General features: G+C 71.7%; 107 protein-coding genes and 4 pseudogenes (2 of these 111 only partly in view). 46 read left to right on the forward strand and 65 right to left on the reverse strand.

What is annotated here, in order from left to right:
* The 8 genes and pseudogenes from ACWDEN_RS11380 to ACWDEN_RS11415 all read right to left on the reverse strand — a co-directional run.
* Nucleotides 1-638, reverse strand: partial view of a contact-dependent growth inhibition system immunity protein gene (locus ACWDEN_RS11380; protein ID WP_450858533.1) — the 5' portion only. It extends 13 nt beyond the left edge of the window; only the first 638 of its 651 coding nucleotides appear in the window; the start codon lies at nt 636-638; the stop codon falls past the left edge of the window.
* A gap of 16 nt (nt 639-654) precedes the next feature.
* On the reverse strand, nt 655-954 hold the full coding sequence (locus ACWDEN_RS11385; protein ID WP_351613244.1) for an RNase A-like domain-containing protein: 300 nt from the start codon (nt 952-954) through the stop codon (nt 655-657).
* 59 nt (nt 955-1013) lie between these two features.
* Entirely contained in the window at nt 1014-1577 is a 564-nt protein-coding gene (locus ACWDEN_RS11390) for a hypothetical protein (protein ID WP_351613246.1), read from the reverse strand.
* A gap of 17 nt (nt 1578-1594) precedes the next feature.
* The gene (locus tag ACWDEN_RS11395; protein WP_450858535.1) at nt 1595-3214 is read right to left on the reverse strand and encodes an RNase A-like domain-containing protein; all 1620 of its coding nucleotides are present in this window, start codon (nt 3212-3214) and stop codon (nt 1595-1597) included.
* Between the two features lie 125 nt (nt 3215-3339).
* Entirely contained in the window at nt 3340-3654 is a 315-nt protein-coding gene (locus ACWDEN_RS11400) for a WXG100 family type VII secretion target (RefSeq protein ID WP_351613333.1), read from the reverse strand.
* 78 nt (nt 3655-3732) lie between these two features.
* The gene (locus ACWDEN_RS11405; protein WP_450858537.1) at nt 3733-4125 is read right to left on the reverse strand and encodes a WXG100 family type VII secretion target; all 393 of its coding nucleotides are present in this window, start codon (nt 4123-4125) and stop codon (nt 3733-3735) included.
* A 281-nt stretch (nt 4126-4406) separates the two neighbouring features.
* A pseudogene (locus tag ACWDEN_RS11410) lies at nt 4407-4561 on the reverse strand (NUDIX hydrolase); the annotation flags it as partial.
* Between the two features lie 230 nt (nt 4562-4791).
* Entirely contained in the window at nt 4792-5049 is a 258-nt protein-coding gene (locus ACWDEN_RS11415; protein WP_450858539.1) for a GntR family transcriptional regulator, read from the reverse strand.
* 114 nt (nt 5050-5163) lie between these two features.
* Between ACWDEN_RS11415 and ACWDEN_RS11420 the strand changes: the two genes are divergently transcribed.
* On the forward strand, nt 5164-5472 hold the full coding sequence (locus ACWDEN_RS11420) for a hypothetical protein (RefSeq protein ID WP_351613255.1): 309 nt from the start codon (nt 5164-5166) through the stop codon (nt 5470-5472).
* Between the two features lie 551 nt (nt 5473-6023).
* The gene (locus ACWDEN_RS11425) at nt 6024-7121 is read left to right on the forward strand and encodes a MerR family transcriptional regulator (protein ID WP_351613336.1); all 1098 of its coding nucleotides are present in this window, start codon (nt 6024-6026) and stop codon (nt 7119-7121) included.
* Nucleotides 7122-7325: 204 nt separating this feature from the next.
* On the opposite strand, the gene ACWDEN_RS11430 is transcribed toward ACWDEN_RS11425, so the two are convergent.
* The 4 genes from ACWDEN_RS11430 to ACWDEN_RS11445 all read right to left on the reverse strand — a co-directional run bounded on the left by ACWDEN_RS11430 (nt 7326) and on the right by ACWDEN_RS11445 (nt 13277).
* A complete protein-coding gene (locus ACWDEN_RS11430; RefSeq protein WP_351613258.1) occupies nt 7326-9581 on the reverse strand; it encodes a transglycosylase domain-containing protein in 2256 nt (751 codons plus the stop codon).
* A gap of 44 nt (nt 9582-9625) precedes the next feature.
* Nucleotides 9626-12004, reverse strand: coding sequence for a bifunctional polysaccharide deacetylase/glycosyltransferase family 2 protein (locus tag ACWDEN_RS11435; protein WP_351613261.1), 2379 nt, complete (start codon nt 12002-12004; stop codon nt 9626-9628).
* Between the two features lie 14 nt (nt 12005-12018).
* Nucleotides 12019-12738 carry a hypothetical protein gene (locus ACWDEN_RS11440; protein WP_351613262.1) on the reverse strand — a complete coding sequence of 240 codons (720 nt, stop codon included), beginning with the start codon at nt 12736-12738 and terminating at the stop codon, nt 12019-12021.
* 77 nt (nt 12739-12815) lie between these two features.
* Nucleotides 12816-13277 (reverse strand): DUF1877 family protein, encoded by a 462-nt coding sequence (locus ACWDEN_RS11445; RefSeq protein ID WP_351613263.1) that lies wholly within the window; start codon nt 13275-13277, stop codon nt 12816-12818.
* A gap of 421 nt (nt 13278-13698) precedes the next feature.
* Here ACWDEN_RS11445 and ACWDEN_RS11450 point away from each other — a divergent pair, with 421 nt between their 5' ends.
* Nucleotides 13699-14331 carry an RNA polymerase sigma factor gene (locus ACWDEN_RS11450; RefSeq protein WP_351613265.1) on the forward strand — a complete coding sequence of 211 codons (633 nt, stop codon included), beginning with the start codon at nt 13699-13701 and terminating at the stop codon, nt 14329-14331.
* Between the two features lie 84 nt (nt 14332-14415).
* The gene (locus ACWDEN_RS11455; protein ID WP_351613268.1) at nt 14416-15255 is read left to right on the forward strand and encodes a hypothetical protein; all 840 of its coding nucleotides are present in this window, start codon (nt 14416-14418) and stop codon (nt 15253-15255) included.
* Nucleotides 15256-15315: 60 nt separating this feature from the next.
* Here ACWDEN_RS11455 and ACWDEN_RS11460 read toward each other — a convergent pair whose 3' ends face one another.
* Nucleotides 15316-16509, reverse strand: coding sequence for an NAD(P)/FAD-dependent oxidoreductase (locus ACWDEN_RS11460; protein ID WP_351613270.1), 1194 nt, complete (start codon nt 16507-16509; stop codon nt 15316-15318).
* A 116-nt stretch (nt 16510-16625) separates the two neighbouring features.
* Nucleotides 16626-17570 carry an RNA polymerase sigma-70 factor gene (locus ACWDEN_RS11465; protein ID WP_351613272.1) on the reverse strand — a complete coding sequence of 315 codons (945 nt, stop codon included), beginning with the start codon at nt 17568-17570 and terminating at the stop codon, nt 16626-16628.
* Between the two features lie 258 nt (nt 17571-17828).
* Here ACWDEN_RS11465 and ACWDEN_RS11470 point away from each other — a divergent pair, with 258 nt between their 5' ends.
* On the forward strand, nt 17829-18650 hold the full coding sequence (locus ACWDEN_RS11470; protein ID WP_351613275.1) for an AfsR/SARP family transcriptional regulator: 822 nt from the start codon (nt 17829-17831) through the stop codon (nt 18648-18650).
* Between the two features lie 57 nt (nt 18651-18707).
* Here the strand turns inward: ACWDEN_RS11470 and ACWDEN_RS11475 are convergent, their stop codons facing one another.
* The 16 genes from ACWDEN_RS11475 to ACWDEN_RS11550 all read right to left on the reverse strand — a co-directional run bounded on the left by ACWDEN_RS11475 (nt 18708) and on the right by ACWDEN_RS11550 (nt 32629).
* Nucleotides 18708-20453 carry an acetyl/propionyl/methylcrotonyl-CoA carboxylase subunit alpha gene (locus tag ACWDEN_RS11475; protein WP_351613278.1) on the reverse strand — a complete coding sequence of 582 codons (1746 nt, stop codon included), beginning with the start codon at nt 20451-20453 and terminating at the stop codon, nt 18708-18710.
* Nucleotides 20454-20469: 16 nt separating this feature from the next.
* Nucleotides 20470-20802 carry an acyl-CoA carboxylase subunit epsilon gene (locus ACWDEN_RS11480; protein ID WP_351613281.1) on the reverse strand — a complete coding sequence of 111 codons (333 nt, stop codon included), beginning with the start codon at nt 20800-20802 and terminating at the stop codon, nt 20470-20472.
* A complete protein-coding gene (locus ACWDEN_RS11485) occupies nt 20721-22289 on the reverse strand; it encodes an acyl-CoA carboxylase subunit beta (RefSeq protein ID WP_450858543.1) in 1569 nt (522 codons plus the stop codon). The genes ACWDEN_RS11480 and ACWDEN_RS11485 overlap by 82 nt, the downstream gene beginning before the upstream one ends.
* Nucleotides 22276-22971 (reverse strand): 4'-phosphopantetheinyl transferase family protein, encoded by a 696-nt coding sequence (locus tag ACWDEN_RS11490; protein WP_351613287.1) that lies wholly within the window; start codon nt 22969-22971, stop codon nt 22276-22278. The genes ACWDEN_RS11485 and ACWDEN_RS11490 overlap by 14 nt, the downstream gene beginning before the upstream one ends.
* A 9-nt stretch (nt 22972-22980) precedes the next feature.
* Nucleotides 22981-23940: an aromatase/cyclase gene (locus ACWDEN_RS11495; protein WP_351613290.1), complete on the reverse strand. Its 960-nt coding sequence runs from the start codon at nt 23938-23940 to the stop codon at nt 22981-22983.
* A gap of 46 nt (nt 23941-23986) precedes the next feature.
* Complete coding sequence (gene fabG, locus ACWDEN_RS11500) at nt 23987-24772, reverse strand: 3-oxoacyl-ACP reductase FabG (RefSeq protein ID WP_351613293.1); 786 nt, start codon at nt 24770-24772, stop codon at nt 23987-23989.
* 90 nt (nt 24773-24862) lie between these two features.
* Nucleotides 24863-25135 (reverse strand): acyl carrier protein, encoded by a 273-nt coding sequence (locus ACWDEN_RS11505; RefSeq protein WP_208899763.1) that lies wholly within the window; start codon nt 25133-25135, stop codon nt 24863-24865.
* An 88-nt stretch (nt 25136-25223) separates the two neighbouring features.
* Nucleotides 25224-26447 (reverse strand): ketosynthase chain-length factor, encoded by a 1224-nt coding sequence (locus tag ACWDEN_RS11510; RefSeq protein ID WP_351613296.1) that lies wholly within the window; start codon nt 26445-26447, stop codon nt 25224-25226.
* A complete protein-coding gene (locus tag ACWDEN_RS11515; RefSeq protein WP_351613299.1) occupies nt 26444-27778 on the reverse strand; it encodes a beta-ketoacyl-[acyl-carrier-protein] synthase family protein in 1335 nt (444 codons plus the stop codon). The genes ACWDEN_RS11510 and ACWDEN_RS11515 overlap by 4 nt, the downstream gene beginning before the upstream one ends.
* Nucleotides 27779-28059: 281 nt before the next feature.
* Nucleotides 28060-28206 (reverse strand): hypothetical protein, encoded by a 147-nt coding sequence (locus ACWDEN_RS11520; protein WP_351613302.1) that lies wholly within the window; start codon nt 28204-28206, stop codon nt 28060-28062.
* A 120-nt stretch (nt 28207-28326) separates the two neighbouring features.
* The gene (locus ACWDEN_RS11525; RefSeq protein ID WP_351613302.1) at nt 28327-28473 is read right to left on the reverse strand and encodes a hypothetical protein; all 147 of its coding nucleotides are present in this window, start codon (nt 28471-28473) and stop codon (nt 28327-28329) included.
* Nucleotides 28474-28593: 120 nt separating this feature from the next.
* Entirely contained in the window at nt 28594-29058 is a 465-nt protein-coding gene (locus ACWDEN_RS11530) for a hypothetical protein (RefSeq protein ID WP_351613305.1), read from the reverse strand.
* Complete coding sequence (locus ACWDEN_RS11535; RefSeq protein ID WP_351613308.1) at nt 29055-29768, reverse strand: TetR/AcrR family transcriptional regulator; 714 nt, start codon at nt 29766-29768, stop codon at nt 29055-29057. Before ACWDEN_RS11535 ends, ACWDEN_RS11530 begins: the two co-directional genes overlap by 4 nt.
* Nucleotides 29769-29832: 64 nt before the next feature.
* Nucleotides 29833-30759, reverse strand: coding sequence for an MBL fold metallo-hydrolase (locus ACWDEN_RS11540; protein WP_351613311.1), 927 nt, complete (start codon nt 30757-30759; stop codon nt 29833-29835).
* A gap of 1 nt (nt 30760) precedes the next feature.
* Complete coding sequence (locus ACWDEN_RS11545) at nt 30761-31060, reverse strand: antibiotic biosynthesis monooxygenase family protein (protein ID WP_351613314.1); 300 nt, start codon at nt 31058-31060, stop codon at nt 30761-30763.
* 102 nt (nt 31061-31162) lie between these two features.
* Nucleotides 31163-32629 (reverse strand): MFS transporter, encoded by a 1467-nt coding sequence (locus ACWDEN_RS11550; protein WP_351613316.1) that lies wholly within the window; start codon nt 32627-32629, stop codon nt 31163-31165.
* Between the two features lie 178 nt (nt 32630-32807).
* Between ACWDEN_RS11550 and ACWDEN_RS11555 the strand changes: the two genes are divergently transcribed.
* Nucleotides 32808-33311: a MarR family winged helix-turn-helix transcriptional regulator gene (locus ACWDEN_RS11555; RefSeq protein WP_351613319.1), complete on the forward strand. Its 504-nt coding sequence runs from the start codon at nt 32808-32810 to the stop codon at nt 33309-33311.
* A 21-nt stretch (nt 33312-33332) separates the two neighbouring features.
* Here the strand turns inward: ACWDEN_RS11555 and ACWDEN_RS11560 are convergent, their stop codons facing one another.
* Both ACWDEN_RS11560 and ACWDEN_RS11565 read right to left on the reverse strand, forming a co-directional pair.
* Complete coding sequence (locus tag ACWDEN_RS11560) at nt 33333-34223, reverse strand: MBL fold metallo-hydrolase (RefSeq protein ID WP_351613322.1); 891 nt, start codon at nt 34221-34223, stop codon at nt 33333-33335.
* A complete protein-coding gene (locus ACWDEN_RS11565; protein WP_351613325.1) occupies nt 34210-35763 on the reverse strand; it encodes a class I adenylate-forming enzyme family protein in 1554 nt (517 codons plus the stop codon). The genes ACWDEN_RS11560 and ACWDEN_RS11565 overlap by 14 nt, the downstream gene beginning before the upstream one ends.
* Nucleotides 35764-35978: 215 nt before the next feature.
* On the opposite strand from ACWDEN_RS11565, the gene ACWDEN_RS11570 reads away from it, so the two are divergent.
* Nucleotides 35979-36431, forward strand: coding sequence for a nuclear transport factor 2 family protein (locus tag ACWDEN_RS11570; protein WP_351613327.1), 453 nt, complete (start codon nt 35979-35981; stop codon nt 36429-36431).
* Between the two features lie 315 nt (nt 36432-36746).
* On the opposite strand, the gene ACWDEN_RS11575 is transcribed toward ACWDEN_RS11570, so the two are convergent.
* On the reverse strand, nt 36747-37520 hold the full coding sequence (locus ACWDEN_RS11575) for a VOC family protein (RefSeq protein WP_351613330.1): 774 nt from the start codon (nt 37518-37520) through the stop codon (nt 36747-36749).
* Nucleotides 37521-37711: 191 nt separating this feature from the next.
* Between ACWDEN_RS11575 and ACWDEN_RS11580 the strand changes: the two genes are divergently transcribed.
* A complete protein-coding gene (locus ACWDEN_RS11580; protein WP_450858551.1) occupies nt 37712-38557 on the forward strand; it encodes an SCO2400 family protein in 846 nt (281 codons plus the stop codon).
* 66 nt (nt 38558-38623) lie between these two features.
* Nucleotides 38624-38989, forward strand: a complete 366-nt coding sequence (locus ACWDEN_RS11585; RefSeq protein ID WP_351606877.1) for a hypothetical protein — start codon at nt 38624-38626, stop codon at nt 38987-38989.
* A gap of 34 nt (nt 38990-39023) precedes the next feature.
* Here ACWDEN_RS11585 and ACWDEN_RS11590 read toward each other — a convergent pair whose 3' ends face one another.
* On the reverse strand, nt 39024-43817 hold the full coding sequence (locus ACWDEN_RS11590; RefSeq protein WP_351606874.1) for a DNA repair ATPase: 4794 nt from the start codon (nt 43815-43817) through the stop codon (nt 39024-39026).
* Nucleotides 43818-43896: 79 nt separating this feature from the next.
* Entirely contained in the window at nt 43897-46086 is a 2190-nt protein-coding gene (locus tag ACWDEN_RS11595; RefSeq protein WP_351606871.1) for a flotillin family protein, read from the reverse strand.
* A gap of 287 nt (nt 46087-46373) precedes the next feature.
* Between ACWDEN_RS11595 and ACWDEN_RS11600 the strand changes: the two genes are divergently transcribed.
* The 3 genes from ACWDEN_RS11600 (at nt 46374) to ACWDEN_RS11610 (ending at nt 48404) form a co-directional block, all read left to right on the forward strand.
* Complete coding sequence (locus ACWDEN_RS11600; RefSeq protein WP_450858554.1) at nt 46374-47465, forward strand: PucR family transcriptional regulator; 1092 nt, start codon at nt 46374-46376, stop codon at nt 47463-47465.
* 121 nt (nt 47466-47586) lie between these two features.
* Nucleotides 47587-48051 (forward strand): hypothetical protein, encoded by a 465-nt coding sequence (locus ACWDEN_RS11605; RefSeq protein ID WP_450858556.1) that lies wholly within the window; start codon nt 47587-47589, stop codon nt 48049-48051.
* Nucleotides 48048-48404, forward strand: a complete 357-nt coding sequence (locus tag ACWDEN_RS11610) for a winged helix-turn-helix domain-containing protein (RefSeq protein WP_450858558.1) — start codon at nt 48048-48050, stop codon at nt 48402-48404. The genes ACWDEN_RS11605 and ACWDEN_RS11610 overlap by 4 nt, the downstream gene beginning before the upstream one ends.
* 18 nt (nt 48405-48422) lie before the next feature.
* Here the strand turns inward: ACWDEN_RS11610 and ACWDEN_RS11615 are convergent, their stop codons facing one another.
* The 3 genes from ACWDEN_RS11615 to ACWDEN_RS11625 all read right to left on the reverse strand — a co-directional run bounded on the left by ACWDEN_RS11615 (nt 48423) and on the right by ACWDEN_RS11625 (nt 50898).
* Complete coding sequence (locus ACWDEN_RS11615; protein WP_351606861.1) at nt 48423-49370, reverse strand: MIP/aquaporin family protein; 948 nt, start codon at nt 49368-49370, stop codon at nt 48423-48425.
* A 124-nt stretch (nt 49371-49494) separates the two neighbouring features.
* Nucleotides 49495-50160 carry an SDR family NAD(P)-dependent oxidoreductase gene (locus ACWDEN_RS11620; RefSeq protein WP_351606858.1) on the reverse strand — a complete coding sequence of 222 codons (666 nt, stop codon included), beginning with the start codon at nt 50158-50160 and terminating at the stop codon, nt 49495-49497.
* A gap of 39 nt (nt 50161-50199) precedes the next feature.
* Nucleotides 50200-50898, reverse strand: a complete 699-nt coding sequence (locus tag ACWDEN_RS11625; protein WP_450858561.1) for a DUF4328 domain-containing protein — start codon at nt 50896-50898, stop codon at nt 50200-50202.
* Nucleotides 50899-51090: 192 nt separating this feature from the next.
* Here ACWDEN_RS11625 and ctaD point away from each other — a divergent pair, with 192 nt between their 5' ends.
* Nucleotides 51091-52809, forward strand: a complete 1719-nt coding sequence (gene ctaD, locus ACWDEN_RS11630) for an aa3-type cytochrome oxidase subunit I (RefSeq protein WP_351606852.1) — start codon at nt 51091-51093, stop codon at nt 52807-52809.
* Nucleotides 52806-53150 (forward strand): cytochrome C oxidase subunit I, encoded by a 345-nt coding sequence (locus ACWDEN_RS11635; protein ID WP_351606850.1) that lies wholly within the window; start codon nt 52806-52808, stop codon nt 53148-53150. Before ctaD ends, ACWDEN_RS11635 begins: the two co-directional genes overlap by 4 nt.
* A 4-nt stretch (nt 53151-53154) precedes the next feature.
* Here ACWDEN_RS11635 and ACWDEN_RS11640 read toward each other — a convergent pair whose 3' ends face one another.
* On the reverse strand, nt 53155-53841 hold the full coding sequence (locus tag ACWDEN_RS11640) for a DUF6445 family protein (protein ID WP_351606847.1): 687 nt from the start codon (nt 53839-53841) through the stop codon (nt 53155-53157).
* 237 nt (nt 53842-54078) lie between these two features.
* Between ACWDEN_RS11640 and ACWDEN_RS11645 the strand changes: the two genes are divergently transcribed.
* Complete coding sequence (locus tag ACWDEN_RS11645; RefSeq protein ID WP_450858667.1) at nt 54079-54819, forward strand: DUF4142 domain-containing protein; 741 nt, start codon at nt 54079-54081, stop codon at nt 54817-54819.
* Here ACWDEN_RS11645 and ACWDEN_RS11650 read toward each other — a convergent pair.
* From ACWDEN_RS11650 to thrS, 3 genes are all read right to left on the reverse strand, one after another.
* Complete coding sequence (locus ACWDEN_RS11650; RefSeq protein ID WP_450858563.1) at nt 54816-56471, reverse strand: glycoside hydrolase family 13 protein; 1656 nt, start codon at nt 56469-56471, stop codon at nt 54816-54818. The two genes, ACWDEN_RS11645 and ACWDEN_RS11650, sit on opposite strands and share 4 nt — an antisense overlap.
* A 101-nt stretch (nt 56472-56572) precedes the next feature.
* Complete coding sequence (locus tag ACWDEN_RS11655; RefSeq protein ID WP_450858565.1) at nt 56573-57541, reverse strand: nucleoside hydrolase; 969 nt, start codon at nt 57539-57541, stop codon at nt 56573-56575.
* A 57-nt stretch (nt 57542-57598) separates the two neighbouring features.
* Nucleotides 57599-58840 (reverse strand): threonine--tRNA ligase, encoded by a 1242-nt coding sequence (gene thrS / locus ACWDEN_RS11660; protein ID WP_450858567.1) that lies wholly within the window; start codon nt 58838-58840, stop codon nt 57599-57601.
* 335 nt (nt 58841-59175) lie between these two features.
* On the opposite strand from thrS, the gene ACWDEN_RS11665 reads away from it, so the two are divergent.
* Complete coding sequence (locus tag ACWDEN_RS11665) at nt 59176-59967, forward strand: hypothetical protein (RefSeq protein WP_351606838.1); 792 nt, start codon at nt 59176-59178, stop codon at nt 59965-59967.
* A 10-nt stretch (nt 59968-59977) separates the two neighbouring features.
* Here the strand turns inward: ACWDEN_RS11665 and ACWDEN_RS11670 are convergent, their stop codons facing one another.
* The gene (locus ACWDEN_RS11670; protein WP_450858669.1) at nt 59978-61321 is read right to left on the reverse strand and encodes a tetratricopeptide repeat protein; all 1344 of its coding nucleotides are present in this window, start codon (nt 61319-61321) and stop codon (nt 59978-59980) included.
* Between the two features lie 113 nt (nt 61322-61434).
* Here ACWDEN_RS11670 and ACWDEN_RS11675 point away from each other — a divergent pair, with 113 nt between their 5' ends.
* Both ACWDEN_RS11675 and ACWDEN_RS11680 read left to right on the forward strand, forming a co-directional pair.
* Nucleotides 61435-61689 (forward strand): hypothetical protein, encoded by a 255-nt coding sequence (locus ACWDEN_RS11675; protein ID WP_450858570.1) that lies wholly within the window; start codon nt 61435-61437, stop codon nt 61687-61689.
* A gap of 39 nt (nt 61690-61728) precedes the next feature.
* Complete coding sequence (locus ACWDEN_RS11680; RefSeq protein WP_450858572.1) at nt 61729-62973, forward strand: amidohydrolase; 1245 nt, start codon at nt 61729-61731, stop codon at nt 62971-62973.
* Between the two features lie 6 nt (nt 62974-62979).
* On the opposite strand, the gene ACWDEN_RS11685 is transcribed toward ACWDEN_RS11680, so the two are convergent.
* Nucleotides 62980-64089: a hypothetical protein gene (locus tag ACWDEN_RS11685; RefSeq protein ID WP_450858574.1), complete on the reverse strand. Its 1110-nt coding sequence runs from the start codon at nt 64087-64089 to the stop codon at nt 62980-62982.
* Between the two features lie 119 nt (nt 64090-64208).
* Nucleotides 64209-65363: a PP2C family protein-serine/threonine phosphatase gene (locus tag ACWDEN_RS11690; protein WP_351606888.1), complete on the reverse strand. Its 1155-nt coding sequence runs from the start codon at nt 65361-65363 to the stop codon at nt 64209-64211.
* Between the two features lie 162 nt (nt 65364-65525).
* On the opposite strand from ACWDEN_RS11690, the gene ACWDEN_RS11695 reads away from it, so the two are divergent.
* From ACWDEN_RS11695 to ACWDEN_RS11720, 6 genes are all read left to right on the forward strand, one after another.
* The gene (locus ACWDEN_RS11695; protein ID WP_351606826.1) at nt 65526-66008 is read left to right on the forward strand and encodes a hypothetical protein; all 483 of its coding nucleotides are present in this window, start codon (nt 65526-65528) and stop codon (nt 66006-66008) included.
* Nucleotides 66009-66284: 276 nt separating this feature from the next.
* Entirely contained in the window at nt 66285-67271 is a 987-nt protein-coding gene (locus ACWDEN_RS11700) for a hypothetical protein (RefSeq protein WP_450858576.1), read from the forward strand.
* A gap of 126 nt (nt 67272-67397) precedes the next feature.
* Nucleotides 67398-69341, forward strand: coding sequence for an FUSC family protein (locus ACWDEN_RS11705; protein ID WP_450858578.1), 1944 nt, complete (start codon nt 67398-67400; stop codon nt 69339-69341).
* A gap of 73 nt (nt 69342-69414) precedes the next feature.
* Nucleotides 69415-70884 carry a VWA domain-containing protein gene (locus ACWDEN_RS11710; protein ID WP_450858580.1) on the forward strand — a complete coding sequence of 490 codons (1470 nt, stop codon included), beginning with the start codon at nt 69415-69417 and terminating at the stop codon, nt 70882-70884.
* 89 nt (nt 70885-70973) lie between these two features.
* On the forward strand, nt 70974-72590 hold the full coding sequence (metG, locus tag ACWDEN_RS11715) for a methionine--tRNA ligase (RefSeq protein ID WP_351606818.1): 1617 nt from the start codon (nt 70974-70976) through the stop codon (nt 72588-72590).
* A gap of 79 nt (nt 72591-72669) precedes the next feature.
* Nucleotides 72670-72951, forward strand: a complete 282-nt coding sequence (locus ACWDEN_RS11720; RefSeq protein ID WP_450858582.1) for a hypothetical protein — start codon at nt 72670-72672, stop codon at nt 72949-72951.
* A gap of 18 nt (nt 72952-72969) precedes the next feature.
* Here the strand turns inward: ACWDEN_RS11720 and ACWDEN_RS11725 are convergent.
* Nucleotides 72970-73339: pseudogene (locus ACWDEN_RS11725) on the reverse strand (pectate lyase family protein); the annotation flags it as partial.
* A 94-nt stretch (nt 73340-73433) separates the two neighbouring features.
* Nucleotides 73434-73781 carry a DoxX family protein gene (locus ACWDEN_RS11730; protein WP_450858584.1) on the reverse strand — a complete coding sequence of 116 codons (348 nt, stop codon included), beginning with the start codon at nt 73779-73781 and terminating at the stop codon, nt 73434-73436.
* Nucleotides 73782-73876: 95 nt separating this feature from the next.
* On the opposite strand from ACWDEN_RS11730, the gene ACWDEN_RS11735 reads away from it, so the two are divergent.
* On the forward strand, nt 73877-74560 hold the full coding sequence (locus ACWDEN_RS11735) for a hypothetical protein (RefSeq protein ID WP_450858586.1): 684 nt from the start codon (nt 73877-73879) through the stop codon (nt 74558-74560).
* Between the two features lie 62 nt (nt 74561-74622).
* Here ACWDEN_RS11735 and aspS read toward each other — a convergent pair whose 3' ends face one another.
* Nucleotides 74623-76386, reverse strand: a complete 1764-nt coding sequence (aspS, locus tag ACWDEN_RS11740) for an aspartate--tRNA ligase (RefSeq protein ID WP_351606807.1) — start codon at nt 76384-76386, stop codon at nt 74623-74625.
* Nucleotides 76387-76586: 200 nt separating this feature from the next.
* On the opposite strand from aspS, the gene ACWDEN_RS11745 reads away from it, so the two are divergent.
* The gene (locus ACWDEN_RS11745; protein ID WP_450858588.1) at nt 76587-78887 is read left to right on the forward strand and encodes a SpoIIE family protein phosphatase; all 2301 of its coding nucleotides are present in this window, start codon (nt 76587-76589) and stop codon (nt 78885-78887) included.
* Here ACWDEN_RS11745 and ACWDEN_RS11750 read toward each other — a convergent pair.
* A pseudogene (locus ACWDEN_RS11750) lies at nt 78851-79903 on the reverse strand (AI-2E family transporter); the annotation flags it as partial. The gene ACWDEN_RS11745 and the pseudogene ACWDEN_RS11750 overlap by 37 nt on opposite strands.
* A gap of 208 nt (nt 79904-80111) precedes the next feature.
* Between ACWDEN_RS11750 and ACWDEN_RS11755 the strand changes: the two are divergent.
* On the forward strand, nt 80112-80237 hold the full coding sequence (locus tag ACWDEN_RS11755; RefSeq protein WP_351606802.1) for a hypothetical protein: 126 nt from the start codon (nt 80112-80114) through the stop codon (nt 80235-80237).
* A gap of 91 nt (nt 80238-80328) precedes the next feature.
* Here the strand turns inward: ACWDEN_RS11755 and ACWDEN_RS11760 are convergent, their stop codons facing one another.
* Nucleotides 80329-81300, reverse strand: coding sequence for a pirin family protein (locus ACWDEN_RS11760; protein WP_351606799.1), 972 nt, complete (start codon nt 81298-81300; stop codon nt 80329-80331).
* Between the two features lie 145 nt (nt 81301-81445).
* The gene (locus tag ACWDEN_RS11765; protein WP_100827275.1) at nt 81446-81928 is read right to left on the reverse strand and encodes an SseB family protein; all 483 of its coding nucleotides are present in this window, start codon (nt 81926-81928) and stop codon (nt 81446-81448) included.
* 214 nt (nt 81929-82142) lie between these two features.
* Between ACWDEN_RS11765 and ACWDEN_RS11770 the strand changes: the two genes are divergently transcribed.
* From ACWDEN_RS11770 to ACWDEN_RS11780, 3 genes are all read left to right on the forward strand, one after another.
* Complete coding sequence (locus tag ACWDEN_RS11770; RefSeq protein WP_351606886.1) at nt 82143-83969, forward strand: acyl-CoA dehydrogenase; 1827 nt, start codon at nt 82143-82145, stop codon at nt 83967-83969.
* An 86-nt stretch (nt 83970-84055) separates the two neighbouring features.
* Nucleotides 84056-85354 (forward strand): M18 family aminopeptidase, encoded by a 1299-nt coding sequence (locus tag ACWDEN_RS11775; RefSeq protein ID WP_351606796.1) that lies wholly within the window; start codon nt 84056-84058, stop codon nt 85352-85354.
* A 77-nt stretch (nt 85355-85431) separates the two neighbouring features.
* Complete coding sequence (locus ACWDEN_RS11780; protein WP_351606793.1) at nt 85432-85689, forward strand: hypothetical protein; 258 nt, start codon at nt 85432-85434, stop codon at nt 85687-85689.
* Nucleotides 85690-85719: 30 nt separating this feature from the next.
* Here ACWDEN_RS11780 and ACWDEN_RS11785 read toward each other — a convergent pair whose 3' ends face one another.
* Entirely contained in the window at nt 85720-86112 is a 393-nt protein-coding gene (locus ACWDEN_RS11785) for a cupin domain-containing protein (RefSeq protein ID WP_351606790.1), read from the reverse strand.
* A gap of 51 nt (nt 86113-86163) precedes the next feature.
* Here ACWDEN_RS11785 and ACWDEN_RS11790 point away from each other — a divergent pair, with 51 nt between their 5' ends.
* Both ACWDEN_RS11790 and ACWDEN_RS11795 read left to right on the forward strand, forming a co-directional pair.
* On the forward strand, nt 86164-87204 hold the full coding sequence (locus ACWDEN_RS11790) for a GlxA family transcriptional regulator (RefSeq protein ID WP_450858592.1): 1041 nt from the start codon (nt 86164-86166) through the stop codon (nt 87202-87204).
* A gap of 79 nt (nt 87205-87283) precedes the next feature.
* On the forward strand, nt 87284-87778 hold the full coding sequence (locus tag ACWDEN_RS11795) for an LURP-one-related/scramblase family protein (protein WP_228621510.1): 495 nt from the start codon (nt 87284-87286) through the stop codon (nt 87776-87778).
* A gap of 51 nt (nt 87779-87829) precedes the next feature.
* On the opposite strand, the gene ACWDEN_RS11800 is transcribed toward ACWDEN_RS11795, so the two are convergent.
* Nucleotides 87830-88648, reverse strand: a complete 819-nt coding sequence (locus tag ACWDEN_RS11800; protein WP_351606784.1) for a carbon-nitrogen family hydrolase — start codon at nt 88646-88648, stop codon at nt 87830-87832.
* A 182-nt stretch (nt 88649-88830) separates the two neighbouring features.
* On the opposite strand from ACWDEN_RS11800, the gene ACWDEN_RS11805 reads away from it, so the two are divergent.
* Nucleotides 88831-89655: a maleylpyruvate isomerase family mycothiol-dependent enzyme gene (locus ACWDEN_RS11805; RefSeq protein ID WP_450858595.1), complete on the forward strand. Its 825-nt coding sequence runs from the start codon at nt 88831-88833 to the stop codon at nt 89653-89655.
* A gap of 100 nt (nt 89656-89755) precedes the next feature.
* Here the strand turns inward: ACWDEN_RS11805 and ACWDEN_RS11810 are convergent, their stop codons facing one another.
* Nucleotides 89756-91066 (reverse strand): MFS transporter, encoded by a 1311-nt coding sequence (locus ACWDEN_RS11810; RefSeq protein ID WP_450858597.1) that lies wholly within the window; start codon nt 91064-91066, stop codon nt 89756-89758.
* The gene (locus tag ACWDEN_RS11815; RefSeq protein WP_450858599.1) at nt 91063-91737 is read right to left on the reverse strand and encodes a GntR family transcriptional regulator; all 675 of its coding nucleotides are present in this window, start codon (nt 91735-91737) and stop codon (nt 91063-91065) included. Before ACWDEN_RS11815 ends, ACWDEN_RS11810 begins: the two co-directional genes overlap by 4 nt.
* 199 nt (nt 91738-91936) lie before the next feature.
* Here ACWDEN_RS11815 and ACWDEN_RS11820 point away from each other — a divergent pair, with 199 nt between their 5' ends.
* From ACWDEN_RS11820 to ACWDEN_RS11840, 5 genes are all read left to right on the forward strand, one after another.
* A complete protein-coding gene (locus ACWDEN_RS11820; RefSeq protein ID WP_450858601.1) occupies nt 91937-92848 on the forward strand; it encodes a D-alanyl-D-alanine carboxypeptidase family protein in 912 nt (303 codons plus the stop codon).
* Between the two features lie 100 nt (nt 92849-92948).
* The gene (locus tag ACWDEN_RS11825) at nt 92949-93299 is read left to right on the forward strand and encodes a GntR family transcriptional regulator (RefSeq protein ID WP_351606774.1); all 351 of its coding nucleotides are present in this window, start codon (nt 92949-92951) and stop codon (nt 93297-93299) included.
* Nucleotides 93296-94342 carry a DUF1648 domain-containing protein gene (locus tag ACWDEN_RS11830; RefSeq protein ID WP_351606771.1) on the forward strand — a complete coding sequence of 349 codons (1047 nt, stop codon included), beginning with the start codon at nt 93296-93298 and terminating at the stop codon, nt 94340-94342. Before ACWDEN_RS11825 ends, ACWDEN_RS11830 begins: the two co-directional genes overlap by 4 nt.
* 7 nt (nt 94343-94349) lie before the next feature.
* On the forward strand, nt 94350-94919 hold the full coding sequence (locus ACWDEN_RS11835; RefSeq protein WP_351606769.1) for an RNA polymerase sigma factor: 570 nt from the start codon (nt 94350-94352) through the stop codon (nt 94917-94919).
* Nucleotides 94916-95371: a hypothetical protein gene (locus ACWDEN_RS11840; RefSeq protein ID WP_351606767.1), complete on the forward strand. Its 456-nt coding sequence runs from the start codon at nt 94916-94918 to the stop codon at nt 95369-95371. The genes ACWDEN_RS11835 and ACWDEN_RS11840 overlap by 4 nt, the downstream gene beginning before the upstream one ends.
* Here ACWDEN_RS11840 and ACWDEN_RS11845 read toward each other — a convergent pair.
* The 4 genes from ACWDEN_RS11845 to ACWDEN_RS11860 form a co-directional block, all read right to left on the reverse strand.
* Nucleotides 95368-96276 (reverse strand): alpha/beta fold hydrolase, encoded by a 909-nt coding sequence (locus tag ACWDEN_RS11845; protein WP_351606765.1) that lies wholly within the window; start codon nt 96274-96276, stop codon nt 95368-95370. The genes ACWDEN_RS11840 and ACWDEN_RS11845 overlap by 4 nt on opposite strands.
* Nucleotides 96277-96341: 65 nt before the next feature.
* The gene (locus ACWDEN_RS11850; RefSeq protein WP_351606763.1) at nt 96342-97136 is read right to left on the reverse strand and encodes a hypothetical protein; all 795 of its coding nucleotides are present in this window, start codon (nt 97134-97136) and stop codon (nt 96342-96344) included.
* A 363-nt stretch (nt 97137-97499) separates the two neighbouring features.
* Nucleotides 97500-97682, reverse strand: a complete 183-nt coding sequence (locus ACWDEN_RS11855) for a DUF397 domain-containing protein (protein ID WP_351606760.1) — start codon at nt 97680-97682, stop codon at nt 97500-97502.
* Nucleotides 97683-97685: 3 nt separating this feature from the next.
* Nucleotides 97686-98534: a helix-turn-helix domain-containing protein gene (locus tag ACWDEN_RS11860; protein WP_351606885.1), complete on the reverse strand. Its 849-nt coding sequence runs from the start codon at nt 98532-98534 to the stop codon at nt 97686-97688.
* A 234-nt stretch (nt 98535-98768) separates the two neighbouring features.
* On the opposite strand from ACWDEN_RS11860, the gene ACWDEN_RS11865 reads away from it, so the two are divergent.
* From ACWDEN_RS11865 to ACWDEN_RS11885, 5 genes and pseudogenes are all read left to right on the forward strand, one after another.
* Nucleotides 98769-99200 (forward strand): ATP-binding protein, encoded by a 432-nt coding sequence (locus ACWDEN_RS11865; RefSeq protein ID WP_351606757.1) that lies wholly within the window; start codon nt 98769-98771, stop codon nt 99198-99200.
* A gap of 108 nt (nt 99201-99308) precedes the next feature.
* Nucleotides 99309-99550, forward strand: a pseudogene (locus ACWDEN_RS11870) (WXG100 family type VII secretion target).
* A gap of 397 nt (nt 99551-99947) precedes the next feature.
* The gene (locus tag ACWDEN_RS11875) at nt 99948-100613 is read left to right on the forward strand and encodes a hypothetical protein (RefSeq protein WP_450858606.1); all 666 of its coding nucleotides are present in this window, start codon (nt 99948-99950) and stop codon (nt 100611-100613) included.
* Nucleotides 100610-100765, forward strand: coding sequence for a hypothetical protein (locus ACWDEN_RS11880; RefSeq protein WP_450858608.1), 156 nt, complete (start codon nt 100610-100612; stop codon nt 100763-100765). The genes ACWDEN_RS11875 and ACWDEN_RS11880 overlap by 4 nt, the downstream gene beginning before the upstream one ends.
* Nucleotides 100766-100882: 117 nt before the next feature.
* Complete coding sequence (locus ACWDEN_RS11885) at nt 100883-101902, forward strand: BRO-N domain-containing protein (protein WP_450858610.1); 1020 nt, start codon at nt 100883-100885, stop codon at nt 101900-101902.
* Between the two features lie 105 nt (nt 101903-102007).
* On the opposite strand, the gene ACWDEN_RS11890 is transcribed toward ACWDEN_RS11885, so the two are convergent.
* From ACWDEN_RS11890 to pdhA, 3 genes are read right to left on the reverse strand one after another with little or no spacing between them, the layout of a single operon-like run.
* Nucleotides 102008-103405, reverse strand: coding sequence for a dihydrolipoamide acetyltransferase family protein (locus ACWDEN_RS11890; protein ID WP_351606747.1), 1398 nt, complete (start codon nt 103403-103405; stop codon nt 102008-102010).
* A 10-nt stretch (nt 103406-103415) separates the two neighbouring features.
* Nucleotides 103416-104393, reverse strand: a complete 978-nt coding sequence (locus ACWDEN_RS11895) for an alpha-ketoacid dehydrogenase subunit beta (RefSeq protein WP_351803024.1) — start codon at nt 104391-104393, stop codon at nt 103416-103418.
* Between the two features lies 1 nt (nt 104394).
* The gene (pdhA, locus tag ACWDEN_RS11900) at nt 104395-105594 is read right to left on the reverse strand and encodes a pyruvate dehydrogenase (acetyl-transferring) E1 component subunit alpha (protein WP_351606742.1); all 1200 of its coding nucleotides are present in this window, start codon (nt 105592-105594) and stop codon (nt 104395-104397) included.
* Nucleotides 105595-106111: 517 nt separating this feature from the next.
* On the opposite strand from pdhA, the gene ACWDEN_RS11905 reads away from it, so the two are divergent.
* A complete protein-coding gene (locus ACWDEN_RS11905; protein WP_351606739.1) occupies nt 106112-107128 on the forward strand; it encodes a phosphotransferase in 1017 nt (338 codons plus the stop codon).
* Between the two features lie 57 nt (nt 107129-107185).
* On the opposite strand, the gene ACWDEN_RS11910 is transcribed toward ACWDEN_RS11905, so the two are convergent.
* Complete coding sequence (locus ACWDEN_RS11910; RefSeq protein ID WP_450858613.1) at nt 107186-108835, reverse strand: protein kinase domain-containing protein; 1650 nt, start codon at nt 108833-108835, stop codon at nt 107186-107188.
* Nucleotides 108836-109178: 343 nt separating this feature from the next.
* Here ACWDEN_RS11910 and ACWDEN_RS11915 point away from each other — a divergent pair, with 343 nt between their 5' ends.
* Complete coding sequence (locus ACWDEN_RS11915) at nt 109179-110822, forward strand: protein kinase domain-containing protein (protein WP_450858615.1); 1644 nt, start codon at nt 109179-109181, stop codon at nt 110820-110822.
* A gap of 117 nt (nt 110823-110939) precedes the next feature.
* Here the strand turns inward: ACWDEN_RS11915 and ACWDEN_RS11920 are convergent, their stop codons facing one another.
* Nucleotides 110940-111485 (reverse strand): bacterial proteasome activator family protein, encoded by a 546-nt coding sequence (locus tag ACWDEN_RS11920; RefSeq protein ID WP_351606731.1) that lies wholly within the window; start codon nt 111483-111485, stop codon nt 110940-110942.
* A 173-nt stretch (nt 111486-111658) separates the two neighbouring features.
* On the opposite strand from ACWDEN_RS11920, the gene ACWDEN_RS11925 reads away from it, so the two are divergent.
* Nucleotides 111659-112627 (forward strand): hypothetical protein, encoded by a 969-nt coding sequence (locus tag ACWDEN_RS11925; RefSeq protein ID WP_450858617.1) that lies wholly within the window; start codon nt 111659-111661, stop codon nt 112625-112627.
* A gap of 167 nt (nt 112628-112794) precedes the next feature.
* Here the strand turns inward: ACWDEN_RS11925 and ACWDEN_RS11930 are convergent, their stop codons facing one another.
* Nucleotides 112795-113485: the 3' portion of an NAD(P)H-quinone oxidoreductase gene (locus ACWDEN_RS11930; protein ID WP_450858619.1), read on the reverse strand. It continues 290 nt past the right edge of the window; the window shows 691 of its 981 coding nt (coding positions 291-981); its start codon lies beyond the right edge, outside the window — the gene reads right to left on this strand; its stop codon occupies nt 112795-112797.

Genomic DNA, 113485 nt, shown 5'->3' on the forward strand with positions numbered 1-113485 from the left:
GCCGCCACCAGCGCGAGCCAGCCGCTCACGCCATACTCGCCCGGTGCCTCGATCTCCATGCCCAGCTCGGCGGCACCGACGGCGTACTCGCTCTCGTCGAGCCCGAGGGCCAGCAGTTCCCGGATCTCCCCCACCAGCTGCGCGACGAGCTGCCGGTCGGTCGTCGTGGCGTAGTCGTCCACCGCCGCGTCGTGCCCGTCGAACTCGTCGGGCATGTCCTGGGAGAACCAGCCGCCGAGGAACTGCCCGAGCTCGGGGAACCTGGCATGCCACTCCCAGTGCGTGTCCGGCTTCGCCGGAGCCGGGACCTGCCCCTCCTCGACGCTGCCCCGGATGTGGTCGGCGAGCAGCGTCAGCCAGTCCAGGATGTCCGCGTCGGCCAGACCCACATCCGGCAGGGCGTAGAACTCGCCGAGCCGGACCCTCAGCCGCCCCGGCGGGGTGCGCACGTACTCCCGCAGCTGCGTCTCGGCTGCGGCGAGCGCCCAGGGGCGGGTGTGCCAGGTATGCCGCAGATACGCGGTGAGGGCTGCGCTCGGCTCCTCCTCGGTGTCGTCGGCCGGCTGGCCGATGTAGGCGCGCAGGACCTGGTCCAGCTCGCCGTATCTGCGGTCGTGTTCAAGGGGGGTCAGCGCCACGGTCGGACCACTGCCTTCACAGGTAGACGGGGAAGCTGGCGTGCACGGCGAACCCGTGCGCGGCGGACGGCTCGCGGCGCAGCACGACCCGGGCGGCCCGTACGTCGACGGCTCCGCGCCCAGCCAGCATCATGGCCTGCAGCAGTACCCTGCCGACGGGCTCCTCCCGGGACGGCCAGGCCGCCTCGATCGTCAGCCGCCGCCGGGTGGACTGGGCCAGCCAGCGGTGGATGACCTGTTCGTTGCGGGTGACCACGTGCTGGGTCGCCCACTGGGCGGTTTCCCGGTCGGGGTAGGTGGCGGTGCGGGTGCGCACGGGGGCTTCTCCCTGGTATGCAGTACGGAGGATCTGGGCAGGCGGCGGATCGCATCACATCAGCGGAATGACCAGACCATCCCGACTTCCGTCTCCGACACGAGTACCAGGCCGAAGTCGAAGGTGCGCACGGAAAAGGAGCGCCAACGAGAAACCCGCTGGTAGTAGTCGCGGATATCGCTGCCGCGCCCGGTGTTCGCATAGAAGTGCGAGCCTTCAGGGAAGCGCGACAGAATGACGCGGGCGTTCGCTTCAAGGGCCTCCCTGCGCTCCTCAAAATCCGGTTCCTCTGTGACATCGATCCAGGGCGTGGACAGGGCCACGAGGAACCGTACGGCTTGAGAACGCGGGATCTCATACAGATAGGGCTTCCAGGCGTCCGCCGTCGCGACAGCCTCCGGAGGCATGACGAAGGGATAGGACGGTTCGTCGAGCCTTTCGAGTTCTCCCTCCCAATGGTCCACCGTGCGCCAGCCGCGAGCGTCGCGGGTGTCACCGCGCATCAGGGTGGCCAGGTCGAGCACCCAGTTCTCGTGCTCCCTGCTCGTCACCTTGGCAATGGTCGCCCTACGCTCGTACATGCCGATCGCATCGGCCCACGTCTGCTCGTCGAGTTCGCCCACGGCTATCTCCTCACTCATCATTTGGGCATGGACGTATAAACGACGAACGGCGGATTCAGGCTCGGTTCGTACTTGAGTACTGTCGAGACCCCGTGGGCGTCCTTCGGCGGCGTCACACAGTTATTCACCACTGCCGCCGTACGCCCCGTCACGACTGGAATCGCGTGATTCCCCGTGTCGACCGCTCCCACCGAGAATTCCTCTGTTTCACCCGGACCCGGAGGCCCTTTAAGCCATTTGTCGATCTCTGCCGAATTACATCGGATATTGTACTGTGTGTAATTCTGCGCCGATTCTAGATCGGTGAAGCTGGAAGCCGCCGGAATGTCCGGCACACCCATTCCGCTCGCCTGGTCCCGCAACCGCTGCGTCAGCTGCATATCCGTCAGACCGACATGCTTGTCGATGCTGTGCCCACCATATAGCTCCTCCTCGGTCGCAAGATCGAGGCTGTACTTGTAAGGAAACGGACTCTCCGGCCGCTGCCAGCTGTGTTCCTTCTTGAAGTCGTTGAGGGAGCGCGCTCCGTACCCCTCCGCGCGGGCCTCCTCCGCCACGAACGTGGGCACACTGAGCAGTGCCTCGTCCAGCTCAGCCTCCAGCGCCCCCAGCTTGGCGGCGGCGTCGCTGAAGGCCTGGTGGTACTTCTCGACCGCCGCGTTCGCGGCCCCCTCGTCCATGTGCGAGCGGAACTTCAGGACGATCTCGCCGAACACCATGGTCGCCGCGAGCCGCGTCAGTTCGCCCGGGTCGAGGTCGTCGGCCAGGTCCTTGGCCGTGGCTTTCGCCGCCTCTTTACCCAGCCGGGTGGTGGTCTCCCTGGTCGTGACCGCCACCCCGGCCAACGAGTCGAGCTCTTTCTGCACGGCGGTCGCCGTCTCTTGGAGGATGTCGATGATGGGACGCCGCTTCGCGGGCACGACCTTGCGGTCCGTCTTCCAGCTACGACCGATGGAGATGCGCTGCATCTGCTTGTCGTAGGTCCTGCCCCATTCGGTGGTGCCCCAGATGGTCTGGCAGAAGGCCTTCATGGCGCCCTGCCACTCGTCGTTGCCCTTGTTGTTGCTGATGAACTTGATGGCACCGTTGAATTCGTCGGACGCGCCCTTGGCGGCCTTCGCGGCCGCACCCCAGGCGGTTGCCATGTCCTTGAACTCCTCGTCCCGGCACCCAGGCGTGATCTCGTGCATCTTGCCGAGCCGGAGGCCGTGCTCGATGGCCGGCCGGATCACATCGGCGAGGAAGTCCGGGATCTCGCCGAGGATACCGGCGATCTCCGAGGAGTCCGCGTCCTTGCCCGTACCGGACCACTTGATGTCGTTGACCGGGCCGTACTTGGGCGGCTTCTCGATGACGACCGGGGGCGCGTTCGGGGGCGTCGGGGGGCCCTGCATCCTGCGGGCCTGCCAGTCGGCCTGGCGGTACTTGTTCGCCGTGTCCGTGAGACCGACGGCGACTCCGCCCACGCTGACCACGCTCTTCGCCCAGAGCTGGAGGAACTTCTCGTTGATGGTCTTGTACGCCGCCGCGAAGGCGTCCGCGCCCCAGCCGGCGCCCGCCGACTGGCTGTACTGGTTCAGCACTTCGACCAGCGCCGTGGCGCCCTTGTCGTAGTCGAACTGCCCGTCACGCACCACGAGGGCGGTGTAGTACAGGTGCGGCGGCTGTACGTCGAATCCGCCGCCGCTCGTCTTGGGCGAGCGGGTCCGGGCCTCGGCCCGCTCCTTGCTGCGCTCCTCGTCGGTGGGCCGCCGCTCGGCCATCAGGCGCCGCCCCATCCCCGCAGCACCGCGCGGTGCGCGGCCGCGTACCCGCGATGGCCACTGGTCACGACCTCGTGCAGCCACTTGTGGGCCGCCTGCAGGTCCCTCGCCGAGGTGTCCCATTTGTCGAGCTCGCGGAGGAACACCTCTCGGGCCTCGCCCTGCCAGGACGCGACGACCGGCACAAGGCGCGTGTAGAGGTCGTCCAGTTGTCCGTTGAGCTGCTTGAGGATGTCGTCGAGCTCGACGGTCAGATGTTCCAACGTGCCGAACGAGACCGCTATGTACTCGTCTTCGCCGCTGCCGCCCTGCATGCTGCATTCCCCCGTTCCGGACGGCGGCATCGCCGCGCCGCCGTCCTCGATCACGTCGTTCGCTGACTACGGCTGGTGTCACAGCTGGTCGAGGCTGCTGCGCGGGCGCGTCGGCGGCGCCTCGGCAGGCGTGGACAGCTTGTCCGCCTCGCCCTGGACGTCGACCTTGACGGCACGCATGCGCGCCAGGACGTCGAGCTCCGTCTCGGTGAACCCGTCCCGGCTCAGCCGCACGGCCTCCTCGAGGTTCTTCATGACCTCGCGGATCCGGACGGCGTCCTCGGCGACCGAGCGGTGGAGCTTGCGGTACTCGACCGCCGCGGGCCCCTGCCAGCCCTCCTCGATCTCGTCGACGAGCCCGTCCATGCGCTCGACCTGCCGGGTCAGGTGCGCCTGCATGGTGTGGAGGTCGTCGGCCAGTTTGGTCAGATCCTCGTGCTTGGCCGCCAGGTCCTTCTTCCGGCCCACCACGCCCCCCGTTCCGCTCAGCCTCGGCTGCCTGCTACGTCTCCCGAGCCCCCAATCTAATCGAAGGCGGGTTCGAAAGATGCAAGATTCACAGATCGGTCAGGGGCTCCAAACTTCCTGGCCCACAACAGCGTTGACATGCCTCCAAGAGCGCCGCGCCGGCGAAACGGAATGCTTCCACACCCCGGCGGGCACTTCTCTGTAACAGGCATCACCTGTGGCGAGAGCAACCGTGCTCCCTCAGTCCGGAGCCACGGTCGCATTGTCCAAGGGTCCCGCCGAGCCTCGTCGTAGGCAAAGACGTGATGCGGGTTGGTGTACGTCCCGACGTTCTCGATGTGCATCGCACCAGCAGGAAGCGCCCACTTGTCGTTGTCGCGCCGACGCTGAAGAGGATGCGCCCGGCATCGTCGACGACAGCGGATGCCGCCGGCACCAGGCTGTTGGCGACGGAGGCGTTCGGGTCGTCCGCGAAGTCACGCCTGGCCGTGGCCTTCTCCTTCCCACACCGGAGGGCCCTTTTCTGGGTCTTCGAGGCTGAACGGTGCGTGCGCCGCGGGCCGCACGGCCGGGCCGACAGGCCAGGTCGGCGATTGGCGGATTTGGGCCAGCCCCGACGGCTCCGACCAGGTCTCACTGGGGTGCCGTCGTCCTGGGGGCATCGCGACGTCAGCGCTTGTCCACCACGTACACGCCCATGCCCGTCACCGTCTCCACGAGCCCCTCGTCCTTCAGCACCTTCACGGCCTTGCGCAAGGTGTCGCGCGCTACGCCGAATTCGGCTTCCAGTGCAACCAGGCTCGGGATGCGGCGGCCGGGCGGGATGCTGCCGTTCTCGATGCGGGCGCGCAGAATCTCGGCAATCTGGCGGTACGGCGGGACTGGCCCTTCCCGGTCAATACTCATGATCGAGACACGGTAGTACACCTCCTCCAGGCTGCGGAAAGGCAAGCGCCCCGGCGAGGTTGTGGGACCTCCCGGGGCATGGCCACCAACTTCAAGGGAGTTGATGACAGTGAGCATTATCCACGCGTTACTGCGGTGGGTACTGGGCGTGTTCGTCCCCGGTACGGCACGCGCCGTACCGAGTGCAAGCCCGCCCTCGTGCCGGGCCCGGCGCGCAGGCCCGAGCCGTCCCGTACCCCTACCCCATGCCCCCCGGCCCACCGCTCCCCGTACGGACTGGTCACGCCGCTCGACGGCAGTGCGAACGCGGTCGTCCGCCCGTACCTCCACGAAAGCGAGCGCGAACAGGCAAGGCAGAGTCGGCGGCGACTGGCCCTGGTCCTGGCAGCCGACTTCGGCATCGACCTCGACCAGCACGTGATCGGCGCCGAGGCGGTGGCGTGATGGGGGCAACTGTGAAGCGGCCACAGGGCACAGGGAGCAAAGCGGCTACGTCGTGGCTGTCGGCTGAGTGCGCGCTCGCCCTCCGACCCGGCTACGAGGACCTCCACGGCGCCTGCCGCCAGTCGGCGGACGTACCACTACCCGGCGGCCTGAGCCTGCTGCTGATGCGTCGCTGCCCCTGCGCCTGCCACGCGCCGATTGCGGGAGGCGCGCGGTGAACGCCGGAAGCGCTGTCCTCGCTGCCGCACTGCACGGAACTGAGCAGACTCTCGCCCTGTGGCCCGCTCCCACGCCCTGTCATCGGGGTGGGACGGCATGCGGGGTGTCGCCCACCCCGTAGTCGGGCAGCGGCTGTCGTCATCAGTTCGGCCGACCCTGCCTGGCTGTGTCAGTTTCCGAGGGAGTCGTTTCGGAGCGACTTCGGGGGTCATTCTGGCGCGGGCAATCGTGATCAATGTCAGTGACCTTCGGTTCTTGCTGCCGTGAGTGAGGCTCTTGACCCTCACGTGGCGTCAGGCTGCAGAGTCGGTGCCGTGGAGGATCACTGGACCGTGGGACGCGTGGCCGAGCTGGCCGGCGTGAGCGTCCGCACGCTGCATCACTATGACGAGATCGGGCTCGTTCGGCCGTCGGCGCGGACCGCGGCCGGGTACCGGGCCTATTCGGCGGACGACGTGGAGCGGCTGCGGGAGGTGCTGGCCTATCGGCGGCTGGGCTTCGGGCTGCGGGAGATTGCGGAACTGGTCGGCGACCCGTCCACCGACACGGTCGCGCATCTGCGCCGGCTTCGCGGCCTGCTGCTGGAGCGGCGTGATCGCGCTGACGCCATGGTGGCGGCCATCGACAGGGAACTTGAGGCACGGGCGAAGGGGCTGAAGGTGACACCGGAGGAGCAGCTGGAGGTGCTCGGTGCACGGCTGTACGACGCGATCGGCGGCGCTTACACCGCGACACGGCGTACCGAGCCGCGAATCGCCGCGCAGATCTGGGACGCGCTCGGGGACGCGCAGACGGTGTTGAACGTCGGTGCAGGCACCGGCTCCTACGAGCCTGCCGATCGCGACGTGACCGCGGTGGAGCCATCGGCGGTCATGCGGGGTCAGCGGCCTGCCGGATCGGCGCCGTGCGTGGCCGCCGCCGCGGAGAGCCTGCCGTTCGAGGACCAGTCCTTCGACGTCGCGATGGCGGTCTCGACCGTGCACCACTGGGGGGACCCGATAGCGGGGCTGCGCGAGATGCGGCGCGTGGCCCGCCGCGTGGTGGTGCTCACGTTCGACACCGACGAGCCCGGATGGCAGGACCGGTTCTGGCTTACCCGCGACTACCTGCCCGAGTTCGCCGCCGTCCTCGCAGAATTTCCCTCGCTTGCTGGGATGGCTGACTCGATCGGCGCCCGCGTGGAGCCGGTACCCATCCCGTGGGACTGCGCTGACGGCCTGTTCGAGGCGTACTGGCGTAGGCCGGGGGCGTATCTGGAGGATCATGTGCGCCGTGCGACGTCAGTGTGGACGAGGGTCGGGCCGGAGGCCGAGCAGCGGGCGGTGCAGAGCCTCAGCGACGACCTCGACTCCGGCCGGTGGGCCAAGCGCAACAGCGACCTCGTCGACCTCGACGCGGCAGATCTCGGCCTCCGCCTGCTCATAGCTTGAAAGTGCGGACCGTGCAGCCCGGGATGGCTCCGGCCGAATACTGGGACAGGTACAAGCCCTACAAGGGGGAGGGCACGCAACCGGCTCCGCAGGCCGACCGGTTCGACTGGACGCAGTACCCAGGGCACGGGCCCGGGGCCGAAGTCCTCGGCTGTCCTCGCCGAGCCCTGGAGCTCGGGCCGCCGAGCTGACCTGCCGCCGAAATCAATGGCACCTGTGCGGGCGGCACCTGGGGCCCGGTGCCGGGGCGCCCGGTCCCGGGGTGGCCGTGCCGGGTGTGCGCTTGTCCCGTCTGCCGGTGTGCTTGGCCGGGGAGTGGGTGGGCTTGGGGGAGGGGGCGCCGGGTTCGTTGCTGCCCTTGCCCAGGGGGGCCGGGGCGGGGAACGGGAGGTCGGGGAGGCCGGAGAGGGCGTCGTGCATGTACTGGGTCCAGATCTCGGTCGGGATGTCCCCGCCGAACACCTTCTGCAGGCCGCCGACGCCCGCCAGGGACTGGAGCTGGGGATGGGCCGGGTCCTCCTTGAAGAGGACGACGGAGGTGGCCAGTTGGCGGGTGTAGCCGATGAACCAGGCCGAGCGGTAGTCGTCGGTGGTGCCGGTCTTGCCCGCCGCCGTACGGCCGAGGGCCTGGGCCCTGGTGCCGGTGCCCCGCGTGATCACGCCCCGCAGGACGTCGGTCACGTTGTCGGCGACCGCCGCCGGGAGGGCCCGTACGGGGGCGGGGGCGGTGAAGCCGGGCAGTGCGGAACCGTTGTGGGTCACCTTCGTCACCGAGTACGGCGTGGCCCGCATCCCGGAGGCGGCGAAGGTCGCGTAGGCGCCCGCCATGCGGATCGCGCTCGGCGTGGAGGTGCCGATGTAGAAGCCGGCGCTGGGCGCGGCGAGGCTCTCCGGGCGCAGGCCCAGGGTCTTCGCCGTCCGGGCCACCTCGTCGTAGCCGACATCCTCGCCCAGCTGCACGTACGGCGTGTTGACCGACTGCTCCATCGCCGTGCGCAGGGAGATGTACCCCCAGCGGTGCGGGGTGTCGTTGTGCTGGTGGAGGAGGCCGGTGGGGTCCTTGTCGTCGGTGACGTAGTGGCCCTGCTGGTCCTTGATCTGGATGCCGTCGTCGCCGTCGAACTTGCTGGCCGGGGTGATCGGCGCAGGGGGCGTGGCCGGTTTCAGGACGGCCCCGTGCTGGAGCGCGGAGGCGAGGACGAGCGGTTTGAAGGTCGATCCCACCGGGACGCCGGAGGTGTCGGCGTTGTCGGCGTAGTGGGCCTGCTGGTAGCCGGGGCCGCCGTAGACGGCCAGGATCCGTCCGGTCTGCGGGTCCACCGAGGCGGCGCCGGCCTGGACGTTCCGGTCGGCCGCCCGGTGGGCGGGGTCGAGGCGCTGCGCGCGCACCTTCGCGACGGCCCTGGCCAGTTCCGCCGTCTTCCTGCGGTCGAAGGTGGTGTGGATCTGGTAGCCGCCGCGGCTCAGGCTGCCGTCGGTGACGCCGGGGTCGTGTGCCTGGACGTACGACCGGGCCAGCTGGACCAGATAGCCGGCCTGGCCGGTGAGCCCGGACCCGGGGGTCCACGTGCGGGGCGCGGGGAAGCCGGCCGCCGCGATGCGGGCGCGCTGCTGCTGCGTCAGCCTGCCGGTCGTGACCATCCGGTCGAGCACCCAGGACCAGCGGGCCTGCGCCTGCGCCCGGGCGCGGGGGTCGGCGTCGGCGTGCTGGAAGAGGCTCGGCTCGTTGACCGCGGCGGCGAGGAACGCGCCCTGGCTCACGGTGAGCTTCTCGGCCGGGATGCCGTAGTACACCCGGGCGGCGGCCTGGATGCCGTTGGCCTGGCGGCCGAAGAAGCAGGTGTTCAGATAGCCCTGGAGGATCTGCTGCTTGCTCATGCTCGCGCCGATCTTGGCGGAGATCAGCAGTTCCTTGAACTTGCGGGACAGCGTCTGCGACTGATCGAGGTAGGTGTTCTTGACGAACTGCTGGGTGATCGTCGATCCGGACTGGACGGAGCCGCCCTCGGCCATGTGCACGAGGGCGCGCGCGATGCCCTGCGGGTCGATGCCCGGGTCGGTGTAGAAGGAGGCGTTCTCGGCGGCGATGAAGTCCCCCTGCACGTCGGCGGGGACCTGCGCCAGGGTGACGTTCTCCCGGTTGACGCTGCCGTCGGTCGCCAGCACGGTGCCGTCGGACCAGTAGTAGACGTTGTTCTGCAGCAGCGTCTGGGGGTTGGGGTCGGGGATGGTGATCGTGGCGTAGGCGTACCCGACGGCCGCGGCCACTCCGCCGACGCAGAACAGGAGGGACGCGAGCACCTGGCGCCACGACGGCAGCCAGCGGCGCGGGCCGGTCCGGCCGGCGCGCGGATAGTCGATCCAACGTTTCCGCACGTCGGTACGGCGCCTGCCCCGGGCGCCCGCCGCACGGCTGCCGGAGCTGGTGCGCTGCGGCGGTCGGCGCCGGGTTCCGCTCATGTGCTCGGATCACTTTCCTCTCAGTACCACTGGGTGGTGTCGTGTCAGTACCACTGGGTGGTGTCGTGGGGGACGGGCTGCTGCCGGTAGTCGGCCCGGGGCGCGGGCCGAGGAGGGCCCCCGTACGGCTCCGGCTGCGGGAGGGAGCCGTAGGGTGCGGGCTGCGGGACGGGCGCGTACGTTCCCGGACCGGGGACGGCCCCGTACGGGTCCAGCTGCTCAAGGGCGGCGGTGCGGTCGTCCCCGGAGGGACCCGTGGCCGCCGGGGCCGACGCCAGGCTGCCGTAGCGCTCCATGCGCTGCCAGCGCAGGCGTGAGCCGGACGCGGCGGTGAAGACGGACTGGATCACCACCAGGTACATCAGCTGCCGGTAGACGAACTGCTGCAGCGGCAGGCTCCACAGCGGGCCGGGGCGTTCGCCGTCCAGGCGGAAGGCGTACAGGCCCATGACGAGCTGCAGCAGCAGGAAGGCCAGCCACAGGCCGGCGATCCGCAGCGGGTCGAGGAAGACCAGGCCGTACACGGCGAAGATGTCCACGGCCGGCGCGAGCAGCGGCAGCAGGACCTGGAAGAGGAGGAGGTAGACCAGGCCCCGGCGGCCGAGTTTGCCTGCGGCGCCGCGCTGCACCAGCGCGCCTCGGTGCTTCCACATCGCCTGCAGGGTGCCGTAGCACCAGCGGTACCGCTGCCGCCACAGGGCGCTCAGGGACGCCGGTGCCTCGGTCCAGGCCACCGCGCCCTCCTCGTACACCACGCGCCAGCCGCCGCGGCACAGCGCCATGGTGAGGTCGGTGTCCTCGGCGAGGGTGACGTCGCTGACGCCGCCGAGGTCCAGCAGGGCCCCGCGGCGGAAGGCTCCGACCGCTCCGGGCACGGTCGGCATGCATTCGGCGAGGTCGAACAACCGGCGGTCGAGATTGAAGCCGACCACGTACTCGATGTGCTGCCAACGGCCCAGCAAGCCACCGCGGTTGACGACCTTGGCGTTGCCGGAGACGGCACCCACCCGGGGGTCCGCGAAGGGCTGCACGAGGGTGCGGACGGCGTCGGGTTCGAAGACCGTGTCGCCGTCGACCATGACCACCAGGTCGCAACTCGCCGCGGCAAGACCGGTGTTGAGCGCGGCTGGCTTGCCCGCGTTCTCCTGGCGGATCACCCGCACCCCCGGCAGCCGGAGCGACTCCACCAGGTCCGCCGTGCCGTCGGAGGAACCGTCGTCCACCACGATGACCTCCACCGGATGGTCCGAGGCGATCAGGGAGCGCACGGCCGCCTCGATCCCGGCGCTCTCGTTGTACGCGGGGACGATGACACTGACCGGTCCGGTCACCGGCGGCCCCCAGGAGCGGCCCCGGCGTCCCGTCCGCAGCCTTCGGTGCCTGCGGGCCGCGATCAGCACGACCGCCGCGCGCAGCACGCTGATCAGTCCGGCCGCGTACATCAGCACGCCCAGCAGCCATACGGCCCAGTCGCCGGTCCGCAGCACCGAGATGAGGGCCATGCCCTGGAGGTGGTCGCCGAGGCCGGCGCGCTGGACCGGCCCGGCCATGCCGACGGCGGCGCCGACCGTCGCGAACCGGAAGCCCTCTGCCTTCAGCCGCGGGATCAGGGTGCCGAGCGCGGCGACGGTCTGGGAGCGGTCACCGCCGCCGTCGTGCATCAGCAGGATCTGCCCGGCGTGGCCGTGCGGGGTCGCGTTCGCGACGATGCGGGCGGTGCCGGGTCGCTGCCAGTCCTCGGCGTCCTGGGTGGACAGCACCGTGACATAGCCCGCCGTGCCGGCCTGCCGCAGGACGGACCAGTCGGCGTTGTCCAGCGCGCCGTTCGACGAGGAGTACGGCGGCCTCAACAGCGCGGTGGTGACCCCCGCCGCACCGGCCACCGCCAGCTGGGTCTCGCGCAGTTCCAGGGAACGCTGCCACGGGGCGAGGCGGGCCAGGTCGGGGTGGGTGAAGGTGTGGATGCCGATCTGGTGGCCGTCGGCGACCATCCGGCGGACCAGGTCCGGGTGGTCCACGACCTCGGTGCCGACGACGAAGAAGGTCGCGTGCACATGGTTGCGGCGCAGCACGTCGAGGATGCGCGGCGTCCAGACGGGGTCGGGACCGTCGTCGAAGGTGAGGGCGACGGTGCGGTCCTTCACCTGGACGGTGCGCGCGGAGGAGGCGGCGTTCGCGATCACCGGGCCGCCGTGGGTCACCCCGGCGGGCACCGCGTCGTTCCGGCCGCGGGCACCGGTCACGTCGTCCGCGGTGATCCCGAACATGTGATGGGTGTAGCCCTGCAGCAGGAGGGCCGTCGACAGGGTCACCGAGAGCACGCTCAGCAGCAGCCAGTGGGTGCGGGGTGTGATCTGGCGGGTGCGGCGGCGAACGGGGGCCTTGCGGCGGGCGGGAGCGGTGCGGCGTCGGCGGTCGGTCACGTCAGGGCCTTGGGTCACTTCACGGGCTTGTGGGAAGAGCCGACGGCGCGCCCCTTCGAGACGCGGGTGGGGGTCGAGGTGGAGGTCGTGGAGGTGGTACTGGCGGGCGCCGGCGTGGGTCCGGCCGTGGTGGCGGGGGTGGTCGAGGCCGCCGTCGGGCCGGACGTCTGCCGCGCCGTGGGACGGGGGGCCGCGTGGACCCCGGCGGTGTCCGCGCTCCCCGCCCGGCGGCCGGTGCCGGACGCTGCGTCGGGGGCGCTCACGCGGGGCGTGGCCGGGTGCGTGGTGTCCGGCTGCGGGACGAACGGAGCGCTGATGCCGGGGCCGCCCAGCAGGGTGCCGACCAGCAGGGCGACATAGCCGCCGGCGGGGATCATCAGCAGCCGGGCGGCGCGCAGCACGCGGCGCTGGCGTCGCCCCGAGGAGTCCACGAAGACGGGCCGTACCGGCTCGCTCGCCTCAGTGTCCGGTTCCGCGTCCCGCTCCGGTTCCGGCCACTGCGATTCCTGCCAGTGCGCTTCCTGCCACTCCGGTTCCGGCACGAAAGGGATGGTCTGGTGCGGTACGTAAGGTATGGGTTGGGTGTCGGTCTCCGGGGACTGCGGGTACGGCGCGGTGAGGACGCCACCGTACGCGGCGTCCCACGCCGTCGGCTGCGGGTGCGCATACCGGTACCCGGCACCGCCATACGGCTGCTCGCCGTACGCCCTGCCGCTTTCGTCCGTCCACTGCACGAGTCGTGCCCCCTGTCCTGGCCGACCGACGCGGTCGTCCGCATGGACAGAGCGCCGCGGCCCGGAACTGTTACACCTCACTCCTCATGCAGCCACTTCACCACCGCGTCTCCACGTTCGGCGGTGTGCGTGTAGAACGCCTTCAATTCCTGGTGAGCCGCCGCGAACGCCCGCCACGTCTCGGGCTCCGCTCGCACACCGCCGTAGTGCGGCAGCACTGCGTGCCGGGCGAAGTCCCACAGCGTGTCGAAGTCGGCGGCCGCCAGGAAGCCGGACACCCGGCGGGCCTGGGCCGCCGTCAGCACCAGCAGCGGTGGTTTGTGGCGGTCGGCGCGGAACACCGGCCGGCCGCCGAGCACCACCTGGGCCTGGGGCCGGTCCTGGGCGAGGGGATGCGGGGAGGCACCGGTGTAGATGCGCTCCTGGTCCCGGTGGCGCCGAACGGTCCCCGAGTCGTCGTCGAAAAGCCGTTCCAGCCAGGTCGAGCTGTTGCGCAGTGCCGGTGGCGGCACCGCTCGCAGACGGAGGTACGCGCTCATGCCACAAGGAGCGCACGGGGCCGTCGAAGTATCACGCGGCCGGATGGGGCGGGTTCGCCGCACGCGGGGCGGCCGGGGCCTCGTGCAGTGGTCGGGACCCCGGCCACCCCATCCCTCTCCGTGCCGCCCACGAGGGGGAGATCGGAACGACACGGAGAGGGGTCCGGGGGGGGTTGCGGCACCGGTGCCGGCGAGCGGTGGCCGGCCCGGGCGGTACCGCGCCCGGCACTCACCCAGCGCACCGCCCGCGGCAAACGTCACCGGGCCGCGGCCACCCGGTCACCTGCGGCCTCGTGAAGGGGGCCTGGTACGTTGTGACACTTCTGTGAGGGCAGACGCTGATCGCCATGGGGCCGTCGATGCGACCGGTGCGCGACAGACGGCACGAACTGGCTACGAACCAGCGCGAACGAGGACAATCTTGGGCCAGGTACGGCAACCCCGGCGCGTACAGGCGTACGACGGAGAACTGGGCGCGGCGGTCGCGCGCGCCCAGGAGGGCGACGAGGCCGCCTTCGCGGTCGCCTACCGGTTCGTGCAGCCGGGCCTGCTCGGCTATCTGCACGGCATCGTCGGCGACGACGCCGAGGACGTGGCCGCCGACGCCTGGCTGGACATAGCCCGCGACCTCGGACGTTTCAAGGGCGACGGCGCCGGTTTCCGCGGCTGGACCGCGACCATCGCCCGGCACCGGGCACTGGACCATCTGCGCCGCCAGCGCGTGCGGCCCCGGGCGGGCGGGACCGAGCAGGACGTACTGCACCTGCCCGCTGCGCACAGCACCCATGAGCAGGCCCTGGAGTCCCTCTCCACCGAGCGGGCCCTGGAACTCGTCCGCGGGCTGCCCCAGGACCAGGCCGAGGCCGTGCTGCTGCGGGTCGTGGTCGGCCTGGACGGTCCCGCCGCCGCTCGCGTCCTCGGCAAGCGCCCCGGAGCGGTGCGCACGGCGGCCCACCGGGGTCTGAAACGCCTCGCGCGCCAGCTCGGCATCGGCGGTGAGACGGAGAAGGGTGTGACGGATGAGGCTTCCCGCACGCTGGGGGAGTCGACATGAACGACTCCCGGTGCACCGCACGAACCGCACGCACCGCACGGCTCGATACGGCCGGACAGGAACGAACGGGAACGGACAACGGACATGGGTGAACGGCTGAGCGGCGACGGAGGACCGGGCCGTCGACGTGCGCAGCCCGGCGCCGTGTCCGGCGCGTCGGACACGGCTGACAGCGCCGCGCTGGAAACGGTGCTGGCCGCCGTCCTGCGCACCGGCGATCTCGACCCCCGGGCCGAGCAGCGGGCCGTGGCCGCGTTCCGGGACGCCCGCGCCATGGGCACGCGGCGGGCGCGTACCCGGCGGCGGGACGACTGGCGGCCGGCCGCGGAGCGGCGGGCCGGGCGGACGGTGAAGATGACGTTCGGCGCGGTGTTCGCCAGCGTCGCCCTGGGCGGGGTCGCGGTCGCGGCCATCGGCTCGGTCGGCTCGTCGTCGAGTGGCACCGGAGCCGGCCCACGGGCCGGCCACCCCTCGGCGGTCGCCCCGGCCCGGCCGGGCGGGACGGCGCCGTCGGCTCCCTCCGACGGCGCCCGGCCGACGGACCGCCCGCCGTCCGCCAAGGACACCCAGGCCCACTGCCGTGCCTACGAGCAGGTCCGGAGCCGGGGCAAGGCGCTCGACGCGACAGCCTGGCAGCGGCTTGTCCTTGCCGCCGGCGGCAAGGACAAGGTCGCCGCGTACTGCTCCGAGCAGCTGACGCGGGCAGCTGCCACGCCGAGCGGGCGGGCCGGCACGGGCAAGTCCGGTGAAAGCGCCGGGACCGCAGGCCACGGCACGACGGGCAAGGCCGGCAGCTCGGGCAAGGACGCGTCCGGTACCGGTGGTTCGGGCACCGGAGCGTCCGGCACCGGCACCTCCGGCGGCACGGGCGACTCGGCCGGGAACGGCACGTCGGGCGGCGGCAAGCACGGCGGGAAGCACTGACCGGGTGGAGCACGCCCTGTCCTTCGAACCCCGCGTCCTCACACACGGATCCCCGGGGCGTCAGGCCGATGCCGTGACCTCCGCGCCCGCCCGGACCGGCTCCGGTACGACGCGGCGGCGCCGGGCCGGCAGGAGGACGGGGTTGGCGACGCTCCAGGCCGCGCCCTTGCAGACCAGCTCCTTGTAGACGGCGGCGGACCGTCCCGTCAGGGCCGCCCGGACGGGACGGTCGTCGGCGGTGACGTACTGGATCAGGCCTTCCCTGCGGCCCAGCGAGATGCACTGGTTGAAGTAGCGCAGCGGCACCTTCGGGAGCTTCCCGCCGGTCAGGCGCGCCGCGATGGCGTCGGCGGCCTGCCACGCGGTGGGCACGCCCGAGGCGCACGACATCCGCAGCGGCTTGCCGCCGGGGCCCGTCGCCATGGCCGCGTCGCCGATGGCGTACACCTCCGGGTGCGAGACCGAGCGCATGGTCCGGTCGACCACGATCTGGCCGGTGCCGGTGACCTCCAGGGTGGTGGCCCGCGCGATCGGGTGGACGGCGAAGCCGGTGGTCCACACGGTGACCGCGGCCGGCACGGACGTGCCGTCGGCCGTGGTGACGCGGTCGGCCTCGACGGCGGTGACGGCGGTGTGCTCGTGCACGGTGATGCCGAGCCTGCCGAAGACCCTCCGCAGGTGCCTTTCGCCCTTCGGCGAGAGCCAGTCGCCGAAGCCGGCGCGGGCGACGAGCGCGACGTCGAGGTCCGGGCGGGCCTCGGCGATCTCGGTCGCGGCCTCCACGCCGGTGAGGCCGCCGCCGACCACGACCACGGGCTGTCCGGCGGCCAGGGCGGCCAGGCGCTCGCGCAGCCGGAGCGCTCCGGCGCGGCTCGCGATCTGCTCGGCGTGCTCGGCGGTGCCGGGGACACCCTGGTCGGCCCAGCCGCTGCCGAGGGCGTACACGAGGGTGTCGTACGGCAGTTCCTCCGCTCCGTGCGCGCCGGTGACGGCGACGGTCCTGCGGTCGGCGTCGACGCCGGTGACCCGGGCGAGCCTCAGGTCGACGCCGGTGCCCGCGAACATCTCGGCGAACGGCCGGGGCTTGAGCGACTGGCCGACCGCGAGCTGGTGCAACCGGACGCGTTCCACGAAGTCGGGCTCGGCGTTGACGAGGGTGATGGAGACGTCTTCGGGGCGCAGCCGCCTGGCGAGGCGCCCGGCGGCGATGGCTCCGGTGTATCCGGCTCCCAGGACGACGATGCGGTGCTGCATTTCCCGGCTCCTGTCTGCTGCTGTCCTCAGCCGCTGCCTTCAGCGGATTCGCCCCTTGAACCGGGCGGCCCGCCGTTTCCTGACAGGAACCGGATGTGAAGCACCTCACATCGTGGTCACCAGAGGGTGAGCAGGGGTGCGCCGTGGTCGGCGGCCGCCCACCACCGGCTCGCGCGGTCCAGCTTGTCGGGGTTGACCTGGTTGCGGAACGCGGCGATGCCCTCGGCGGTGATCTCCAGGCACATGACACCGATGACCCGGCCCTCGAAGACCACCACGACGGCCGGGTCGCCGTTGGCGGTCGTGACGTACACCTCGGACGAGCCGCCGACGAGGCGGCGCTTGGCCTCGCTGGGCTTGAACAGCCCCCGCATGAACTTGGCGACCGCCTGGGCGCCCTCGAACGCCTTGGCGCGGGCCGGGACCTTCCCGCCGCCGTCGCCGACCGCGATGGCGTCCTGGGTGAGCAGGCGTACCAGCGGCTCGGTCCTTCCGCTGGTGGCGGCCTCGAGGAACTCCTCGACGATCCGCCGGGCGGCGGCCCGGTCGATCTCGGCGCGGGCCCTGCCGTCGGCGACGTGCTTCTTGGCGCGGTGGAAGATCTGCTGGCTGGCGGCCTCGGTGACATCGAGGATCTCGGCGATCTCCCGGTGCGGACAGCCGAAGGCCTCCCGCAGCACGTACACCGCCCGCTCGTCGGGGGACAGCCGCTCCAGCAGGGCGAGGACCGCGTACGACACCGATTCGCGCTGTTCGGCGGTGTCGGCCGGCCCGAGCATCGGATCCCCGGCGAGCAGCGGCTCGGGCAGCCACTGGCCCACATAGACCTCGCGCCGCGCGCGGGCCGAGGCGAGCTGGTTGAGGCACAGGTTGGTGAGCACCTTGGTCAGCCAGGCCTCGGGCACCTCGATGCGCCCGACGTCGGCGCCCTGCCAGCGCAGGAACGTCTCCTGCACGGCGTCCTCGGCCTCGCTCGCGGAGCCCAGCAGACGATAGGCGATGGCCTCCAACCGGGGCCTGCACGCCTCGAACCGGTCCACGTCGTCCACGGTCAGCGCCATGGGCCGGATCCTAGCCCCCGGCGAGTCGGCGAGCCGGCGAGGTGACCTGGGCCGATTCGGGTAGGCTCTTCATTACTACCCAGTAATAGCATTCTTTCCCTAAAGGGAAAGCAATGCGAGATGCGCCACTTGTGAGCGAAACGGAGCGATAGCAGTCCGAATCGCCTTGACAGGTGACAGGTTAACTATCGTACTGTTCAAGAGTACGCTTTCTTCGATGTCGACGCCTGTGCCTGGGGCGTACAACCAAGGGGGATAATGGACATCGGGATACTGGGGCCTCTCACTGTGAGATCGGCAGGACGTGAAGCTGCTCCGACCGCACCGAAACCTCGTCAGCTTCTCGCTCTCCTCGCCGTTCGCACCGGTCAGGTCGTGCCGATGGAAACACTCGTCGACGAATTGTGGGAACACGATCCGCCAGCCAGTGCGGTGACCGTCATACAGACCTACATCGTCCTGCTGAGGCGTTCACTCGCGGCGACTCTCCAACTGTCGACCGAGCACGTCGCCCAGCACGTACTGCCGTACACGGGCTGGGGCTACCAGCTGTCGCCCGGCGAAGGGGCGCACGACGCGGACGTCTTCGCCCAGCTCACCGAGCGGGGGAGCCGGGAGCTCGCGGACGGCGACTACCACCGCGCGACCATGTCCTTCCAGCGCGCCGCGCAGTTGTGGCGCGGCCCCGCCCTGGCGGACGTGCGCACCGGGCCGCAGCTCCTGGCCCACCGCACGTCGCTGGAGGAATCCCGCACCGTCGCCGTCGAACAGCGCATCGAAGCCGATCTGCACCTCGGCCGCCATCACCAGTTGATCGGTGAACTTTCCGGTCTGGTAATTCAGGATCCGTTGCATGAGCGAACCCATTCCCTCCTCATGGTTTCCCAGTACCGGTCGGGACGCAGGGCGCAGGCCCTCGAAACATTCCGGAAACTCCACAAAAATCTGAGGGAAGAACTGGGAATAGAACCGTCTCCGCACGTCACAAGAATCCACCAGCGAATTCTTTCCGGGGATACGTCTCTGCTGCACTCGGCCGAGGGTCTGAACCTGGAAGGGTGCCGCAGGTCCGCGGCATAAATGGAGGTGGCGCACTCCGCATGCTGCATACGGGGTGCGCCACCGCACGCCTGCGACTCAGCTCTTTATCTCGCAGATGAGTGCGCCCGAGGAGACGGAGGCGCCCACTTCCGCCGTCAGGCCCTTCACCGTGCCGGAGCGGTGCGCACGGAGCGGCTGTTCCATCTTCATCGCCTCCATGACGACGACGAGCTCCCCCTCGGCCACCGGCTGCCCCTCCTGGACCGCGACCTTGACGACCGTGCCCTGCATCGGGGAGGTCAGCGCGTCACCCGACGCGGCGGCCCGGTTCGCACCCGCCGTGCGCCGCCTGGGCCTGACGGCACCGGCGGAGGACGGGGCGGCCGTCCCCAGAGAAGCGGGCAGCGCCACCTCCACCCGCCGGCCACCGACCTCGACGACGACGGTCTCGCGAGCGGGTTCCGTGCCGGGGTCCGCCGCGGCGCCGGCGAACGCCGGGATCGCGTTGACGAACTCCGTCTCGATCCACCGTGTGTGCACCCGGAAGGGACTGCTGGTGTAGGCCTCGTCGGCCACCACCGCCCGGTGGAACGGAACCGCCGTGGCCATCCCCTCCACCCGCAGCTCCCCCAGGGCCCGGGCCGCCCGCTGCAGGGCCTGCTCCCGGTCGGCCCCCGTCACGATCAGCTTCGCCAGCAGAGAGTCCCACGCCGGACCGATCACGCTCCCGGACTCCACGCCCGCGTCCAGCCGTACGCCCGGCCCGGACGGGGCGACGAACCGTGTCACGGTCCCCGGCGCCGGCAGGAACCCCCGCCCCGGATCCTCGCCGTTGATCCGGAACTCGAAGGCGTGCCCGCGCACCGGCGGATCGTCGTACCCGAGGGCCTCGCCGTCGGCGATACGGAACATCTCCCGGACCAGATCGATGCCCGTGACCTCCTCGGTCACCGGATGCTCCACCTGCAGCCGGGTGTTGACCTCCAGGAACGAGATCGTCCCGTCCGCCCCGACCAGGAACTCCACGGTGCCCGCGCCCACATACCCGGCCTCCCGCAGGATGGCCTTGGAGGCGGCGTACAGCTGGTCGTTCTGCGCAGCCGTCAGGAAGGGGGCGGGGGCCTCCTCCACCAGCTTCTGGTGGCGGCGCTGCAGCGAGCAGTCCCGCGTGGAGACGACGACCACATGGCCGTACGCGTCGGCCAGGCACTGGGTCTCCACATGCCGCGGCCGGTCGAGATACCGTTCCACGAAGCACTCGCCCCGCCCGAACGCGGCCACCGCCTCACGCACCGCCGACTCGTACAGCTCCGGCACTTCCCGCAGCGTGCGGGCGACCTTCAGGCCGCGGCCGCCCCCGCCGAAGGCGGCCTTGATGGCGATCGGCAGCCCGTGCTCCCGCGCGAAGGCCAGCACCTCCTCCGCTCCTGACACCGGATCCGCCGTGCCCGCCACCAGCGGCGCACCCGCCCGCTGTGCGATGTGCCGGGCGGCGACCTTGTCCCCGAGGGCGCGGATCGCCCGCGGCGGCGGGCCGATCCACGTCAGCCCCGCGTCCAGCACGGCCTGCGCGAAGTCCGCGTTCTCGGACAGGAAGCCGTACCCCGGGTGGACCGCGTCGGCCCCCGACTCCCCGGCCGCCGCCAGGACCTTGGCCATGTCCAGATAACTCGCCGCCGGGGTGTCTCCGCCCAGGGCGAACGCCTCGTCGGCCGCGCGCACATGCAGCGCGTCCCGGTCCGGTTCCGCGTACACCGCCACACTGGCGATTCCGGCGTCCCGGCACGCACGGGCGACGCGGACCGCGATCTCGCCACGATTGGCGATGAGCACCTTACGCACGACGGTTCCCTCTCCCTCATCCCTGTGATCCGGCCCATCCCCGTGATCCGGCCCATCCCCGTGATCCGGCTCGCCACGAGCCCGCCGACCGGCACGGGCCCTCCTCGGCCCTTCCCCAGCCGGCCCTCGACGGGCCGGGGTCGGCGGGTACCGCCGCGGCGCGCCGCGTCACCGCCCTCAGCACGACCGTGAGGACGGCGAGGTCCTCGTGGCTCGGATTCCCGTGGAGCACCCGGACGCCGTCGGGCCGTTCGGTCCGCCCGGGCGTCACAGCGGCGGGTTGCCGTGCTTGCGCGACGGCAGGTCGGCGTGCTTGCTGCGCAGCATCGCGAGGGAGCGGATCAGGCACGACCTGGTGTCGCCCGGGTCGATGACGTCGTCCACCAGGCCGCGTTCGGCCGCGTAGTAGGGGTGCATCAGCTCGGTCCGGTACTCCTTGATCTTCTGCCGGCGCACCGCCTCCGGATCGGAGGCCGCCGCGATCTCCCGGCGGAAGATCACGTTCGCCGCGCCCTCCGCCCCCATCACCGCGATCTCGTTCGACGGCCACGCGAGCGAGATGTCCGCCCCGATGGACCGGGAGTCCATGACGATGTACGCACCGCCGTACGCCTTGCGCAGGATCAGCTGGACCCGCGGGACCGTGGCGTTGCAGTAGGCGTACAGCAGCTTCGCGCCGTGCCGGATGACGCCGCCGTGCTCCTGGCCCACCCCGGGCAGGAAGCCGGGCACGTCGACCAGGGAGACCAGGGGGATGCTGAACGCGTCGCACAGCTGGATGAACCGGGCGCCCTTCTCCGACGCCCCGATGTCCAGGACGCCCGCGAGCGACGCCGGCTGGTTGGCGACGATGCCGACGACCTGGCCGTCGAGCCGGGCGAGCGCGCACAGGATGTTGGTGGACCACGCCGAGTGCACCTCGAAGAACTCGCCGTCGTCGACGATCTCCTCGATCACCGCGCGCATGTCGTAGGCACGCCCCGGGTCCTGCGGCACCAGGTCGAGCAGGGCGTCGGTGCGCCGTTCTGCCGGGTCCGCGCAGGCCTCGGCCGGGGGGAGTTCACGGTTGTTGGCGGGCAGGAGCGACAGCAGGAAGCGCACGTCCGCCAGGCAGGACTCCTCGTCGTCGTACGCGGCGTGCGCCACCCCGGAGGTGGCCGCGTGCACATCGGCGCCGCCGAGACCGTTCTGGCTGATCTCCTCGCCCGTGACCGCGCGCACCACGTCGGGTCCCGTGATGAACATCTGGGAGGTGTCACGGACCATGAAGACGAAGTCGGTCAGGGCCGGGCTGTAGGCCGCGCCGCCGGCGCACGGGCCGAGCATCACCGATATCTGCGGGATGACCCCGGACGCCCTGGTGTTGCGCTGGAAGATGCCGCCGTAGCCGGCGAGGGCACTGACGCCTTCCTGGATGCGGGCACCCGCCCCGTCGTTCAGGGAGACCAGCGGGGCACCGGCCGCGAGGGCCATGTCCATGATCTTGTGGATCTTGGTGGCGTGGGCCTCGCCCAGAGCGCCGCCGAAGATCCGGAAGTCGTGGGCGTAGACGAAGACCGTACGGCCGTGCACCGTGCCCCAGCCCGTCACCACCCCGTCCGTGTGGGGGCGCCGCTGCTCCAGGCCGAAGCCGGTGGCGCGGTGCCTGCGGAGCGCCTCGATCTCGGTGAACGACCCCTCGTCCAGCAGGAGTTCGATGCGCGCGTACGCGGTGAGCTTGCCCTTGGCGTGCTGGCGCTCGGTGGCGGCCGGATCCGGGCCCCGCCGGACCGCCTCCTTGATCTCGCGCAGCTCGGCGAGCCGTTCGTGGGAGACGGCGTCGTCAGTGGTGTGCATGGTGTTCGCCCTTTCTGCGTGGGTCGCGTTGACTCGGGAGAGCGCGAGCGGACCGGGGTTGCCGGTCTTCCGTGACCTCGGCGGTCGTGATCCCGGCGGCGGGGCCACGGCCGGCGCAGGACAGCACGTAGCCGGGCGGGCCGGGCAGGACGGTGGCCGCGAGGTCCGTGTCACCGGGCAGCCAGGTCAGCCGCCGGGAGGTGCGGGGGAAGGTGCCGGGCGGCGGGCTGCCCACCGGTCTGCGCAGCCCACCGCCGGCGAGTCCCCGGCCGGCCGCCTTGCCCGCCGACTCCTTGCGCGTCCACAGGTGCAGCAGACCGACCGGGCGCAGTGCGGGCGGCAGGGACAGCACCCAGGACGCCTCGCCGGGGGTGAACCAGCGGGTGGCGAGCCCCGCCGCGTCGAGCGGGCGGATCGCCTCCACGTCCACCCCGATGCCGGAGAGCTCCGTGTGCGGCCCGGTGACCGCGACGGCGACGACTCCCCGGGTGTGGCTCACACTGGCGCACAGTCCGGCGGCGGCGCCGGACAGTTCGGGCAGCCCCGACGCCGCCCGGCCGAGCACGACGTCGGCCGGCCGGGCGGCGCACACCTCGGCGGCGACGCTCCTGAGGAGTTCCCTGGCCCGGGTGCGCGGGTCCGCCCCCGCATACGCCCAGCGGACGGCGACGGCGGCCTCCATGCGGCGCGTTCAGCCGCCGGAGACGAGGGCAGGGTCGCCCTGTGCGAACGACCGGGCGTGTTCCAGGGTGATGCGGCTGTTGCCGGTGAGCGCCGTACGGGCGAACTCCAGGGCGTCGGCCACCGTCGCGGTGTCGCCGAGGACGCCCGCCACCGCCTCGGGGTTGATCACCACGGTGTGCCGCGAGGTGATGGTGACGCCGCCGTCGACGGCCGCCACCCGCCACTCACCGGTGTGCGCGGCCAGCAGCGGCGGCAGCACCGTCTGCTTGTAGACGATGCGTTCGCCGGCGAAGCAGATCCGTACGGACCTGGTGGTGTGCCGGTCACCGGTGCGGGTGATGGAGTCCATCTCCATGACCTGGACGCCCGGATCGTCCTCCACGAGCTCCATCCGGGACACATGGGGCAGCCGGTCCGGCCACCGCGACGCCTCGTGGAGGAAGGCGTACGCGTCCTCCGGGCGGCCGCCCTCCACCAGGATGGTGTCGTCGAAGGTCAGCCGGTGCGCCGGCCCGGTGGCGGCCCACTCGGCGAGCGCCTTCAGGTTCGCCAGCTCGGCTCGGCTGTTGCGCTCCGTCACGTCCGCGATCCAGGCGAGGGAGGCCGGATCGTCGTCGACCGCCCGGTAGCCGTGGTCGAGGACGATCCGGGTGCCGCCGTCCGGGAGCGCCTCGAGTGTCCAGGCCCCGGACATCGACGCGACGGGCGGCTGGGACACCTCCTGCCGGAAGGTGATGCGCAGCGTGCCGGGATCCAGTTCCCGGCGGGAGGTCCACGCCTTGACGGTGTCTCCGGCTAGCGCCCAGATGCGGATGCGCTCGGTCCCGCCGTTGCCGTCCGGCCGCTGCAGCTGCTCCACGTGAACGGTCGGGGAGAAGTTCACCGGCCAGGACGCGGCATCGGCCAGCAGGGCGTAGACGGTCCGCGGTGCCGCTGTGGTGGTGATGGTGTGCCGTACGTCGGTCATCGCACGTTGCTCCCTGTCGTCGGGTCTGCGTACACGTCGCTGCGCATCAGTAGTTGCCGAGCCCGCCGCACACGTTGAGCGCCTGGGCGGTGATCGAGGCCGCGAGGTCCGAGAGCAGATAGCCGACCAGGCCGGCCACCTCCTGCGGGGTGGAGTACCGCCCCAGCGGGATCTTGGTCTCGAACCGTTCCAGGACCGCCTCCTCCTCGGTGTCCCAGATGCGCGCGTAGTTGGCCCGCACCTGCTGCGCCATGGGCGTCTCGACATAGCCGGGGCAGACCGCGTTCACCGTGATCCCGGACTTGGCGAGTTCGAGGCCCAGCGCCTTGGTGAATCCGATGACGCCGTGCTTGGACGCCGAGTAGGGCGCCCCGAGCACGACACCCTGCTTGCCGCCGGTCGAGGCGATGTTGACGATGCGGCCCCGCTCCTTGTCGCGCATGCCGCCCGTGGTGAGCACCTCCCGTGTCATGAGGAAGACGCTGTTGAGGTTGGTGTCCATGACGTCGTACCAGGTGTCGTCGTCGAGGTCGGCGGTGACGCCGCCGCCGCTGCGCCCCGCGTTGTTGACGAGGGTGTCGACGGTGCCGTAGCGCTCCACCGCCGCCTCGACGAAGGCGCGCACCTCCTCCCGCGAGCGGACGTCACAGGTCCTGCCGTCCACCTCCAGGCCCCGCTCGCGCAGGCCCTTGACGGTGACGTCCAGGTCCTCGGCGTTGCGGGCGCAGATGAAGACCCTGGCGCCGGCGGTGGCCAGGCTCTCCGTGATCGCGAGTCCGATTCCGCTGGTGCCACCGGTCACGATGACCGTGGTGGCCGTGTCGTTGGCCATGCTGTGCTCTCTCTTCTCACGTCGATGAGGGGCGATGACGGGCGATGCGGGTCGGTGCCGGGCGATGAGGTCGGTGAGGGCCGACGAGGCTCATGCGGCCCGGGCGGCCGGCGGGAGGGCCCCGTTGGCGGCCGCCAGCAGCAGCCGCGGGGTCTCCGCCTCGCTCACCGCGTCGTCGGAGAGCTTCACGCCGAACTCGCGCTCGATCCGGCTGGAGGCTTCCAGCAGGGCCAGGGAGTCGTAGCCGAGGTCGGCGAAGAGGGTGTCGAGAATGTCGCCGTCGAGGTCGACGCCCTCGTCCTCACCGGCGCTCTCGCGCAGGATGCGGGTCAGGTCGTCGAGGGTCAGTTCACGTGCGGTCATGGTCGGTGTCCTCGTTTCGGTGGGCCACGAAGTGGTACGGGTAAGTGACTGGGAAATTGACCATCCGTCAGATTGCTGGGACGGCAGGTCAGTCGGCGGTCGGGGCGCGCAGCACCATGGCGGCGTTGAAGCCGCCGTGGCCACGGGCGAGCACCAGCGCGTGCCGCACCGTCATCTCGCGGGCGGCGTCCCGGACCAGGTCGATCGCACAGTCCGCCGCCTGCTCGGTGACGCGCAGCGTGGGCGGTACGACGCCGTCCCGCATGGCGAGCAGGGCGGTCGCCGCGTCCAGCGACGCGGCGCCCGAGTAGAGGCGGCCGGTCATCGTCTTCGGGGCGGTGACGGGCACCGCGTACGGGCCGAACACCGCGCTCAGCGCCGATGCCTCCGCCCGGTCCGGATCAGGCAGTCCGGCGGCGTCCGCGAAGACCACGTCGATGGCCTCCGGGGCCACCCGGGCGTCGGCGAGGGCCGTCTCGACGGCACGGCGCAGTCCCGGTTCACGGCCGGAGCCGGGCCTGGGGTCGAACGTCGCGCCGTAGCCGGCGATGGTTCCGTAGCTGCGCGCGCCCCGTTCCCGGGCGTGGGACGCACGCTCCAGGACCAGGATCGCGCCGCCCTCGCCGGGCAGGTGTCCGTCCGCCGAGACGTCGAACGGCGCGTAGGCACGCTCGGGGTCGCTGGTCGGGCTCAGGCGTCCGGTGGTCAGCTGGGAGACCAGACCCCACGGTGACAGGGAGGCGTCGACCCCGCCCGAGACGACCACGCCGGTGCCCTTGCGCAGGTGCCGGCGTGCGTGGCCGAGCGCGTCCAGCCCGCCCGCCTGGTCGGTGACCAGCACTCCGCTGGGACCGCGCATCCCGTGACGGATGGAGATCTGACCGGTGTTGACGGCGTAGAACCAGGCGAACGACTGATAGGCGCTGACGTACTCCGGACCCTTGCTCCACAGCTTCTGCAGTTCGTGCTGGGCGAACTCGAAGCCGCCGGAGGCGCTGGCCGTCACCACGCCCATGTCGAACTCCGGCACGGAGGCGGGGTCCAGGTCCGCGTCGGCCAGCGCCCAGTCCGAGGCCACGAGGGCCATCTGCGTCATCCGGTCGGTCTGCGGCAGCAGCCGGCTCGCCAGGTGCTCCCCGGCGACGAAGTCCGTCACTTCGCCGGCGAGCTGCGTCGGGTAGGAGCCGGGGTCGTACCGGCTGATCCGGTCGATGCCGCTGATGCCCTTCTGGGTCGCGGCCCAGTACTCCTCGGTGCCCAGGCCGTTCGGCGCGACCACGCCGATGCCGGTCACCGCGATGGACTCGGTCATGCCGTCTTCCTCTCCGAGGGCCGGGTCAGCACCATGGCGCTCTGGAACCCGCCGAATCCGCTGCCGACGGTGAGCGCCGTGTCGACCCGCTGTTCGCGGGCGGTGTGCGGGACGTAGTCGAGGTCGCACTCCGGGTCGGGGGTGTGCAGGTTCGCGGTGGGCGGCACCACGCCGTGCTCGATCGTCAGCGCGCAGGCGGCGATCTCGATGGATCCGATCGCCCCGAGCGAGTGGCCGATCATCGACTTGATCGAGCTGACCGGCACGTCGTACGCGTGCTGTCCGAGGCTGCGCTTGAACGCGGCGGTCTCGTGGCGGTCGTTCTGCTTGGTGCCGGAGCCGTGCGCGTTGACGTACTGCACGTCCTGCGGGTTCATCCGGGCCTCGGCCAGCGCGGTCTCGATGGCCACCGCCATCTCCCGGCCGTCCGGCCGCAGTCCGGTCATGTGGAAGGCGTTGCACCGGGACGCGAAGCCCGCGATCTCGGCGTAGATGTGCGCACCGCGCCGCCGGGCGTGCTCGTACTCCTCCAGGACGAAAACCGCCGCGCCCTCGCCCAGCACGAAGCCGTTGCGGCTCCTGTCGAACGGCCGGGAGGCGTGCTCCGGGTCGTCGTTGCGCGGCGAGGTCGCCTTGATGGCGTCGAAGCAGGCGACCGCGATCGGGGAGATCGGGGCGTCGGTGGCACCGGCGACCATGATGTCCGCGCTGCCCTCGGCGATCAGCTCGCGGGCGTAGCCGACCGAGTCGAGGCCGGAGGTGCAGCCGGCCGAGACCACCGCGGAGGGGCCTTCGGCGCCCACGGTCCAGGCGACCTCGGCGGCGATGCTGCTCGGCACGAAGTGCCCGTACAGGTGCGGCACCCCGTACTCGGCGTCGACGAGCCACTTGCGCCCGCTGTCGCTGAGGACGACGTACTCCTCCTCCAGCCCCATGGTCGCGCCGACCGCGCTGCCGATGGTGACGCCGATCCGGGCCGGATCGGGGTCCTGGAAGTCGAGGCCGCTGTCGCGCACGGCCTCGCCGGCACCGACGACCGCGAACTGGGTCGCCCGGTCCATGCGGCGGATCTCACGCGGCGTCAGCCCGTGGAGCGCCGGGTCGAAGTCGCACTCGGCCGCGATCTGCGAGCGGTACGGGGACGGGTCGAAGAAGGAGATGCGTCCGGTCGCGGTGCGTCCCGACGTGATGAGGTCCCAGAAGGCCTTGGTGCCCGTGCCGCCGGGTGCCACCACTCCGATGCCGGTGATGACCACCCGGCGGGGGGCTGTGGGCCGGCGCCCCGGCTCCGCCGCGCGGCGGGAGTCCGCGGCAGGGTCCGTCGCTGACATGTCGGCTGCCTTTCCGTAAGAGGGCCGTCCCCTCGCATCACGGCCGCATCGATGCCGGCCGGAGCGCACAGGGACACAGATCGTGGAGCTGCCGTCGGCGGGAGGGCCGCACCGGCGTGAGCACACGCTCTCGGCGCGGCCTCAAGGTCCGCTAAAGATCCGGCCAAGGAGTACGGCAGCACCGCTGGACAAGGCTTGCGGAAGTCCCCGGGACATGCCTGTGGCCTGCGACGGAACGTTCCGCGTCGCAGGCCACAGGAATGCGGGTGGGTCGGTTTCGGTCAGCGCACGAGCCGCCAGACCAGCCAGGCGTCCAAGGCGCTCCAGGCACTGAAGGCCGTCGTACGGACCCAGCTCACGCGCAGCAGATGGGCATGAACGGGCGCCGAGAAGTGCCGGGCGAGCGCGACCCGGTCGGGCATGGCCACGGCCAAGGAGTACGCCAGCACCGCTGGACAAAGCTTGCGGAAGTCCCCGGGACATGCCTGTGGCCTGCGACGGAACGTTCCGCGTCGCAGGCCACAGGAATGCGGGTGGGTCGGTTTCGGTCAGCGCACGAGCCGCCAGACCAGCCAGGCGTCCAGGGCGCTCCAGGCACTGAAGGCCGTCGTACGGACCCAGCTCACGCGCAGCAGATGGGCATGGACGGGCGCCGAGAAGTGCCGGGCGAGCGCGACCCGGTCGGGCATGGCCACGGCCAAGGAGTACGGCAGCACCGCTGGACAAAGCTTGCGGAAGTCCCCGGGACATGCCTGTGGCCTGCGACGGAACGTTCCGCGTCGCAGGCCACAGGAATGCGGGTGGGTCGGTTTCGGTCAGCGCACGAGCCGCCAGACCAGCCAGGCGTCCAAGGCGCTCCAGGCACTGAAGGCCGTCGTACGGACCCAGCTGACGCGCAGCAGATGGGCATGGACGGGCGCCGAGAAGTGCCGGGCGAGCGCGACCCGGTCGGGCATGGCCACGGCACCGGAGAGCGCCATGATCGCGGCCAGCAGCAGCACCGACAGCACCGCCGCCCAGAGCGGGACCACCGCGCCCCTGGCCACCAGGAGCGCCACCGACGTCACGCCGGCCACCAGCAGGCCGGGCGCGAGGACCCGCCAGAACATCTGGTTGTGAGCGGCCATGTACGACTCCGACGCGCCCTCACGGAGCCTGGCCACCACGGGGTAGTCCATCAGCTGCAGGGTCCAGACGAACCCGGTCGTGTAGAGGACGGCCAGGGTCTGGGCCAGCACCAGGGCGGCGGTGACCCCGCGCGGGGCGGTGAGGCAGGTCATCGTCGCTCGCCGGTCCTCTCGTCCGGGCGTGACCGGGCGACCGGCGGCTTGTCCCAGAGCAGATGCAGCTCCTGCCAGTCGGGGCACGGCTGGGGCAGCTCCGCGGGTTCCGGAGACGCGGCGCGGCGCAGCCCCTCCAGGGTCATGTGGAGGTAGCGCAGCCGCAGTTGCCGGACGCGCTCGGGCCGGCCGGGGATGCGTGTCCTGAGGTGCACCAGAAGCAGGACGAGATCGGCCGCGCCGACGTCCTGCCGGAGCGCTCCTTCGGACCGGGCGCCCTCCAGGAGGGCGTCGATCGCGGTGTGCAGCCGAGCCGACGCCTCCTCGACCTCCGGCGTGCCGGGCAGGATGCCGCCGATCAGCGGCAGCAGGCTGCTGGTCGGAGCGCTGACGGCGTCACACAGGAAACGGACCAGCGCGTCCCAGCCGCTGTGCTCGTCGGCTGCCGCGCGGGCGGCCTCGGTGAGCCGGTCCATACTGACGACCCGCACATGCTGGGCCAGCGCCACCTTCCCCCGGTACCGGCGGTAGAAACTGCCCATGCCTATTCCGGCCCGGCGGGCGATCTCGGTCACGGAGACCGTCCAGCCGACCTCCGCGAGCGCCTGGTGCGCGGCGCGGAGCAGACGTTCGTCGTTGCGTTCGGCTTCCCGGCGGCGGCCACGCGGTGCCGGGGTCGGTGCCGGGACGGGTGCGGGGCTTGCGGGCACAAGGCGGCTCCTTGGCTTCGGGGTGGCGACGGGCGGTCACGCGGCACGGTGCAAAGGGACGCGGTCACGCGGCACAGTGCGGATGGGCCCCGCAGAAGTCGACCATCTCCCCGAACACGGCCGGCACGTCCAGCGGTGCGCCCGGCTCGGCACCGCGCTCCTCCGCGTACGCCCGGTGCAGGTTGACCACCAGGCGTTCGCTGTCGGCGAGTTGGGCGTACCGTCCCAGGTCCGTGGCCCGGGCGAGCGCCAGCGGATCCAGGCCCTCGGCGATGCCCCGGCGCGCCACGGCGCGCACCCACCGCAGGTAGTCGGCGTCCGCGTCCAGCAGTTCGGGTCCGCCGACCGGTCCGTGCCCCGGCACCACGACCAGCGGCTGAAGGGCCCGCAACCGGTCGAGCACGCGCAGGGATCCCGCGACCGATCCCATGAGCGTGAACGGGGTGGCGCCGGAGAAGACCAGGTCGCCGGTGAACAGCACGCGTGGCCCGGGAAGCCAGACGACCGCGTCGCCCGCCGTGTGTCCCGGACCGAAGTGGATCAGCTCGATCCGGAACCCGGACGTCGGCAGAGTCATACGGTCGTCGAACACCACCTCGGGAGCGCCCGCCTCCACATGCCCCCACCGCACGTCGGGCCACAGCGTCGTGAGCGCCAGTCCGTGCTCGGCCATCTCGTCGGCCGCTGTGCGGTGGGCGACCACGGTGGCCTGTCCGAAGAGGTGGTTGCCGAAGGTGTGGTCGCCGTGGCTGTGGGTGTTGACCAGGATGTCGACAGGGGCCGGGCTGAGCTGCTCGACCACGTCGCGCAGCCGGCGGGCCCGCGCCTCGGTCGCCGCGGTGTCCACGAGTACGGGCCCGCTGCGGGCCAGCACGACACCGGCGTTGTTCAGGCACCAGCCGCCGTCCGGCTGGAGGTAGGCGTAGACGCCCTCCTCGATCTCCTCGACCTCGTGCACCGGTGCCACCGGGCTGCTGGGGACGACCGGCATCTCACACCTCCAGCGGCGGCGCGTCGAGCACGGGACGGCAGACGGTCGGCCGCCCGGTCGCGAACGCGGCCAGCGGGCGCAGGCGTGCGACGACCTCGCGGCGAGCCAGGGCGGCCTGCAGCGACTGCTCGTCCTGCCACTCCGCGACGTTCACATAGGTCGGGTCGGCGCCTTCGGAACGGAGCAGCCTGTGGTGCAGAAAGCCGGGCTGCGCCCGCATGATTTCGGAGACTTTCGTGAATGCGCGCTCAAATCCCTCGGCGGATCCGTGGACTTGGAAGACATTGACGAGAACTATCACGTGAACACCCTTTTCTTCCTCGGTCTGGGATGCGGTCGCAAAAGGCCCGGGCCCGACGACGGGGGAAGGCGTCGGACCCGGGCCGGCACAGCAGGCGGTGCGCTACTCGCCGACGGCGACCGCGGACCGCGTCACCTCGGGGACGGCGACCGGCTCGCCCTGCGCGGTCACCGCCCGCACCGGCCGGGGCATCAGCAGGGCGGTGACGGCACCGAGGGCGACGAAGGTGAAGCCGACCCACAGGGCCACGTGCATGCCGTGGATGTAGTGCGCCGGGCTGTCGTAGCCGCCGTGCCCGGCGAACACCGCGGCGAGCACGGCCACACCGAACACTCCGCCGAGTTCACGGATCGCGTTGTTGGCACCGGAGGCGATGCCCTCCTCCTCGCGGCGCACCGCGCCCATGACGACGTTGCCCGCCGGGCCGAAGTACAGACCCATGCCGAAGCCGTTGCAGACGAAGGCGGGCACGAGGGACAGGAACGAACTGCCGGTCGTGATGGACAGGGCCAGCCAGAGCAGGCCCACGCTCTGCAGGGCCAGACCGGCCACGATGATCGGCTTGCCGCCGATCCGGTCGGACAGGCCGCCGCCCAGCGGGGCCGCGATGAGCACCACCCCGGTCCACGCCAGGAAGCGCAGCCCCGCGGCGAACGGCGAGTAGCCGAGCGCGGCCTGCAGGTACTGGGTGATCAGGAAGATCGAGCCGAACATTCCGAAGAACATGAACAGCGACAGCAGGTTCACCGTGGTGAAGGCGCGCCCGGCGAAGAGCCGCATGGGCAGCATCGGGTGCGGTGTGCGCAGCTCCCAGGCGACGAACGCCGCCAGCACCACCAGGCCGCCGATGCCCGAACCCAGGGTCTGCGCGCTGGTCCAGCCCTCCGCGTCACCCCGGATGATCGACACCACGACGCCGAGCAGACCGAGGCAGGCGAGCACGGTACCCGCCAGGTCGAGCTTGGCCGCCGGCCCGAAGCTCTCCGTCAGCCAGCTCCAGGAGAGGGCGAGGAGCACCGCGCCGATCGGCACGTTCAGCCAGAAGATCCACTGCCAGGACGCGCTCTCGGTGATGAAGCCGCCGATCACCGGGCCCAGGGCGACGCCCAGGCCGCCCACTCCGCCCCACACGCCGAGCGCCGCTCCTCGCTTGCTCGGCGGGACCGCGGCGGAGAGCAGGGTGAGGGTCAGCGGCAGCACGATGGCCGAGCCGAGGCCCTGGATCGCGCGGGCCGCGATGAGCACGCCGATGCCCGGGGCGAGCGCGGCCATCGCCGACGCCCCGGTGAACAGGGTGAGGCCCGCGATGAACAGCCGGCGGCGCCCGAAGCGCTCGGCCAGCGCGGAGGCCGTGAGCAGGAAGACGGCGAAGGTGAGGGTGTAGGCGTTGACCGTCCACTCCAGGCCTTCGAGACCGGTGTGCAGATGCTCCCGGATCTTCGTCAGCGCGGTCGTGACGACGAGTTGGTCGAGGGACACCATGAAAGTGGCGACGGCGGTCACGGTCATGGTGCGGCCGAAATGACCGGTCGTGGCCTCGGACGCATCCGGAGAGGTGGTGCTGTCCATCTCCGACTCCTTTGGATTTCGAATGGACTGCGGATTGATGTGAGGTGTCTGGAAGGGCCGTTCTCGCGACCTTGCGCACTTCCGGAGAGCGCCGCACCGGGCGTGACAAATGCGGTGGGGCGTGAAACAGTTAGCCTGGAAACTGCGACACCGTCAGGGTAGACAGGAGAGAGTTAACATGTCAACTGAAGCGGGTGTCACGCCCGATGAGGCCCCCGCCGCGACCGGAACCGCCGGGCCGGAGTTCCGGGCATGGATCTCCCTGGCGCACACCTACGGCCATGTCTCCAAGGCGCTCGACCGCTCACTGACCCAGGAACACGGCATCTCCCTCGCCTGGTTCGAGGTGCTGGCCCGGCTCAACAACGCGGAGGGCCGGCGGATGCGCCTGCTGCAGCTCAGCCGCGACCTTGTCGTCTCCAAGGCGAGCGTGACCAAACTCGTCGACCGCATGGAACTCGCCGGGCTGGTACGCCGGGAGACGCCCCAGGAGGACAAGCGAGCCGTCTACGCTGCGCTCACGCAGCACGGCAGCGCCACACTGGAGAAGGCGCTGCCGCTGCAGGTCCACAACATCCGGCAGGCGCTCTCCTGCCTGGGGCGGGACGAACTTCAGAGCCTGCAGAGCATGCTCGACGACGTCATCCGCGGGTTCGACGCCCAGTGGCGCACGAAGGGCTGAGCCCGGCCGGCCCCGGGCCGCTCACCACTCGACGGCACCGATGTCGAGCGGCTGCGGCGGCCTGCCCCGCATCCGCGCGACCAGACCCAGCAGCCGTTCGTGCAGTTCCCCGGCCGGCCGGTGACAGCGGTCGCCGTGGCCGGGCAGCACCCAGCTGAAGCGGGCCTGCTCGGCCAGCCGCAGCAGCGACTCGGCCAGCTCCGCACGCGAGTACCAGACCACCGTCTCGAACACCTCGAGGTCCTGCGCGGTCCGCGACCAGTAGAGGGTGTCACCGGTGAAGCAGTACCGCTCGTCCACGACGTACACCACGCTGCCCCGGGTGTGGCCGGGTACGGGTCGCGCGGTCACCCCCGGGAGCACGTCGACCGGCTCCCGGCCGCGCAGCACCGTGTCGGCGTACGGCGCGGCGTCCCGGTCGCCCTCGTGGATCCACACCCGGGCGCCGAAGTGCCGTGCGAAACGCTGTGCGTGGGCGGTGTGGTCGCGGTGGGTCAGCAGGACGTGCGCGATGCCGCCCAGCTCCTCGTACGAGGCGGCGACGGCCGGTGTCCAGCGTGGCGTGTCCACCAGCAGATTGCCCTCCGGGCGGCGCACCAGGTAGGCGTTGGCCCCGAAGGTCCGGGCCGAGTTGTGCCCGCACAGATGGACCTCGCCGTCCAGGCGCATCGGGAAGGGGGCCGCCGGGAGCTCACCGGGGCCGCGCCGGATCGCCCGCACCGGGCAGGCGACCGCCGCCCGCGCCAGGGCCAGCTCCTCCGCCTCGTCGGCCGGCTGACGGAGCAGTACCGAGCGTGCGCCGGCCTCGACGACCGTTTCCGGCGCCAGTTGGCGGGCCACGTCGCAGTTGACGCAGTTCTCGCGGATCTCCCAGGCGGGTCCGGCCTGCCCCCGCTGCTCAGCCGCCGACAAGTCGGCCCCTGAGTTCGTCGCGGGCCACCTTGCCGGTGGCGAGCCGCGGTATCTCGGAGACGACCTCCAGGCGGCGGATGCGCTGACCGGCGGTCAGGTCGGCGTTCACCGCGTCCAGAACCGCGGCGGGGTCCGCGCCTGCGCCGTCCTCGAACACGACGAAGGCCGCCGCGGACGCACCGAGCACCGGATCGGGCACCCCGACGACCGCACAGCCCTGGACCGCCGGGTGGGCGTCCAGCCTGCGCTCCACCGCGGTCGGCGACACCAGCTCGCCCCCGCACCGGAAGCAGTCCTTGACCCGGTCGAACAGGAAGAGGTAGCCGTCCTCGTCCAGATGCCCCATGTCCCCCGTGGCGAGCCAGCCGTCCTCGTCCACCGCAGAGGGCCCGGAGTGGCCCAGATACCCCTGCATCACATGCGGACCGTGGATCTGGATCTCCCCGATTCCGTACGCCGGCAGGACCTTCGCGGACTCGGGGTCGACGATCCGGATCCGGGTGCCGTCCAGGGGCAGCCCCACGGAACCGGCACGGGGTGCGTCGGGGTCGTCCGAGGACGCCAGCGACGAGGTCTCGCACATGCCGTACCCCTGGAGCAGCGGAAGACCGAAGGTGTCCGCCAGGGCGCGCACGACGCGCGGGGGAACGGCGGTGCCCCCGGACGCCATCAGGGTGACCGTGTCCAGGCGCAGGCCGGGCAGCGCGGGGTCGGCCGCGAGCTGCAGCAGGCGTACCGGGAACGTGTAGTAGTGCGTCGCGGCGGTGCGGTTGGCCAGCTCGATGGCCTCGGCCGGGCGCGCACTCGCGCACAGGACCTGCGTCGCCGCGACGGAGACCGCGGTGTTCATGTGCATCGGGTGGTAGATCGGCAGGTGGAGCAGGACCGTCGAAGAGGAGTCGACGCGGTGCGCCGCCGCCATCTGGGCCGCGTTCACCTTGACGTTGCGGTGGCTGAGCCGGACGGCCTTGGGCACCCCCGTGGAACCGCTGGTGAACAGGATCACGGCCCCCTCCTCCTCGGCCGGGGCCGCCGGGTGCCAGTCCCCGTCACCGGAGCCGTCCGGCAGGTCCTCCCCGAGGACCAGCACCCGCCGCAGGTCCGGAAGCGTGTCCAGCAGCGGCAGCAGCCGCTCCCGCACCTCGGGCGGCACGACCGCCAGACGGGCCTTCGACAGCCTCAGTACGTGCGCCAGGACGGGCGCGGGCAGCAGCGGATTGACCACGGCGGCCGTACCGCCCGCCCGCAGGATCCCGTAGTACACGGCGGGGAACCGCGGATCGAGCGCCTGGGCGACGGCCACCGTACCCGGCGGCTCGTCGAACACCTGGTGCAGCGTCCGGGCCCAGTCCGTCGCGGCCGCGTCCAGCGCGGCGTAGGAGATCTCCGCATCACCACTGCGGACCGCCACCCGTGCCGGGTGGGCGTGTGCCGCCCGGGCGAGCAGCGCGTCGACCGGCCCCTCCGCCCAGCGCAGGGGGCGGGCGGGGGCCTGTGGCGATGTCTCGGCGGTCAGCGGCGCCGTCTCGGTTCGGGTCATCTCGTCCTCGTCTCCGGCAGTCGTGTGACGGCGGCCCGCGCAGGCGGTGCCGCACGAGCGCCGACCTTGGTGAGACGGGCTCAAGGGCCGCTGTAGACCGGGTCAAGACGGGCACACGGCGCCTTTGACCCGGCCTGGAGCGGACCTTGAGCCGGGGCACCCAGCCTGCCGGTGCACCTCACCAGTCACCGATCACGCCTCGAGGAGGCTCCCTCATGGTCCAGGCGACCGCAGTGGCACCCGTACCGGTCAGCACGGAGGTCTACCAGGATCTCCAGCACTTCTACGCCCGTCAGATGCAGTCCACGGACGACCTCGACGTGCCGGCGTGGGCGGGCAGCTTCACGGAGGACGGCGTCTTCGCCACCAACGCGTTCCCCGAACCCCTCACCGGCCGGGCCGCGATCGCCGCGCACTGCGAACGGGCCTTCGCCGCGCAGGCCGAGGCAGGGATCGTCCGCCGTCATGTCATGACGATGCTGGCGGCCGACCATGCGACGGGCCCGGACGGCGACCGGGTCCACACCCGGTCGTACGTCATGGTGCTGGAGACCCGGCGCGGCGAGAAGCCGGTGATCTACTGCAGCACGCTGTGCGAGGACGTCCTCACCCGGGTGGACGGCGACTGGCAGGTGGTCCGACGCCAGGTCCACCGCGACGACCTGTGAGTTCAGCAGGCCCTCGCGTTCCGGGACGCGCAGGGTCCGGGTGAGCGCCTTCGGGGCGATGCCGTCCAGGCGGCACGGTTCGGCGAAGCGCATCATGGGACCGCGCCAACTGCCGTTGCCACACGAGAAGTTCCCGTGCCCGGCCGCCGTATGCACGCCATCGTCCGGGCACTCCCGTGGCGGCCGCTCCGGGTCAGGGCCGCACCCCGAGACGCCCGTCCCGCCGGTGTCCCGCAAGACGCCCGCGGGACGGGTCACGTCAACTTCGCCATGGGCGGACGAGCCAAGGAGAGCAGCAGCATCCCCCCAGTGACCTCAGGGCCGGCGCGGGTCCGGCCTGAGGACCGCGAAGACCGCCTGGGCCGGGTCGGCCAGCCAGGCGATGCGGCCGACGCCGGGGACGTTCGCCGCCGGCATCAGCACCGAGCCGCCGCTGTCGCCCACCGCCGTGACGATCGCGTCCGCGTCGGCCACGGCGAAGTACGGCACCCAGCGGGCGTCCTCCCGGTCGTCCCGCAGCGGTGCCACACCGCCGAAGGAGCCCTCGTCCTGGTCGCCCTCGCCGATGCTGAGCACCTGGTACGTCATGCCCGGCGCCTGCATCTCCTGCGACCGCCAGCCGAACAGCCCGTGGTAGAAGCCGATGGCCGCCCGCGGGTCACGGACGTGCAGTTCGACCCACACCAGCGCACCTTCCTCCGACGCCCGCTGCAGACCCTGCCCGTTCTGCAGCACCGCGAACTGCGCGCCCTGCGGATCGGTGAACTGGGCGAAGGTGGTCTCGCCCATGCCGGCCGGCTCGGCGCGCACCGTGCCGCCGGAGTCGGTCACGGCCCGGGCGGTGGCCCGGGCGTCGTCGGTGCGGAAGTACGTCATCCAGGCGGATCTCGCCCCCTGCTCCGTCAGCGGGCCGAGGCCGGCCACCATACCGCCGTTCTTCTGGAAGAAGCCGTAGCCGCCGCCCTGCGGGCCCGCGGAGGCGAACTCCCAGCCGAAGACGGCGCCGTAGAAGGCGACGGCCGCCTGTGTGTCCGGGCTGCCGAGGTCGATCCAGATGGGCGATCCGGTGCGGAACTCTGTGCCGAGCATGCGTCTCCTCCTGCCGGTCCGGTGCGGAAGCCGCCCGCCACTATGCCGACGGTCCGGGTCGGTCCCGGCCGGGACACGGGAAAAGAACCCCGCGAATCTGCGCAGGAGTGACACATGTGCTGCACACAGCCTTTCGAAAGGCTCGTTACCGTGACGGTCGCCCGCTCTCCCAGGACTCAGGAAGACCACAGATGGACTACTGCTCCTCGTGCCGTCGGCATCTCAACGGCGCCCTGGTCTGTCCCGGGTGCGGTGCCTACGCCCCGGACATAGCCCCGCCCCGCGCCCACGCCGGTGTCACGCCCGCACCGCTCGCCGCCGACAGCTGGTTCGACGCCGGGCAGCCCGCCGCCGAGCCGTCCGCCGGCCTCGCCGACACGGCCACGGACGTGCCGCCCGCCGACGTCACCGACGCGCCGCGCGCCCCGCAGGGACGCGCCGCCCGGCGCCGGCAGCTGGCGCGCTGGAAGAAGAACCAGCGCCGGGCCGTGGTGGCGACCGCCGTCGCGCTCGTCGGCGGCGGCCTGACGCTCGCCTCGCTGGACCGCGGCAACGGCGACAAGGCCCAGGCGGCCACCGCACCGGACCACCGGAGCATGGGCCTCACCGAGGACCCGTCGGCCGCGCCCAGCAGCCCGCCGTCCACACCGGCCCCGCCCGCCGCCACGCACCGGCGCGCCTCCGGCACGCCGACGGCACAGACGCCCGCCGTGAACGCCCCCCGGCAGCAGTCCCTCGCCCCCGCGGCCCGCACGGCACAGTCCGCCGGCCGGCCGCTCACCACCGCGGCGGCCGCGCACCCGGCCGCTCCGCAGCCACGGAGCACCGCGCCGTCGTCCTCCGGTACGAGCACGAACACGAGCGCCGGCACCGGCACCGGCACGAGCACGGGTTCCTCCGGTACGACCTCCCAGCCGACCAACTCCACCGGCAGCGGCAGCAGCACCTCCACCTCGCCGTCGTCTCCGTCGTCCCCGACGTCCCCGTCGTCCACGTCCTCCAACCAGCTCTGCCTGGTCGTGGTCTGCCTCGGCTGACGGCAGATGGGCAGATGAGTACGAGCACGGATGTGCCGGGCACCGGCGGCTCACCAGGATGGGGCGGTGACCTCTTCTCCTTCCGCGCCGGACCGTGGCCCGGTCGTCGCGCTGCTGGTGCCGACCGCGCTCCTGCTGCTGCCCCTGCTCTACGGGTGGTACCGCTTCAGCCATGACGTGCTCGCCTGTTTCGGCGGCCCGGCCGGTTGCCGGGGGCAGCGCGAGCCGGTGATGTCGGCGGTGCACTGGGGGCTGGTGCTCGTCGGCGGCCCGGTGGGCGGTGCCGTGCTCCTCGGCGTCATCGGCGGGCTGCTCCGGCGCCGGGCCGCGGTGTGGGCGGCGGCCGGTGCGCTCCTCGGCACGCTGGTGATGTGGGTCGTCGCGGTCCACGCCCTGGGCGAGGGGTTCCAGCACTCGAACATCGACTTCTGACCGGCTCGCCCACCCCGCAGACGCTCCCGCTCCTTCACCGCTCCCGCCCGCGCTCGATGGCCGACTCCACCGCCGCGATCCGGTCCGCGAGCAGTCCCAGTGCGGCCACCGCCCGGCTCACGGGATCCTCCCCGTGCCCGCCGAGGGCGCGGGCGCGCGTATCGGCGCTCTTCACCTCGGCCCAGCGGGCGGCCTGCGCCGGGCTCAGCGTGCCGCGCAGTTCGGCGAGTTTCAGCAGGTTGGCCTCGGCGCCCGTGGTGAGGGTCTGGGCCTCGGCCGTGTAGTGGTCGTCGACGACGGCCTCGCGTTCGGTGTCGTTCATGACCGGGCGCAGGCGCCCGGCGATCCGGTTCATGTCGCGGTAGGAGCCCTGGAGGCGGAAGGCGGGCTCCGTGCGGGCGGCCTCCGACCGGGCGGCGGAGGCGATGTAGGCCTCGTTCACCTTCAGCACCGTCTCGCGGACCGCCAGCACATGGCGCAGCACGGCCACGACGGCCGCCAGTTCGGCCGGCGGCACCGGGCGGGTCAGGCGGTCGGCGCGGGCCGTCGGGTCGGCGCCGGCCAGCCGGACCAGCAGGTCCAGGTCGGCGCGGTCGCGGGCGGCCAGCGGGGCCAGCACCGGGTTGGCGGTGAGGGCGTTCTCGACGAAGCTGAGCGCGAAGACGTCCTCCTTGCCGGTGAGGACGTCGCCGAGGTTCCACACGTCGGCGCGGTTGGCGAGCATGTCGGGGACACGGAAGCGCTCGCCGGACTCGGTGTAGGGGTTGCCGGCCATGCACACCGCGAAGCGCTTGCCGCGCAGGTCGTAGGTGCGCGGCTCGCCGTCCCACACGCCGTCCACCCGCCGGGTGGCGTCGCACAGCGGGATGAACTTCTGCAGCAGCTCGGGCGAGGTGTGCTGGATGTCGTCGAGGTACAGGAGCGTGTTGTTGCCGGCCGCCAGCGCGAAGTTGATCTTCTCGATCTCGCGGCGGGCGGTGGCGTTCGGGGCGTCGGCCGGGTCCAGCGAGGTGACGGTGTGGCCGAGCGCCGGGCCGCTGACCCTGACCAGCATCAGGCCGAGCCGGTCGGCGACGTACTCCATCAGCGTCGTCTTGCCGTAGCCGGGCGGGGAGACCAGCAGGAGCAGACCGCCGGTGTCGGTGCGCCTGGACTCGCCGGTGGTGCCCAGCTGCCGGGCCAGGCTGTCGCCGATCAGCGGCAGGTACACCTCGTCGACGAGGCGGCCCCGGACGAACGCCGGCATCACCCGCGGGCGGTGGTCGTCCAGCCGGAGCCGGTCGCGCTCGGCGGCCACCAGGGCCGTACGGCGGCGCTGGTAGGCGCGGAAGGCGGGGACCTCCTCGGCCGCGAACCGGGCCGTCCGGGAGAGGAACTCGTCCAGGCGAACGGGCAGTTGACCGCCGGCCACCCGAGGGTGCGTGCCCAGCAGGCCCTCGGCGGTCGCCGTCAGCGGGGCCTCGCCGTCGTAGCGGGGCAGGTCCGGGCAGAGCTCGGCGGCGACCGCCTCGGCCAGCTCGCCGGGCCCGGCCTCGGTGCCGGTGGCGGCGGCGTACGCGGCGAGCCAGGCGTGCACCACCTGCCGGCGCGCGGCCAGCTCGGTCAGCCCCTCCAGGTCCGTGCGGTAACCGCCCTCCGCGTGCCGGAACTTCTCCAGCAGGGTGCGCGCCGTGAGGCCGAGGACGAAGCCCGCAGGACCGCAGGTCAGCTCCTCGAAGAGGTACGCGGCGGCCGGCCCGCCCGCCACCGACGCGTCCCAGGCCTCGATCGCCCCGGCCAGCTCCCGCTGAAGCTCCCCGATGGCCGGTACGGCGCCGAAGGCGTCCCGGGCCCGAGCCAGCGACACCGCCCGCCGGGACCAGGCCGTCCGGGCCTCGTCCGTCGTGCCGTGCGCCCAGAACAGCTGGGCGGCGGCGCGGGCGGCGGGCTCGTGGCGCAGGGTGCCGGCGCCCTCGTACAGGGGCAGCAGGGCCCGGAGCACGACGGTCGCGTCGTGGTCGTGGACGCCCCGCTCGTAGCCCTCGTCGTACGACTCCTGCGCCGCCCGGCGGACCAGGTCCGGCAGGTCGTCGGCGGCGGCGAGGGCGGCCGGGCCGTGCTCGGCGAGCAGGCGGGCGGCGAGGTGCTCGGCGCGGTAGACCTCCGGCGACTCGGACGGCAGGTGGCGGTCCCAGTAGGGGCGGTACGCCGCGAAGTCCGGGTCGGCGACCGGGGCGCGGTAGTCCGTGCCGGTCACCGCGAAGGCGAGGGTGTCGCCGTGCGGGACGAGGGTGAGGTCGAGCGGCTGGGTGTTGACGGCGAAGCGATGGCCGCCGAGCAGCAGGGTGCGGCCGTCCTCGGCGTACAGGTCGGCGCGGTCGCGCAGGGCGCGGGCGGCCTCCTGGCGGGCGGACTTCAGCCGGCCGTCGAGCTCCTCGGCGCGCACGCTGTCGCCGAGGGCGCGCAGTTCGCCGGCGGTACGGCGGACCTTGGCGACCAGCGGGTCGGAGGCGAAGTACGTGGTGACCGCGTCGGCATCGGGCAGCGTGGCGGCGCGACGGGCGACCGACTCCAGCATGCGCCCCGCCGAGAGCGCGAGCTGCTCGGCGCGGCGGGCGCGGGCGTCGGCGAGGGACTGCTTGCGGGCGGCGAACGTCTCGTAGAGCTCGGTGCGCCGGTCGGCGAGTTCCGTGAGGAAGTCGTCGAACTCGGCGAACCGGCCGTCCAGGTCCTCCAACCGGGCCAGGACGGAGGCGAGTTGGTCGTCGCACTCCTCGGGCGTTCCGGACGCGGCGAGCGCCGCGGTGACGGCCTGGGCGAGCAGCGCGGTCTCGGCGGCGAACTCGGCCCGCCCCTCGCTGTCCTGGAGGCTGCGGCGCCGGGCGTCCAGGGTCGCCCGGGCCCGGTTGACGCCGCCCAGCACCTCGGCGATCCGCTCGAGGACGGCGGTACGGACGGTGGCGTCGGCGATGTCGAGGCCGGTCACGACCTCGGTGACCGTGCGCAGCCCGTCGGAGAGCTCGTCGAGCCGGGCGGCCACCGGCCCGCCCTGGGCCACGGTCCCGACGGCCGCCGCCTCCTGGACCAGCCGCTCGACCTCCGCCTGCTGCCCCGCGAAGGCGTCATCGCGGGCCAGGAACTGCACCGCGCGCCGCCCGAAGGAGGCGAGGTCGTCCTCGGCCGCGGCCGCCAGTTCCGCCAGCCGGGCGGCATCCACGTACCGCAGCTCCCGCAGCGTCAGCAGGTGCCCGTGCGCGTGCCGGAGCTCGGTCAGCCCGCGCACCCAGGCGGCGGCCTCGCGCGGCGCCTCCCCGCGCAGCCGGCGCACCACGGCGGCGATCCGCGCGTCGGCCTCGTCGAGGGCGTCCGCGGCGTGCCGGGTCAGCTCCCGCACGGTCTCGAACTCGCCCAGCACCTGCTCGGCGGCCGTACGGACCTCCCCCAACGGGCCTGCCAGCTGGCCAAGTTCGGGGTCGGCCAGCCAGTGATGGGCGTCGGCGGCCCGCACACAGGCCGCCACCAGCGCCCGGTACCCCTCGCTGGTCTCGATGCCGTCGGCCACCAGCCCGGCCACGGACAGGCAGTCGGCGAGCCCGCGCACGAGATCCGCGTTGCCGACCCGGGCGAACGCGCCGGTGCCGGTGCGCAGCGCGGCGGCGTGCGTGTCGGAGACGTACGGCGAGGTCCACCACTGCACCGGATGCGTGTGCGCGGGCTCCTCGCCCCCGTCGCGCAGCACGGCGAGCGCGCCGTCCTCGAACAGCGCCCAGCCCCGGCACGGCAGCGGGTTCGCGACCTCCTTGCGCAGGGTGTTGTACGACAGCAGCAGCGTGCGCCCGCCGGCCCGGGACCGGAAGGCGTACAGCACGTCCTCCCCGTTCGGCGCGCGCACCTCCCGCTCGAACTCCAGCCCCGAGACGTCGAGTTCGTACGTCTTGTGGGTTCCGCCCGCCAGGCAGTACCCGCCCGGGAAGACGATCCCCTGCTCCTCGGGCAGCCGCCGGCACGCCTGCCCGATCCCGTCGAGCCGGACGACGGTGCGGGACAGCGTGTCGAACACGAGGTACCGGTCGTCCTCCTCCTTGTACGGCCGCACCCGCAGCAGCACCAGCGCACCGACCCGCGCATGCCCGACCGCCGCGTCCGCGAGTGCCTGCAGCGGCTCCTGCACGGGCTCGGCGTGCAGCTCCTCACCGTCGGTGGTGCGCACGGTGAGCGATCCGCCGACGGTGGACACCCCCAGTCCCCCGGGGACGGCGACGTACTGGTCCCGGCCGAGGACGTGGTCCTCCCGGGTGGTCTCCGTCCAGGTGACGTCCTGGGCCGGCGGGAAGACGTCGTCGCGGTCGCCGCGCGCGTCCAGGAACGCCACGCGGCCGTCCTCGGCGAGGCCCCAGCGCAGGACGCGGACGTCCTCGGCCTTCTCGCCGGTGCGGAACACCGCCAGCAGCCGGCCGTCGACCCGGCGCAGCCGCAGCAGGCTCGCTCCGCGGTAGTAACGGTGCAGCGCGCCGAACTCCCGCACGAAAGCAGGGTCGTCCAGCAGACCGGGTACGGCGTCCTCAGCCAGCCGCTCGCCGTCGCGGCCGTACAGCGCGAGGACGTCCGCGGCTCCGCCGGTCACGCCGAAGAGGAGCGCGTCCCCCACGGCCACGATGTCGCTCGGCGTGCACGCGTGCTCGGTGTGGAGGCGAGCGGTGCGCGCGAGGTCCAGCCGCGCCGAGCCGAACTCCTCGGCCCGGCGCGCGTTGAGGTCCTCGGCCCGCCGGGCGAGCTCGGCGGCATGCCCGGCGAGCCGGTCGCGGAGCACCTCGTAGGTGCCGGCGTCAACGGCACCATCGGTTGCCATGACGGATGGGTTTCCCTTCGTGGACTGTGCGGCTACCGGCTCGGGGCCACGGGGTCGTCCGCCCCGCCCCTGTCCCGTCTCAGCTCCCCGTGCCGCTCCCGTTCAGGGCCGTCACCGGTGTGTCCGACAGGCCCAGTTCGCTCGCCCGGTCGAGGAGCTTCTGGAGCTGTCCCGCCTGCGGGCCGCCGTTCTTGATCTGCTTCGCCAGCAGCGCCGACACCGTCAGGTTCCGCACGTCCGCCGAGCCGAGCGAGCCGAGGATGTGGGAGAGGTCGTCGGTGAAGCTGCCCGAGCCGTCCAGCCAGGGCTTCGCCAGGGCCTGCGCGGTACGGGAGTTGGCGACGAAGCCGTCCACGCCCTTGCCGAGGGAGATGGAGGACACCAGGCGGTCGAAGAAGACGGACTCCCCGCCGACGATGTCGATGTCGGCGTTCTCCAGGCCGGTCGCCAGCACCGTCGCCTGCGCCTCGGCCACCTGCCGCTGGGTCTCCAGGCCGGCCAGCCGGATCTCCTTCTCCGCCTGCAGCCGCAGCCGGTACTCCTCGTGCCCGCGCGAGGCCTCGTCCAGCGCGGCCATCGCGGCGGCCTTCTCGGTGAGACCGGCGGCCTCGGCCTTCAGCTTCTCGCCGATGGCGGTGGCTTCCGCGAGCGCCTTCGCCCTGGTCCCCTCGGCCTCGGCCAGGCCCTTGGCCCGCGCGCCCTCCGCCTCGGCCTTCAGCCGCGCCTCGGTGGCCTCCGCGGCCGCCCGCGCGCCCTCGGCCTCCGCGAGCCCCTTCGCCCGCGCGCCCTCGGCCTCCGCGAGCGCCTTGGCCTGGGTGCCCTCGGCCTCGGCCTTCAGCCGTGCCCCGGTGGCCTCCGCCGCCGCGCGCCCGGCCTTCACGGTGACCTCGGCCTCCTTGTCGCGGACCTGCACGGCGGCCAGACCCTCGGCGGCGGCCTCGGCCTGGACGCCCTCGGCGAGCCGCAGCTTGGCCCGGGCGTCGAGGTCGGCGGTCTTCAACCGGGCCTCGGCGAGGGTGAGTTCCTCGGCGGCGCGGTGCGTGGCCGCCTGTTCCGCGGCCTCGGCGGCCTTGATGTCCTTGACCAGCTTCTCCTGCGCCTCCGCCTCGGCGGCGATGACGAGCGCCTGCCGCTCGCGCTCCGCCTCCTCGACCACACGCAGCTTCTTGATGGACTCCTCCTGCTCGGCGACCGTACGGTCCACCGCGACCCGTTCCCGAACGACCTCGGCGATCTCCCGCTTCTCCGCCTCGACCTCCTTCTCGGCGGCGATCTTCGTCAGCTGGGTCTCCCGTTCCCGGGCGATGACCTCCAGCAGGCGGTCCTTCTCGATGCGCTCGTTCTCGACGGCGAGGACCCGCTCGCGGTTCTTCGCGGCGACGGCGATCTCACGGGCCTGGTTCTCGCGCTGCACGCCGAGCTGTTCCTCGGTGCGCAGGAAGGCGCCCTGGGCGCGCAGCCGTTCCTCCTCCACCACGCGGGCGGTCTCGGCCTCCTCGCGGGCCCGGGAGGTCTCGATCTCCCGCTTCTGCTTGATCTCGGCGTCCGCCTGGCGCCGCTCCAGCTCCAGGATGGCCTCGCGGGCGTCGACGTCCTGGCGGGTGATCTCCTTCTGCTCGTTGCGCTTGGCCTCGTTGGTGCGCACGTGCTCGATCGCCGTCAGCTCGGTGATCTTGCGGATGCCCTCGGCGTCGAGGACGTTGGCCGGGTCCATCTGGGAGAGCGGGGTCTGCTCCAGGTAGTCGATCGCCGCGTCCTCGAGGTGGTAGCCGTTGAGGTCGATGCCGATCAACTCGATGATGTGGTACCGGAGTTCCTCGCGCTTGGTGTAGAGGTCGGTGAAGTCCATCTGCTTGCCGACGGTCTTGAGCGCCTCGGAGAACTTCGCGTGGAACAGCTCCTGGAGCGTGTCCTGGTGGCTGGCGCGCTCGGTGCCGACGGTCTGGGCGACCTTGATGACGTCCGGGACGGTCTTGTTGACCTTCACGAAGAACAGGATCCGGATGTCGGCGCGGATGTTGTCCCGGCAGATCAGTCCGTCCCGCCCCGAGCGGCTGATCTCGATGGTCTTCACCGAGATGTCCATGACCTCGGCCTTGTGCAGGATCGGCAGCACGACCTGGCCGGTGAAGGACACGTCCACCTGGCGCGTCTTCGACACGATCAGGGCCTGGCTCTGGTCCACCTTGCGGTACAGCCGGGAGAACGCGAACACCGCGAGCACCACGGCGACGAGACAGACGGCGACGAGCACGCCGAGGGCTTCCATGGCATACGTCCTTGCGTCAGACGATGAAGTACGGAGCCCCCGGGATCGCGGTGCCGGACCATGTACCGGACCCCCGTACCGGTCCTTGACCACCGGTCGTCCGCCGGTGTCCGGCACCGCGATCCTCCGTAGTGCTCCCCGCCGACGATGGTGCGGCCAGGGCGTACACCAGCGCATTGCCGGTCTCCGGCAGTGTTCACTAGGGTCTTGATGCCGGACCGGCGCTAAGAAAACGTCACCGGCGCGTCAAGATTCGCGGGACACGGGGGACGGGGGCCGGGACCGGCATGGGGGACAAGCACGGCATACGCGACGCGTCCGAGCACTATCTGGACGGTTTCGCCCGGACGTTGTCCGAGGTATCGGCCACCGGGCGGCGGCTGACCAGAGAGGAACTGAAGACCCGTCGGACCCTGGGCGAGCAGGCGGCCGAGGCGGGGCACGGACTGCGCGCGCTGATCGTGGCCCACCTGGCCGCCACCCGCGCCACCTGGCCGGCCGTGCCCGGCTCGGCCGAGAGCAGCCTGGCCACGCTGGCCGCCGTGGAGCAGGCGATCGACGCGTTCGCCGAGGGCTACGAACGCGCGCAGCGGCTCTCGGTGCGCCGCGAGGAGGCCGCGCGCCGGGAGTTCATCGACGACCTGCTCTACGGCCGCAGCGACCTGGGCCGCCTCGTCGAGCGCGCCGAACGCTTCGGCCTGCACCTGTCCCGGGCGCACGCGGTGGCCGTCGCCGAGGGACCGTCCGCCTACGTCGAGAGCGGGCCGGTCGCCCGCCGGGTCGAGGCCGCCGTGCTGGCCCGCTTCGACTCGCGCAGCATCCTGCTCACCACCAAGAACGGCCGGCTGCTGTGCATCGCGCCCGGCGACGAGGACGAGATCCTCCTGCACTTCGCCAAGCAGGCGTACGCGGCGACGGGCGGCGACGGCGCGGCGCTGCGGGTCGCCATCGGCCGCCCGCAGCACGGCGCCGGCGGGGTCGTGCAGTCGTACGAGGAGGCTCTGGCCGCGCTGGAGATGGCCGCCCGGCTCAACCTGCCCGGGCCGGTGCTGCGCGCCGCCGACCTCCTCGTCTACCCGGTGCTGGCGCGGGACCGGCAGGCGCTGGTCGACCTGGTGACCCACACCCTCGCCCCGCTCACCAAGGCCCGCGGCGGGGCCGTACCGCTCCTGGACACGCTCGGCGCGTACTTCGACTCCGGCTGCGTCGCCGCCGAGGCCGCCCGCCGGCTCTCCCTCAGCGTCCGCGCGCTCACCTACCGCCTGGAACGCATCCACACGCTCACCGGTGCCGATCCCGCCGACCCGGCGCACCGCTACATGCTTCAGACGGCCGTGATCGGCGCGCGCCTGCTGGACTGGCCGAACCAACCGCTGTGAACGGCGGCTTCGGCGCGATGAAAGTACTTGCATTTAAGGAAAGTACTGTCCATGCTTACGGTATCCACCGGGGCGGCGCGACCACCCGCCCTCCAGGACAACCGCCCGCATGGAGGCACGCATGAACAGCACGGGGGAACCGATGGACGCCCGGCAGGCGCGGGAGGCGCTCGCCGCCGCCTGCGCCGCACGGACCGCGGCACGCAAGGAGAGCGAACGCAACAGGCCGCGCGGTTACGCCATCGGCCAGGGCCTGACCTTCGCGGCCGGCTTCACTGCACTGGGCGTGGCCGACCGGGAGCCGCAGTGGGGGGTCTGGCTCCTGCTCGCCGGCCTCGCGAGCCTGATCGCCTTCTTCGTACTGATCTGGCTCGGCGCGCACCACGGCGGAGTGACGCGCTGGATCCGCCGGGACTGCGGGCCCGGCCGCCCCGCCTGGCATGCCTGGGTGGTGCCGTTCATCCCCCTGGCGATCAGCATCCCGACCGCGATGGTGTACGGCACGACCGGCTGGCTCGTCGCCTTCGGTCTGGCCTCCGGAGCGGACTACATCCTGCGCGCGACCTGGAAGGAGGGCACCGCATGACCGGCCCCACAGGCGGTACGCCCCCCGCTCTCGACCGCGAACTGCACCACCCGACCCGGCTGGCCCTCGCCGCCTACCTCTCCGCCTGCGGCGAGGCGGAGTTCGCCGTCCTGCGGGACTACTGCCAGGTCTCCGACTCCACCCTGAGCAAGACCCTCTCCGCGCTGGAGAAGACCGGCTACGTCAGCATCCGCAAGGGCTACCTCGGCAAGCGCCCGCGCACCTGGGCCGCGCTGACGTTCACCGGCCGCAGGGCGCTCGCCCGCCATCTGGCGGCGCTGGAGGAGATCGCGGCGACGGCCCGCCGGGCCGCGGGTGCCGGTGCCGGCGCGGAGGAGACCCCCGGCGGCTGAGGAACCGCGGCCGGAGGCCTACTCCTCGTCGGTGGTGCGCACCGGCGTCGCCCGCCCCGGCTCCGGCAGCTCGGCCAGCTCCGCCCGGACCAGCAGGACGTCCCCGACGAAGAGGTCGTACACGACGATCCCGATCACACCGCCGACCAGCGGCCCGACGATGGGGATCCACCAGTAGCCGCTGTACACGCCGGACACACTGCCCGGGAAGGCGAGGCTGCCCCAGCCCGCCGCATAGGTGAACAGGCGCGGCCCGAAGTCACGGGCCGGGTTGATGGCATAGCCCGCGTTGGCGCCGTAGGACAGGCCGATGGCGGCGACGACGAAGCCCACGATCAGCGGGGCGAGGTTGGCTTTCACGGCCTGGTTGCGCAGGTCGAGGACGGCGGCGATGAGCATCAGCAGGAACGCCGTACCGACGATCTGGTCGATCAGCGGCCCCCAGATCCCGCCGTGGTAGTACGCCGCCGGGAAGGTGGCGAAGATCGAGAAGGTGGCGTTCGTGTGCCCGTTCACCTTCGGCGCGGGCGAGATGGCGTCATACGCGTTGATCGCCTGGTGGTACACGAGATAGACCAGCGCGGCGCCGGTGAGCGCGCCGGCCACCTGCGAGAACCAGTACGGCAGGACCTTCGCCCAGGAGAATCCGCGGCGCACCGCCATGGCCAGGGTCACCGCCGGGTTGATGTGGGCACCGCTGACGCCGCCGGCCACGTACACGCCGAAGACGACGGCGAACGCCCAGCCCCAGGCGATCAGCAGCCAGTCGCCGGCCGCCAGGAAGATCGTGGTGGGGGTCGCCGCACGGCCGGAACCGGGCAGCGCGGCGACCGCCGTCGCGACCACGCCGCAGCCGAAGGAGATGAGCACGAAGGTCCCGAGGAACTCGGCGAGACACTCGCCCAGCAGTCCGCCCCGGCGTCTGAGCCGGGACGGCTTGATGATCGCGGGGATTTCGACAGCCACGGAGGCCCCCTTGCGGAGAGCGGTACGGCCAATGAAGAGAGCAATACGACCAATATCACGATATTGGCCCATTAAACCCCTCCCCGCAGGATGACCGTGCCCCGTCAGCCCTCAGGGTCCCCGGTCAGCTGTCGAGGTCGTCGGCGAAGTGCCGGAACCCGTGCCGGTCCCGGTGCATGCCCCACAGCGTCTCCGCCAGCACGGCCGGGTCCTTGCGCGCGTGCCCCGGAGTGATCGCCCCCGGGATCACCAGCTGCGCGACATGGATGCCCTCGCCGGCGAGCCGCTCGTGCAGCAGATGGCCGTACGCGCTCTCCGCGGCGAACGCGATGGACGTCCCGGCCCGGTCGGTGTGCGGTACGACGGCGGTCCCGCCGTTGACGAGGAGGATCGTGCCGCGCCCCAGCCGGCGCATCCCCGGCAGCACCTGCTGCACGGCGGCGACGGGGCCGTACACGGAGAACTCGATGGGGCCGATCAGATCCCGGTACCGGGTCTCCAGCACGGGCCGCATGAAGTCCCGGTGCGGCACGGGGCTGTACTGCAGCACCTCGACGGGGCCGACCTCGTCCGCCGCCCGCCGCAGAGCCGCGGCCAGCTCCTCGGGCCTGCGCACGTCGGCGACGAACGCCCGGGCCGTCACCCCACTGCCCTCGAGGTCCCGCACCAGCGGGTCGAGCCGGTCGAGTTCCCGGGCGAAGAGGGCCACCGCGAACCCCTCCCGCCCGAACCGCCGCGCGACGGCCGCCCCGAGCCCGGGCCCGGCGCCCACAATGGCGATACTGCTCATGCCCACCATCCGTACCGCACCGGGCACCACCCCACACCGCTAGACGGCCTCGAGCTCGACCGCCTGAGCGTGGGGTCCGCGGATCCGCTCCACCTGTACGGCCGTGACGGCCCGTACGGCGAGGGCACCGGCGATCGCGGCGCCCACCACGGCGGCGTCGCACACGAGCAGCGGCCACACCTCACTGTAGGCACGCCCGATGATCTCGTCCGTGGAGTCGCGGTACACGACCCCCACCCCGCCGAGCGTCCCGAGCAGCCACAGCGCCCACCACACGTTGACGGATCCGGGCAGCCGCCGTCCGGGAGCGCTGCAGCGGAAGGCGTCGACGACGATCCCGCGCGGTATCCACAGATTGAACACGGGCAGGATCCATCCGAGATACACCCAGAACCCCAGGTACTTCGGCGTTTCCCCCGACAGCGCCCGCGCGTTGTCCCGCAGCCGCCACAGCCAGGACAGGAACAGCAGGGCACAGACCAGGCCGGCCCAGGCCCCCGCCGAGGTCACCCAGTGGTACGAGTCCTCCAGGGAGGTGAGCGGCCGGTGCACCCCGTTCCCCTGGTCCGGCGGCCCGTCGCCCGGCTCCCCCGCGACGGCGAGCCGCACCTCCCACACCCCGCGCACGAGCCAGGCGAGCCCGGCGAGCAGCAATCCCCCGACAGCCAGCTGCCCGGCCACCCGCACCGGACGGTACGCCGGCCGGTGGGCGGCGAACTGATCTTCCTTCTCGGTCACCCCGCCATCCTGTCGTACGAAAGCCGCAGGCCACCAGGGGCCTCGGGCGAAGGGGGCCGCTACGCCGTCCGGGTGTATCCGTCACGCGGTTGGCCGCGCGTCGGGCGACGCGTGCCCGGTCCCACGGCAAAGGATGGCCAGTAGCCGACGTATGGCGTGCGCGGACCGCGAGCAGCAGGAGACAGACGACTTGTGAGCATCCTCAACGAACCCCATGGTGCCGCCACGGCCGAGGACGCCTACGAGAGCGAGGTGCCGGTCCGGGGCAGGCAGCCCGGCAACGTCGTGGTGAAGTGGCTGACGACCACCGACCACAAGACGATCGGCACGCTGTATCTGGTGACGTCCTTCGCGTTCTTCCTGATCGGTGGCGTGATGGCACTGATCATGCGCGCCGAACTGGCCCGGCCCGGCCTGCAGATCGTCTCGAACGAGCAGTTCAACCAGCTGTTCACGATGCACGGCACCGTGATGCTGCTGATGTTCGCGACGCCGCTGTTCGCCGGCTTCACCAACTGGATCATGCCGCTGCAGATCGGCGCGCCCGACGTGGCGTTCCCCCGGCTGAACATGTTCGCCTACTGGCTCTACCTGTTCGGCTCGCTCATCGCGGTGGGCGGCTTCCTCACCCCGCAGGGCGCGGCCTCCTTCGGCTGGTTCGCCTACTCCCCGCTGACGGACGCGGTCCGATCCCCGGAAGTCGGCGGCGACCTGTGGATCATGGGTCTGGCCTTCTCCGGTTTCGGCACCATCCTCGGCTCGGTCAACTTCATCACCACGATCATCTGCATGCGCGCACCCGGTCTGACCATGTTCCGCATGCCGATCTTCGTGTGGAACGTGCTGCTGACCGCCGTACTGGTCCTGCTGGCCTTCCCGATCCTGGCGGCCGCGCTGTTCGCCCTGGAGGCGGACCGCAAGTTCGGCGCCCACGTCTTCGACGCCACCAACGGCGGAGCACTGCTGTGGCAACACCTCTTCTGGTTCTTCGGACACCCGGAGGTGTACATCATCGCGCTGCCGTTCTTCGGCATCATCAGCGAGATCATCCCGGTGTTCTCCCGCAAGCCGATGTTCGGCTACATGGGCCTGATCGCCGCGACCATCTCCATCGCCGCCCTGTCCGTGACCGTGTGGGCCCACCACATGTACGTCACCGGCGGGGTCCTGCTGCCCTTCTTCTCCTTCATGACCTTCCTGATCGCCGTGCCGACCGGTGTGAAGTTCTTCAACTGGATCGGCACGATGTGGAAGGGCAGCCTGTCCTTCGAGACCCCGATGCTCTGGGCGGCGGGCTTCCTCGTCACGTTCCTCTTCGGCGGCCTGACGGGGGTGATCCTGGCCTCCCCGCCGATGGACTTCCACGTGTCCGACTCGTACTTCGTGGTGGCCCACTTCCACTACGTGGTCTTCGGCACGGTCGTGTTCGCCATGTTCGCCGGCTTCCACTTCTGGTGGCCGAAGATGACCGGCAAGATGCTGGACGAGCGCCTCGGCAAGATCACCTTCTGGACGCTCTTCGTCGGCTTCCACACCACCTTCCTGGTCCAGCACTGGCTGGGCGCCGAGGGCATGCCGCGCCGCTACGCCGACTACCTGGCCGCCGACGGCTTCACCACCCTCAACACCGTCTCCACCATCGGCTCGTTCCTGCTCGGCCTGTCGATGCTGCCGTTCCTCTACAACGTCTGGAAGACGGCCAAGTACGGCAAGCCGGTCGCCGTGGACGACCCCTGGGGCTACGGCCGCTCCCTGGAGTGGGCGACCTCCTGCCCGCCCCCGCGGCACAACTTCGTCACGCTGCCCCGCATCCGCAGCGAGTCCCCGGCGTTCGACCTGCACCACCCCGACATCGCGATGCAGGAGCACGAGCACCCGGTCCCGGCGCGGCCCGACCGGGGACAGGGGTGAGCGGTCCGCCGAGGCAGGGCGCCGACGACGCGCTCGCCAACGAGGTGGAGGGATACCTGCTCTGGCAGGCCCGCATCGCCGAGGCCGAGCGGCGCGCCCGGGAGTTCACCGGCCCCCTGGAGTGGCTGACGACGGCGCAGCGCGAGGAGATCGAACACCGCTACACCGCCGACTGCCTGGCCCGCTCCCGGGCCGACCTGGAACGCATCGCGGCCCGCTGCACATCGCTGCGCGCCGAGTACGAACACCGCTACCAGGAGCTGAAACGCCGCTGTGTGGCCCTGACCCTCGCCGTGTGCGCGGGCTGCACGGCCCTGGCGACGCTGCTGCTGCTCCTGTGAGCCGTCAGGCCATCCAGAAGAACACCGCCGTCATCCGCTTCTCCGCCAGCTCCTTGCCGCAGTAACCCGTCGCGCTGTGCACGAGGTTGGCGTTGTAGAGGAGGAGGCGGTTGTACTTGTGGGGGACGCGGACGTCCTCCTCGAAGTGGTCGGCCGGGACGAACCTCGTGCCGAGGGCCTCGACGAGGTTGTTGTGCGGGGCCTGGACGATGTTGCCGCCGAGCCGGCCGCCGGGCAGCGACTGGCGGTAGAAGGCGGTGCCGCAGTCCTTGGGGACACCGGGGTTCAGGTACAGCACGGCGGCGTACCGGCACAGGGCGCGGGAGTCGGTGTGCGGGCGGGGCTCGCTCTCGCCCTCGCCGACCACCTGGACGCAGTTGTGGTTGAGGGTGCCGCCGCCGGGCGCCTGCTGCACCCACAGCTTCTTCGCGCCGGTGGCCTTCTTCACCAGGTCCTCGACACGGGCGAGTTCACCGGGCTCCAGACCGGGCATGGCGCGCAGACCGGGCCAGGTCTCGGAGGTGTACGGGTAGCCCTCGACCCAGTCGTCCTTGGCCAGGCACCGCTCCCGTACGGCGTCCGCGCCGGGCAGGACGTCGTCGAAGACCCAGTAGTCGCGGCCCTTGGTGGGCTTGCGGTAGGGCAGGACGGGAAGGGCGGCGGGCATGCGGGGCGGTGGCTGTGGGGGCATGCGGCGAATCTATGCCGGGGTTTCGTCTCGCCTCTCCCGAGGAATGGTCAACTCTTCTTTACCCGCCGCACAGATACAAATCTTTACCTGCCGCACCGATACGTTCGGCGTCCGCATCCGTACTGCTGTGCGTCCGAACCGCCCCGCGCCGTCACCGTGGGCGGGATCCACGACCGGGCAGGAGGAACGGTGCGCTTTTCGCGGAACGCGACGGGAACGCTCTTCGTGGGTGGTGCGATGGCCGTGACCCTCGCGGCACTCGCCTACCCGAGCATGCTCGGCTTGACCAAGGTGACCACCGCGCAGGACCGCGTCATCGCCAACACCCAGTGGGGGCCGCTCACCGAGCAGGACCGGGACTTCGTGGTGAAGGTGCGGGCCGCCGGTCTGTGGGAGTACCCGGTGGGGCAGATGGGTCTGCAGAAGGGCACCGCACCGGCGGTCATCACGGCCAGCAAGCACCTGGTCGACGGGCACGCGGCCCTGGACACCACCTGCCGCAAGATCGCGCCGATGCTGAACATCACGCTGCCCAACCTGCCCAGCCCCCAGCAGCAGGGTTTCGTCAGCCAGTTGAAGGCGGACAGCGGGAAGAAGTTCGACAGCGACTTCGCCAACATCCTGCGGATGACGCACGGCGCGATCTTCAACACGATCTCGAAGATCCGCTCCACCACCAAGAACTCGCTGGTGCGCGCCCTCGCCGACCAGGCCAACAACACCGTGCTGGACCATATGACGGTGATGGAGAAGACCGGTCTGGTCGACTTCGACCAGACCCTCTTCCAGCAGACCACCCCGCCCAAGCTGCCCGACTCCGACCTGACCCCGCCACCCCCGGCCGCCGGTCAGCCGGAGGTGGTGCTCACCCCGCCGCCGAACCCCACGTCGACGCCCGCCGACCTCAGCGGGCTGACCGGCGGCAGCGGCGGCACGAGCCCGAGTCCGGGGGCCAGCCCCGCCCCGACGGCGGGTTAGGCCAGCCACACGGTCGTGTCCGGCGGGAGGGTCCTGCCGCCGAGCGGGGAGCTGGTCAGCAGCACCTCGCCCGGCGGCAGCCGTACCGGCCCGTCGCCGAGGTTGGTCACGCAGCGCCAGCCCTCGCAGCGGGTGAAGTCCAGCACGCCGGCGGGGGCGTCCGGCGTCCAGGTCAGCGTCTCGCCCTCCAGCAGCTTGCGGCGCAGCCGCAGGGCGGTGCGGTACAGCTCCAGGGTCGAGTCCTCGGCCTCGGTCTGCGCCTCGACGGCGTACGCGGCGAAGGACGACGGCTGCGGCAGCCAGGCGCCGCCCGGCCCGAAGCCGTACGACGGTCCGTCCGCCGTCCACGGCAGGGGCACCCGGCAGCCGTCGCGGCCCTTGCGGACATGGCCGGTCTGTTCCCAGATCGGGTCCTGCAGCACCTCGGTGGGCAGGTCGGCGACCTCGGGCAGGCCGAGTTCCTCGCCCTGGTAGAGGTACGACGATCCGGGCAGCGCGAGCATCAGCAGGGTCGCGGCGCGGGCCCGGCGCAGCCCGGCCCCGGGGTCGATCGCGGGCGCGGTGCCGCCGGACAGCAGCCAGGCGGCCGGGTCGGTGCCGGGCGGCAGCATCAGCCGGGAGACGTGGCGTACGACGTCGTGGTTGGACAGCACCCAGGTGGCGGTGGTGCCGGCGACCCGGGCGGTGGCCAGCTCGTCGGTGATGACCCGGCGGAGTTCCCCGGCGTCCCAACGGGTCTCCAGGTACTCGAAGTTGAAGGCCTGGCCGAGTTCGTCGGGGCGGGCGTACAGCGCGCGGCGGGGGCCCGGGACCCAGGCCTCGGCGACGGCGGTGCGCGGCGGGCTGTAGGCGTCGAAGACCTTGCGCCAGTCCCGGTAGATCTCGTGGACCTCGTCGCGGTCCCAGTACGGGTGGCTGCCCGGCGCGACGAGCGGCAGGGACTCCTCGCCGGTCGCGCCGATGTTCCCGATGTCCCGCAGCGGCTCGGCGAGGTCCTTGGCGAGGCCGTGGGCGACGTCGACACGGAAGCCGTCGACGCCCCGGTCGGACCAGAAGCGCAGCGTGGTGCGGAGGTCGGCGCGGACGTCGTCGTCGTCCCAGTTCAGGTCGGGCTGTTCGGGGGCGAAGAGGTGCAGGTACCACTCTCCGTCCGGGGTCCGCTTCCAGGCGCTGCCACCGAAGACGGACTGCCAGTCGGTGGGCGGGAGTTCACCGTGTGCGCCCCGGCCGGGGCGGAAGACGTAGCGCTCGCGGGCCCGGGAGCCGGGGGCGGCGCGCAGGGCCTCCTGGAACCAGGGGTGCTGGTGCGAGGTGTGGTTCGGGACGATGTCGACGACGACCTTCAGACCGAGCCGGTGGGCCTCGCCGACCAGGGCGTCGAAGTCGTCCAGGGTGCCGAGGCGGGGGTCCACGTCCCGGTGGTCGGCGACGTCGTAGCCGCCGTCGGCGAGTTCCGAGGGGTAGAAGGGGCTCAGCCACAGGGCGTCGACGCCGAGCCCGGCGAGGTGGCCCAGGCGCTGGATGATGCCGCGCAGATCGCCGAGTCCGTCGCCGTCTGCGTCGGCGAAGCTGCGGGGATAGACCTGGTAGATGACGGCCTGCCGCCACCAGTCGGGGTTCTTGGAGGAGAGGTCGGGGGAGCGCTCTGCCATACGGGATCCCTTCGGGAAGGAGGACGATACAGGGAATCTGTCCACATTGCCCGGAAAGGAACCTTACGAGCGAGTGCCACCCCGCTGGGGCGCGACGCGGCCTAAGGCCGTTCCACCGTCTGCAGGTACAGCTTCACGTAACGGTCCACGTCGACCTCCAACGCCACGTCCACCAGGGCCTGTTCGCGTCTGCCCTCGTGGATCTCGGACTCGCCGGGGCGGGGACGGCGGTCGACGATCGTCTGCCCCCGGGCCGGGCCGGGGGCGAGGGCGACCTCGACCGGCAGCAGGCGGGTGGTGATGCCCTGCGGGTCGGCGACCGCGCACACCGCGCCCGCGTCGCCGAGGCCGCCCGCCTCCTCGGCCTCGGGGGCCTCGCCCTGGGTGGTCGGCCGGTGGGCGAGGAGTTCACCGGCCAGCCGGGTGCCGGGGTCGCTGCTCGCGCGCATCCGGTGGACGTCCGCCGCGTCCACGACGACCTGTATGAAGACGTCGAGGCCGTACATCGTGATCGGCACGCCGGCGGTGAGCAGGATCGCCGCCGCCTCCGGGTCGTGCCAGACGTTGAACTCGGCGACCGGCGTGGCGTTCCCGACCGCCACCGCGCCGCCCATGAAGACGATCCGCTCGATGTTGCGGGTCACCTCCGGATGGGTGCGCAGGAGCAGGGCGATGTTGGTCAGGGGCGCGGTGGGGATCAGGGTGACCGGGCGCGGCGAGGCCAGGATCTCGCGGTGGAGGAGGGATACGGCGTCCAGCCCGGACGCGCTGCGTCTCGGCGCGGGCAGGCCCAGGTCGCCCATGCCGTCGGAGCCGTGCACGTGCTTCGCCGGGCGGGCCGGCTCGATCAGCGGGCGTTCGGCGCCCCGGCCCACCGGGATGTCCGGGGCGCCCGCCTGCTCCAGCACGGTCAGGGTGTTGCGGACCACGCCGTCGACGTCCGTGTTCCCGGCCACGCAGGTCACCGCCCGCAGATCGAGACCCGGGTGGCGCACGGCCAGCAGCAGGGCGAGGGCGTCGTCGACACCGGTGTCGCAGTCGATGATCACGGGGATGGGCTGACCTGTCACGGCGGACTCCTTCCGTCAAGCCGACCTTAGATCAGTACGGCCACTCCCACAGGCCGGTCACTCCCACAGGGCGGTGCCGCGCGCGGCCACCCGTCCGGCGATCCGGGACAGCAGCTCCGGCACCGGCAGCCCGCCGGGCCGGCGGCCGTCCCGCAGCCGTAGGGCGGCCAGGCCCGCCGCGGCCTCACGGGCGCCGATCACCGCCTGGTACGGCACCAGGCGCGCGGCGCGGATCCGGGCGCCGAGACTGCCCTGCTCCGGACCCGCGAGTTCGGCCCGCAGCCCCCTCTCCACGGCCTGGCGCACGACCTGCGCCGCCTGCTCCAGCTGCTCCTCGCCGACCGGCAGGACGGCCAGCTGCACCGGGGCCAGCCAGGCCGGGAAGGCGCCGGCGTGCGCCTCGATCAGATGGGCGACGGCCCGCTCGACGCTGCCGATGATGCTGCGGTGCACCATGACCGGGCGGTGCCGGGCGCCGTCCGCGCCGATGTAGTGCAGGTCGAAGCGGGCCGGCTGGTGGAAGTCGATCTGCACGGTGGACAGGGTGGACTCGCGGCCGGCCGGGTCGGCGATCTGCACGTCGATCTTCGGGCCGTAGAAGGCGGCCTCGCCCTCCGCCTCCTCGTACGCCACGCCGGACGCGTCCAGGACCTCCCGCAGCAGCTCGGTGGCCCGGCGCCACAGCTCCGGATCGGCGACGTACTTCCCGCCCTCCCCGGGCAGCGACAGCCGGTGCCGTACCGCCTCGATGCCGAGGTCGGCGTAGGCGCGGGCGATCAGCTCCAGCGCGGCGCGGGCCTCCTGAACCGCCTGGTCCAGGGTGCAGAAGATATGGGCGTCGTTGAGCTGGATGGCGCGGACGCGGGTCAGGCCGCCGAGGACGCCGGACAGCTCGGCGCGGTGCATGCTGCCCAACTCGGCGATGCGCAGCGGAAGTTCCCGGTAGCTGTGGGAGCGGGAGCGGTAGATCAGGGCGTGGTGGGGGCACAGGCTGGGCCGCAGCACGACCTCCTCGGACCCGTGGGGGCCCAGCTTCATCGGCGGATACATGTCGTCGCTGTAGTGGTCCCAGTGCCCGGAGATCTCGTACAGCTCCCGTTTGCCGAGCGCGGGCGAGTACACGTGCCGGTACCCGGCCAGGCGTTCGGCCTCGCGGATGTACTCCTCCAGGGTGTGCCGTACGACCGCGCCGTCCGGCAGCCAGTACGGCAGGCCCGCGCCCATCAGCGGGTCGGTGTCGAACAGACCGAGCTCGCGGCCGAGGCGGCGGTGGTCGGGGAGTGGGGCGTTGGCGTTCACGGGGGGTCTCCTCGCTGCGGGAGGCGAACGCCCACGGAACGCCGAAGCCCCGGGGCGTTCGCCCCGGGGCTTCGATGCTGGTCAGGTGTCAGCGCGCCGGGACGGTCTCCGGCGTCGTCGTGCTCTTCGGGCACTGCTGGGCGCGCTGCATGGGCCAACCGTAACAGGCGCGCGAGCGACAGGTCGCCTCCATTTCCGCGACCGCCCACCCGGATTCCGCGGACCACTCACCCGGACGGCCCGGGAGCGCTGGTGGCCCGGTCGGGGCGGTGGTGCCGTGAGATCAGGCACCACATCAGCAGGAACCCACCGGCCGCAGCCCCGGAGGCACCTCGATGACCTCTCTGCACGACGCGCTACGCCCCCGCGGCCTCCCGCTCTGGGTCACTCTCGCCGGTCTCCTCGCCATGGGCGGCTGCGCGGCCCTCGCTCTGAACCAGCCGGAGACCGCGACCCCGCCCCTGCCGACGATCGACAAGCCGTCGCCGTCGTCGAAGACGTCCACGCGGCCCGACGGTTCCACCCTCACCGACGAGCAGGCGCAGGCCGCCCTCCTCAACGAGAACGACCTGGGCGCCCCCTGGACGGCGACCCGCGGGGCGGCCACCTGGCGGGACCAGCTGCTGAAGGCGTCCACCTCGGCCGGCGCGTGCCAGCGGCTGCTGGACGCCCTCTACACCGACGAACTCCTCGGCGGCCCCGCCCGCGTCGCCGTAGGCCTGGACGACCCCGACACCAACGCCCAGCTGCGCTACCAGATAGCCGCCCGCCGCCCCGCCGACGTGGACGCGGCCCTCGCCTGGCTGAAGTCGATGCCGGCGCAGTGCGCGCGCTTCACGGCCACCACGGGGACCGGGATCACGGAGGACGTCCAGGTCACCGACGCCCCGCTGCCGCAGGTCGGGGACGCGCGCCAGGGCCTGCGGGTCAGCCTCGCCGCCACCGATTCCGACAACCGGCACGCCGTGCTCACGCTGGACGTGGCCGCCGTCCGGGTCGGCCCGGACGCGTTCGCCCTCACCAACGGCGGACTCGGCGACGTCCCGAACGACGCGACCCAGGCCGCCGTCCAGATCGGCGCCCTGCGCCTGACGGACATCCGCAAGCAGGGAAGGGCACAGGTGTGACCCTCGACGTCTACAGCGGCGGCTGCGCCGGCGCCGGGCCCAGGGTCGTCGTCCCCGGGGTCGTACGGTGGCCGAGGCCGGTGCGGTAGGCGTCCAGGGCGGCCTCGACACGGCCGGTGCGGCGCAGCAGGTCGCCCAGGAGGCGGCACAGGTCGGCCAGGTCGCCGGCGGCGCCCGCGCGTTCCAGGATGCTGAGGGCGCGGACGTAGTGCTCCTCGGCGGCCTCGGTGTCCCGGGCGTCCTCGGCGATGATGCCGAGCAGGCGGTGGGCAGCGGCGGCGTGGACCGCGCCGCGCTCGGAGGAGAAGTCGCCGAGGACGCCCTCCAGCAGTACGGCGGACTCCTCCGACTTGCCCCGGCGGTGCAGCACGTCGGCCAGTTCCACGGCGGCCTGGCTGCGGTACAGGGCGGCCCGGGACTCGGCGAGCATGGCATGCGCCTGGCGCAACTCGGCCTCGGCCCGCTCCAGGTCGCCGTTCTGGGCGCAGACGTAGCCGCGCATCCAGTGGCAGTTGGCCAGCTCGGTGCGCAGGCGCAGCCGGCGGTACAGCTCGGCCGCCTTGGCGAGGGAGGCGTCGGCCTCGGTGACCCGGCCCTCGGCGATCAGGGTGCGGGCCACCGACCGGTGCATCCGGGCGATCAGCGCGGAGTCGCCGGCCTGCGGCGCGAGCGCGAGGGCGAGCTCGGCGGCCTGGGCGGCCCGGGCGTGCGCGCCCATGTCCATGTACGGGCCGATCACGCTGGCGTAGAGCAGGAGCAGGGCGTCGGGGTCGTGCAGTCCGCCGCGGTTGAGTTCGTCCAGCGTCGATTCCAGCAGGTAGACGGCGTAGCGGAGTTCGCCGGCCAGGTAGTGCGCCACCGCACGGCCCCGGACCGCCGGGACGCGCACCGGCAGGGACTCGTCCGCGAGGTGTGCCTCGGCGCGCTCGAAGGACTCCCGCGCCTTCTCCAGCTCACCTGTCTCCAGGGCGCATTCGCCCTGGCCGAGCAGCGCGGTGGCCTGCTCGGAGCCCAGTCCGTGGGTCTCGGCCTCCGCGAGCAGCGCCGCGTACGCGCCGGCGGCCTCCTCGGCCCTGCCGTCGGCGAGGACCCGCTGGGCCTCGGTGAGGCGCAGGCGCAGGTCGGTGGCGAGGTGGGCGGGGCGGCCGACGGCCAGCTCCTCGAAGGCGACGCCGAGCCGGCCGGCGATGTGCCGCAGCGCCTCGTCGGAGGCCCGCACCCGGCCCGCCTCCAGGGTGGAGATGTACGCGGGGGTGTAGGCGGGCTCCGCCAACTGCCGCTGGGTCAGCCCGCGCTGGTTGCGCAGTTGCTGTACGCGCCGTCCGATGACCGCAGGGTCGTCCCGTTCCCGCATCGCGCCGAACCCCCAACTCCCCTGGAGCCCCTTGCCGTTGGGCCCGTTCAACCCCTAGGTTAAACGGCGGATTAAGTGTGCTTAATACGTCGCTGTTGTGTTGCGAGGTCACCGTGCCCGGACGCACATCCGAACCCTACGGAAACACCACCGCACGCAGGGCCGTCGCCGCCGCGGTGATCGCCGCGACAGCCCTGATCCTCGCGGCGAACGCGGGCCCGGCCCGGGCGGCGGAACCCCGGCCGACGGCCCAGGCCCAGCACATGGAAGCACGGACGAAGGCAGCCCGTACGCCACTGGGCGCGGGTCAGGTCCGGACTGCCTCCCACGGCATGGCCGAGAGCAACGGCTCGACTGCGCACGGGTGACACTGTTCGCCGCACCGCCGGAGGCCTACGCTGCCGACCATGACCTCTGCCGCCGCCCGCACCGCCCTGGACCTGACCTCCGACCTGCCGGTGGCGCGGTGGGAGGACTTCTACCGCGACCTGCACCGCCACCCCGAGCTGTCCCTGCGCGAGCACCGCACCGCCGGGACGCTGGCCGGGCGGCTGAAGGGCGCCGGGTTCGAGACCGTCGAGGGCGTCGGCGGCACCGGGGTCGTGGGCCGGCTGGCCAACGGCGACGGGCCGACCGTGCTGCTGCGGGCCGACATGGACGCGCTGCCGGTCGAGGAGGCCACCGGGCTGCCGTACGCCTCGGAGGCGGACGGGGTGATGCACGCGTGCGGGCACGACCTGCACGTCACCTGGCTGACCGGCGCCGCCGAGGCACTGGCCGCCGGGCGGGACACCTGGCAGGGCACCCTGCTGGTGGTGGGCCAGCCCGCCGAGGAGACCGGGCAGGGCGCGGCCCGGATGGTCGCGGACGGGCTGTACGAGCGGTTCGGCCGGCCGGACGTGCTGCTCGGGCAGCATGCCGCTCCCGGCCCGGCGGGCCTGTACCCGCACGCGCCGGGCCTGATCATGTCGGCGGCGACGGACGTGGACATCGTGGTGCACGGCCGGGGCGGGCACGGTTCGCGGCCGGAGGCGACCGTGGATCCGGTGGTGACCGCCGCCTACCTGGTCACCCGCCTGCAGACGGTCGTCTCCCGGGAGCTCGCGGCCGGCGAGTCCGCCGTGCTGACCGTGGGCCGGATCGAGGCCGGCACCCGGCACAACATCATCCCGTCCGAGGCCCGGATCTCGCTGAACCTGCGCAGCCAGTCCGAGGAGGTACGGCAGCGGATGCTGGCCGCGATCCGGCGCATCGCGCACGGCGAGTGCCTGGCCGCCGGCTGCCCGCGCGAGCCCGACATCACCATCGGCAACACCTTCCCGGTGACCGTGAACGACGCGCCCACCGACAGCACGGTGGCCGCCGTGCACGGCGAGGTCTTCGGCGCGGGCACCGTGTTCGACCCGGGCCCGGCGATGGGCAGCGAGGACTTCCCCGCGCTGGCGCTCGACGGCGCCATCCCGTACTCGTACTGGTTCGTGACCACCACCCCGGCCCAGGTGTGGGACCAGGCCCCCGGCGACACCTTCCCGGAGAAGTTCGCGGCCGTACCGAGCAACCACAGCCCGCACTTCGCGCCCGACCTGTCCGTGATCGGCCCCGGCGTGCGCACGCTGGTCTCCGGGGCGCTGGCGCTGTTGCCGGTGGCGTGACGGGACCTACCGGGCCGCCGCCTGGAGCTGGTGCAGCTGCCGCCGGACGTTCTCCAGCGCGCCCTGCCGGCGACCCGGCACCCGCAGCCGCAACTGTGCGAGCACGGGCCCGAGTTCACGGGCAGCCGCCGCGTCCGTGATCCGGCCCCACTGATGGTGCGCCCGGTCCACGGCCGCCTCCACGGCGGGCGCGTCCACCGCCTGCCCGGCCGCCAGCCGCACCCCGGCCACCGCGAGCCAGGCCCGGCAACTGCGCACCGCGTCCCCCGCGAACATCGCGAGGTCCGCCCGGACTTCGGCCCAGTGCAGCGCCTCGTCGGAGGCCGCGCCATGAGCACGCACGGCGAGCTGCTCATGCCGGGCGGCAAGCGCATCGGCCTCACCGTGCCGGCCGTCCCGCACGGCCGCGCTGATGGCGGCGTGGGGGTCCCCTCCGGTGGCGCGGGGGTCCGGCTCGACGGCGAACGGGGGTCTGGGGGCGGGGCCCCCGGGGACGGCCAGCACCAGGTCACGCCCGGCACTCGACTCCGCGATCCGCCCCAACGCCTGCTCGTGCAACCGGGGAAGCGGCGGCCGGTGCCCACTGCGCAGCAACGTGGCCACCGCCTTCATGTACGCCGGCTCGGCCACCCCGCGCCGTCCGGACCCCGGCGCCACACGACCGTGAACGGCGGCACTGGCACCGCAGTCCAGGCCGCGCTCGGCGACGTAACTCCACGCCTCCGCATCCGCGTGCAGGTCCACGACCAGCGCGGTGTCCGCGGCGGAGCGCAACCGCAGCTCCTCCCGTATCCAGTGCCAGGGCAGCGCGGTGTAGCGGACGGTCGCCGCGGTGGTGCGCGCCAGCGCCAGATGCGGCAGCCGCTGCCGGCGGTCCAGCTGCAGCTGCCCGGCGATGTACACGGTCAGCGGCCCGGGCGCGGCCGCGGCGGCACGCAGCCGGGTCAGTACGGCCTGCGGCTCCAGCGGATCGGCGAGTTCGACGACGTTGGCGGTGTCGGTGCCGGACAGCACGGCGGGGGCGACGGCGGCCAGCACCGGCAGCACACCGGCCGCGTCCACCAGGCGCCCCCGGCCGAGCGGCGAGGCCGCGAGCAGCAGCACGGTTCCGGGCATCGGTCCTCCCCCTGTAGCCCCTGTCGGCCCTGGCGACCCTGCCGAGCCTGGTCGGCTCCGCACGCTCTCCAGCCAGCACCGTAACCGCTGCGGCCGCACACGCGCGCCCCGGGAACGCCTCAGGACCGCAAACGTCCCCCTTCGCCGTCTTCGCCCGCCGCCTCCCGCATCCGCCGCACGGCGAACACCGTGGTGTCGTCGACCAGCCGGCCGCCGCAGTGCCGCAGCACGCCGTCGCGGACCAGCCGGACCAGCAGCCCGGGGTCCGGGCGGCCCGCCCCGGCGGCGACCGCGGACGCGAGCTCCCGGTCCAGCGGATAGAAGGTGCCCCGCCGGTCGCGGGCCTCGGTCACCCCGTCGGTGACCAGCAGCAGGGTCTCGTCGGCGGCGAGCGGCACCCGGTGCACGGGCGGCAGACCGCCCACCAGGTCGGCCAGGCCGAGCGGCAGCCCGTCGCCGCTGGGCAGCTCGCGCACTCCGCCCGGGCCGACGGCGAGCGGGGCCTCGTGGCCGAAGTTGACGACCTCGATGGTCTCCGGGGCGTCCTCGGGGAAGCCGATCAGCACGGCGGTGGCGAACCGGTCGCCGTCCGCGCGGCCGAGCGCGGTGGTGTGCCGGCGGTGCCGCAGCATCCGGATCTCCAGGCGCTCGGCGACGGTCGCGAGGTCCTTCTCGTGGTAGCCGGCCTCGCGGAACGTGCCGAGCAGCGCGGCGGCGGTCTCCACCGCGCCGAGCCCCTTGCCCTGCACATCGCCGACGAGCAGGCGGGTGCCGTGCGGGCCGGGCTGGATGTCGTAGAAGTCGCCGCCGACCCGGGCCTCGACGTCGGCCGCCAGATACACCCCGGCGTGCTCCAGCCCGCCCCAGCGCGGCGGCAGCGGCCGCAGCACGGTACGGCGGGTGGTCTCGGCGATGTCCTGGATGTGCAGGGTCTGCCGCTCCTTGCGCAGGCGCACGGCACAGGCCACCACGGCCAGCATGCCGCCGAGGGCCACCAGGACGAAGTCGCCGAGACCGGCCCGGTACTGGTCGGGCCAGGCGCTGTCGACGGCCACGTACGTCACCACCGCGAGCACGGCGAAGGCACACGTCGTCCACACCCCGCAGATCGCGGCGGCCGTACCGGGGACCAGCACGATCCAGGAGACGATCCGGAACCGCTCGGTGGTGTTGAAGTCCAGCAGCACGATGCCGACGAGCAGCAACAGGGGCGGCACCCAGGCGACGTTCCGGCCGCGCACGCGCAGCAGCTGGCGCCGCCGCCCGTACTCCATCTCCGTCACGGCGGGCAGCCCTCCATGTCTCTCGGCGTCTCCCAGCGAAACACGCGAGACAACCCGCCGCATCCGGGCACCCGTCACTCTCCTGGCCGACTTGCCAGGCCCCGTCCCCCGGTGTGCTCTGGAAGGCGGGGGCGAGGAGAGAGGAGTGCTCTCATGGCTCAAGCGGCACCCGTGCCCGGCGGCATGTCCCGCCCCGGCCGCAGGGAGATCGGGGAACGGCTTCCCGGCGGACGGCGCACCCGTCCGCCCGACGTCTTCGGCGCGCGCACCCACCGCATCGCCCACTTCGCCGTCCCGGTCGTACTGGGCCTGGTCTACGGCTACTGGGTCGCGGCCGACGCCCGCCAGGGCGGCCCCATCACCGGCGGGAACCTGCTGCTCGGCTGGCTCAGCGCGCTGGTGTTCGCGGTGGTGTCGATCGCGCTGCTGAGGCTGGCCCCGCGGATGACGCGGGAGGTGCACGCGCTGCTGTGGTCGGCGTTCACCGGTATCGCGTTCGGCTTCCTGTACATCCAGACGCCGCACTCGGTCTGGCGGTCCGTGATGATGTCGCTGCTCGTCGCGGGGTGCACCTTCGGCTCGTTCTTCTACCGCTACTACACGCGCGAGGACGCGTTCGGGCGGCGGGTCCGCTAGCCGCGAGGATGTGGGCGTGGGTCCCGGTGGGACGGGACCCACGCCTCCCCCGTGTTCCCCACTTCCCTCGTCCCGGCCTTGCACCGGTCTCCTCCCCCCAACACCAGGAAACACCCGTTCGGGTGAACCCTCCACCGGAGATCGGAGTCCCCGGCTCCGCCAAGGGGCGCGGGTCCGCTCGGCCGGTGCGGGCCGGTTCCGCCAAGGGGCGCAGGTCCTCGCCCGAACGGACGCGTCCCGCTCGCGCCCGCGCCCGCGGAGCCGTTGTCTGAAAGCGTGCCCCCACGTCTCAGGAGCGCCCTGTCGGCCGTACTGCTCGCCCTCGCCTGCCTCCTCGTGCCCTTCGGCGCGCTGGCGGCCTGGGCGGCGTACGGGCTCGTCGACACGGGCCGGTACGTCACCACGATGGCGCCGCTGGCCGCCGACCCGAACGTGCGGGAGGCCGTCGTGGACACGGTCGGTGACGGCATCCTGCGCGCGGTGGGCCAGCATCTGGACGTCCGCCCGGCGGGGGGCTCCGTCCGCCCGTTCGTGCGGGACGCGGTGCGCTCCTTCACCCAGACCGAGGCGTTCCGGCTGGCCTGGGACACCGGCAACCGGGTCACCCACGACGCGATCCTGCGCGCCCTGCGCGACGAGGAGGACGGCGGGGCGGCCGGGCGGCCGGTCACCGTCGACCTCGCCGCCGTCACCGACCAGGTCAAGCGTCAGCTGACCCGGGACCATGTGCCGCTCGCCGCGCGGATCCCGGTGGAGCACACCGCGGTCTCCGTGCTCCCGGCGGGCGAACTGGCCTCCTTCCGGAAGGGTTTCCACGTGCTCGAAGTCGCCGGTTTCTGGCTGCCGGTGGCGGCCGTAGCCTTCGCCGCCACCGGGATCGCCCTCGCCGTCCACCGCCGCCGCGCCGTCGCCGCGACCGCGCTGGGCACGGCCCTGGGCGGCGCACTGCTCGCCCTGGCCCTCGCCGCCGGCCGCGGCCTCACCCTCGCCGGCCTGCCCGCCGACGTGCCCCATCCGGCGGCCGGCGCGGTCTACGACGCCCTCACCGGCACCCTGCGCGCGACGGCCTGGCTGCTGCTCGGCCTGGGCCTCACGGTGGCGCTGACCGCCTGGCTGACCCGCCGTCCGCACCTGCCCCGCCGTTCGAGCCCGACCGGCCGTCCGCGGCTGCTCCGCCCCGCACCCACCCCCCACCCCTCCGCCCCACCGGTATCGCCCCCACCCCCCGCCCCGGCCCGGACAGCGACCCGGGCCCAGGCCTGACGACCCGGGCACACGTCCCGGCGCGCACTTGTCCCCAGCCTGTGGATACACGCGCGGAGTTCCGGCCAGGGGCGCGGACCTGGGACGACTCCGGCCGGTCGGGAACGAACCGGCGATAATGGCCGCATGTCGCGAGAGTTCCCCATCGGCCTCACCCCTCCCGACTGGCTGGTCCGGAACCTCCGCCCGCAGCAGGCCCCCGTCAACAAGGCCGCCATGGCCCGCGCCGCCGTCGCGATGGCCCTCCCCCTGGCGGCCGGCCTCGCCACCGGCCACCCGGCGTACGGCGCCCTCGCCTCCATGGGCGCCCTGTCCGGCGTCATCGGCGACACCGCCGACGCCTACCGCATGCGCATCCTCAACATCGCCGTCCCGCAGCTCTTCGGCGCGGTCGGCGTGACGCTGGGCACGCTGGTGTACGGCCACGGCTGGTACGCGGTGGCCGTGGTGACCGGGATCGCCCTGCTCTCCGGCATGATCTCGACGATCGGCGCGGTGGCCTCGGTCTCCGGCCTGCTCCTCCTGCTGAACTGCGTGATCGGCGCCGGTCTCCCGCTCCCCCACCCCTGGTGGCTGGCCCCGGCCCTGATGACGGGCGGCGGCCTGCTGGTCCTCCTCCTCGCCCTGCTGGCCTGGCCGTTCCGCTCGGGCGTGCCCGAACGCGCGGCGGTGGCGGACGCCTACCGCTCCGTCGCCACGCTCCTCACCGTCTCCGGCACGGACCGCACCGAGGAGTACGACGAGGCCCGCCGGTCCGTCACCCAGTCCCTCAACCAGTCCTACGACCTGATCCTGGCCCGGCGCGCCCGCCACCACGGCCGCAGCCGCGAACTCACCCGCCTGCTGGCCCAGTTGAACGCCGTCATCCCGGTGGTGGAGGCGGCCCCCGCGGCCCACCTGGCGGCCCGCCCCCTGCCGGCCCGGATCCCGGAGACGGTCCGCCACCTGGCCCAGGCGGTCGAGGCGGGCCGGACCGGCCCGATGGCCCTCGACCTCCCGGAACCGGCGACGGAGACCGCCCGGGCGGTGGACCACGCCCTGCGCCACACGGCCGAGGTGGTGACGGCCCCCGACGTGGACCCCCGGGGCATCGACGACCGCCTGGGCCGCCCGGCAGCACTGGGCATCCGCACAGCCAGAGCGGCCCGCAACGTCGTCCTCTCGGCCAACTCCTGGCGCTACGGCCTGCGCCTCGCGGTCTGCATCGGCATCGCCCAGGCCCTGGTGTCGCTGATCCCCGTTCCCCGCTCCTACTGGGTGGCCCTGACGATCACCTTCGTCCTCAAGCCCGACTTCGGCTCGGTCTTCTCCCGCGCCCTGCTGCGCGCCCTCGGCACGGTGGCGGGCCTGCTGATCGCGGCGGTGGTCCTGGCGGAGGTCCCGCTGGGCTGGTGGGACGTGGTGGCGATGCTGGTCCTGGCCCCCCTCATCCCGGCCCTGACCCCGCGGGGCTACGGCTACCAGACGGCCGCGATCACCCCGGTGATCCTCCTCCTCTCGGACATCCTGAACCACCAGGGCACGGCGTTGCTGCTGCCCCGCCTGGCGGACTCCCTCCTGGGCTGCGCGATCGCACTGACGGCCGGCTACCTCCTGTGGCCGGAGAGCTGGCGCACCAGGGTCGGCGACCGCCTGGCCGACGCGGTGGCGGACACGGCGCGGTACGTGGAGACGGCGTTCGCCACCGACGGGGACCCCGCCGCCCGGGCCCGCATGCGCCGTCGCCTCTACCGCGACCTGTCGGTGATCCGTACGGAGTTCCAGCGGGCCCTGACCGAACCACCGCCGACCGGCCGCCGCGCCGCCGCGTGGTGGCCGCTGGTCGTAGCGGTGGAACGGATCGTCGACGCGACCACGGCCGCGCGCGTCCGCGTACGGCACGGGGCACCGCCCCCGGCCCCGGCCGAGATCGCCCAGGTGGTGCTGCAGCTCCGGGAGCTGTCGGAGGGCGTACGGGACGCGGAAATCCTCACCCCGGTCCGCACGGACCTCACCGGTCCCGCGGGCAGCGTCCTGGAGCCCCTGCGCCAGGAGGTCGCTGCGGCCCGGTCGATCGCTTCCCCCCACTGAGTGCTTCGCTAACCTTACGTGTCCGTCCTGGCCAGGGATCGACGTGGATCAACTCACGCGAAGGGTTGCACTCATGGGCATTCTCACTCTCCTGCGGAACGCATTCAGCCGCTCCCGCAAGGGACGCGCCATCGAGGCAGAGGGTGCGGACCGCCTGCCGGCGCAGCCGGAAACCCCCCAGCCCACGCCCACTGCGGCCGACCCCACGGTCCCTGAACCCCGCCGTTCCTCCTCCGCGGAACACGACCTCGTGTCAGCGGCCTTCGACAACGTGAAGGTCCCCCACCCGGCAGCTCCACCGAAGACCGAGCCGAACCCGGAGCCCGAGGAGCACCCCGAGAACACCACCACCCCGGAGCCGGAGCCGGAGCCGGAGCCGGAGAACAACGCCGAGCCCGAGCAGCCGGTCACCGAGAAGGCCGAGCCCGAGGAGACGGCCGAGGCGGGCACCACGCCGGAGGCCGAGCCGGAGCTCGCCCAGGCAGCTGAAGCCGAGGAACAGGCCGAGCCGCAGGCCGCGGAGACCGCTGCCGTCGAGGAGCAGGCCAAGCCCGAGGTCGCGCAGGAAGCTGAAGCGGAGCAGACCGAGCCACAGGCCGCAGAGACCGCTGCCGTCGAGGAACAGGCCAAGCCGCAGGCCGCGCAGGAAGCTGAAGCGGAGCAGACCGAGCCACAGGCCGCAGAGACCGCTGCCGTCGAGGAACAGGCCAAGCCCGAGGTCGCGCAGGAAGCTGAAGCGGAGCAGACCGAGCCGCAGGCCGCGGAAGCAGCTGAAGCCGAGGAGCAGACGGCGTCCGACGAGACGGCGGCCCCCCAGGCCGCCGACGGCGAGGACGCCCCGGCCCCCACGCCGGAGGCAACCGCCCCCACGCCGAAGACCCCCGCCACCTCCCTCGCCAAGGTCAGGTCCCGCACCCCGTCGCTCGCCACCGCCTACAAGGCCGCCACGGCCACCCTGAAGGCGAAGGACCTCACCGGCACCCGTGCCAAGGTCTACCTCGTCCTCGACCGCTCCGCGAGCATGCGGCCGTACTACAAGGACGGCTCCGCCCAGGCTCTCGCCGACCAGACCCTCGCCCTCGCCGCCCACCTGGACCCCGAGGCCACGGTCCACACCGTCTTCTTCTCCACGGAGATCGACGGCACCACCGACCTCACCCTCACCCCGGACCACGAATCGAAGATCGACGACGTGCACGCCGGCCTCGGCCGCATGGGCCGTACCAGCTACCACGCCGCCGTGGAGGCCGTACTCACCCACTACGAGAAGACCGCGGACACCACCCCCGCCCTGGTGATCTTCCAGACGGACGGCGCACCCGACGCGAAGACCCCCGCCACCCAGTCCCTCACCGAAGCCGCGAAGACCCACCCCGCCGTCTTCTTCTCCTTCGTCGCCTTCGGAGAGCACGACAACAAGGCCTTCGACTACCTCCGCAAGCTGAAGACCGCCAACGCGTCCTTCTTCCACGCGGGCCCCACCCCCCGCGAGCTGACGGACACCGAGCTGTACGAGGGCGTACTCACCGCCTGGCGGCCGTAGGCTCCGCACCCCCCGGGGGGTGGGCCACCCCGTCCACCCCCCGAAACGCGTGTGAGTCGATCACCGCGAGCCCAGTAGGATTCCGGTTTATGGCGGCCACTGGATCCGAGAAGCAGGCGGGTAAGGCGTTCTACGTCTCCACGCCCATCTACTACGTCAACGACGCTCCTCACCTGGGCCACGCCTATACGACCGTCGCAGGCGACGTGCTCACCCGCTGGCACCGCCAGCGTGGTGAGAAGGTGTGGTACCTCACCGGCACGGACGAGCACGGTCAGAAGATCATGCGCACGGCCGAGGCGAACGGGGTGACGCCCCAGCAGTGGGCGGACAAGCTCGTCACCGAGGCCTGGAAGCCTCTCTGGGAGCACCTGGAGATCGCGAACGACGATTTCATCCGCACCACGCAGAAGCGGCACACCGACCGCGTCCAGGAGTTCGTGCAGGACCTGTACGACAGGGGCGAGATCTACAAGGGCGGCTACGAAGGCCCGTACTGCGTCGGCTGCGAGGAGTACAAGCTCCCGGGCGAGCTCCTCGACGGCGAGGGTGAATTCGCAGGCCAGAAGCTGTGCCCGATCCACAAGAAGCCCGTGGAGATCCTCAGCGAGGAGAACTACTTCTTCCGGCTGAGCGAGTACGGCGACAAGCTCCTTGCCCACTACGAGGCGAACCCCGGCTTCATCCAGCCGGAGTCCGCCCGCAACGAGGTCGTGAACTTCGTCCGCCAGGGCCTGCAGGACCTCTCCATCTCCCGCTCGACGTTCGACTGGGGCATCCCGATCCCCTGGGACGACAAGCACGTGATCTACGTGTGGGTCGACGCGCTGCTGAACTACGCCACGGCGGTCGGCTACAACGAGAACCCGGAGAAGTTCGAGACCACCTTCCCGGCCGACGTCCACCTGGTCGGCAAGGACATCCTCCGCTTCCACGCGGTGATCTGGCCGGCCATGCTGATGGCCCAGGGCCTGCCGCTGCCGCACAAGGTCGCCGCGAACGGCTGGCTGATGGTCGGCGGCGAGAAGATGTCGAAGTCGAACCTGACCGGCATCAAGCCGCAGGACCTCACCTCGCACTTCGGCGTGGACGCCTACCGCTGGTACTTCCTGCGCGCCATCGCCTTCGGCCAGGACGGCTCCTTCTCCTGGGAGGACTTCTCCGCCCGCTACACGAGCGAGCTGGCGAACGACTACGGCAACCTCGCCTCCCGCGTGGCCGCCATGGTCGGCAAGTACTTCGGCGGCACGCTGCCCGAGGCGACCGCGGACGGCGAGGCCGAGAAGGCGGTCCACGACGGGCTCGCGAAGGCGGTCGCCGAGGCCGACCGGAAGATCGGCGAGGAGCTGGACTTCCAGGGCGGCATCCTGGCCGTCTTCGACTTCGTCAAGCAGGTCAACGGCTACATCACGGAGCAGGAGCCGTGGAAGGTGGCCAAGGACGAGTCCGAGGAGGGCAAGGCCCGCCTCGCGACCATCCTCTACACCGCCGCCGAGTCCCTCCGCGCGGTCGCCGTCCTGCTCAACCCGGTCATGCCGGAGACCTCGCAGAAGCTCTGGGACTCCCTCGGCGCCGAGGCGTCCCTGGGCGCCCTCGCGGACCAGAAGGTCCAGGAAGCCGGCGAGTGGGGCAAGCTCCCGACGGGCTCCACCGTCACCAAGGGCGCGGTCCTCTTCCCCCGCCTGGAGGAGAAGCCCACCGCGTAACCCACCCACGCAACGCGCAGAGGCCCGGAAACGCCAGGTTTCCGGGCCTCTGCGCGTTCGCAAGCGCCAACGACAAGGCGTGGACAGCCCGGAGCTCCTCACCGAGATCGGCCTGGGAGACACTCCGGCCCGACTGGAGGAGACCTATCTGGAAGGCCAGGCCAAGGGCGAGGCCAAGGCGATCCTTCGCTTCCTCGAAGCACGGGGGATCTCCGTCCCCAAGGAGGCCCGGGACCGCATCGCAGGCTGCACCGACCCCGGCCTCCTCATCCGCTGGCTGGACCGGACGCCCCACGCGGAGAGCGTCGACGACCTCTTCGCCGAGGACGCGGGGACCACCGCGGACCGGGCCGAAGCCTGACCCGCGGTGCGATCATGAGCCCATGCCCTTCGCGTAGTCGGCGCAGGTGAGCTTCCTGCCGCTGTCGTCGGTGTCGGCGTCGATGGTGCCCCTGACCTTGATGATCCGGGGCGTGGTGTCGGAGGCGGAGCCCAGGGCCTTCACCAGCTGGGCGCGGGTGGAGACGGTAAAGGTGTGCGCGGAGTCGGCCTTCGAGCCGCCGGTGGTCCCGGTGCCGGAGGCGGCCCAGCCGTCCTTGGCGGGGAGCGTCTGGGGGTAGAGGTCGGGGGCGGTCGCGTTCGCGTTCATCACGAACACCCCCGGCACCGACGCCCGCGGCCACGACGGCGGCGGACACGGCGAGGGTGCGCCGCCTGCGGAGAGACCGGCGGTGGGAGGGAGCAGCCACGGAGGAGTCCTCAAGGGTGTGCTGAACATGCCTGACGACTCCTCAGTGGCCGCCGCCCGCAAGGAAGTTGAGCCTCGGGTTAAGAATCTCCGGCTCAGGAGGCGTACCCGAGGACGAGCGCGCCGACGACGGGGGCGGCGTACACGAGCGGGAAGGGGATGTGGGAGTACCAGCGGGCGCGGGCCACGGTGACGGCCGCGCCGAGGAAGTAGAGGACCAGCCCGATCCCGGCCAGCACCCCGATCACCGGCACGAACAGCCCGGCCACCAGCCCCACCGCCCCGGCGGCCTTGGCCGCGCCGAGCAGGGTCCACCACGACTGCGGCACCCGGTAGTCGGTGAGCGCCTTGACGATCCACTGGGCCCGCAGCAGCAGCACGGCACCGGAGAAACCGGCCATCAGCGCGGCGAGCAGGGTGACGACGATCTGAGCGGTACGCATGAGAGGCTCCCATCGAGCATCGAGCGATCGAAGAAGTGCGGTCACCTCTCTGAACCCTGAGCCCGCACCCGTGTGACAGGAACCCGGAAAAAATCTTGAACGTCCCCGAACCCCACCACCGGCTCGTCGCCGACGCCGTCACCGCGGGCGGTCCGTACGGGCTGGTGCTCGCCGGTGGATATGCCCTTGAGGCGCACGGTCTGGTGGCGCGTCCGCACGCGAACCTCGACTTCGCCACCGAGAGTTCCGAGGGCATGGACCGGATCGCCGCCGCGGTCGGCGCCGCCCTGGAGGCCCGAGGCCGGCAGGTGCGGGCCGGTGCCGTCTCCGCGCTCACCGCGCAGCTGACCGTCACCGACCCGCCGACCGGTGAGCCGTGCGCCCTCGCGCTGCACAAGGAGGCCTTCTGGCAGCCGCCGGACCTCACCGCCTACGGCCCGGCGCTCTCCCTGGAGGACGCCGTCGGCACGAAGATCCGGGCGCTGTACGACCGGGGCGCGGCCGTCGACCTGATCGACGCGCGGGCCGCGGCCGGCCGCTTCTCCCTGCCCGAGCTGGAGGAGCTGGGCCGCCGGCACGCCCACGACCCGTTCGACCTGCCCACGCTGCAGTCCCGGCTGACGGGCACCGACTTCTACGCCGACGTGGACTTCCTCCGGTACGGCCTGCAGGAGGCCGAGGTCACCGCCCTGCGCGCCTGGGCCCAGCAGTGGTCCGACGACATCGCCGAGCGCCTGCTGGAGGACGGCGCGTCGCCCGACGCGGAGGACGGGGACTGACGACGGCGAGGCCCGGAACCCCACGCCGGGTTCCGGGCCTCGCCCTTGGCTCCTGTGCCGTACTACTTCGGCTGCGGCTTCCTGATGTTCAGGTGCAGCTCGCGCAGGCGGGCCTCCTCCAGCTCGGTCGGGGCGCCCATCATCAGGTCCTGGGCGTTGCCGTTGAGCGGGAAGGCGATCGTCTCGCGGATGTTGGGCTCGTCCGCGAGGAGCATGACGATGCGGTCCACGCCGGGGGCGATGCCGCCGTGCGGCGGGGCGCCGAAGCGGAACGCGCGGAGCATGCCCGCGAACTTCTCCTCGACGGTCTCGCGGTCGTAGCCCGCGATCTCGAAGGCCTTGAGCATGATCTCCGGCTCGTGGTTCCGGATGGCACCGGAGGACAGCTCGACGCCGTTGCAGACGATGTCGTACTGCCAGCCCAGGATGTCCAGCGGGTCCTGGGTCTGGAGGGCCTCCAGGCCGCCCTGCGGCATGGAGAAGGGGTTGTGCGAGAAGTCGATCGCGCCGGTCTCCTCGTCCTTCTCGTACATCGGGAAGTCGACGATCCAGCAGAAGCGGAAGACGCCCTCCTCGAAGTGGCCGGCGCGCTTGGCGGCCTCGACGCGGACCGCGCCCATGATCTTGGAGACCTCGTCGAACTCGCCCGCGCCGAAGAAGACGGCGTGGCCGGGGGCCAGCGACAGGCGCTTGGTCAGCTCAGCGACGTCGTCCTCGGTGAGGAACTTCGCGATCGGGCCGGAGAGGGAACCGTCCTCGCCCACGCGGACCCAGGCCAGGCCCTTCGCGCCCAGCGAGACGGCGAAGTCGCCGAGCTGGTCGAAGAACTTGCGCGGCTGGTCCTGGACGGCCGGGACGGCCAGCGCGCGCACGTGCTTGCCGGCGAACGCCTTGAACCCCGAGCCCTCGAAGACGTCGGTGATGTCGACCAGTTCGAGCTTGGCGCGCAGGTCCGGCTTGTCGGAGCCGTACTTCAGCATCGCCTCGCGGAACGGGATCCGCGGGAAGGGGGAGGTGACATGCCGGCCGCCGCCGAACTCCTCGAACAGCTCGGTCATGAGCTTCTCGATCGGCTGGAAGACGTCCTCCTGCTCGACGAAGCTCATCTCGACGTCGAGCTGGTAGAACTCGCCGGGCGAGCGGTCGGCGCGGGCGTCCTCGTCGCGGAAGCAGGGCGCGATCTGGAAGTAGCGGTCGAAGCCGGAGATCATCAGCAGCTGCTTGAACTGCTGCGGGGCCTGCGGCAGCGCGTAGAACCTGCCGGGGTGCAGGCGCGAGGGGACCACGAAGTCGCGCGCGCCCTCGGGGGAGGTGGCGGACAGGATCGGGGTCGCCATCTCGTTGAAGCCCATCGCGGCCATCTTGTGCCGGATCGCCGAGATGACCTGGGTGCGCAGCATGATGTTGCGGTGCATGCGCTCGCGGCGCAGGTCCAGGAAGCGGTACTCCAGGCGGCGTTCCTCGTTGACGCCGTCCTCGGTGTTGATCGTGAACGGCAGCGGCGCGGCGGCGCCCAGCAGCTCGACCTCGGCCACCTCGACCTCGACCTCACCGGTGGGCAGGTCGGGGTTGATGTTCTCGGTTCCACGTGAAACAACGCGGCCGTCGACGCGGACCGTGGACTCCTTGGAGATCGTGTCCAGGGCCTCGTACGCGGGCGTGCCGGGGCGGGCGACCAGCTGGGTGATGCCGTAGTGGTCGCGCAGATCGATGAAGAGGATGCCGCCCAGGTCGCGCCGATTGTGCAGCCAGCCGCTCAGCCGGACGTCGGTGCCGACGTCAGAGGCGCGGAGCTGGCCGCAGGTGTGGGACCTGTACCGATGCATCGTCGTTCATCCAGTCTTTGCGGATCGGGTGTCGCCAGGCGGGTACGGCCTAGGCCACCCCAAGGGTACCGGGCACCCCCAGCTCGGCTCCCCACCCTTTTCCCGTGCCCCCGCACTGGAGGATCCTCCGAGCGGGGAAGGCGCGGGATCCTCTGTTCCTACGGTGGCAGCTATCGGTCAGATATTCCTAAAGTGGGCGAATGCGCACAGGCGAGCCCCTTCCGTCCGTCGGGGACGTCCTCGCCGCCCTCGCGACCGGGTTGTGGCACTGGGACACGGCCGCCCGACTGGTCACCGTGGACGCGGAGGCGGCGCGGTTGCTCGGGCTGCCCCCGGAGGCGACGACCCTCACGGAGGTCCAGACCCGTGCCCGGCTGCACCCGGAGGACTGGAACGAGATCACCGGGGTGGTCCCGCTGGCCGTCGACGAGGGCACGCTCGCCGAGGTGCGCATCCGGATCACGGACGAGCAGGGGAACATCCTGCGGGTCGTCCGCAGCCGGTCCAAACCGTCCTTCGACCCCGAGCGGCGGGCGTACGAGCTGATCGGCACCCTGCAGGAGGTCACCGAGCCGACGCCGGGCACCCGGGCGGCCCGCAGCGCGGTCACCGGCGACTGGCGGCGCTCGAGGGAGGCGTTCCTGCTGGACGCGGGCCGGGCGCTGGCGGAGGCACGGTCCACTGCCGAGGTGCTGCGGGTGGCCGGCGGCCTGTCGATGCCCGGCTTCTCCCCCGACGGGCTCGTGGTGTTCGGGGTGGAGGGCGACCGGCTGACGATCATCGGCCAGCACGGGCACCAGCCCGGCGACATGGGCCCCTTCTCGCACATGGCGCTGACCACCGACTATCCGGCGGCCGAGGTCGTCCGCACGGGCCGCGCGGTGTACATGTCCTCTCCGGCGGAGTACAAGGCCCGCTACCCGGCGACCTGGCCGCTCGCCCGGCGCTTCGGCCGCCGCTCGTGGGCCTTCCTGCCGCTGACGGTGGGCGGCCGCACGATGGGCGCCTGGATGGCGGCCTTCGCCTATCCGGTGGCGTTCACACCGGACGAACGGGCCGTGCTGGCGACCGTGGCCCGGATGCTCGCCCAGGCGCTGTCCCGGGCGGAGGCCGCCGAGTCGGAGCGGGAGCTGACCGAGGGCCTGCAGCGCTCCATGCTGCCCTCGCTCGGCCCGGAGATCCCCGGCATGCAGGTGGCCGCCCGCTACATCCCGACCGGCGGCGGACTCCAGGTCGGCGGCGACTGGTACGACATGATCCCGCTGCCCTCCGGCCGCTTCGCGCTGGCCATGGGGGACGTCCAGGGCCATGACGTACGCGCCGCGGGCCTCATGGGCCAGCTGCGCATCGCCCTGCGCGCCTACGCCGCCGAGGGCCACCGCCCGGACGCCGTGCTCTCCCGCGCCTCCCGGTTCCTGCACGGCATCACCCACGACGACCAGATGACCGACATCCGCTTCGCGACCTGCGTGTACGCGGAGGCCGACCCGGCGACCGGGATGCTGGAGATCGCCCGTGCCGGGCACCCGCACCCGGCGATCCGGATGGCCGACGGCACGGTGATGATGCGGCCGACGGCGGGCGGGCTGCCGCTGGGCGTGGACCCGGACGCGGACTATCCGACGACCCGGTTCACCCTGGAGCCCGGCGAGACGCTGATGCTCTGCACGGACGGCCTGATCGAGACCGGCGGACACGACCTGGAGAGCGGCTGGCGCCGGCTGCGCGCGATCCTGGAGGCCCACCCGGAAAACGACGAGGCCGACCTGGAGTCGCTGGCCGACGCGCTGGTGCAGGGTGTGCACGGCCCGTCCTCGCACCACACCACCGGTCCCCTCTCCGACCGCCGTGAGGACGACATCGCCCTGGTGCTGCTGTGCCGGCTGCTGGACGGGGCCGTCCGGCCCGCCGTACGGCGCACCCTGCTGTCGGTGGCGCAGGACGAGCCGGACCGGATCTCCGAGACCCGCCGGCACCTGCGCGAACTGCTCCACGACTGGGCCTCGCCCGAGCAGGTCGACTCGGCGGTGCTGCTGGTCTCCGAGATGGTCACCAACGTCCTCGTCCACACCGACGCCGACGCGCTGCTGCTCGCCGAGGTGACCGGCGAGGCGGGCGCGCGTGGGCTGCGGGTGGAGGTCACCGACGCGGGCGACGACCTGCCGCACCGGCGCCGACCCGGCGAACTGGCCTCCTCCGGCCGCGGCCTGATGCTGATCGAACTCCTCGCGGACGCCTGGGGGGTGGACCCGCGGGGCGAGGGCAAGAGCATCTGGTTCGAGCTCTATGAGTCGGGGGGCGTGGCGGACGGTGACGTACCGGTGGGGGGCGTGGCGGGCGGCGTCATGTCAGAAGGGCGCGTTGCGGAGGGCGGCGTATCCGGCGGGCGCGTGGCGGGAGGCGGGGCACCGGCGGGGGAGGCACCGGGCGGCGAGGGGTCGGAAGGCGGTGCAGAGGAGGGCGAGGAGCCGGACGGCGGTGCTTCGGAGGGCGCCGCGTAACGGGTCCGCAGTTCCTGTACGACCCCGAAGGCGGCCGCGGTCAGCGGGACCGCGAGCAGCATCCCGAGGATGCCGGCGACGGACGCCCCGGCGGTGATGGCGACCATCACCACGGCCGGGTGCATCTGCACCGTCCGGCTCTGGATGACCGGCTGCAGCACATGCCCCTCCAGCACCTGCACCGCGACGACGACTCCGACCACCCACAGCGCGATGACGAAGCCGCGGTCGGCGAGGGCGACCAGGACGGCCACCGCGCCGGAGAGGAAGGCACCGAGGTAGGGGATGTAGGCGCCGACGAAGACCAGCGCGCCGAGCCCCACCGCGCCGGGCACCTGGAGGACCAGCAGGCCGACCGTGATGCACACGGCGTCGATCAGCGCGATGAGGGTCGTACCGCGCATGAAGCCCTCGACCGCCTCGAAGGCACGCCGGGCGACGGCCTCCACGGTGTCGGCGGTGCCGCTGGGCGCGACCGCCCGCAGGATCTCCACGGCCCGGTGGGAGTCGCGCAGGAAGAAGAAGACGAGCAGCAGGGCGAGCACGGCCATCGCGAGGGACTCGCCGACGACACTGACCCCGCTGATGACGTTGGCCGCGGCCGTGCCCCCGAACCTGCTCAGCAGCTTGCGGGAGTTGGCGGCGAGGTCGTCGAGACCGGTGCCGGCCGCCCCGAAGTGCTGTGCGACGCTCTTGGCGGCGTCCCGCAGCGAGGCGATGATCTGGTCGCCGGTGTCGACCAGCGCGGCGACGACGATGTACACGGCACCGCCGACGACGGCCACGACGGCGACACAGGTGAGCCCGGCCGCCACCGACGCCTGCACCCCGGTCCGCACGAGCCGCCGGTACAGCGGCCCGAGCAGCGCGGTGCCGAGCAGCGCGAGCAGCACCGGAGTGACGGCGGTACGGAACTCCCCGCACAGCCGCACCCCGACCCACCCCACCCCGGCGACGAGCAGAAGCACGGCACACCAGGCGGCGACACGTCGGACGGGGTCGGGCAGGAGCTGCACGCGTCCAGCGGACCATGAGCCCGGCGGGGCTGTCCTGTGTGGGCGGCCCGGCCGGGTGACGGTGACTCACCCGGCCCTGCGGGGCGATGGAGGAGCCTGATCACCGTCCGTGCTCCTTCGAGATGCGCGCTGTGACGATCTGGGCAAGCCTGAGGGCATTCCCCCAAGACACACGTCTTGCCGGAGGACCCAGGAAGGATCACTCACCATGCGACACTTTGCTGCCTTCTTCGCCGCCGCGCTCCTCACGGTTCTCGCGGCCCCCGCCGCTTCCGCCGGGGAGGGAGGGTCCCACGTCTGCGACACCCATACGATCAGCTCGCTCTGCTGGTGACCTGCTTGCGAGGGTGACCTCTTTGTGAAAGGGGACAGGCCGTCGGATCCGCAGATCCACGGCCTGTCCCCCTTCTCATGGGCCGGAGAGGTCACATACCGCCCGCGGACATCCCGTGCACCGCGGGGATCGTGCCCAGTCGGCCCTTCTGGAAGTCCTCGAAGGCCTGCATCAGCTCTTCCTTGGTGTTCATGACGAACGGACCGTAGTGCGCCATGGGCTCCCGGATGGGCTGCCCGCCGAGCACGACGACCTCCAGGTCCGGGGTGCGGGAGTCCTGCTTCTCGTCCGCCCGGACGGTCAGCGCGGACCCGGCGCCGAACACGGCGGTCTGGCCCAGGTGGATCGGCCGGCGCTCGGCACCGACGCTGCCGCGGCCCGCGAGGACGTAGGCGAGGCCGTTGAAGTCCTCCCGCCAGGGCAGGGTGACCTCGGCGCCCGGGGCGACGGTCGCGTGGATCATCGTGATCGGGGTGTGCGTGATGCCGGGACCCTCGTGGCCGTCGAGCTCACCGGCGATCACGCGCAGCAGCGCGCCGCCGTCGGGGGTGGTGAGCAGCTGGACCTGGCCGCCCCGGATGTCCTGGTACCGCGGGGCCATCATCTTGTCCTTGGCCGGGAGGTTCACCCACAGCTGCAGGCCGTGGAAGAGACCGCCGGACACGACCAGCGACTCCGGCGGCGCCTCGATGTGCAGGAGGCCGGAGCCGGCCGTCATCCACTGGGTGTCGCCGTTGGTGATGGTGCCGCCACCGCCGTGGCTGTCCTGGTGGTCGAAGGTGCCGTCGATGATGTAGGTGACGGTCTCGAAGCCGCGGTGCGGGTGCCACGGGGTGCCCTTGGGCTCGCCCGGCGCGTACTCCACCTCGCCCATCTGGTCCATCATGATGAACGGGTCGAGATGGCGGTAGTTGATCCCGGCGAACGCCCGGCGCACCGGGAAGCCCTCGCCCTCGAACCCGCTCGGAGCGGTCGAGACGGCCAGCACCGGACGCGCCACGGCGTCGGCGGGAGCGGTCACACGGGGCAGCGTCAACGGGTTCTCAACGGTCACTGCAGGCATGGGTCGGACCTCCTTGTGCGCTCACTTTAGTTGAGCGTTGAACTTTCTGCCACCCCCAACAGAACGAGCCCGGAGGGAATTCCCTCCGGGCCCAGGGGTGTGCGAGGCGCGCGGGACTCAGGCGCCGTCCGCGCAGCGGCGGCACCTAGCCGTACATACGGCGCATCGCGAAGTCGACCATCTGCTCGACCGCCTTCGCGTCGAAGACCATCCGGTGCTCGCCCTCCATGTCCAGGACGAAGCCGTAGCCGGTCGGGAGCAGATCGATGACCTCCGCGCCCGTGATCACGAAGTACTTGGACTCCTTGCCCGCGTACCGGCGCAGCTCCTTGAGCGAGGTGAACATCGGGATCACCGGCTGCTGGGTGTTGTGCAGGGCGAGGAAGCCGGGGGTGTCGCCGCGCGGGCAGTACACCTTCGACGTGGCGAAGATCTGCTGGAAGTCCTCGGCGGACATCTGCCCGGTGGTGAAGGCCCGCACCGCGTCCGCGAGCGAGGGCGGGGACGGCTCCGGGTAGAGCGGCGGCTGCTGGCCGTACCCGCCGACACCGCCCGGCATCTGCTGCTGCGGCGGGGCGTACTGCTGCTGGGCGGCGCCACCGTCCATGGGCTGGCCGTATCCGTACATGGGCGCAAGACTACCGAGGGACGGGGGCGGAGCGGGTGCCGGACGTATTTATGGAGAGCGGGCGGAGGACACGCCGGAGTAGACCCTTCTCACACTTGCACCGGCAGGGGTTGCTTCTTATTACCGGCGGGTAGCATCATCGTAGCTACTTGTTGGTACGTGAACTAGGTGCGAGGAGTCAGTGCCTCGCCGATCCCTCTACGGAGCCGTCGTCATGGGGCACTACAAGTCGAATCTGCGCGACATCGAGTTCAACCTCTTCGAAGTACTGGGGCGCGACAAGGTGTACGGCACCGGCCCGTTCGAGGAGATGGACGTCGACACCGCCAAGAGCGTCCTGGAGGAGCTGACCCGCCTCTCGGAGAACGAGCTGGCCGAGTCCTTCGCCGACGCCGACCGCAACCCGCCGGTCTTCGACCCGGAGACCAACACCGCGCCGGTCCCGGCGTCCTTCAAGAAGAGCTACCAGGCCTTCATGGACTCCGAGTACTGGCGGCTCGGCCTGCCCGAGGAGATCGGCGGCACCACCTCGCCGCGCTCCCTGATCTGGGCCTACGCCGAGCTGATCCTGGGCGCCAACCCGGCCGTGTGGATGTACTCCTCGGGCCCGGCGTTCGCCGGCATCCTCTTCGAGGAGGGCAACGAGGTCCAGAAGCACATCGCCAAGATCGCCGTGGAGAAGCAGTGGGGCTCCACGATGGTGCTCACCGAGCCCGACGCGGGCTCCGACGTGGGCGCCGGCCGTACCAGGGCGATCCAGCAGGAGGACGGCTCCTGGCACATCGAGGGCGTGAAGCGCTTCATCACCTCCGGTGAGCACGACATGTCCGAGAACATCCTCCACTACGTGCTCGCGCGGCCGGAGGGTGCCGGCCCCGGCACCAAGGGCCTCTCCCTCTTCCTCGTCCCGAAGTACGAGTTCGACTTCGAGACCGGCGAGCTGGGCGAGCGCAACGGCGTCTACGCCACCAACGTCGAGCACAAGATGGGCCTGAAGGCCTCCAACACCTGCGAGATGACCTTCGGTGACCGGCACCCCGCCAAGGGCTGGCTCATCGGCGACAAGCACGACGGCATCCGCCAGATGTTCCGCATCATCGAGTTCGCCCGCATGATGGTCGGCACGAAGGCGATCTCCACGCTGTCCACCGGCTACCTGAACGCCCTGGAGTACGCCAAGGAGCGCGTCCAGGGCCCGGACCTGGCCAACTTCATGGACAAGTCCGCGCCCAAGGTCACCATCACCCACCACCCGGACGTGCGCCGCTCGCTGATCACGCAGAAGGCGTACGCGGAGGGCATGCGCGCCCTGGTGCTGTACACCGCCTCCGTCCAGGACGCGATCCAGGTCAAGGAGGCGGCCGGCGAGGACGCCTCCGCCGAGCACGCGCTGAACGACCTGCTGCTGCCGATCGTCAAGGGCTACGGCTCCGAGAAGGGCTACGAGCAGCTCGCCCAGTCGCTGCAGACCTTCGGCGGCTCCGGCTTCCTGCAGGAGTACCCGATCGAGCAGTACATCCGGGACTCCAAGATCGACACCCTGTACGAGGGCACCACGGCGATCCAGGGCCAGGACTTCTTCTTCCGGAAGATCGTCCGCAACCAGGGCGCCGCGCTGAACTCCCTCGCCGAGGACATCAAGAAGTTCCTGGCGCTCGGCACCGGCGGCGAGGAGCTGGCCGGCGCCCGCGAGCACCTGGCCAAGGCGGCCGTGGAGCTGGAGGCGATCGTCGGCCTGATGCTGACCGACCTCGCCGCCACCGAGCAGGACACCAAGAACATCTACAAGGTGGGCCTGAACACCACCCGCCTGCTCATGGCCTCCGGTGACGTCGTCGTCGGCTACCTGCTGCTGAAGGGCGCCGCGATCGCCGCCGAGAAGCTGGCCACGGCCTCCGCGAAGGACCAGGCGTTCTACACCGGCAAGATCGCCGCGGCGAAGTTCTTCGCGGCGAACGTCCTGCCGGGCGTCACCCTCGCCCGCAAGGTCGCCTCCGGCGTCGAGCTGGACCTGATGGAGCTGGACGAGGCCGCGTTCTAGAAGGTACTCGCGGATTCCTGCGGATTCCCTGTGCGGGCCCGCTCCCTTTCCGGGAGCGGGCCCGTGCACGTCGTTAAGGTGAACCCATGAGCGCACCAGCCCGCTTCGACCGCGGCCACACCGACGACCTGATGTCCTTCCTGGCGGCGAGCCCGTCGCCGTACCACGCCGTGGCGAACACCGCCGAGCGGCTGGAGAAGGCCGGCTTCAGGCAGGTCGCCGAGACGGACGCCTGGGACTCCTCGAGCGGTGGCAAGTACGTACTGCGCGGCGGCGCGATCATCGCCTGGTACGTCCCCGGGGGCGCCGAGGCGCACACGCCGTTCCACATCGTCGGCGCGCACACCGACTCCCCGAACCTGCGGATCAAGCCACGGCCGGACAGCGGCGCGCACGGCTGGCGCCAGGTCGCCGTCGAGATCTACGGCGGCCCGCTGATGAACTCCTGGCTGGACCGCGACCTGGGCCTGGCCGGCCGGCTGAGCCTGCGCGACGGCTCCTCGGTCCTGGTCAACGTGGACCGGCCGCTGCTGCGCGTGCCCCAACTCGCCATCCACCTGGACCGTTCGGTCAGCACCGAGGGACTCAAGCTCGACAAGCAGCGTCATCTGCAGCCGGTCTGGGGCCTCGGCGACGATGTGGGCGACGGCGATCTGATCGCCTTCCTGGAGCAGGAGGCGGGACTCGCGGCCGGCTCGGTCACCGGCTGGGACCTGATGACACACCCGGTGGAGGCCCCGGCCTACCTCGGCCGCGACCGGGACCTGGTCGCCGGTCCGCGCATGGACAACCTGCTGTCGGTGCACGCGGGCGCCGCCGCCCTGGCCGCCGTCGCGACCTCCGGCGCCCCGCTCACCCGCATCCCCGTGCTGGCCGCCTTCGACCACGAGGAGAACGGCTCCCAGTCGGACACCGGCGCGGACGGCCCGCTGCTCGGCAGCGTGCTGGAGCGCTCGGTCTTCGCGCGCGGCGGCTCGTACGAGGACCGGGCCCGGGCCTTCGCCGGCACGGTCTGCCTGTCCTCCGACACGGGCCACGCCGTCCACCCCAACTACGCCGAGCGGCACGACCCGACACACCACCCCCGGGTCAACGGCGGCCCGATCCTCAAGGTCAACGTCAACAACCGCTACGCCACGGACGGTTCGGGCCGCGCGGTGTTCGCCGCCGCCTGCGAGAGGGCGGACGTCCCCTTCCAGTCGTTCGTCTCCAACAACTCCATGCCGTGCGGCACCACCATCGGCCCGATCACCGCGGCCCGGCACGGCATCCGGACCGTGGACATCGGCGTGGCGATCCTCTCCATGCACAGCGTGCGTGAACTGTGCGGCGCCGACGACCCGTTCCTGCTGGCGAACGCCCTGACGGCTTTTCTGGAGGGCTAGTCGGGGGCTAGCCGGAACCTCGCCGGGTACCCGGACGGCACCGGAGATTCCGGAACCGAAAGGGGAGGCGACTTCTCATGGGGCTCGGAGGATGCATCATCCTCATCGCCGTGGGGGCCATCCTCACATTCGCGACCGACTGGCACATGCGCGGCGTCAACCTCGACGTCGTCGGCGTGATCCTGATGGCCGTGGGCCTGATCGGCGTCGCGACGTTCAGCGGAATCGCACGACGCCGGCGCGTCGTGATGCCGCCGACGCCGGTGGTGGAGGAGGAACCGCACCATCACCACCACTACCGCGACGACGGCTACACCGACGGCTACGGCGTCTGACACACGCGCCCGCCGGGTCGAGACCCCCGGTCAGGGCAGGGCGTGGCCCGTGGTCACGTCCACGTGGCCGGGAACCTCCTCGTGCCGGTCGCCGACCGAGAGGGTGCCGGTGGGCTCGAAGAGGAGGACTTCGGCCCGGCGGGGCGCGGACGGCTTGTGAAAGGTGCCGCGCGGCACGGTGAACACCGAGCCCTTGGTCAGGACGACGGTGCGCTCGCCCGCCGGCTCGCGCAGGCCCAGGTGGACCTCGCCGTCGAGCACCAGGAAGAACTCGTCGGTGTCCTCGTGCACATGCCAGACGTGCCGGCCCTCGAACTTGGCGATCCGGACGTCGTAGTCGTTGACGGTGGCGACGATGCGCGGGCTCCAGCACTCGGTGAAGGAGGCCAGAGCCTTGTCCAGGGAGATCGGTTCGCTGCTCATGCCGTCATCCTCGGGCCGGCCCGCTCGGCGCACGAGTGCTAGGAATTGCATATGCCGCAAGGATCCTCTCAGCCGCCGGACCAGGCCGTGCCTCCGCACCGGGTCGTCGTGATCGTGGACGCGGGCACCAACCCCTTCGAGGTCGGCGTCGCGACCGAACTGTTCGGACTGCCCAGGCCCGAACTGGGCGGTCAGGGGCCGCTGTACACGGTGACGCTGTGCACGCCCACCCCGGGGATCCGGATGAACCACGGGTTCTTCACCCTGACCGGCGTACCCGGCCTGGAGGCGGTGGAGGAGGCCGACACCCTCGTCGTGCCCGGGCGCCCCGACAACGTCGTACCGCGCGGCGCCGACGTCCTGGACGCCATCCGGCGCACGCACGCGCGCGGGGCGCGCATCGTCAGCTTCTGCACCGGCAGCTTCGCCCTCGCCGAGGCCGGGCTGCTCGACGGCCGCCGGGCCACCACGCACTGGATGTGGGCGGACACCTTCCGGGACCTGCATCCCCAGGTGCTGCTGGAGCCCGACGTCCTCTTCGTGGACGAGGGCGGCATCCTCACCGCCGCCGGCAGCGCGGCCGCACTCGACCTCGGGCTGCACCTGTGGCGCCGCGACCACGGCGCGGAACTCGCCAACGCCGTCTCCCGGCGCCTGGTCTTCGCCGCCCACCGCGACGGCGGCCAGCGGCAGTTCGTGGAGCGGCCCGTGCCCGACGTGCCCGACGAATCGCTCGGCCCGCTGCTGGCCTGGGCGCAGGAGCGGCTGGGCGAGCCGCTGACCGTGGCGGACCTCGCCTCCCGCGCCGCCGTCAGCCCCGCCACCCTGCACCGCCGCTTCCGCGCCCAGCTGGGTACGACCCCGCTGGCCTGGCTCACCGGGGAGCGGGTGGCGCTGGCGTGCCGGCTGATCGAACGGGGTGAGGAGCGCCTGGACGTCGTCGCGGCCCGCAGCGGCCTGGGTACGGCGGCCAACCTGCGGGCCCGGCTGCGCCGGGAGACGGGGCTCAGCCCGTCGGCGTACCGGAGGCGGTTCGGGCCGGCGGGTCCTGACGGGCGCCACCGGCAGGCGGCCCGGTCCGGAAGGTCCTGATGAACACAACCAGCAGGCGCAGGCGCCTTCGGACGGGCCGCACCGTGATGACCAGCGCGCGACGGGGAACGGTACCCGCATGAGACTCCTCGTGCACGACCGGCTGCTCGGCATCGGCGACGACTACTGGATCGAGGACGAGCACGGCCGGAAGGTCTTCCTCGTCGACGGCAAGGCCATGCGGCTGCGGGACACCTTCCAGCTGAAGGACGCCCACGGGCGCGTGCTGATCGACATCCACCAGAAGATGTTCGCGCTGCGCGACACCATGGTGATCGAGCGGGACGGCGAGGGCCTGGCCACCATCAGGCGCAAACGGCTGTCCCTGCTGCGCCACCACTACCGGGTGTCCCTGGTCGACGGCACCGTGCTGGACGTCAGCGGCAGGATCCTCGACCACGAGTTCGCCATCGAGTACGACGGCGAACTCCTGGCCGTGATCTCCCGCCGCTTCCTGTCCCTGAGGGACACCTACGGTGTCGACATCGTGCGCGAGGACGCGGACCCGGCGCTGCTGATCGCGGTGGCGGTGTGCGTGATCCACCTGGCGCAGAAGGAGCGGGAGGAAGACTGAGGAAGACCGACGAGGAGGACTGACGGGGTGTGAAAGGCCGCTCGAGGCCCGCTAGCGCCGGGGCGGCTCCAGGCCCAGGACGCGGTCCTTCAGCGCCGGGAACTGCTCGCGGGTGGCCGTCACCCTCGCCGGGTCGAAGTCGACGGTGAGGACCTCCTCGTCCGGACCCGCCTCGGCAAGCACCTCGCCCCACGGATCGACCACGATCGAGTGACCCGCCTGGGGAACTCCCGCATGGGTCCCGGCCGTTCCACACGCGAGCACGAACGCCTGGTTCTCCACCGCCCGCGCCTGAGCCAGCAGCGTCCAGTGCGCGCGTCGCCGCTCGGGCCAGCCCGCCGGGATCACCAGGGTCTCGGCACCGGCGTCGACCAGTGACCGGAAGAGTTCGGGGAAACGGAGGTCGTAGCAGGTGGCCACGCCGAGCGTGGTCCCGGGCAGCCGGACCGTCACCAGGTCCCGCCCGGCGCCCATCAGTACGGCCTCGCCCTTGTCGAAGCCGAAGCGATGGATCTTGCGGTAGGCGGCGGCCAGCTCACCGGAGGGGGAGAAGACGAGAGAGGTGTTGTAGAGCGTCCCCTCGCCCGCGGCGGAGCCGCTGTCGGACGCGGCCCGCTCCGGAACCGACCCCGCGTGCAGCCAGACGCCCGCGTCGCTCGCGGCCTTGGCCATCGTCTCGTACGTCGGCCCTTCGAGCGGCTCGGCCTCGCGGCCGAACTCCTCGTAGGCGAAGGCGCCGGTGGTCCACAGCTCCGGCAGGACCACCAGGTCGGCACCGGCCTGTTCCCGGACCAGGGCGGCCACCCGCCGCCGCCGGGTGTCGACCGATTCGTCCTCGTTCACGGCGATCTGGATCAGCGAGGCGCGCACACTACCACCGTCCTGGCATTCGAGTAGCCCACACAGGCCTACGATCGTCACACGAAAGCACTGCCGGGGTGCCTGCAGGCAGCGTAACTTAGCCTCCCAGACACCCGCCGAAGTGCCGCCGCCGCCCGCTGGCAACGCCGCCACAACCTGCCCGTGTACCGACCGCCGAGGGGTCCCGTTCCGTGAGTCTGCATCCCACCCTCCAGCCCTACGCCGACGCCTGGACGCACTCCATCGAAGCGATATCCGAGATGGTCCAGTCGCTCGCGGAGGGCGAGTGGAACCGGCGGACCCCCTGCCCGGGCTGGTCGGTCCGGGACATCGTGTCCCACGTCATCGGCATGGACTGCGAGCTGCTCGGCGACCCGCGCCCGATCCACTCCCTCCCGCGTGACCTCTTCCACGTCACCACCGAGCACCAGCGGTACATGGAGATGCAGGTCGACGTCCGCCGCCACCACACGGCGCCGGAGATGACGGCCGAGCTGGAGTACACGGTCATCCGCCGCAACCGCCAGCTGCGCAACGAGTCGCGTGACCCCGGCACCACGGTCCGCGGCCCGCTGGGCAAGGACATCACGCTGGAACAGGCCTACCGCGCCCGCGCCTTCGACGTGTGGGTGCACGAGCAGGACCTGCGCACGGCCCTCGGCCGCCCCGGCAACCTGGACTCGCCGGGTGCGTACGTGGTCCGGGACGTCCTCCTGGAGGCACTCCCCAAGGTGGTCGCGAAGGACGCGGACGCACCGCGCAGTTCGGCCATCGTCTTCGACGTGCACGGCCCGGTGGAGTTCCTGCGCACCATCCGCATCGACATCCAGGGCCGCGGCACCCTGGAAACCGCCCCGGCCCTCGGCCCCGCCGCGGCCCTCACCCTGGACTGGGAGACCTACGTCCGCCTCGCCTGCGGCCGCATGACACCGGAGGCGGCGGCGGACAGGGTGAAGGCCGAGGGTGACCCGGATCTGACGGCGGCGATCCTGCGCAACTTCGCGGTGACGCCGTAGCTGACACGGCGCCGGGAATCCGCCGACGGCGAGCACCGGGCAGGTTGTCCGGTCCACCGGCCGACCGGGAACGGGCGGTGCGCGGGCGGGGCGAGAACGGCTAGGCCGCCGGCACGTGCACCGTCTCCACCCGGCTGGCGACCAACCGCTCCCGCTCACGCCGGGCCGCCCGCCCCCGGAGCCGCAGGATCTGGGACACCCCGAGCGCCTGCAGCACGAACACAGCGCTGAAGGCCACGTCGTAGTCGTCCCCGGTCGCGTCCAGCAGCACGCCCACCGCGAACAACGTCGTCATCGAGGCGACGAACCCACCCATGTTGGTGATGCCCGACGCGGTCCCCTGGCGCTCGGGTGGGTTGGCCGGCCGCGCGAAGTCGAACCCGAGCATCGAGGCCGGCCCGCACGCCCCCAGCACCGTGCACAGCACCACCAGCAGCCACATCGGCGCATGCGCACCGGGACAGGCCAGCGTCGCGGCCCACAGCAGTGCCGTCGCGCCGACCGTGCCCAGCGCCAGTGGCAGCCGCGCCGCGTGGTGCCGGGCGACGATCTGGCCGTAGACGAGCCCGATCACCATGTTGGACAGCACGACCAGGGTGAGCAGTTCACCGGCCGTGGCCCGGCTGAGCCCCTGCGCCTGCACCAGGAACGGCAGGCCCCACAGCAGCAGGAACACCATCGCCGGGAACTGGGTGGTGAAGTGCACCCACAGCCCGAGGCGCGTGCCGGGCTCCCGCCAGGCCGCCGCGATCTGCCGGCGGACGTAGGCCGCGCCCTGGTGCGGCGCCGGCTCGGGCTCGTGCCCCTCGGGGTGGTCCTTCAGGAACAGCAGCGTCAGCACCAGGACGACGACACCCGCGAGCGCGCTCCCGGCGAACGCCGGGGTCCAGCCGACGCCGTGCAGCAGCCGGGCGAGCAGCAGGGTGGAGACCAGGTTGCCCGCCATGCCGACCAGCCCCGCGAGCTGCGCGACCAGCGGTCCGCGCCGGGCCGGGAACCAGCGTGTGCCGAGCCGCAGCACGCTGATGAAGGTCATCGCGTCACCGCAGCCCAGCAGGGCGCGGGAGGCGAGGGCGGTGCCGTAGGACGGGGAGAAGGCGAAGCCCAGCTGCCCGGCCGTGAACAGCACGGCGCCGATGCTCAGCACCTTCTTGGTGCCGAGCCGGTCGACCAGCAGGCCGACGGGTATCTGCATGCCGGCGTAGACCAGCAGCTGGAGGATGGAGAACGTCGACAGGGCGGAGGCGTTCACATGGAAGCGGTTCGCCGCGTCCAGTCCCGCCACGCCCAGTGAGGTACGGAAGATGACGGCGACGAAGTAGACGGCGACGCCTATGGACCACACGGCGACGGCGCGTCGGCCGCCCGGAGGATCACCCGGGAGGGTGACGTTGCGCGCCGGAGCGCTCATCGGGCCTCACCTCGGGCGAGGTGCTCGAACCAGCTGACATGCCGGTGGACGGCGGCGACGGCCGCCTCCGCATCCCCGGCGCGCAGCGCGTTCAGGATCTCCTCGTGCTCGGCGAGCGTCTTGGCGATCCGGTCGGGGTGGGAGTGCATGACGGCGACGCCCATCCGCAGCTGCCGGTCGCGCAGCTGGTCGTAGAGCCGGGACAGGATCTCGTTGCCGCCGCTGCGCACGATCTCGGCATGGAAGCTGCGGTCGGTCACCGCGGCCGCGGCCAGGTCACCGGCGGCGGCCTGCGTCTTCTGCAGCTCCAGCAGCTCCGTCAGCCGCTGCAGCAGGCCCGGCGGGGCGGGTACGGCCTTGCGTGCGGCGTGCTCCTCGACGAGCTGGCGGGTCTCCACCACGTCCGCGATCTCCTGCGCGGAGACCGGCAGGACCATCGCGCCCTTCTTCGGGTAGAGCCGGATCAGGCCCTCGGCCTCCAGCCGCAGCAGCGCCTCCCGCACCGGCGTGCGGGAGACCCCGACGGCCTCGGCCAGCTCGCCCTCGGTGAGCAGGGTGCCGCCCTCGTAGCGGCGGTCGAGGACGCCCTGCTTGACATGGGCGTACACACGGTCGGCGGCGGGCGCCGGCTTGGGGTCCCGACGGGCGGGCTGCTGTACGGCCGTCTTCATGCCCACAGAATAGATACAACACGTACGCATGAGGCGGCGTCGTCCAGCATCCGGACGTGACGGATCTGTAACCAGGGAACCCCGCAGCGACCGCACAACCTTCTGTGCTACTTACGTGTCTCACACGTGCGGCCCTCTGCTCTGCCACCTCAACTCGGCCGCACTTCAGGGGCATTCAACACAATCGGGGTATATCACTTTGATTACCGGCATTAAGGGCACCCGTACCTCGCGTCTCCGCAGAGCCGCCGCCGTTGCCGTCACCTCCGGCGCGCTGCTCGCGACCGGTGCCCTCACCGCTGCGCCCGCTCAGGCCGTCACGACGCCCTCGATCGTGGCCAAGGGCGGCTACCTGATGAACGGCGCGAACAACTCGACGCTGTTCAACAAGAAGATGGACACGCCGCTCTCCACCGGCTCCACCACCAAGATCATGACCGCCAAGGTCGTGCTCGCGCAGTCGAACCTCAACCTCGACAAGCAGGTGGTGATCCAGAAGGCGTACAGCGACTACGTCGTCAAGAACAACGCCTCCCAGGCGCACCTGATCGTCGGCGACAAGGTCACCGTCCGCCAGCTGCTGTACGGCCTGATGCTGCCGTCCGGCTGCGACGCCGCCTACGCGCTCGCCGACACCTACGGCTCCGGCTCCACCCGCGCCGCCCGCGTCAGCAACTTCATCGGCAAGATGAACGCCGCCGCGAAGAGTCTGAAGCTGCTGCACACCCACTTCGACTCCTTCGACGGCATCGGCAACGGAAACAACTACTCGTCGCCGCACGACCTGACGCTGATCGCCAGCAGTGCGATGAAGAACTCGACGTTCCGCACGGTCGTCAAGACGAGGTCGTACACCGCGAAGACCCTCACCAAGACGGGCAGCATCCGCACGATGGCCCCGTGGACCAACACCAACGGTCTGCTCAGCAGCTACAGCGGCACGATCGGTGTGAAGACCGGCTCCGGCCCGGAGGCCGGCTACTGCCTGGTCTTCGCCGCCACCCGCAACAACAAGACCGTCATCGGCACCGTCCTCGCCTCCACCTCCATCCCCCAGCGTGAGGCGGACGCGAAGAAGCTGCTCGACTACGGCTTCGCCAAGCTCGGCTGACGTCCCACCGGACACCGACGGGCCCGTCGCGCGCCAGCGGCGGGCCCGTTCTGCTGCCCGGGTGCGCAATGAAGCTGATGGTGCTAGTTTCATTGGCACCATGCTGATCCGTCTGGACAAGACCGACACCCGCCCCCTGCACGAGCAGGTCGCGGCGGCGATCCGGCGGGCCATCGCCGAGGGCGAGTGCCGCGCCGGCGACCGGCTGCCCTCCGCCCGCGATCTCTCCACGGCCCTGGACATCAACGTCAACACCGTCCTGCGCGGCCTGCGCGAACTGCGGGACGAGGGTCTGCTGGAGTTCCGCCGCGGCCGCGGGATCACCGTCGCCGAGGGGGCGGCCCGGCGGTCCGGACTGGACATCAGGGTGCGTGAGCTGGTCGCGGAGGCATCCCGGCTCGGCTACAGCCGCACCGACCTCATCGAGATGATCCGGGGGATGACGACATGACCGACGGGGACGACCGGGACGGCGACGACCGGCACCAGACCGGGAACGACCGCGCCCGGAACGGGACCGACCGCGACCTGGCAGGCGCACGGAGCCGCACCGCGCGCTGGGGGCTCGCGGGGTCCACGGTGGCCGTCGCGGCGCTGCTCGCGGCTCTGCCCTGGGCCGCGCGCGGCCGGCTGCCCGACCGGCTGGCGACCCACTGGAGCGGGGGTGCCGCCCCCGACGGCTCGATGCCGCTGTGGGAGACCTCCCTGTTCCCGGCCGGCGTCTGGCTGCTGATCGCCCTCGCGCTGAGCGTGCGATGGCGCCCGTCCTGGCCGGCCGCACGCCCCTGGCGGGCGATCGCGCTGGCGCCCACGGCGGCGGTGCTGATCGGCGCGCAGGCCTCCGTCGTCCGCGCCAACCTCGACCGCACCGACTGGCACGAGGCCCGCGACTCGGTCCCCGGGGTCGTGCTTCCCGTGGCCCTGGCTGCGGTCGCCGGCGTGGTGGCCTGGTGGCTGACCATCCGCACCACCTCCACCACGCCATCCGCCCCGACCCCGGCACTGGAACTTTCCGAGGGCGAGCAGCTCGTGTGGTTCTCCCGCGCGGCCAACCCCTGGCTGCAGCTGGTGGCCGCGCTGACCGGTCTGATCGCCGTCGGCGCACTGGCGGCACTGGTCGCCGGCCTGGCGGACCCCACCGTCCTGCTCGTGCTGTGCGCCGGCTGCGCCACCGCATCGCTCGCCGGAGCCCTCTTCTCCTCGGTCCAGGCGAAGGTGTCGGAAGCGGGCCTGGAGGTGTCGTTCGGACCGCTCGGCTGGCCCGCCCGCCGCTGGTCGCCGACCGCCATCGAGTCCGCCCGCGCCGAGCGCCGGCAGCCCTCCCAGGTCGGCGGCTGGGGCTACCGCCTCAGCGGGCTCGGCACGACGGTGATGCTCCGCGCCGGCGACTGTCTGGTCATACGGCCCCAGGGCCGCCGTACGGACTTCGCCGTGAGCGTGGACGACGCCGAGCGCGGCGCGGCCCTGCTGAACGCGCTGCGGCGGCGGGCCTGAGCCGGCCATGGACATCCAGAACCCCCAGTGCGTCCAGGGGGAGGACGACGGCCGGGCGGCACCCTGGGACACGGCCGCCGCACTGGTCCGGGCCGCACAGGGCGGGCACGCCCTGGCCATGGACGAACTGCTCACGCTGGTCACCCCGTACGTGACCCGGCTCTGCCGTCCGATCGCCCCGCACGACGTGGCCGACGCCGTACAGGAGTCGCTGCTGGCCGTCTTCAAGGGCCTGCGCACACTCCGCGACCCGCAGGCCTTCTACGGCTGGGTGCGTACGGCCACGGTGCGCGAGGCGGTCCGGGTCGCCCGCCGCACCTCCGCCGAGGACCCGGCCGACCCCGCCGACCTGGCCCGCCTCGGCGGACTGCGCGCGGACGCCGACGGCGAGGTGCCGGCCGACGTGCGCGACGTACTGGCCCGGCTCCCGGTCCGGCACCGGGCGGTGCTGGTCCTGCGCGAGCTGGAGGGCCTGGACGAGGCCACCGTCGCCGCCCTGCTCGGCGTACCGCAGGGCACCGTCAAGTCCCGGCTGAGCCGGGCCCGTTCCTCCTTTCGGAAGGCGTGGTCACGATGAGTTCCTCCGATCCGGTGCTGCGGCTGCGCGTGCTGGCCGCGGGGCTGCACGCCGGTCTGTACGCCGAGGAGCATCTGGCGCTGCCGTACGACCGGGTGTGGGCGGTGGCCGCCGACCTGGAGGCGGAACTGCCCCATCTGGTCCCGTTCCTGCGCGAGTTCCGCGTGCCGCCCGGCGACGCGGAGCGCAAACGCGCGCTGGCGGTGGGCCGTTCGGGCCTGAGGGAGTCCTTCGAGGTACGGCTCTCTCCCGGCTGGTGCCTGATGCAGTCCCGGCTGATCGTCGGCGGCATGGCGGCCGCCCCCGAGGCCGGCGGCACCCGCTTCGCCGTCCTCGGCGCGACCCGCCCCACCGCCCTGCGCCCCGCCCAGCGGCTCTACGGCCGCCTGCTCGGCGAACGGCGCGGACGGGCGTTCGTCGACCGGGTCGCCGGGCGGGCGGAGCTGCGCTAGACCTCCTCTGCCAAGGGGGTGAACAGTTCGCGGATCGCCTCCGCCACCTCCTCCGGCCGCTCCTGCGGCAGACAGTGCCCGGCCCCCGGCACCAGCCGCACGCGCAGCTCGTCGGCGTACGGCTCGGCGCCCGCCAGCATCGACGGCACGACCACGTTGTCCCGCTCCCCGCCGAGCAGCAGCGTCGGCACGGTCAGCCGCTGCCGCCGCGCGGTGCCCCGTACCAGCGCGGGGATGTCGTGCAGGACGTACTGCCAGAACAGGGACTGCACGGCGGGGGCGCTCCGCGAGGTGGCGGCGGCGTACTCGGCGATCTCCGCCGGCGTCCACACGGCCGCCGGATCGGCGACCTGGTGGCGCAGCAGGAAGCGGGTGAAGCCGGGCCAGTGCCGCAACACGGCCCGCCCGAGCACCGGGTACTCGACGAACGCGGTGAACCACAGTCGCCACAGGTTGGGGAGGACCGCACGGTGCCGGGGCCAGGGGTGGGTCATGTTGAGCGCGAGATAGCCGGTGAACCGCTCCGGCGCCCTCAGGCACAGCCGGAACCCGAGATGCGCTCCCCAGTCGTGCCCGACCAGTCCGACCCGCGCCAGCCCGAGCGCATCGAGCAGTGCGAGGGCGTCCTCGGCCAGGCTGTCCATGTCGTAGCCGCGGCGCGTGATCTGCGACCAGCCGAAGCCGCGCAGGTCCGGGCAGAGCAGCCGGTACCCGTCGGACAGCTGCCCGGCGACCTTGTGCCAGGCGTACCAGTGCTGCGGGAAGCCGTGCAGCATCAGCAGCGGGGTGCCGGAGCCGCCGTACTCGGCCAGATGCAGCCGGGTGGAGCGCACGTCCAGCATGCGGTGCTCGGCACGCCCGTCCTTCGGCAGCGGACGTTCTGGACGGTCGGTGTGCGGTGCCATGCCTGACCCCTCTCGGGCCGGTGCGGTCCCCCGTCGGGCCCGCGTCGCCGGGTCAGGAGTCGGCGTCAGTGCGAAAGGTTCCCTCCGTTCTGCTCCCTGTCGTCGTCTCTGACAGGGAGCTGGTCGTAGGTCTTGAAGGTGTACGAGGCGTCGTACGACAGCAGGTTGCCTTCGGCCGCCGGCAGGCCGAGACGTCGGTTGAGGGCTCCGGTGAGGGGTCCGCAGTGTTCGGCGGCCGGGGCGGTGAAGGTGTCGTCGTACGCCGAGAACTCGATCACCGGAGGGTCCTGGGAGACCCACTTGGAAGGGCCGGAGCGCTTCAGCCGGAAGTCGACGGGTTCGCCCGCGCCGATCGTGCAGCCGTGCGGCACCAGCGGGCCGAGGAGCCGGAAGCGGAGGCTGAACTGCCCGGTGTAGAAGTCGGACCGGCCGCCGTACTCCGGCTGTATCGCCAGCCCCAGGACGGCCGCGCGGTCGCCCGCGGGTGTGCCGGTCAGTCCACCCGGTATGGCGGTGGGAGTGCTGTGCATCGCACCCCACACCTGGCCGTTGCCGCCGTCCGGCATCGGGCCTTCGGCGTGCGTCATGGTGATCGGGGCCAGGCTCACCGTGACCTTGCCGATGATCAACCGCGGGGCCGCGGTGTGCACTTCGCATCTCCATCGGGCCGGGTCGACGCCGTCGGGCAGGGGTGGACAGTCACCGAAATCGGTCGCGGTCGCCGCGGCGGCGCGTGGCGCGGAGTAGGCGACACCCGGCGCGCACACCGCCGCCGTACCGGCGAGAGCGGCGACGCCGGCGACGGCGGCGACACGGCGGACGGAAGAGGAACTGGGGCGAGCAGCCACGGATTTCGTCATGTGACCAGCGTGCCGCCGCAGCCACTCCACCACCATCGGTGACGTCCCCGACACCACCCCGACCCGCCCCTGATACGACGTCAGGGCGGGCGGTCAGGGAGAGGCAGGCGCCCGATGCCGGCGGAATCCGGGAACCCGCCGAAGCTCGCCGATCTTCAGCGCTTTGCCCACCACCAGACAGACGAGACCAAGTGCCAGCGATGCGGCGACGGTCGTCAGGGCCGTCCCCGCCGTGCTGTGCCCCACCACCCCGGCACAGCCCCGCGCCGAGGCCCAGCCCGCCACCGCCTCCGCTTTGGGTTTCGCATGCCGGGCGGCGGTCTTCTCCCCCGTTACCATTCTGTAGATCTACGGCAGTTGAGATCACCGGCTGCGAGCAAGGTGACCTGCGAAGCGGGCCCATGCGGCGGGGCTCAGGGTGAGTATCGGGCCAAGGGGGTTCTTGGAGTCGCGGACGGCGACGGTGTGGGGGATGTTGCGGGCGACTTCGACGCACTCACCATTACCGCTGCTGTGACTGGACTTGGTGAACTCGAAGGGCGGCACGGCTCACAGCTCCTTGCGGATACGTTCGATCAGGGCAGTGGAATCGCGAAGAGCGAGCCCACACCGAGCGATCCGCTCGAACCTGGCGTTGTGGCGGTCGGCGTCCTCCTCGCTCTCCAGCCACAGCGTAGACGAGGCCGTGTCCATATAGACCACGTCCATCGCGCCGGATTCGGCGAAGGACACGATGCTGAAGGCGCTGGTCATCCCTGGGTGAGAGCCCGCGATGAACGGCACCACCTGCAGCTTCACGTTGGGCAGCCGGGTTGCGTCCACCAGGTGCGCCAGCTGCGCGCGCATGACCTCACGTCCGCCCACGAGTTGCCGTAGCGCGCCTTCCCCCACCACCGCCCACAGAGTGAGCGGCTCACCGTCCGCGAGCCGGTCCTGCCGGGCGACCTTGGCCTCGACAAACCTCTCGATCTCGTCGGGGTCGTCCCAGTCGGCGTTCCCCACAGCTAGTGCCCTGGCGTAGTCCGGCGTCTGCAAGAGCCCTGGCACGAAGGCGCCTTGCCACGTCCTGATGCCGGTGGCGATGTCCTCGAGCGCCACGTACTCGACGAGTGACCGGAGTTCGGGGTACTGGTTCCACCAGCCCTTTGCCTTACGGCGCTCCCGGTCCGTGCGGGCGAGACTCAGGAGCCGTTCCACGACCTTCGGGTCGGTCACGCCGTACAGGTCACACAGGACGTGGATGTCCGGATCCCGGAACGGCACCCATCCCCGCTCCATCTTGGCGACCTTCGTTCCGGTCGCCGACAGGGCTTCCGCTGCCTGCGGTTGAGTCAGGCCTGCCTCGTCACGCAGTCGCAGCAACTCCCCGCCCAACTTCCGTGCCAGCACAGTGGACATGCGGTTCCCACGCTTGAACTCGTCTGCGACCACGGTGCCAGTCTGCAAGCAACCGATCACTCATCGCAAGAATCGGAGACGGATTTCCCCGGGACGGGTTGCACAGCAAACCGCGACATGGCTACTTTCAGTGTCGAAGCCGCAACTGAGCGCCACCAGTCGGCGGAAGCGCACCGTGCTGCCCGTACGGCGAAGCCACCCCACTGGCCCGTCCCCGCACCCGGAGGTCCCCGCATGTCCGACGCCTGCCCGTTCCCCGCCCCCAAGCAGTACGACCGCTTCGACGCCGTCACCTACACGCCGTACCCGAGAAACGTCCCCCGAGCCCGCCACCACGTCGCCCGGCTCGCCGTCTTCTGGGGACTCCCCGCCCTCGCGGCGGACGCCGCCCCGCTCACCGGCGAGTTGTGCACGAACGCCTTACTGCACGGCTGCCTCAGGGACCGGCACTTCCGCATGGAGACCTCCCTGCGCGGCACCACGCTCCGCATCGCCGTCACGGACCCGAGGGGCGAACGCCTGCCGGAGTGTCGTGTAGCCGCGGAGGACGAGCAGTTCGGCCGGGGTCTCCTCATCATCAGGGCGCTCGCCGAGCGTTGGGCCGTTGAGAGACTGGCCGTGGGGAAGACGGTGTGGGCGGAGTTGACGCCCTCGCCTGCTCCGTGACGGACGCGGCTCCGGGCTCCGGACAGGTCGGCAGCACAGCCGTCTGACCACGCCCTCAGGGGCTGTCCGGGCCCCTCCCCGCGAAAGAGCCCGAAACTCGCCGTCGAACTGGAGGACATCCTCAAGCAACTCAACGGCAGCTGGGCGATCTGTACGACCGCGTGGAACCGGTCGTGCTGTCCTGGAAGGGCGAAGCCCGCGAGACCTTCGTGGAGAAGCTGGACGAGTGGGACCGCTGTGCGCAGGACCTGCAGGCGGCCCAGAAGTGGCTGCATGCGTGCGTCACGACGGGCCACGCCAACTACGCGGCGGCACACCGTGTGGTACTGCGTGGCTGGGGCGCAGCCTGATGGCGACGCCGACCCCATCGCAGAGCGGGACCATCGACGTCAAGCCGTCCGACCTGCACCGGGTCGCAGGCGGCTTCGCCGGGGAGCAGACCCAGTTCGACAAGGCAGCTCGAAATCTTCTGACGCAGCTGCACAAGTACCCGGACGCGGGTGGCTACGGCACCGCGGCCCAGGGCTTTGCCACGGCTTATGTCGCGATCGGCAACCGCTACCTGGAGGTGTGGGCCAGCAGCGTGGCCAGTATCGGCGGCGCCGCCGTCGGGTTCGCCACGACCGCCAACAACTACTCCAAGGCCGAGGCGGCCAACGACCCCTCCGGCAGAACCCGGCCCCGGGTACAGCAACCGCCGGCGGTCATCACCAACCCCCCACACTACGGCTCGGTACCGAACCTGAAGTGGGGGACGACGACGGCGGCGACGACTTCATCCGCTCCCTGCTGGAGCACATACCGGATGTCGTATGGCACGTCCTGCGGCCTCTGCTGGAGGACGCCTTCCGCTGGGGCAAGGTCGCCGAGGTCTATCCCTTTCCCCAACAGCACTACCTCAACTCGCTCTCTCAGGACTGGGCGGACATGACGATGTCCCTCGGTACGACCGAGGGCAACCTCACCTCCCTGGTCAGCGGCATCACCCAGCAGACAAACAGCGAGTGGTACGACGCCATGCGCGAGTTCTGCAGCTCCTTGTGGGGCACGACGGCCTGGGGCAAGCACACGGGCAATTACGAGTGGGGGCACGACAGTGCCTCCAGCCCGACGGCCACCCACCCCGTCATGACCGTTCTGTTCGACACCGCGAAGAAGATCAGCGACCTCCTACGGGAGTTCGCCGAGGGCCATGGTCCGTCTGCCGAAGCAGCTGAAGAGCTGAAGTGCCCGGTCCTCGCGCTGAGTTGTCCCAGCGGCCTCCGCTCAGCAGGTCGAGGAGGCTCTGGAGCCCTTCACCGCGGAAAGAGCGGAGCCGCTCATGGGCCGACTGGCCGCCGAATGCCTTGTGTGGTCGAGGGCCGGCTTCATGGGACGGTCCGAAGCGGACGCCATCACCCCGTCGCGTGGTGACGCTCCTCGGGCCCGACGCCCGCTGGTGGTCCAACCAGGATCCAGAGCTGGACGGCTGCTGGACGGGAGTCTCCGCCTGCACCTTCGACGGCCTCGTCGCCGGCACCGGCGGCCGGCGGTTCGCCGTGCTCATCCAGGTCGGCGAGGACTGACGTCCAGTTCCAGTGTCCGGAGTTTTCCGTCAACTTCACCCTCAATCGTGAACATCATCCTTGCAGCTGGCATATTCGAATTCCTCCGCTCTACGTTCCGCAGCGGAGGTGGTTCACATGAGCGAACCCAGCAAGCGACCCGACTCGTCCGAACGGCACGAGGCGATCGACGTCAGCGACTTCGTGTACGCGGCGACCGGAGCCCGTGTGCGGAGGCTGACCATGCCGGACGGGAGTCACTGGTTTCCGGCGGTGGATGTGTGCAAGGAACTGGGGCACACAAATTCGAGGCAAGCGCTCGCCGACCATGTGCCTGAAGGGCATCGAGAGATTCTCGAGACCGTAACTGGAGCTTACGGTCTCAGCATTCCCGCAGGCAGGGAGTGGCGCCGAGACCTGAATGTCATCTCTCTCCAAGGTCTCATCCTCCTCGTCAACGCCTGCACCAAACCTGCCTGCGCCCCCTTCAAACAGTGGGCCGCCGAAGTGATCGAGACCGTCCAGCGGGAGGGCTCCTACACCCTGGAAGAGGCCGAGGTGCAGCCCCTCGAGCCGGGCGCTCCGATCGCGTACGCCATGCCCGAGCAGGTCGCCGAGGCCATCGTCCGGCTCGAGGCGCACAACCTTCAGCTGGACGAGGAACTGGCGAACGGACAGCGCAAATCCATCGAGCTGCAGGAGGAAACGCTGGTTCTGCAGAGGGAGAACCTCGCTCTGCAGAAGGAAAACCTGACTTTACAGCGCGAGATGCCGGCCACGCAGAGGGCCACCCTCGCCGTGCAGCAGGCCATGGTCCGGGCGATGGAGCGGATCGCGGACCGGCTCGACGCCCTGGTACCGGCCCCTCGGACACCTGGTGAGCAGGTCAAAACGCTGCCCACCACGGCCTCCGTACTGGCCGACTGGCGGCAGCGCCTCTCCGTCACGGCCGACGTATGGACCGTGGCCGTCGTCATCGCCCCGGTTCTCGTGGAGAAGGGCGAGCTGCGCGAGCCGCTCGAATCGATCGCGGCCCGTACGGGACTCTCGGTGCACCGCGTCAACGAATGTCTGCGGCTGCTGCGGAAACACGCCTGCATCCGCTCCCGGGGCGGAGCCGAGGACGGGGCGCCGGTGTACGTGCTGAACCAGGGCTGACAGACCATCTCGAAGAAGACAGCCCGGCCTCGCAGAAGAGGGGGCGGCCGCAAATCGAAGTTGCGGCCGTCCCCTCAACGCTTCGAGGCTACCCGCCCGGTACCGTCACGCCCAGGTGATCAGCCTCTTCGGCTCCTCCAGAATCGCCGCCACGTCCGCCAGCACCTTCGAGCCCAGCTCGCCGTCCACCAGGCGGTGGTCGAAGCTCAACGCCAGGGTCGTCACCTGACGCGGCTTGACCTTGCCCTTGTGGACCCAGGGCTGGAGCTTGATCGCGCCGACGGCCAGGATCGCCGACTCGCCGGGGTTGAGGATCGGCGTGCCGGTGTCGACGCCGAAGACGCCGACGTTGGTGATGGTCACCGTGCCGCCCTGCATGGCGGCCGGGGACGTCTTGCCCTCGCGGGCCGTCGAGACCAGGTCGCCCAGCGCGGCGGCCAGCTGCGGGAGCGTCTTGTCGTGCGCGTCCTTGATGTTCGGCACGATCAGGCCGCGCGGGGTGGCCGCCGCGATGCCCAGGTTGACGTAGTGCTTCTGCACGATCTCCTGGTTGGCCTCGTCCCAGGACGCGTTGATCTCCGGGTTGCGCTTGATGGCGACCAGCAGGGCCTTGGCGATCAGGAGCAGCGGGTTGACCCGCAGGCCCTGCATCTCCTTGTCCTGCTTCAGCTCCTCGACCAGCTTCATCGTGCGGGTCACGTCGATCGTCACGAACTCCGTGACATGCGGCGCCGTGAACGCCGAGCCGACCATCGCCGCCGCCGTGGCCTTGCGGACGCCCTTGACCGGGATGCGGGTCTCGCGCATGCCGTCGTAGGACGCGGCCGGTGCCGGCGTCACCGGGGCCGCGGCGACCGGGGTCGGCGTCGGCTCCGCCGGCTTCGGCGTGGCCGCCGCGTGAACGTCGTCGCGGGTGATGATGCCGTCCGGGCCGGACGGGGTGATCGTGGCGAGGTCGACGCCGAGGTCCTTGGCCAGCTTGCGCACCGGCGGCTTGGCCAGCGGGCGGGGCTTCTCGGCGACGGCGCCGTGGCCGTGGCCGTTCAGCTCGCTCTGGATCGCCTGGGCCGGCGCCGGAACCGTGACCTCGGGGCCCTTGCGGGGACGGCGCTTGGTGGAGGACGTCGACACGCCGTAGCCGACCAGGACCGGCTGGCGGCCCTGCGGCTTGGCCTCCGGCTCGGCGCCGGGCTCCTCGGCAGCTGCCTGCGGCTGCTCGACCGGGGCCTCCGCGGGTGCCGCGCCGGCCACCTCCACCGCGATGATGGACGTGCCCACGTCGACCGTGGTGCCCTCGGGGAAGTGGAGTTCGCGGACCACACCGTCGTAGGGGATGGGCAGTTCGACGGCCGCCTTGGCGGTCTCGACCTCGCACACCACCTGGCCGTCGGTGACCGTGTCACCCGGCTGGACGTACCACTTGAGGATCTCGGCCTCGGTGAGTCCCTCGCCGACGTCCGGCATCTTGAACTCGCGCACGGACGCTTCCGTCATCGTCGTCACGACCCTCTCCTCAGTACGCCAGCGAGCGGTCGACGGCGTCGAGCACGCGGTCCAGGTCCGGCAGGTACTCCTCCTCCAGGCGGGCCGGCGGATAGGGGGCGTGGTATCCGCCCACCCGCAGGACCGGTGCCTCCAGGTGGTAGAAGCAGCGCTCGGTGATCCGGGCGGCGATCTCCCCGCCGGAGCCGAAGAACACCGGTGCCTCGTGGACCACGACCAGGCGGCGGGTCTTCTCCACCGAGGCCTGGATGGCGTCGAAGTCCAGCGGCGACACCGAGCGCAGGTCCAGGACCTCCAGGGACTTGCCCTCCTCGGCCGCGGCCGCCGCGACCTCCTGGCACAGCTTCACCATCGGGCCGTACGCCGCCAGGGTGAGGTCGGTGCCCTCGCGGACGACCTGGGCCTTGTGCAGCGGGGCGGGGATCGCCTCGAGGTCCACCTCGGCCTTGTCCCAGTAGCGTCGCTTCGGCTCGAAGTAGATCACCGGGTCGTCGCTCTGGATGGCCTGCTGCATCATCCAGTAAGCGTCGGAGGCGTTCGACGGCGACACGATCTTCAGGCCGGCCACGTGCGCGAACAGGGCCTCGGGGGACTCCGAGTGGTGCTCGACCGCGCCGATGCCGCCGCCGTAGGGGATGCGGACGACGACCGGCATCTTGACCTTGCCCAGCGAGCGGGCGTGCATCTTCGCGAGCTGGGTGACGATCTGGTCGTAGGCCGGGAAGACGAAGCCGTCGAACTGGATCTCCACCACCGGGCGGTAGCCGCGCAGCGCGAGACCGATCGCGGTGCCGACGATGCCGGACTCCGCGAGCGGGGTGTCGATGACCCGGCTCTCGCCGAAGTCCTTCTGCAGGCCGTCCGTCACGCGGAACACGCCGCCGAGCTTGCCGACGTCCTCACCCATGACGAGGACCTTGGGGTCCTCCTCCAGGGCACGGCGGAGCGACTCGTTGATGGCCTTCGCCATCGCCATCTTCTCGGCCATGTCAGCGACCCCCTTCAGCTGCGTCCGCGAACGACGCCTGGTAGGCGGCGAACTGCGCTCGTTCCTCGTCGACGAGCGCGTGCCCGTCCGCGTACACGTTCTCGAAGATGGCGAAGTGGTCCGGGTCGGGCATGGCACGGACCGCTTCGCGCACTCGTTTGCCCAACGCCTCGGACTCGGCCTCGAGTTCCGCGAAGAATCCGTCGTCCGTGTGGTTTGAAGCCTCCAGGTACCGGCGAAGGCGCAGGATCGGGTCCTTCGCCTCCCAGGCCAGCCGCTCCTCGTCGCCCCGGTAGCGGGTGGGGTCGTCGGAGGTGGTGTGGGCGCCCATGCGGTAGGTGTACGCCTCGACCAGGGTGGGGCCCTCGCCGTTGCGGGCGCGCTCCAGCGCCCACTTGGTGACCGCGAGGCAGGCCAGCACGTCGTTGCCGTCGACGCGGACGCCGGGGAAGCCGAAGCCCTGGGCGCGCTGGTACAGCGGTACGCGGGTCTGCTTCTCGGTGGGCTCGGAGATCGCCCACTGGTTGTTCTGGCAGAAGAACACCACGGGGGCGTTGTAGACCGCGGAGAAGGTGAACGATTCGGCGACGTCGCCCTGGCTGGAGGCACCGTCGCCGAAGTAGGCGATGACCGCCGAGTCCGCGCCGTCCTTGGCCACGCCCATCGCGTAGCCGGTGGCGTGCAGCGTCTGGGAGCCGATGACGATCGTGTACAGGTGGAAGTTGTTGCTGTTGGGGTCCCAGCCGCCGTTGTTCACACCCCGGAACATGCCGAGCAGGTTGGTCGGGTCGACGTCGCGGCACCAGGCGACGCCGTGCTCGCGGTACGTCGGGAAGACGTAGTCGTCGTGGCGCAGGGCCCGGCCGGAGCCGATCTGGGCGGCCTCCTGTCCCAGCAGGGAGGCCCACAGGCCCAGCTCGCCCTGGCGCTGCAGGGCGGTGGCCTCCGCGTCGAAGCGGCGGGTGAGCACCATGTCGCGGTACAGGCCGCGCAGGTCTTCGGGGGTGATGCCGGCGACGTAGGCGTCGTACTCGGCGTTCTTGACCCGCTTGCCCTCGGGCGTCAGCAGCTGTACGAGCTCCGGTTCGGTGCTCTTCTTCGCGGCGGCGCGGGTGGTGCGGGTGGTCTTGCTGCCGGTGGTGCCGGCCTTGCCTGCGGCGCTGCGTCGCGGCTTGCGCGCGGCACTGCTGTCCACGGTCACGTGTGCTCCTCCGTCGTTCCGGCCCCCGGGGTTGCCGGTAGGCCAGTGCGGCTCACCTGTTTCGACCACCGGGCACGGGGTGGGTGCCACTCGGCCGGGTACAGGCGTGACAGGTGCCCCGGCGAGCGCCCTGCAACCATCACGTTACCCAGTGCTCCACATTTCTGTGAAACCCCACCTGACCTGCGATTTTGCTTGGATTTCCAAGTAAATCGGGGAGGTGTGGAAGCGTGCTGGTCACAGCCCTGCTTCAACGCCGAAGCAACGGAACGTTAACCCGCTCACCCGGGTCACGGGAAGAGTCGAATTGTTTGCGTGTGACACTGGCTGCGCCGCTTATGTGATCCGTATCCGGGCGAGAAGATCGGAAACGGCGGAAACATTTGAGAAAGTTCACGGCATGCTCACGACGTGACCGAAAGGGATCGCCGGTGACCGCCTGTGACAAGCCCCAGCTCACGGCGATTTTTCGTGCCCTACCATCTGCGGCGTGCCGCGCTCATGTGTACCACCCCTTGTGTCCCACGCGCCCCCTCTGGGCGCCCTGCTCCGCCTGTACGCGGCCGGTACCGCCCTCACCTGTGAGCCGGTGGACCAGGGGCTGCTGAACCGCGGCTACCGGCTGCGCACCACCCGTGGCCGCTATTTCCTCAAGCACCATTTCGACCCCGACACCGCCGACCCGGCCGCCATCGAACGCCGGCACCGCGCCACCCAGCGCCTGGCCGACCTCGGCGTCCCCGTCGCCGTACCGCTCGCGCACCGCGAGGGCCGTACGGTCGCCGTCGTCGGCGGCCACGCCTACGCCCTGCACCCCTGGATCGACGGCAGGCACCGGCACGGCGGACAGCTCACGCGCGGGGAGAGCGCACGCCTCGGGGCGCTCCTGGGCGCCGTGCACGCCTGCCTCGAGCGCGTGATGCCACCCAAGGGGCGCACGCGCCCGGCCACGAGCCCCCACCCCGTGGAGAGCGCCGACCCCTCCGACACCTTCGCCCTCATCGACGACCTGCTCGCCCATGTGCGCCGGCACCGCCCCGCCGACGCCTTCGACGAGCTGGCCCGGCACCGGCTGCTGGAACGCCGGGCGCTCCTGGAGCAGCACACGGACCGGCGCCCGCCGCGCGGCGCCTCGGTGGGCTGGGTGCACGGCGACTTCCATCCGTTCAACGTGCTCTACAGGGACGACGCCCCGGCGGCCATCGTCGACTGGGACCGGCTCGGTGTGCAGCCCCGCGCCGAGGAGGCCGTGCGCGCCGCGGCGATCTTCTTCGTACGCCCGGCGGGCGCCCTGGACCTGCCGAAGGTACGCGCGTACGCGCGCGCGTACCGGCGCGCGGCCGGTGCCGGCCCCACCGAGCTGGCGGCGGCCGTGCACCGGGTGTGGTGGGAGCGGCTGAACGACTTCTGGATGCTGCGCTGGCACTACGAACGCGGTGACACGCGCGCGGACTGTCAGTTCCCGGCCGCGTCGGCGCTCGTGGTGTGGTGGACACGCGAGTACGACGCGGTGTGCGCCGCGTTCACCGAGTGACGGCTCCCTGGCGGGAACCGCTCACGGGGACGCCGTCGGAGGTGGGGTGGGTGTCCCTCAACCGGTGGGAAGATTCGTGCCGCCGTCCGTGGTGTTGCCGGTGGTGGTGCCGCCGTTGGTCGTGCCGGTGGTGGTGCCGCCGTTCGTCGTACCGGTGGTGGTGCCGCCGTTCGTCGTACCGGTGGTGGTGCCGCCGTTCGTCGTACCGGTGGTGGTGCCGCCGTTGGAGGTGCCCGAGGACTGCGACGGGGAGGTCTGCGGATCCGTGGGCTGGTCGGTCGGGCCCGTGCTCTGCGACTGCGACGTCTGCGGGTCCGACGGGGTGAAGCCGGAACCGCCCGAGCCCGAGTCCGAGCTGCTGCCGGTGTTGGTGTCCGTGGGCTGGTCGGTGGTGTTGTCCGACGGGGTCGGGGTGTCCGAGTGGCCCGTCGTGGACGTCGAGTGCGTCGTCGCCGGCGGCTTGGTGTCGGTATTGGTGCCGGTGCCGTGGCTCGTGGTCTTGAGGGCGAACGCGACGCCCGCCGCGATCGCGATGACCGCGAGGACGGCGAGGATCCACAGCTTGCCGCGGCCGCTGCCCCCGTTTCCGTGTCCCTCGAACCCGCCGTCGTCGCCTCCGTAGCGCTGCGGCAGGATCGGCTGGGGGATCTGCGCGGTCCCGGAGCCGAAGTCGCCCGGGTGCTGCATCGCGGTCGTCCCCGTGAAACCGCCCGCCGGGGTGTGCCGGCCGTCGTGCGCCTCCACCGGGCCGGTGTGCCAGGTGCCGGTGTGTCCGCCCTGCTCGTACAGCATCTGCAGGCCGTACTGGACCATGCCGCGCATCTCCTCGGCCGTCTGGAACCGGTCGTCCGGCTCCTTGGCGAGCGAGCGCATGACCAGGCCGTCCAGCTCCGGCGGGCAGCCGTCGGAGAACTCCGAGGGCGGGGTCGGGATGTCCTGGACGTGCTGGTAGACCACCGACAGCGGGGTCTCGCCGGTGAACGGCGGCCGCAGCGCGAGCAGTTCGTACAGCAGGCAGCCGGTCGCGTACAGGTCGGAGCGGTGGTCCACGGCCTTGCCCAGGGCCTGCTCCGGGGAGAGGTACTGCGGCGTGCCCATGACCATGCCGGTCTGTGTCATCGTTGTCGACGCACCGTGCAGGGCACGCGCGATGCCGAAGTCCATCACCTTGACGGCGCCGCTGTGGGTGATGATCACGTTGGCGGGCTTGATGTCGCGGTGCACGATGCCGTGCTGATGCGAGTAGGCGAGCGCGTCCAGCACCCCGGAGACGATGATCAGGGCCTGCTCGGGACCCGGCGCCTCGGCGTTCAGCAGCAGATCGCGGATGGTGCGGCCCTCGACCAGCTCCATCACGATGTACGGCACGGACTGGCCGCCGACGAAGTCCTCGCCGGAGTCGTACACGGCGACGATCGCGTGGTGGTTGAGCCCGGCGACGGACTGCGCCTCACGCGTGAAGCGGGCCTTGGAGACCGGGTCCTCGGCCAGGTCCGCGCGCAGCAGCTTCACCGCGACGGTGCGGCCCAGACGGACGTCCTCGGCCGCGAACACCTCGGCCATGCCGCCCCGGCCCAGCCGGTGCGTCAGCCGGTACCGGCCGTCGCCGACGAGCCCGCCGTTGCCCCAGTTCTCCGGCGCGTCCGACATACCGCCGCCACTCGCCTCGGGGTCGGACGGGCCCTGGGCGCGCTGCGTCTGGTCCATCAGTCCTCGCCGTCGTTTCTGCCCGCGGTGCGCGCGGTGTTGTTACGGTCTCCGTCGGCCACGCTACAGCCTCGGCGTGAGCCACCGGTTCGGATCCGGAACCGGAACCGGCCGAAGCCTGACCGGCCATGAAACCTGTAGCACGCGCTGTCGTGCAAATTCTGTGTGCCGGTCGTACGCCCCCTGTAACGCTTGCGCGACGCTTCTTGCGCGTACGGTCACGGAACGGGCACCGAGCTTGACGTGTCAGTGCCCTGGGGCAGACTTGGCCGGGAATGACACAGTCGATCAAGGCCCGTGCGAAGAGCGAAGGCGCCGGACGGCCAGTGGGGGACAGGGAGAGATGAGCCAGGACGGCGCACACGGCCGGTACGCGGGGCAGTCGCTGGCCGGCGGTCGCTACCAGCTGCGGGACCTGCTCGGCGAGGGCGGCATGGCCTCGGTGCACCTTGCGTACGACTCCGTGCTCGACCGCCAGGTCGCGATCAAGACACTCCACACGGAACTCGGCCGGGAACAGGCGTTCCGCGAGCGCTTTCGCCGCGAGGCCCAGGCCGTGGCCAAGCTCACGCACACCAACATCGTGTCGGTCTTCGACACCGGCGAGGACGATCTCGGTGGTCTGACGACCCCGTACATCGTCATGGAGTACGTCGAGGGCCGCCCGCTGGGCTCGGCCCTCGAGGAGGACATCCGGCAGTACGGCGCGATGCCCGCCGACAAGGCGCTGAAGGTCACCGCGGACGTGCTGGCCGCGCTGGAGATCAGCCACGAGATGGGGCTGGTCCACCGCGACATCAAGCCGGGCAACGTGATGGTGACCAAGCGTGGCGTGGTCAAGGTCATGGACTTCGGCATCGCCCGGGCCATGCAGTCCGGTGTGACATCGATGACACAGACCGGCATGGTCGTCGGCACCCCGCAGTACCTCTCGCCCGAGCAGGCCCTCGGGCGTGGCGTGGACGCCCGTTCCGACCTGTACTCGGTCGGCATCATGCTGTTCCAGCTGGTCACCGGGCGGCTGCCGTTCGACGCGGACTCCCCGCTGGCGATCGCGTACGCGCATGTGCAGGAGGAGCCGGTCGCGCCCTCCTCGATCAACCGTGCGCTGCCGCCCGCGGTGGACGCGCTGGTCGCCCGCGCGCTGAAGAAGAATCCGAACGAGCGTTTCCCGACCGCCGAGGCCATGCGCGACGAGTGCCTGCGCGTCGCCGCGTCCTTGCAGGCCGCCGCGCCGAGCATCGTGCCCGGCGCCGGGCCGACGCAGAGCGGCGCGGGCGTCGGCTCCGCGGTGTTCCCGCCGGTCGACCGGACCGCCCAGGCGGCCCCCGGGCCGGTCCAGACGCCGTACCAGCCGGGCCCCTACGGCGTCCCGCAGACGCCGCAGACGCCCGCCCCGGCCTACGGCTATCCGCAGCAGGGCGGCTACCAGACGCCGCCTCCGATGGGCTACGGACCGCAGGCCGCGTCCACCCCGCCGCCTTACACGATCTCGCCGCAGACGGCCGCGCAGCCGTCCGCTCCGGGCTCCGGCGGCGGAAAGAGCAACAAGCCGGTGATCATCGGCTCGGTCGCGGTGTCGCTCGTCGCGGTCGGCGCCCTGATCGTCGCGCTGACGATGAACAACGGCGGCGGTGGCGACAAGGGCGGCAGCGGCGGCGCGAGCGCCTCGGCGTCCGCCTCCCAGCCGGCGGGCTACCGCGGACCGGACCGGACCCGGGTGATCGACAAGACCAAGTGCACAGATCCGACGGAGTCCTGGAACGACACGAAGAAGGTCATGCTGCCCGACTTCCGGTACAAGGACATCAACTCGGTGAAGGCCTGCTTCCAGGCCGCGGGCTGGCAGTACAAGATCACTTCGCAGGACGACAACACCTGGGGCAAGGACACCGTCCTGGACCAGTTCCCGCCCGAGGGCACGGACGTCGACAAGAAGGACCCGGGCACGATCGACCTCACGGTCTCGACGGGCAACCCCGCCTGACACCGGCCGTCCGCAAGGGACGGGCAGGAGACAGAGGGAGCCCGGCACGGTGTCCGTGCCGGGCTCCGTACGTCACGGGTACGCCCGCCTCGCCATACGGCGCTCGGTAGGGGCTCGTTACAGGTAGGGCCCGCCCGAGCGGCCCGCGGCGCGGTGGTCATCGCCGCCCTCGTGGCCCGTCACGCCCGGCGGAAGTGCGCGGCGCATCTGCTCCAGCTGGGCCCGCGCGGCCATCTGCTGGGCGAACAGCGTCGTCTGGATCCCGTGGAAGAGGCCTTCCAGCCAGCCCACCAACTGCGCCTGTGCGATGCGCAGTTCCGCGTCGCTCGGGATGGCGTCGTCGGTGAACGGCAGGGAGAGCCGCTCGAGTTCCTCGACGAGCTCCGGCGCGAGGCCGTCCTCCAGCTCCTTCACCGAGCTGGCGTGGATCTCCTTCAGCCGCACCCGGCTCGCCTCGTCCAGAGGGGCCGCGCGCACCTCCTCCAGGAGCTGCTTGATCATGCTGCCGATCCGCATGACCTTGGCCGGCTGTTCGACCTGCTCCGTCAGCGGGGTCTCACGGGACTCGTCGTCCCCGTTGCCGCCGCCGAGCGCCATCCCGTCCTGGCCCACGACGAGGATCTGGGGGTTTTCCGGCAACCGTTCGTTCCTCGGCATCTCCATGCCGCCATTCTCTCGCACCCGTACACCTCATCACCGTGGTGCCCCCTCGTGGGGCTGATCCACCGTTTAGACCCGACGGCCCAATCTGAAATGCCCATCTCGCCCTGGAATGTGAGGCTTATTCCTGCCGGTCACCCATCGATCACGACATCCGGCTTCGAGAGGTCACCGACGTGACTCCATGGCTGTGCAACACGCTCCGCTGCATACGGCTGCTGCTCGTCCTCGCGGTGGCCCTGCCCGCGTACGACACCGTCACCGACGACGCCACGACCGCGTACGCCGCCGAACCCGCCCCTGGAAGCTCCACCGACCCCGACCCCCCGGACCGGCCGACCCTCGACGAAGCGGGCCACCCCGCCCCCGGAGACACGGCCCGCACGGCGCCCGTCGACACGGCACACACCGCCCCCGGGGACACGGGCCGCCCGGCCCGCCCCGGCCGCCCGGAACACTCGGCACACGGCGGCCGCGAACCGACGGACGGCGCCGCTCCGGAGGCCCCGGGCGGCACAGGGCCCGATCACGGTCCGAGTCGCGGTCCGAGTCGCGGTCATGGTCACGCTTACGGTCATGGGGGCGGGCACAGCCACGGTGACGGTCATGACGGCCACGGTCTCGTTGACGATCAGGGTGACAGCGACTCCCCGGCCCCCGGGCCCTCACCCATCTCCCCGATATCCCCGATCTCCCCGATCTCCCCGCTTTCCCCGATCTCCCCGCTTTCCCCGATATCCCCGATCTCCCCCATACCCTCTGATTCCGTCTCCGCCCCGTACCGCCCCACGGCCGTCGGGCCGACCCGTGCGGGCAGCCTGGCAGGCGAGGGGCGGATCCGGCCGGGCCGACCGGACGGTCCCGCGGCCGAGGTCGAGGGCGGAGACGACCCGGCACCCACCCGGGCTCCCGGCATCGGTCGGCCGGAGGAACCGGAGACCACGAACCTCCCGACCACGACGCCGACGGCTTCGACCGTCCCCGACGAGGCCGGCCTCAACCACCCCCCGGCCCACAACGCCGCCCCCCAGGGCTCGAATCCCTCCGAGCCGGTCCTGCAGATCCTCCCCCTGGGCAGCGGCCTGATCCTCATGGGCCTGGGCCTGGCCCTCGCCCTCCTGGGCCTCAAACTCCGCAGAGACTGACCCACCCCCTGCGCAGCTGCGGGCAGTCGTACCGCTGGGGCGGCACGGGTGAGCGGTGGGCCCCCGGCCCGAGCGAAGCCGAGAGCGGGGGAGGCGCCCGGCCGACGCAGGCAGGCAGGCGACTCCACCCCCGACACCGGGCACCGCACCGCTCCAGTCCCGCGGCGTTACGACGTGACCAGCAGCACCTTCCCCACGTGCCCGCTGGCCTCCACCACCCGATGTCCCTCGGCCGCCTCCGCCATCGGCACCTCGCGGTCCACCACCGGCCGCACATGCCCCCCAGCCAGCAACGGCCACACATGCTCCCGCACAGCAGCCACGATCGCCGCCTTCTCACTCAGCGGCCGTGCCCGCAGGGAGGTCGCACTGATCGCGGCCCTCTTGTTCAGCAGCGTGCCGATGTTCAGCTCCCCCTTCACCCCACCCTGCATGCCGATGATCGCGAGCCGCCCGCTGACGGCGAGCGCCTGGACGTTGCGGTCCAGGTACTTCGCTCCCATGTTGTCGAGGATGACGTCGGCCCCCGTACCCCCGGTGGCCTGCTTGATCTCGGCGACGAAGTCCTGCTCGCGGTAGTTGATCAGGATGTCCGCGCCCAGCTCGGCACACCGCTCCAGCTTCTCCTTCGTACCGGCCGTCACCGCCACCTTGGCCCCGACGGCCTTGGCGAGCTGGATCGCCATGGTGCCGATGCCGCTGGACCCGCCGTGCACGAGCAGCGTCTCTCCGGGCCGCAGATGGGCGATCATGAACACGTTGGACCAGACCGTGCAGACGACCTCGGGCAGCGCGGCCGCCCGCTTGAGGTCGACCCCTTCGGGCACGGGCAGCAACTGCCCGGCCGGTACGACGACC

This window comes from Streptomyces sp. NPDC001153 (assembly GCF_053598315.1).

Bases quoted from the DNA above. Each gene is read 5' to 3' on its own strand.
- ACWDEN_RS11400 (WP_351613333.1), bottom strand. From the start codon at position 3,654: ATGCAGGGCGGCAGCGGCGAAGACGAGTACATAGCGGTCTCGTTCGGC.
- ACWDEN_RS11430 (WP_351613258.1), bottom strand. From the start codon at position 9,581: ATGAGCGGAACCCGGCGCCGACCGCCGCAGCGCACCAGCTCCGGCAGC.
- ACWDEN_RS11445 (WP_351613263.1), bottom strand. From the start codon at position 13,277: ATGAGCGCGTACCTCCGTCTGCGAGCGGTGCCGCCACCGGCACTGCGC.
- ACWDEN_RS11455 (WP_351613268.1), top strand. From the start codon at position 14,416: ATGGGTGAACGGCTGAGCGGCGACGGAGGACCGGGCCGTCGACGTGCG.
- ACWDEN_RS11460 (WP_351613270.1), bottom strand. From the start codon at position 16,509: ATGCAGCACCGCATCGTCGTCCTGGGAGCCGGATACACCGGAGCCATC.
- ACWDEN_RS11465 (WP_351613272.1), bottom strand. From the start codon at position 17,570: ATGGCGCTGACCGTGGACGACGTGGACCGGTTCGAGGCGTGCAGGCCC.
- ACWDEN_RS11470 (WP_351613275.1), top strand. From the start codon at position 17,829: ATGGACATCGGGATACTGGGGCCTCTCACTGTGAGATCGGCAGGACGT.
- ACWDEN_RS11485 (WP_450858543.1), bottom strand. From the start codon at position 22,289: ATGCACACCACTGACGACGCCGTCTCCCACGAACGGCTCGCCGAGCTG.
- ACWDEN_RS11490 (WP_351613287.1), bottom strand. From the start codon at position 22,971: ATGGAGGCCGCCGTCGCCGTCCGCTGGGCGTATGCGGGGGCGGACCCG.
- ACWDEN_RS11495 (WP_351613290.1), bottom strand. From the start codon at position 23,940: ATGACCGACGTACGGCACACCATCACCACCACAGCGGCACCGCGGACC.
- fabG (WP_351613293.1), bottom strand. From the start codon at position 24,772: ATGGCCAACGACACGGCCACCACGGTCATCGTGACCGGTGGCACCAGC.
- ACWDEN_RS11505 (WP_208899763.1), bottom strand. From the start codon at position 25,135: ATGACCGCACGTGAACTGACCCTCGACGACCTGACCCGCATCCTGCGC.
- ACWDEN_RS11510 (WP_351613296.1), bottom strand. From the start codon at position 26,447: ATGACCGAGTCCATCGCGGTGACCGGCATCGGCGTGGTCGCGCCGAAC.
- ACWDEN_RS11515 (WP_351613299.1), bottom strand. From the start codon at position 27,778: ATGTCAGCGACGGACCCTGCCGCGGACTCCCGCCGCGCGGCGGAGCCG.
- ACWDEN_RS11530 (WP_351613305.1), bottom strand. From the start codon at position 29,058: ATGACCTGCCTCACCGCCCCGCGCGGGGTCACCGCCGCCCTGGTGCTG.
- ACWDEN_RS11540 (WP_351613311.1), bottom strand. From the start codon at position 30,759: ATGCCGGTCGTCCCCAGCAGCCCGGTGGCACCGGTGCACGAGGTCGAG.
- ACWDEN_RS11550 (WP_351613316.1), bottom strand. From the start codon at position 32,629: ATGGACAGCACCACCTCTCCGGATGCGTCCGAGGCCACGACCGGTCAT.
- ACWDEN_RS11555 (WP_351613319.1), top strand. From the start codon at position 32,808: ATGTCAACTGAAGCGGGTGTCACGCCCGATGAGGCCCCCGCCGCGACC.
- ACWDEN_RS11565 (WP_351613325.1), bottom strand. From the start codon at position 35,763: ATGACCCGAACCGAGACGGCGCCGCTGACCGCCGAGACATCGCCACAG.
- ACWDEN_RS11570 (WP_351613327.1), top strand. From the start codon at position 35,979: ATGGTCCAGGCGACCGCAGTGGCACCCGTACCGGTCAGCACGGAGGTC.
- ACWDEN_RS11575 (WP_351613330.1), bottom strand. From the start codon at position 37,520: ATGCTCGGCACAGAGTTCCGCACCGGATCGCCCATCTGGATCGACCTC.
- ACWDEN_RS11580 (WP_450858551.1), top strand. From the start codon at position 37,712: ATGGACTACTGCTCCTCGTGCCGTCGGCATCTCAACGGCGCCCTGGTC.
- ACWDEN_RS11590 (WP_351606874.1), bottom strand. From the start codon at position 43,817: ATGGCAACCGATGGTGCCGTTGACGCCGGCACCTACGAGGTGCTCCGC.
- ACWDEN_RS11595 (WP_351606871.1), bottom strand. From the start codon at position 46,086: ATGGAAGCCCTCGGCGTGCTCGTCGCCGTCTGTCTCGTCGCCGTGGTG.
- ACWDEN_RS11600 (WP_450858554.1), top strand. From the start codon at position 46,374: ATGGGGGACAAGCACGGCATACGCGACGCGTCCGAGCACTATCTGGAC.
- ACWDEN_RS11605 (WP_450858556.1), top strand. From the start codon at position 47,587: ATGAACAGCACGGGGGAACCGATGGACGCCCGGCAGGCGCGGGAGGCG.
- ACWDEN_RS11610 (WP_450858558.1), top strand. From the start codon at position 48,048: ATGACCGGCCCCACAGGCGGTACGCCCCCCGCTCTCGACCGCGAACTG.
- ACWDEN_RS11620 (WP_351606858.1), bottom strand. From the start codon at position 50,160: ATGAGCAGTATCGCCATTGTGGGCGCCGGGCCCGGGCTCGGGGCGGCC.
- ACWDEN_RS11640 (WP_351606847.1), bottom strand. From the start codon at position 53,841: ATGCCCCCACAGCCACCGCCCCGCATGCCCGCCGCCCTTCCCGTCCTG.
- ACWDEN_RS11645 (WP_450858667.1), top strand. From the start codon at position 54,079: ATGGCCGTGACCCTCGCGGCACTCGCCTACCCGAGCATGCTCGGCTTG.
- ACWDEN_RS11650 (WP_450858563.1), bottom strand. From the start codon at position 56,471: ATGGCAGAGCGCTCCCCCGACCTCTCCTCCAAGAACCCCGACTGGTGG.
- ACWDEN_RS11665 (WP_351606838.1), top strand. From the start codon at position 59,176: ATGACCTCTCTGCACGACGCGCTACGCCCCCGCGGCCTCCCGCTCTGG.
- ACWDEN_RS11670 (WP_450858669.1), bottom strand. From the start codon at position 61,321: ATGCGGGAACGGGACGACCCTGCGGTCATCGGACGGCGCGTACAGCAA.
- ACWDEN_RS11680 (WP_450858572.1), top strand. From the start codon at position 61,729: ATGACCTCTGCCGCCGCCCGCACCGCCCTGGACCTGACCTCCGACCTG.
- ACWDEN_RS11685 (WP_450858574.1), bottom strand. From the start codon at position 64,089: ATGCCCGGAACCGTGCTGCTGCTCGCGGCCTCGCCGCTCGGCCGGGGG.
- ACWDEN_RS11690 (WP_351606888.1), bottom strand. From the start codon at position 65,363: ATGGAGTACGGGCGGCGGCGCCAGCTGCTGCGCGTGCGCGGCCGGAAC.
- ACWDEN_RS11695 (WP_351606826.1), top strand. From the start codon at position 65,526: ATGGCTCAAGCGGCACCCGTGCCCGGCGGCATGTCCCGCCCCGGCCGC.
- ACWDEN_RS11705 (WP_450858578.1), top strand. From the start codon at position 67,398: ATGTCGCGAGAGTTCCCCATCGGCCTCACCCCTCCCGACTGGCTGGTC.
- ACWDEN_RS11710 (WP_450858580.1), top strand. From the start codon at position 69,415: ATGGGCATTCTCACTCTCCTGCGGAACGCATTCAGCCGCTCCCGCAAG.
- metG (WP_351606818.1), top strand. From the start codon at position 70,974: ATGGCGGCCACTGGATCCGAGAAGCAGGCGGGTAAGGCGTTCTACGTC.
- ACWDEN_RS11730 (WP_450858584.1), bottom strand. From the start codon at position 73,781: ATGCGTACCGCTCAGATCGTCGTCACCCTGCTCGCCGCGCTGATGGCC.
- aspS (WP_351606807.1), bottom strand. From the start codon at position 76,386: ATGCATCGGTACAGGTCCCACACCTGCGGCCAGCTCCGCGCCTCTGAC.
- ACWDEN_RS11745 (WP_450858588.1), top strand. From the start codon at position 76,587: ATGCGCACAGGCGAGCCCCTTCCGTCCGTCGGGGACGTCCTCGCCGCC.
- ACWDEN_RS11755 (WP_351606802.1), top strand. From the start codon at position 80,112: ATGCGACACTTTGCTGCCTTCTTCGCCGCCGCGCTCCTCACGGTTCTC.
- ACWDEN_RS11760 (WP_351606799.1), bottom strand. From the start codon at position 81,300: ATGCCTGCAGTGACCGTTGAGAACCCGTTGACGCTGCCCCGTGTGACC.
- ACWDEN_RS11765 (WP_100827275.1), bottom strand. From the start codon at position 81,928: ATGTACGGATACGGCCAGCCCATGGACGGTGGCGCCGCCCAGCAGCAG.
- ACWDEN_RS11770 (WP_351606886.1), top strand. From the start codon at position 82,143: ATGGGGCACTACAAGTCGAATCTGCGCGACATCGAGTTCAACCTCTTC.
- ACWDEN_RS11775 (WP_351606796.1), top strand. From the start codon at position 84,056: ATGAGCGCACCAGCCCGCTTCGACCGCGGCCACACCGACGACCTGATG.
- ACWDEN_RS11780 (WP_351606793.1), top strand. From the start codon at position 85,432: ATGGGGCTCGGAGGATGCATCATCCTCATCGCCGTGGGGGCCATCCTC.
- ACWDEN_RS11785 (WP_351606790.1), bottom strand. From the start codon at position 86,112: ATGAGCAGCGAACCGATCTCCCTGGACAAGGCTCTGGCCTCCTTCACC.
- ACWDEN_RS11790 (WP_450858592.1), top strand. From the start codon at position 86,164: ATGCCGCAAGGATCCTCTCAGCCGCCGGACCAGGCCGTGCCTCCGCAC.
- ACWDEN_RS11795 (WP_228621510.1), top strand. From the start codon at position 87,284: ATGAGACTCCTCGTGCACGACCGGCTGCTCGGCATCGGCGACGACTAC.
- ACWDEN_RS11810 (WP_450858597.1), bottom strand. From the start codon at position 91,066: ATGAGCGCTCCGGCGCGCAACGTCACCCTCCCGGGTGATCCTCCGGGC.
- ACWDEN_RS11815 (WP_450858599.1), bottom strand. From the start codon at position 91,737: ATGAAGACGGCCGTACAGCAGCCCGCCCGTCGGGACCCCAAGCCGGCG.
- ACWDEN_RS11825 (WP_351606774.1), top strand. From the start codon at position 92,949: ATGCTGATCCGTCTGGACAAGACCGACACCCGCCCCCTGCACGAGCAG.
- ACWDEN_RS11830 (WP_351606771.1), top strand. From the start codon at position 93,296: ATGACCGACGGGGACGACCGGGACGGCGACGACCGGCACCAGACCGGG.
- ACWDEN_RS11835 (WP_351606769.1), top strand. From the start codon at position 94,350: ATGGACATCCAGAACCCCCAGTGCGTCCAGGGGGAGGACGACGGCCGG.
- ACWDEN_RS11840 (WP_351606767.1), top strand. From the start codon at position 94,916: ATGAGTTCCTCCGATCCGGTGCTGCGGCTGCGCGTGCTGGCCGCGGGG.
- ACWDEN_RS11845 (WP_351606765.1), bottom strand. From the start codon at position 96,276: ATGGCACCGCACACCGACCGTCCAGAACGTCCGCTGCCGAAGGACGGG.
- ACWDEN_RS11850 (WP_351606763.1), bottom strand. From the start codon at position 97,136: ATGACGAAATCCGTGGCTGCTCGCCCCAGTTCCTCTTCCGTCCGCCGT.
- ACWDEN_RS11860 (WP_351606885.1), bottom strand. From the start codon at position 98,534: ATGTCCACTGTGCTGGCACGGAAGTTGGGCGGGGAGTTGCTGCGACTG.
- ACWDEN_RS11865 (WP_351606757.1), top strand. From the start codon at position 98,769: ATGTCCGACGCCTGCCCGTTCCCCGCCCCCAAGCAGTACGACCGCTTC.
- ACWDEN_RS11885 (WP_450858610.1), top strand. From the start codon at position 100,883: ATGAGCGAACCCAGCAAGCGACCCGACTCGTCCGAACGGCACGAGGCG.
- ACWDEN_RS11895 (WP_351803024.1), bottom strand. From the start codon at position 104,393: ATGGCCGAGAAGATGGCGATGGCGAAGGCCATCAACGAGTCGCTCCGC.
- ACWDEN_RS11910 (WP_450858613.1), bottom strand. From the start codon at position 108,835: ATGGACCAGACGCAGCGCGCCCAGGGCCCGTCCGACCCCGAGGCGAGT.
- ACWDEN_RS11915 (WP_450858615.1), top strand. From the start codon at position 109,179: ATGAGCCAGGACGGCGCACACGGCCGGTACGCGGGGCAGTCGCTGGCC.
- ACWDEN_RS11920 (WP_351606731.1), bottom strand. From the start codon at position 111,485: ATGGAGATGCCGAGGAACGAACGGTTGCCGGAAAACCCCCAGATCCTC.